The following is a 112,549-nucleotide window of genomic DNA, read 5'->3' as shown; positions in this document are numbered from 1 at the left end:
ACGTAAGAAGGGCACGACGCTTGGCGAGTCGGTCATGGCCAAGGTTGATTCGAGCCTGCCGTTTGATGCGGTTGCCATCGCAAAAAGCTTGTGCGGTGGAGAGCGGGCGGCACTCTTCCTCGGCAATGCGGTTGTCCAGCATCCCGCGTTCGGCGCCATCTGGGCGATCGGTGTTGAAATCGAAAGACTATGTGGTGCCAAGTTGGGATTCCTCGGTGAGGCAACGAATACCGTCGGCGGTTATCAGACTGGCTCGTTGAGCACCAAGCACAATGTTGGAACGATGCTTGCAGATCCGCTCAAGGCTGTAGTCTTGGTCGGGGTCGAGCCGGCGCTCGATTTTGCGAACGGCGCGCTCGCTACTGCTGCGCTTAGTGGTGCTGAGACGGTGATTGCCCTCACGGCGTTCCGATCCGCAGTTGAGGATGTGGCAGATCTCATGTTGCCGCTTGCGCCATTCTCGGAAACCTCCGGCACCTTTGTGAACTGCGAGGGCGCGGTCCAGAGCTTCAACGCCGCGGTCAAACCTCTTGGTGAGACTCGACCGGGCTGGAAGGTTCTGCGTGTTTTGGGTGGAGCGCTGGGTCTTGACGGTTTTGAGTACGAGAGCTCTGAGGCTGTTCGCGATGACGCTTTGCGTATGGCGCCACCTTTGACAAATGAATTGGTTGGAACTCCGGATGTAAACGTTTCATCAGCGTCTGGGTTGCAACGTGTGTCGGATGTTCCGATCTATTCCGCTGACGTGCTTGTTCGGCGCGCACCTTCATTGCAGCGCACACGTGATGCTGCAGCGCCTGTCGCCCGGATGTCTGCAGCGACGTTGGCTAAGCTTGGTGTCGCTGACGGTAGTTCGGTAAAAGTGTCGTCTAGGTCTGGCGCGATCGTTATTTCCGCGAAAAGGGATGATGCTGTCGCAGATGACTGTGTGCGTGTCGCAGCGGCTCGCCCCGAAACTGTTGCCTTGGGCGCTATGTTTGGCGAACTCACCGTGGAGCGTGCCTGATGGAAGCGCTGCTGCAACCCGTTGCCGCACTTTTTGGGCCGCTTTGGCCGGTCGTTTGGACTTTGGTCAAGATCGTGGCGATCGTTCTGCCATTGATCCTCAGTGTCGCCTATCTGACGTTTGCTGAGCGGAAGGTGATTGGCTACATGCAGGTTCGGATCGGGCCGAACCGGGTGGGGCCAAAAGGTTGGCTACAGCCAATTGCCGACGCGTTGAAGCTGATGTTTAAGGAAATCATCGTTCCGAGCAGCGCGAGTAAGGCGCTGTTTGTGATCGGTCCGATGATGGTTATGGCGCCGGCCCTTGCTGCGTGGGCTGTGGTGCCTTTTGCGCCGAATCTGGTTTTGGCCAACATCGACGCGGGAATGCTCTACCTGATGTCCATCACGTCGGTTGGGGTGTACGGGGTGATCATCGCCGGCTGGGCGTCCAATTCGAAATACGCGTTCCTCGGAGGGATACGCGCAACCGCTCAGATGGTTTCCTATGAACTCGCAATGGGATTCTCCTTGGTCGGGGTTCTCATGGTGGCTGGTTCGCTCAACCTGTCCGAGATCGTGATCGGTCAGAGCAAAGGTGTTTTTGCCAGTCATGGCTTGGGCTTCCTCAGCTGGAACTGGTTGCCGTTGCTTCCTCTCTTCGTGGTCTATCTGATTTCGGGTATCGCGGAGACGAATCGCGCACCATTCGACGTCGTCGAGGGTGAGTCGGAAATTGTCGCTGGCCATATGGTCGAGTATTCGGGCATGGCATTCGCGCTGTTCTTCCTGGCTGAATACGCGAACATGATTTTGGTGTCGGCTTTGACGTCGGTCTTCTTCCTGGGTGGGTGGTTGTCGCCGGTCGGGTTCATCCCGGATGGTTTCCCGTGGCTGGTGTTGAAGATCGGTTTTGTCCTTTTCCTGTTCCTCTGGTTTCGGGCCACATTTCCACGGTTCCGCTATGACCAGATCATGCGTCTGGGCTGGAAGGTTTTCATTCCGCTTACGCTCGCATGGATCCTTGTTGTCGGGATCTGGATGATGTCGCCTTGGTCGATCTGGAGGTAACTGGCGATGGGCGCCGTTAAGGAATTGTTTGTCAGCCTGCTCTTGAAAGAGTTGGTGAAGGGCCTGTCCGTCACCGGACGCCACTTCTTTCTTCGGAAAATCACGATCCAGTATCCGGAAGAGCGTACGCCTCAGAGCGCGCGCTTCCGTGGCCTACACGCCTTGCGGCGCTATCCGAACGGGGAGGAGCGGTGCATCGCCTGTAAGCTTTGCGAGGCGGTTTGCCCGGCTATGGCGATCACCATCGAGTCGGACCAACGGGACGACGGTACGCGTCGGACGACACGTTACGATATCGATTTGACCAAATGTATCTTCTGCGGATTTTGCGAAGAAGCGTGCCCGGTCGATGCGATTGTGGAGACTCGTGTGTTCGACTATCACGGCGAGAAGCGCGGCGATCTCTACTACACGAAGCAGATGCTGCTTGCTGTCGGCGATCGTTATGAGTCGCAGATTGCCAAGGATCGCGCAGAGGAGGCCAAGTACCGTTAACTCTTGTCGAGTTCTCGGGAAGCTGACTTATGGAATTTTCGACTTTTCTCTTCTACATGTTTGCAGCGGTAATGGTCGTGGCCGGGCTACGCGTCATTACCTCTCGCAATCCGGTACATGCAGCACTCTATCTAGTCCTAGCGTTTTTCAATGCCGCAGGGATCTGGATGGTTTTGCGCGCAGAGTTCCTTGCCATTGCATTGGTGCTCGTTTATGTCGGCGCCGTAATGGTGCTCTTCTTGTTCGTTGTGATGATGCTCGACATCAACCTCGAACGCATACGGCAGGGTTTCTGGAGTTATCTGCCGTTGGGTTTGGTGATTGCGGCTGTGTTGGTGGTTGAGATGGCGGTGGTCGTCGGCGGAAAGTGGTTTGGTGTCGATGCGATGCCGATGCCCGCTGAAGCTGCCGGTCCGTACAGCAACACCAAGTCTCTTGCATGGTTGATGTTCACTGATTTTGTGTATCCGTTCGAGCTCGCGTCATTCATTCTGCTCGTGGCAATGATTGCGGCGATTTCTTTGACGCTGCGCAGCCGGCCGGGTAACAAGGCAATTGATCCAGCCAAGCAGATCGCCGTGAAGCGCGAAGACCGCATCCGCATCGTGTCGATGCCGGCTGACACAAACGATTAATACGGCAAGATAGATTCGGCCCAGGGGAAACAATGCTCTCGCTGTCCCATGTCCTTACGCTAAGCGCGGTCCTGTTTGCGATCAGCGTTGTCGGGATTTTTCTTAATCGGAAGAATCTGATCATTTTGCTGATGTCGATCGAATTGATGCTGCTCGCTGTGAATATGAACTTCATCGCGTTCTCGTCGTTCCTTGGCGACCGTTCGGGCCAGCTATTCGTATTCTTCATCCTGACGGTTGCTGCTGCCGAGGCGGCGATCGGTCTGGCTATTCTGGTGGCGATGTTCCGTAACATGCGCACGATTCATGTCGACGACCTCGACAGTCTGAAGGGTTGAGGCCTACAACAATGACGGACATGCAAAAGCTCTACTTACTCGTGCCGTTAGCGCCGCTTGTGGGTGCAGTTTTGGCTGGACTCTTCGGTCGAGCCATTGGTCGGACGGCTTCGCACGTGGTGACGATTCTTGGCGTAGCGGTTGCCTTTGTTGCCTCTCTTTTGATTTTCCAGGACGTTCAGGCTGGCAATGTCTTTGACGGCGCCCTTTACACGTGGGCAACGGCAGGTGATCTTCGGTTCGAAGTGGGTTTCCTGATCGACAAGCTCACGGTCATGATGATGCTGGTCGTGACCTTCGTGTCGCTGATGGTGCACGTCTACACCATTGGCTACATGCACGATGATCCTGGTTATCAGCGCTTCTTTAGCTACATTTCGCTGTTCACGTTCTCGATGCTCATGCTTGTCATGAGCAATAACTTCGTTCAGCTATTCTTCGGTTGGGAGGCGGTCGGTCTCGTCTCGTATCTGTTGATCGGCTTTTGGTACACGAAGCCGACCGCCATTTATGCCAATTTGAAGGCGTTCTTGGTCAATCGCGTCGGCGACTTCGGCTTTTTGCTTGGTATCGGTTTAATCGCCGCCTATACGGGCTCGCTGAATTACGCAGAAGTGTTTGCAAAGATTCCGGCGTTGGCTCCGCAGACCGTCGAGCTTTTGCCCGGCAGCTCCTGGCTGTTGATGTCGGTGATTTGTATCTGTCTATTCATCGGTGCGATGGGTAAATCCGCACAGGTGCCGCTGCACGTTTGGCTGCCCGACTCGATGGAGGGCCCGACCCCAATTTCGGCGCTTATCCACGCGGCGACGATGGTGACCGCGGGCATTTTCATGGTTACGCGCATGTCGCCACTCTTCGAAGTGTCGGAGAGTGCCCGCGCCTTCGTACTGGTTATCGGTGCAACCACGGCCCTGTTCATGGGGTTCCTCGGCATCATCCAGAACGATATCAAGCGTGTCGTTGCATACTCGACCTTGTCGCAGTTGGGATACATGACGGTTGCTCTCGGCGTGTCGGCGTATTCCGCTGCAGTGTTTCACCTGATGACGCACGCGTTCTTCAAGGCATTGCTCTTCCTTGCTGCAGGCTCCGTAATCATTGGCATGCATCACGATCAAGACATCCGCAACATGGGCGGTCTTTGGAAGCGGATGCCGATCACTTGGGTTACTTCGCTTGTGGGTTCGTTGGCGCTGATTGGTTTCCCGTTCTTTGCGGGGTTCTTCTCGAAAGACGCCATTATTGAGGCGGTGGCACTCAGCCATATTCCTGGCGCGGGTTACGCATATTTCTGCGTGATTGCTGGCGTCTTCGTGACGGCGTTCTACTCATTCCGGATGTATTTCCTCGTTTTCCATGGCAAGGAGCGCTTCGGCGGCTCTCACGATTCGCATGGATCCGACGATGCGCATCATGACGATGATCACGGCCACCATGGTCCGCTTGAGCCTCACGAGTCGCCTTGGGTCGTTTGGGTGCCGCTCGTTCTGCTTGCAATTCCGTCGGTGGTGATCGGTTTTGTGGCCATTGAACCGATGCTCTTCAAGGGCTGGTTCGGTTCCGCGGTTGTGGTTAACGAGGCAAATGACGTGCTCGGTCACTTGGCTGAAGAGTTCCACGGTGCCTCGGCGATGGCTCAGCACGGTTTCATGTCTTTGCCCTTCGTGCTAGCGATGTCTGGCGTTGCGATGGCTGCTCTGTTCTATCTCTTCAAGCCGGAGATTCCAGCATGGTTCGCGAAGACCTTCGCGCCCGTCTATCGCCTGCTCGAGAACAAGTATTACTTTGATCGCTTTAACGAGATAGTTTTTGCCGGCGGTGCTCGTCTCCTCGGACGTGGGCTCTGGAAGGGCGGAGATCAGATGCTTATCGATGGCGTCATGGTCAATGGAACTGCGAGCGCCGTTGGTGCTGTCGCTCGGCTGACCAGGCTGTTGCAGACGGGACACATTTACCAGTACGCGTTTGTAATCATCATCGGCGTCGTCGTGCTTCTGACTTTCTGGGGTAGCCGCGGCTGAGACCAGCGCGTGGGCTTGACAGAGCGATTTGAAAACACGCCTCGAGGCGTGAACAACGGATAACAAGAGATGACGGGTGTACCTTATCTAAGCCTTGCGATCTGGGTGCCTATCGTTGGTGGCCTGTTGGCGCTAACGGCGGGATCAGACCGGAATGCGCCGGTCGCAAGACTTATTGCGCTGGTGACTGCGCTCGCAGGTTTCTTTGTAACCCTCCCGCTTTACGCCGGCTTTGACACAACGACTGCCTCGATGCAGTTTGTCGAACGCGCTCCGTGGGTGACGCGTTTCTCGATTGAGTACTATCTCGGCGTGGATGGCATTTCGATGCCGTTCGTACTGCTGAACAGCTTTATTACGATTATCGTAGTGATCGCCGGGTGGGAGGTGATCGATAGAAAGGTGGCTCAGTACAACGCCGGCTTTCTTATCATGTCCGGGTTGCTGAACGGGATCTTCTCGTCGTTGGACGGCATCCTGTTTTACGTGTTCTTTGAAGCGAGCCTGATCCCTCTCTATCTGATCATCGGTATCTGGGGTGGTCCGAACCGCGTATATGCGGCAATCAAGTTCTTCCTCTATACGCTTCTTGGCTCGTTGCTGATGCTGGTCGCCATTCTCTGGTTGTTCATGGAGGCGGGCGGTAGTTTCGATATTCTTGCGTGGCACAACCTGAAGATCGGCATGACGGCGCAGTCGTTGATCTTCTTTGCATTCCTCGCATCGTTTGCTGTGAAGGTGCCAATGTGGCCGGTGCATACTTGGTTGCCAGACGCTCACGTTGAGGCTCCTACTGGCGGTTCGGTCGTGCTTGCGGCCATCGCCTTGAAGCTTGGTGCATATGGCTTCCTGCGGTTTTCACTGCCTATCGTTCCGGACGCGGCGCACCAATACGCCCCGTTGATCCTGACCCTCTCGCTGATTGCTGTCGTATACATTGGGTTTGTTGCGCTGGTGCAGGCGGACATGAAGAAGCTGGTTGCCTACTCTTCGATTTCGCACATGGGGTTCGTGACACTTGGGTTTTTCATGTTCAACGCCGTCGCGATCGAGGGCGCGTTGGTTCAGATGATCTCGCACGGTTTCGTGTCCGGCGCGATGTTCCTCTGTATCGGCGTTCTCTACGACCGTGTTCATAGTCGCCAGATCGCAGATTACGGTGGCGTTGTGAATACGATGCCGAAATTCGCGGCGTTCTTCCTGCTCTTCGCAATGGCAAATGCAGGACTTCCTGCGACATCGGGCTTTGTTGGCGAATTCATGGTGGTGCTCGGCGCAGTGAAGTTCAATTTCTGGGTAGCGTTCATTGCGGCGACGACGCTGATACTCGGCGCTGCCTACACGCTCTGGATGTACAAGCGTGTGGTCTTCGGCGAGGTCGCAAACGAGCACGTCAAGGCCCTGACCGATATCAATCGGCGCGAGTTCTTCTTCCTGGCCGTGCTGGCGGCCTGTGTATTGGTCATGGGTGTCTATCCGCAGCCAGTTACCGAAGTTATGCACGCCAGCGTGAATGGTCTGCTTCAGCACATCGCTGTGAGCAAGCTCTAACGGATAACCAGAAAGCATCCAGGATCAGATGATGGATTTCGTGATGCCGGATTTCCGGCTTGCAGCGCCGGAACTCTTTGTCGCCGGAATGTCTTTGGTCATTCTGATGGTGACCTCCTTTGCGACGACGCGCGCCCGCTCGGCTGCGTTCTGGCTATGTGAGCTTGCGCTCTTGGGCGCCTTGCTTTTGACGCTCTTCTCGGGTGATGTACAGCGCTCGCTGACCTTTAGCGGTATGTACATGTCGGATCTCTTCGGGAGTTTCCTGAAGATTCTCGTGTGCTTGTCGGTCGCCATCGTGTTGCAGTACGGCCGTGCGTACATGGCCGACCGCAAGATCGACAGCCCCGAGTACTACCTGATGGTGCTGTTTGCAACCCTGGGCATGATGGTGCTGATCTCCGCGAGCCATTTCGTCAGCATGTACATGGGCCTGGAGCTCATGTCGCTGTCGCTTTACGGCTTGGTCGCGATCGACCGCGACAATCCGCGCTCAACGGAAGCGGGCATGAAGTACTTTGTGCTCGGCGCCTTGGCGAGTGGCCTGCTGCTGTATGGCATGTCAATGCTGTATGGCGCGACCGGTACGCTTGAGATCCATGAAATCGCTCAGCGTATCTACGAGCGTTCGGCGAATGATCTCGTGGTCGTGTTCGGTTTGGTGTTCGTACTGGTCGGTATTGCGTTCAAGCTCGGCGTGGTGCCGTTCCATATGTGGGTTCCCGACGTGTATCACGGCGCACCGACTGCTGTGACGCTTCTGGTGTCGTCGGCGCCGAAGCTTGCGGCGTTTGCAATGGCATTTCGCGTTCTGGTTCTGGGTCTGTTTGATCTCGCCGAGCACTGGCAGAGCATGTTGATGCTGCTCGCCATGGCATCGATCATTCTGGGCAACCTTGCAGCCGTTGCGCAAACGAACATCAAGCGGATGCTGGCGTTCTCGGGCATTTCGCACATGGGTTTCATGCTGCTGGGATTGTTGTCCGGTGTTGTGAAGGGCGAAGGCGGAACTTACGCGGTTAACGCCTACAGCTCTGCCATGTTCTACGCGGTCGCGTATGTGATGATGACGCTGGCCTCGTTCGGCATGGTGATCTTGCTGTCGCGAGCGGGATTCGAAGCGGAGAACGTCGACGATTTCAAAGGCCTGAATCAGCGCAGTCCTTGGTTCGCGGGCATGATGTTGATCGTGATGTTCTCGATGGCCGGTATCCCGTTCTTCGTCGGGTTCTTCGCGAAGTTGTCGGTCCTTCAAGCCGTTATCGCTGCAGGCAACATTTCCAACCAACCGCACTATTACTGGCTGGCGGTTATTGCCGTGATGATGTCGGTGGTTGGTGCGTTCTACTACCTTCGCGTGGTGAAGGTTATGTACTTCGACGACGCGACGGATCAGTCGCCGATCGTTGCGACGCTTGGGATGCGCACCCTGTTGTCGGCCAACGCGCTGTCGATCGCGATCGTTGGCCTGCTGCCGAACTGGCTGATGCAGATTTGCGCATTTACGCTGCTGCATTAATCGGGTTGTGTCGGAGATGACGGGCACCGTCGGCGCCTTGGTGCTCGTTGCCGCGAGCCTGCTGCTGGCGAACCTTCCCTTCGTCTCCGACCGCGTGTTCTGCCTCTTCCCAACCTGCTCGAAGCCCTTTGCGATCTGTCTCGCAGAGGTCGCAGCGGGCTATTTGGTGGTTGGCGGACTCGCGTTGGCCCTGGAGAGCCATTCTCACGGTACCGCCTATTCACAAGGGTGGGAGTTCTACGTCGTCACGGTGGCGCTGTTTGCCGTCTTCGCATTTCCCGGTTTTGTCTATCGCTATCTCTGGCGTAAACATTGAACCAGCCGTCTTAGCATGCCGACCCCCGATCCGTTTGTTGAATATACGATCTCCTCGGAGCAGGTCTTCGATGGAGGCTTGCTCAAGGTATGGCGAGACAAGGTCGGACGGCAAACCGAGTCGGGTGAATGGAATAGGGAATACATTCGTCATCCTGGCGCGACGGTGATCATCGCAGTGGCCGAGTCGGGAAAGCTGTTGATGGAGCGCCAGTTCCGCTATCCGCTTGGACGAATCTGCTGGGAGATGCCTGCAGGAAAGATTGACCCGAATGAGTCGATCGAGGTTTGCGCGCGGCGAGAACTTCGCGAAGAGACGGGTTTCGAAGCGCGGGATTGGACGCATCTTGGGACAGTTCATCCCTGCGTTGGCTACTCCGACGAACGGATCGAGATCTTTCTTGCCAAAGAGCTGACGCAGCAGGGCACAGCACTGGATCATGGCGAGTACGTCGAAGTGTTTGAAATCAGCCTGGAAGATGCGGAAGCGGCCGTGCTCGACGGACGTATCACCGATGGAAAGACCATCGCCTGTCTGTTCTGGGCGGCCAAGGTATTGCGCTAGAGACCAATAGGGGCCGGTCCGCCGAAGCCAGAGGTCGAGACTCGCTTCTGACTTCTGCTCGAATAAAAAAAGGCCACCTGAAATCAGGTGGCCTTTTGTCCGTTAACGCATAAGGTGCGTTCTGTAGGCTAATATAATCATAGGCTTGCAGCGTCGCGGCACGGGATAACTTGCAAGAGAAACTACGCATAAGCTGCAATTCCACTCCGTTGTTGATGCATAAGACGCAGGTTTCTTCAAGGGCTGAATCGCCCCAGATTATTAGGACGCCATTTGGTTTTAGTCAGACGTCGCGGCCTAACAGCGCGTTGACGACGCTCATCGGCTTCGACCTCCGTATGAGGGACGTACCCTTGCGGACGCTTCAGCCGATTCGCGATTGGGTTCGCGCCAAGCCCGTTCTGCCCCATAGACCTCGAGGTTGGCCTGCCAGGCGCACTGCCTCGACAGTCTTAACGCCATCGCGCACACCTGTGTCGACCTCGTACTGGTGGACCCACGCCTGCAGCATCTGTGGCGCGCAACCAATCTTTCTAGAGATGGACTCGATAGATGCCCACCTCGATGGGGTCTCCCCTCGGTGCTCTTACACAATCCATACTGCTGCGCGCTCGCACACAACCTCAGGGTAAAACTTCGGGGAATTCTTCATGGCTCCGACTTCTCAAGAGTTGGAGCCTCACCAAAAGACCGGGGCGATTCGGACATTGTCTTATAGCCGTGCAAAGCGGCGTCTGATACTGAATCAAAGAGTAGATTGTTGGGACGAAAACGTGTTGAGAAGGGAAACTACTTCAGCGTTGACGTAGAGCACGTTCCGATTGAATCCGCAGGCTCGGGCGATCGCAAGTTTGTTTGGTTTTCCGGCACGGAGAGGGAGTTGTTCTCGACGCGTCTGCAGCTCCTCCAGGTAGCGCTGCAGTGCAACTAATGGTGTGCTTGGCATGGACGCTTGGGCGACGAAGTTATCGAGGAGCTCGAGTGCTTCGTTGTTGTCGTAAAGCACGTTCCGGCTGAAACCACAAGTTCTGGCGATCGCCACTTTATTAGGCCTCCCCGCGCGGACTGGAAGCGGTTCCTTACGGTTCGTCAGCTCACTCAAATAGCTCTTGAGGATAGCGACTACTGAATGGCGAGTGTGAGACGCAACTAATTGCGCCTGTTTTCTATTCGGATAAAGGGTGGCTGTAACAAGCAACAGTTCTAGGCTTGAACGCTGTATGAACGGCACCTCGCTCCCAGTCGGCCTTGGCGTCAAAAGCATGGGAATTCCCGCTTTGGAGCAGAGCGACTTTAGCCGACGTGAGTTGGTCGCATTCTCTTTTGCAATCTTCGAAAGGGGGATGTATTTCTGTAGAAAACCCTCGAATGATGCTCGAGTAATGCGCGTTCCTTCTCTTGCGGAGCGTGCAGTTAGATAGCCGTTTGATACCAGAATTGGTATGGCTTGCAGATCGCACCCGAGGGTTTGAGCTGCCTGTTGCTGAGTCAGTGTTCCGCCCGCTGCATGCGTGCGACTTGACGCTACAAAAGCGGATACATCCCGAATTCTAAAAAGGATGTCATTCGTCGAGTTGCCTACCCTGCCGATAGAGGCAAGGCTGCCCGAAAGATAGGCCATGACAAGCGCGGCCTTCTGCTTTGAATCGTGCATACGGTATTTGCCCAAGGCGTGGCTCATGCTGACCGTAGCCGTTGTTCCCACTCTAGACGGGTGTATGCGTGGAGATGATTTAAGCAATCGTGAATAAAATAGATCTAATTCGGCCAGTTGATATCCACTCTTTGGACCGGTGCGATACTTTTGTGCAAAGTGACTCGTAGCTTGAAGCGCTGCTAAGACGCTCACTGGTAGACCGAGATAAGCAGCTGCATCCCGTTTTTGGAGTTTGTGATTGGGCGTTGCATGCGATAGGGGCTCCGCGCGCAGGCCAACATCGGCGCTCTCGAGTTCTTCACTCAAATGGAAGCGCCGCTGTGCTTCCGCATGGAGCTTTCTGCGTGAATGGATGCTCTTGCCACGCGAGTGCTGGCTATGTTGAGTGAGTTCCTGTTGCAGCCAGGCGAAGCTTTCACGGATCTCCTTTCTGAAGAAGGAGGCGGAAAGCTGTTTTGAACGAATCAGATGCGACATAGGGTCGTCGCGATGTAACTCCTCAGCCTTGGCCAGAAACCTGTGCAATCCCTTGGGCCAGTCAGAGAGAGCTTCTGCGAGAAGTTCGACCACGTCGATTGGGCGCTCGCATGTGCTTGTTCCGTGGAGGTGTAACAAGGTTGGCAATTTTGTTATCAACGCACGCAGAGGCATAGCCATCAGACTTTCTATTGGCAACTGGCGAATAACGGAAGCCTGGTCGAGGGGGCCGGAATGTAACTTTGCTGCGATAACTTTCATCAAATCAGTTACGGCGGCGGGGACCGGCACGGGCGCAGCATCTTCCAGCGAGGCGCCACATCTACAAGTTAATAGGCCAGGACGAAAGAACCTTAGAATTTCCCCGCATGTCGGACAATTTGTAATGACGGCTCGCTTATGTACCGGGCAGGCAACCGCCAGCTTAAGATCATAGAATGCGTCAATGTAGCCGTTTGCTCTGACACATTCAGGGCATAAGGCAGGAGTAGCAAGCCGGAGAATAGGTTGGTTAATGCTCGAACCTAGTCCGTGCCCGAGTATTTTGTATTCATCGGGATAGTGGCCTGGATGCCTATAGGAAATATGACTAAGAGATTCGGCGCTCACCCCCAGAATTTTGCAAACTTTGCTGACGGGAAAGCTTACCTTGGTCATTTCTGATTGGCATATTCCCGCTAACTTCAAAATACGCCAAGGCGTGTCGTATCCGTTGGATTCTGATACACGAAGCAAATAGCCCAGGAAGCTCTCCGTGTCGGCTGGCTTGGGAGTGCGGACCAACATTAGGTTGCGCTCAAGATCTGCCGAACAGTGAACCCTTCGTTTCTTTCGGGTGGCCTGGTTCTAGTACTTGGTTGTGGCTCCTTGGGCACTCCCATCCTTTGAACGCGGGCAACTATATCCTCCGTAGGTGCGTGGGAAAACGCCTTGGTGAAGGGGTTTGGAATTCCACGTGGCCCGGATTTAGCCCAAACAGCCTCATCATGTGCTTGAGCTAGATCCTGAAGGCTAATAGAGTTCTTTTTGGCATCCAATGCATTCCAGACCATCTGCCGAAGGAACTTAGACAGATATCCCATCAGGCCGCCAGTACCGCAATAGCAGCGGAATGCCATTTCTTCGCCATCCAGAATCGGTAGATCGAAGTGGCGGCTTAGCGAGTCATGGAAAGCGCCCAGAATTGCGATGAATTCCTCGCGATGATCATGACGAAGCCAGTCAAATCGAGGCAGATAGACTGGAGAAAGGAATCGACCATCGAGTTGTTCATTCTGCTCTAGCACCGCTTGGCAAGTGGGTAGGCCGGCGACGACAAGCGCGATGCGGCTGTCGTCGACTAGGATCTTCAGCCAGTCGGCCACATGGTGCATCACCTTATGAGACCCCTTGTCAACAAAGTGCTGGAACTCGTCGATCATTACCATTCGGGTCCCGCAATTACGCATCAAGGTCTGCAGCCGACTTGTCTTGGCGTTCTCCGTTCCCTGATCAAAGATTGGATCCTTCATGGCCCTCAGCATGAGTTCGGCCAAACTCTTTACAGTAGGTTTAGATGGAGTCTTTACGCGCAGGATTGGCATGTTTAGGCCGAAATCATCGCGCGAGCTCGAGTGCCTATCGTTGCACTCCTCCAGTGCGCGGCTCTTGCCGGTTCGTGACTCGCCGACTAGAGCGATACAAGTCGGTTCACTTGCGTTTTCCGAGTAGGCAAAGCATTGCTCAAGGCGGCGGGTGGCCTCTTCAAAAGCGTGGTGTGGAATCAAAGTGTTTTCGACGATGAATCTCGGATTAGTCATGATTCGTATTCACGCGGTCAGATTGTTCGGCGGCGATCTCGGAATGTGTGCGTTCACGGAATAGTGGTGTAATACGACGTGAACGTGGCGCCGGCTTGTCCTCGGCTATGTCGAAACTTGTCAAGGGTATTGCCGCATCCGGGGCCATCGGTGATGGATTTGCAAAATCCGAGCCATTTGCGTTAGCATCATTAGACAGTAGCGAGCCGGAAGCCTCCACTGAAGCGTCATTGTTTCTATATCGGGCAATCTTTGCGCGAGTGCGCTGCTTCCTGTGCATGAAATCTCTATCGATAAGCTCCCGAATTCGTTCTTTGGCTTCGAGCCAGCCTCTAGGGCTGTAGTTCTTCATCTCTCGGGCGGCAAACTGTTTGCAAACTCTGTGCTGCCACTCTGAGAGGCCATTGGCGTATTCAAATTGCAGAGCCGGAGCCTTGATGGGCTCTTGTGTTTTTGGGGAGAGGACAACGATGTGGCCTAAGTTGGAGGTGTCTATTCGTACCTCTACGTCTAGCTTGTCTCCCAACTTGCGCCGAAGTGCTGTCAACTCTGGGGAGTTGTAGTGCAGCCCATAGACTTCGATTCCCTTGTGGGAGAGGACGCGTTTTTCACTGCGGCCAAGGATGAAACCCAAATGGGTTGGGTCGTCTGGAATCAGAATGTCCTCCGGCCTAATGCTTCTGGCCCACATAACATCCGGCGGCACGCCTAGAGAACGGTGCACCTTCTGGTGATAGACATCTGTCACCCAAGTGTTGGCGATCTCTTTTAGCGTGTCATATCTAACAACCGCGAATTTATCGGGGCTGTAGTCTTCCTTGTCAAAAATGTTGCTGAATGTGCTGCCAGGTGTTCCGTGTGCGATTGAACGGTTGAGGGTGCCTAGAAAGCGTTCGACCTTACCCTTAAACCACGGAGTCTTTCGGGCAGAGTAGTGAATTTCAATGCCCAGGGAGTAACAGGCATTCTCCAGGCTGGTGCTATGAAACTCTGGACCATTGTCGACGACTAGTTCGCGCATTACTCCATGAGCCTGCCACTGGTTCCGAATCGCCGGGTACTTTTCTTTTAATTCTGTCTTGGGCATGAAGGCATGAATTAAGCAGCGCGACACCGTGAAATGGCTCGGGGGTTCAAAGCTAATATATAGCCCGAGCAGGCAACGAGTGTGGTCGTCGATGCAGGCTGTAATGTAAGGGCGTCCAAGCGGCAGGCCGCTTTCATCGTCAATGACCATGAGGTCCAGAGGCGTGTGATCAATTTCGGCGCGCTCTAGGGGAGTAGATGTAATGCGATGTCTCAATAACGACCTAAAACGCTTTACTGCCGCACTGCGGCCATGGCGAGCAGCATAGCGATCGAATGCCGGAATGGCCTCTGTTCGGGAAGTGATGAGTCGGCGGGTAGGAAGGGGAAGTTGAGCCGACTGCGGACGCAATCGGTTTTCCGTGGCTACCAGCGTGGTTGCGTAGTCCAGTGTCTCTTGGATCGTATGGCGCTCAAGTTGCAAGTAACGATTCTCGATAGCTTTATCGACTAGCTCGACGACTTCTACAGGATACCGACTGGTTCTGTTTCCCTTGTTTTTCGTGTTGTCTACCAGGGCAAGTATGTCGTCGCCAGAATTTAAGTAGCGATTCTTCCAGCGGAAAACGGTTGTCCAATGGGGAGGTGCTTTTGGTGCTTGCAATGCTTCCCAAGTCTTTATAATTGCGGGGGTGTAGGCCTCTTTCGTATTGGGAAGATCGACAACGGATTTGACGTAGAGTCGGCGCACCTTGGCCGCATCCAGAGCCTCGTTCGGGGTGTTAAATAGGTTTTTTCTGGTTGTCCGGTTGAGGGTCTGAGTCTCCCGACGAAAGTGAGTTGGCCGGCTACATACAACCCTCTCAGTTGGGAATCACTGTACTCAATGATTCGTTTCGTGCGGTCATCTTCGACCTGCCAGTCCGATTCGGAGACTTTCCTCAACAGGGTGGCCTGCCTGCCGTCGATTTTTATCGCCGCACCTTGTTGAAATGAAGATGTGCTCATTTATTTCCGCTTTTTCTGTTCGGAGTTCCAGAAGTTTGTTTCAGGTCCGAGCCTCTGCTCGGTATCGAATGTGACGCTTCCTTCCAAGAAGGACCTGCAAAGCAGGCGTGATCTGTTCGAGCCAAGCTCATCCAGAGCTGATGCCCAAGTGATTCTCTTGCCCCGTTGAAATAGTTGGCGAAGCTGCTCCTGCTCAAGCAGGCTGATCTGCTGCCTGCCATGCTTGAGAAGCGTAAGTGCGTTGGATAGGTGCGGCTCTCTTGTTAGATCCTCACCAATTACCATTCGGTATGCGAATCCTTTACGAGGAAGTTCGCGTTCCAGTAGCCTCGTCCTAGCAACGACCTCGGGGTTCATCGCTTCGCTTGCAGGCTTAATTTCCCAGAGTTCGCGAGTCGCACTGAACTCAACCAATACATCGGGATAGTGCCGATGCTCCTCACCGTTCAGGATAAAATGGATGACTAGCGGCTGTTCATGAAATCGTAGGACTTCCGGGTCGGCATCCAATATGCGATATGCATTCAACTCGTGTGGTGATTCCCAGTGGACCATCCTCCCCATCTTCCATGAGGGGTATTTACCCGTAGGCTGGGCCTTCGATCGACTAATCACCTTGCGGGCGCGGTGACTTCCATCTTTTGGGTATTCGATAGTCAGAATCTTGTTGCGGGATTGGCTGGTAGTTTTATTCATTGGGAATTGCCGATGATTGTCATTTGCCCGCATATTGGTATTTCACACAATCCCCGCCTCCGTTTGCGCATCAATTGCGCCTCTGATTAGGGCGTAATCGCGGCCATCGCTCGAAACACGAACTACAAGAGTCCATACTCAGCCCGAACGTGCTCTGCAACGGCGGCACCATGCGCAGCAAGCTTGTCAAACTCGGTATAACTAAGGCGGCGGAGTGTTGTTGGAAACGACGTAGCAAATTTCGTTAATTGGCTATCGCTCCTCGCCATAAGTGGGGTGTTGATGTTCAGGTAGGCGCCGGAAGATGGCGTCTGCTGCAGGTAATTCACTAGCGTGCGAACACGCAGCGATCGTGACTGATCTGACATGATGTCCGCAACGCGCATCAGCCGGACAGCATTCAGCGGGCCCATGTCAAAACCCGATGCAAGCGGAGCTCCGGCATCGGAGCAGATGATGTAGCACCCCTCCTGCTTTGGCTTTTGCCGGCCTGCGTCAAAGAGCGGCTCCAAACCCAGGTTGTCATACACGCCACCATCGTATAGATGCAGCCGACTGAATGCTGGGGCTATTTGCTCGGCAGATTCCGGGGGAGCGTCCCATGGGCGTTTGCGCCATTCGTATCTTTCAGCTTCCAAAGCTAGTGGCCCAAAGCCCCCGGGGAATGCAGCAGAAACTGCCAGAGCGCTCGCCAGCGGAAAGTTCGCTGCCGAAGCGTAGCCCAAGGTGTATTCACCGATGTCCAGGCGCTTAAAGCGGAACCGTTTCCCGCTCTCAGCAGTGGTGCCATTGATTGACCATTCCGGTCCCTCGTGCAGATCGGTGAGGGTGGATGTGACCTGCCATTCTTTCTGAAGCGCGAGCGCCAACAAATTCGACCGTGAAAGTAGAAACCGCCAGTTGCACGGGTTGAACAGTTGCCGTGCCGCGCCCCATTGAAGGCTGCGTGTGCACAGCGCCTCTCGCAGAGCAGGCAGCGAATGCGTCAGAAACTGCTCTGAAGTCGGCCAGCGCATTTGGTTCTGCTGGAGCATTAAGCCGACAAGCAGGCTTCCCCCTGAAACCGTGGAGATTCTCTCTACGGACTCCAGCAGACCTCGCTCGGCTAAGTGCTTAAGGACCCCCAGGTGAAACACCATGGCCCTGATTCCGCCGCCAGAGAGAGCCAATGCGATTGATTTTGCGGAAGACGTCATGCTTTTACCATCCCTTGCAGAATTCGAATATCTCCCTCTCCCACAATAAGCTGAAGCGCGGGGAGTCCATCGCCGTGCATGCCCAGGCTGATTTCCACCAGCTGAACTATGTCGTCTCGACTTGGTGTGGCTGAGTGCCCGGGAGGATGGCTGTGCCATTCGCCGACGTAACCAACGACGCCAGCGGTTCGTGTCGAAGCTTCTTGGACAGCCTGTAGCAAACCTGCGGTGCCACGCTCAAAGGAGCTGCGATTTGCGTAGCTGTCAGCTGGTGCGGGCAGAGCATCGACCAGCACAATCGCCCCGACATTGAAGTCGTGATAACCCAGCAACACCCCGCCAGTTTCATTCGGCAGTGCGGAATGCCGAAGAGCCTGCAAATGCTTCGAAAGCCCTTCGTCATAGAAGACGGACAGCTCACCAAAACTGAGGCAGCATTCGGCTACGGGCTCAACGTCGTACACAGCGACGCCTCCGTTATCGGGGTCGCGATCCCAGATACGAACACAGGCCTTCTCCGATTGGGCCTGCCGCATCACTTGCTCGGCCAGCGTGCTGGCGTGGGCGGCAATGCGCGAGTACGGCATGGCTACCGAGATATCCCTGCAACTTGCCCCGCTCCAGTAGGTTCCGAGATTGCCTTCCAGGTGTTTCGCGCCCCAGTGGTGGCGAATCAGTGCTCGGTAGTATTGAGCTTCTAGTGTGCGCAGGCGCATTGATCGCGCCAGATCCTCCAACATCAAGACAGCCCCGTTTCCGTTGGGTGTCACAAATACCGTAACGTGTCGCGGAAGGTTGTCGCGGAAGCTGGCCTGACGCGGGTACTCCAGAGCAGCAGAGGCATCCACCACCAGCTCAGTGGTAGTCAGAGCCTCCTGCACAGCATGGGCAGCAAGATCGCAAGCATCCCCTCTGACAGGCGCAACCTTTGCGGCCCCGTCGGTAGCGGCCTCGCTCAGCTCTGCCACAACATCGCATTTCAGTTCGCCAACATGATGCGCGAATGCGACGTGCCTGATCAGGTTGTGCGGTTTGACGTGATCCTTGTCGACGACTGACCAACGCCCCCAGCCGGCGCGAGACCACAAATTCAACATGGCGCTGCCTAGCGACCCAGCTCCAATCATTACACCGCACGGTCCTTCGTCATCAAGACTGGATTGTTTGCGCGCGGCCGAGGCGTCCGGGAAGTGCAGAACTTCCATAGGAAAAATGGGTTCTTTCTTCCATTCGGTAGCCGGTTCGCGCGCCAGAATGGATCCCTGAATTTCAGCGAAGTAACGCTTTTCATGCACATACAGGGCGCCGGCCTTCACACCCAACTCGCGCAAATTCCCCTCAATCAGGAAAGCGCGTCGAGCGATACGTTCTGCCAAGCCTCCGAGAGCCCGCACTACAGGGACATGCAAGATGATGATCACGAAGGGCACCGCGGTCTCGGCAGAAACCCCCTCAGGCCCAACGCCATTGCTCAACGCTGTAATAAGGTGCGGCAGCAAATTAACTTCCCGCTGGCTCAGAAGGTCGGCCAAATCACCCAGGGTCATGGGGTCACGCTCAACAAAACCTTGCACCACTGGTGGCAGCGTCAGGTCGATGTGCGATGCGAGGGTCGTCGGTGCGTTGCCGCCATCCCTGGCAGGCCTTAAGAATACGGTTCCCCCACCGTCCGGCCTTGCAGGCCCCCGAACGACGGCCATTTTTACGCCGGCATTCCGAAGCGCATCGACGTTCCCCGGCAAAACAAGCTCGAACTTGGAGGCGAAGAAAAGATGCTCCACAGGCTGGTCAGCCGGATGCAGTTCGCCCTTGGCGCTTTGCTCCAGCCACCACTGAATGCGGCGCAGAAATCGCTGTGGCGTCCACGTCCGTAGCACGGTTGGTGTCGGCTCGAAGTAGAGGCACAGGCTCGCAACCCCATCGCGCGTGCCGTTGTTCTGATGTATCAAAACAGGAAACGATTTGCGCAGCGCCAACACTTCGACCTGTGCTTTATTGTCTTCCGGCACACAAAGGGCAAGGCGCTCTCGGTATTGAATACCCGCCGGGTTCCTGGACGGAACTCCGTCGCACTCAACGTCCACGACCAAGGCTTCCAAGCGTCCAACGCCCGGCATGTCACGCGACAGCAATTGCACCAGCGCATAGTCGGCTGCGTCACGCACAGCAGCAACCAGGGCTTGAGCGCGACGCAGGGTGAGCAAATCGGGGCGAGCGACCTCCCCGAATTCAGCAAGCTCGTGGAACTCTTCAGCCATCATCCGGCTCGCGACGGGCGGCTGGTGATGATGGCGGGCGCTCCAACCGGTGCCGCCTTCGTCCATGACACGCCATTGGCGGTTACATCGAACACCAGGGGTTCCGGTTTGGTGGCGTTGGGTTCCTCCATCGTCACCAGGAACTTGCGGCCACCAACTTCCTTCAGGTATCGCTCATAGGCCTTGCGAGCCTGGATGTGGGGAGGCTGAATCTGGTCGTAAGACTCCTTCGCATCAACGACCGGCTTGCTGCAACTGACGATGTACGCATCACGCTTGCCAGCCCGCAGCACCTCCTTGACCCTCGGTTTGGGCTCGGTCTCCTTCTCGCCCTTTTCATCGCTGAGCGACAGATAGCTGCAGTGATGGGGAATGTTGATCAAGTCCCAGGCCAGGCGGTCGTCGTTCTTGTGGTACTTCGTGATGCGTACGATTTCCTCAAGGTCTTCCCAGTGCGCATCACCGATCTCAAGGTAGTCAAACGTCTCGGCACCAGCCTGAAGGCGCACGTTGAATACCAGAGCGGCAGAGTTCCGGATGATGTCGCCGTCCTCGCAGTGCTCGATGAATGGCGAGTGGCAAAAAAACTCGGCACCGTCAGCCGCCAGGCTGAATCCGGGCACGAGCGTTCCTGCATCGACGAACAGATGGTCACGAGCACTTGCAGCCTCTCCGCGCTCCTTGAGCTTCGGAACCAGCCAATCCATCAGGGCTTGCGGCTTTGAAAAGACCAGAATGTCCTTGCCTTCGAGCAGGCGGTGACGGGCTTCCTGCCGCAGGATGACGAACTCCTCGCTCTGCTTGTCGTTAGCCGCACTCTCCAGAACCATCGCTGCAGGCACCCAGAGTTGCTCGATCTTGATCCGCTCGTCACTTTGGTACTTGGCGGCATGTTGCAGCTCGAAGAACTCGGTGCTGCCCTGAATGTGGTCAGCGTCAGCATGCGTGAACGCCACTACATCGAAGTAGTCGCGCCCAGCCGCATCAAGCTCAAAAGCTTCTCTGAGGAACTCATCGCCCGCTACAAAAATGACCTTCGCTTCTTTACAGAGCTGCGCCAGACAGCACGGCGCGATGCCATGGAGACGGTGGACTACAGCATCTACGAGGAACAGATCCGCAAGCTGGTCGATAAACAGGTCATCGGTACCGAAGTGCGTGAGCCCGAGGGTGTCTATCTGGTTCACCAGTTGGGGCAGCCCGAGGAGCCAAAGGACTGGTCCGACGAAAAAACACGCAACGAGACGGACATGATCCGCACCCGCGTGCGCAAGACAATCGAGCAAGAACTTGCCGACGACCCCTATGCGCAGAAAGTGTTCGGAGAACTCCTGCGGCAGGCAATCGCCGAAGCAGAAGCAATGTTCGATCATCCGCTCAAACAGTACGCACTGTTCAAATCCTTCGAGGAGAAGCTGGATTCGCGCGCAACGCCAGGCGTGCCGGATGCGCTGGCGGATAAGCCGCATGCCAAAGCCTACTTCGGGGCGATACGCCTGGTGTTGGGCGACGACGCCTTTGCTGCACTGAGCGAAGAGTCCGTTGAAAGCTACGTTAGCGGCGAGTCCTTGCACTACTTGGGACGACGCTACCGCCTGAAGGTGATCGTCACTCCTGAAGCCTTGGCGGAGGTTCGTATGCGCGGAGCATTCATAACCGCAGTGGTGCCAACGCACGACCCAGCGATGATCAGATCAGCTCTCGATGCGTGGTACCGGCAACGTGCCCGTGAGGTGTTCGCGCAACGCTTGCCTGTAATTGCCGAGCCTTTGAGATGGGTTCGTGAACTGCCGTTTGTACGGCTGCAGTTCATGAAGCGCCAATGGGGAAGCTGTTCACCTTCAGGGCGTATCACATTGAACCCATGCTTGGTCAAGGCGCCGCGTGAGGCCATTGACTATGTGCTGCTACACGAGATGTGCCACTTAGAGCACCACAATCACAGCCCGGCCTTTTACTCGATGCTGGACAGGCATATGCCAGATTGGCGAAAGATCAAAGAGCGGCTGGATGAGCGCGCAGAAGCTTACCTGCGTCGCTGAGACCGGCGACATTGTTCTCAATAGCTGCTGTGCCATGAACAGCATTCATCTTGAACAGATTGCGCCACTCGAGCGTGAGCGCCTCAAGCAGCGGATGGCCTGGCAGGGCTTATATTCTTATCTGCGTTTCTTAGTCGTCGGAAGGACGGCGTTTAATCGTGTGGCACTCGATTTGCATTTGCACGACAGGAGGGGCAATGGAAGAAGACTTCGGTCAAATCTCCGCCACTGCGGATCAGGGCCGCGCGCTCACGAGGGCCTTGTTTGAAGCCGCAGTGCGGCTCGGGATCTCCTGCACTGAACTCGGCTCCGTAATCGGCATGAGCGCTGTAACGATTACGCGGATGGAACGGCACGGTAGCGGACTGCGAGTCGGAACCAAACCGTGGGATACCTCCGTTCAAGTGGTGCAGATGTACTGTTCCCTTGTGGCGCTTGTTGGTGACCAGGACGGTGCCGCTCGATCGTGGTTCGATGCTCCGGTCACAAGTTTCGGCGGCCAATCCCCGCGCCAGATGATCCAAAGAGACGGTGGTCTAGTTGAGGTCCTCGATTACTTGGATACTTATCTCACTCGCAGCTAACCGCTGTTACGGATAGGGATTGCGAACGCCCGTTATTGAATTTCGGTTGCTCCGACACCGAGCGCCAACAGTAGTAGTGCCGCAGCAGCGATCACCACATCGAAGAATCTGTGCGGCATCTTCTCGGCCTTAGCCGACATTCACGTAATCGTGTTCCGTGACCACGCGAACGTCGGCTTTGAAATCTCGTGGGCGCGAGGATCCGACCCACAAGAGTCGTCCGTTATTCTGAGCTCGTTGCCGCAAAGCCGCCGTTCGGACCCGCAGGTAGGCCCCGTTGGAAGCGCCGCACAAGAGGGCAAACATCGGCGGGCGGCCCCAACGGGCGCCGGTTGACGCCCCGCTCGCTATCAGCGCCACCGCTTTGAGCAGACCACTCTGTACCGCCTGATGCAGCAGCATGTGGCCAGCGTTGTCGCCCACTCAGAAGCACGGACACTGCGCGGGTCGGACCACAACGCCTGACGCAGCGCGCCATTCACGGCAGCCGGGATCCCACGGTCTCGACCGGTCGGCCGCCAGTTCGGCCAGGGGCTGCCCCGCGCTCAGCGGCCCCCTGCGATGCGTCTCTCAATTACGTTGGCGTCTGCTGTTCGGTTCTGCTTCCGATATATCTCCACGAGGAGCGTGCCCGATTCCTCGGCGGTATATTCGTCGCCATTGGTGGTTGCTGCGGTATAGGCGCGCTCGAGGATAGGCAGGGCGCATGAGAGGCATCCGGTGCGTCGCCACGCGGTTCCGAGCAGTGACAGCGTCGCTGCGGTTGCGGTCGCGGACGTCGCGGCGGGCTCGAGCAGTTCGATCGTATCAGCGTTCAACCCGGCGAGCAGGCGCGCCCGCGCGCCCAAGTGCAACCGGTCCAGTGGCCGCAACCCCTCCCGGGCATCCAAGTCCTTGAAGAGTTGCGATGTAGCCTGCGCCTCGACATCTGAGAGCACCCTGAAGCCCGAGTTGAGGGAACCCGAGGCGATGTCTTGATCGGCATCCGGGTCCAAGACGAGCACGCGATACGCACGTCCTCGAGCAAGCGGCGGTGCGTCCGCTGGGTACGCCAGCTTGCCGGTGTCATGGACTAGGCGTTCCCAGCGAATGTCGCCTCCGCGGACGACGACACGAACCTGCCGGGTCGCGTTCAACTTGGTCCAGCGGATGGACGGTCGAGTATCGAGCACCTGCGTGCCTGCCGGCATCAGCACCCGCGTTTCGGCCCTGGGGCTCGGCAGGTCCTTGCCATTCCAAGAGAAGACGAGGTTCCCCGCCGCCTTGCACGCGAACACCTGGACCGCATCGCGAATCGTGACTCGCTGCTCGTCCCCGCACACCACCTCGGCGAACGATCCGGGCAGCAGTCGCACGATATCGCCATCGTTGAGTTGTGCCCCGACCGGCAATGGCACCGGAGCCGCGGTCGCCGTTCGTTGAACCGAGGCCTGCCCTGCCACCGCTGAAACAACGCCGGCAGCAACAGCCGGCACAGAAAGATGAAGTCCCGCCAGGAGGCAAGCGCCGCACGCCACGAGTTTCATGGTTTGGCCTTCAGGAGTTGTTCGCGCGCGGTGGCGAGCCAGCGCGGATCGCTGACCTCGTCGTGGTCGGATGAGGAGAGGCATGGCGCCCAGGGCGTCACGTCTCCCGACGTGACTGAGCTCGACGCCAGCGCGAGCAAGCAGGAGGCACTCGGTGCGGACGCCCAGTGCTGCTTTTGGGCAAGCTGTAGGGCCGCCAGCGCGTCGAATTTCGCGAGGGCCGGCAACTTGAGCGAGAGGTAGGAGGCTCCGCGGTTCACCAGCAGGCGATACCGGGTTTCGTCTTCCTTGCCATACGCTTTGAGGGTGGGTTCCAGCAACGCCAAGGCGGACGTGGGGTCGTTCTTCTGCGCAAAGTACAGGCGCGCGAGGTTATTGTGCACGGAAGCCGGGGCCTCGGGGGAGGCAGCGGCAAGCCGGTATTCCGCGATCGCCTTGTCGGTGTCAGCCAGGCGTTCGAGCACCGATCCCAGCTGGTAGCGCAAGGACCACGAATCAGGGTCCAGTGACGACGCGCGGCGCCAGCTTTCCAAGGCGCTCGCGAGCCGTCCCTGCTTGAAATGGGCTTGTCCTTGGACCTGGTAGAACTCCGCGATGCGGGGCAGCGATGCACGCACGCCGATGGCGGTTGCCAGGACCACAATGGTCGTGGCAAGTGCGAGCTGGTGCCGGCGTCCAATTGCTTGCCTGGTCAGGGCGGCCAAGGACAGCAGCCACCGCCGGCCCCACTCGACGAATGCGGCCCCCCCCAAGAGCGCCACGAAGGCCTGGATCAAGATGGCGATGGCGCTAGTCCAGTCCGGTCCGCCCACCAGCCAGCGGTTAATCGTGTCCGAGGTTAACGTAAGCGCCAAGCCCCAGCATGCGGCGGTCACCAGCAGCCACAGCGGTTCGTTGGTCGTGCCCACCCAGACCGTCGGCGTCCACCACCATTGCTTAAGGTCGACGTCGCGCGCATCGCGCAATCGTTCGAACACCTTGGCAGAGTCGCCGGTCATGCGACCCAAGGCCGTCTTGGCGCGCTCGTCCAGTGCGGCGACCGGCTCGAGATCCACCTCGGGGTCCATCGGTTTCTCCTCCTGCAGGAGTTCGGCGAGCTGCGTGCGAGAGATGGCCAACGTCCACGCCGAGCCGGTGGTGACCGTGGACTCCACGGCGTCGACGGCGGCCGAATAGTCCTTCAACGCCTGGTCTCGGTCCGCCGCCGTCTTCTTGGCGGCGGGACGGCGCAGCGGGCGGTTGCGTTTCATAATGGTCCCGTGTAGGTGAAGGCAGCCCAGTAGAAGGGGTGCGGGTTGCGCTTCATGGCACGCTGCATGGCAGCGCGTAGCGCCAGTGGCGGGGCCATTCGGTTGGCGAGCGCCTCGTAGAAGTCGCCCATGAGCGAGGAAGTCGATGCATCGTCGACCAACCAGAGGCTGGCGATTACGGCGTCGGCTCCCGCTTGCAAGAAGGCGCTGGAAAGCGCCTGTACCGACTCGTCGGAGCGCACTCGGCCAATTCCACTTTCGCATGCGCTAAGGACGACGAGCGGTCGTGCGTTCAGCGGTGCGCGACGAATGTCGCTCACCGATAGCAACCCGTCTCCCAGGCCCGCGGGCATGAGGACGATGCGCGACAGGAGTGGATGGGCGGTGTCCGCGACCGCATGGGCCGCGATATGGATGACTGAGGCGCCAGGGGCAAGGGAGAAGTAGGTCTGCAAGCTGGCATCTAGGGCGACCCTCGAGTTCGGCAACTTGTCCGCGGCGTACCTGGCCTCGGCGTCGGCATGGGACAGCGCCGGCATCGTGGAGACCGCCGCGGCCGACAGGAACACACCCCGTGCGTCATGGACCGGGAGTCCTGCGGTGAGCAACTGCAGGGCGTGTCCTACGCCGAGGGCCTGGGTGACCAACCTTGTTTGGGCAACGTAGTCCTGCCCATCGTGCAAAGCGACGAAGGGGACCTGGTTGAGTTCGGCCGACGGCACGACGATCAGGTCCCGAGTGCCCACGCTGGGAATTGCAGGCTTGATGAGCACCGCGTAAAGCGCCTTCAGCTCCGGTGGCACAGCGCCGTCGTCCCAAGAGAACTCCCGGAAGGAGGTCACGAGGCCGGAGAGGACCGGCGGCTTGATTTCCAGAGGGATGGCCTTGATCGAACCATCGGTCACCGCGAAAAGGAGCCAGCTGTCCTCGGTCTTGTGGTACAGGAGCAGGGCCCGCGACGACCCCAGGGCACGCTGGACGGAAGATAGCAGGACCGGAAACCCGCTGTCCTTGCGCTGCTCAGCAGGCAAGGCCAGTTCGAGTTGCGCCACGGCCGCGTCGATCTCGCGCAGTGCGACGGCGACGGCCTGCTCCGCAGCGGGACCGGGCTCCTCCTCTTGGGACCTCATGGCCCTGAACACCCTGTCGCGCGCTCGCGCGAGCGCCTTCGAGTATCGGTCGCCTGCGGTGCGCAGTGCCGTGTCCGGACTGACACTGGCATCGCTGCGCACGCCGGCGGCGCGCACCTGCTCCGCGATGCTCAGCGCCCGCTTGTCGTCGCCGTCTGCAAGATAGTCCTGCAAGAGCGCGTTGTAAATCGGCCGCACGTGATCGTTCTCGTTGGCGCCGAGGAGCGACGACTGACGAACCGCCCGGTAACGCCACAGCAGGTCGACCGCGCGTTCGAGCACATCGCGCGCTTGCTGCTTCTTTCCTTGGTCCTGCAGGACGACCCCGAGCGAGCCCAACGCACGGGCATAGACCAGCGGTGCAGGCGTGGCTTGCAAGACCTGGACGGCTTGCTGCAGTAAGTCCACCGCTGCATCGGCGTCGCCTTCTCTCCACGCAAGGTCCGCCAAGGCGTTGAGCGTGAGTCCTTCGCCGACACGATCCTTGAGCACGAGCCGGCCCTCGAGCGCGCGCGTGAACGCTTCCCGCGCCTGCGCTGCACGCCCTTGCGACATGGCCAACAGCCCCATCGAATTGAGTGCCTGGGCGAGTTCGTTGACCATCCGCTGGTCAGCGAAGTAGCTGGCAGCCTCTTTCAACGGAGGCATGGCGGCGTCGAGCTGGCCTAACGCATAGAAAGAGCGGGCGCGCGCCATCTGGGTGCTGGCCCTGAGCCCTGCGTCCGGCGACCGTCGCTGCAAGTCGTCAAGTGCGGGTGCCAGCGCGAGGGCCTCTCGGTGGCGCTCCAGATCCTGGTAGGCCGTCATGAGAGAATACGTCGCCCAGTACTCCGTCACGTCGGAGCGGTTGGCGCGCGCCCAGTCGCGCAGTTCGAGCCAGCTGCGAATGGCTTCGGCGTAGCGCCCCGTGGTCGACTGCAGTCCGGCGAGGTTGTGCATCGCTTCGCCACGGGTGTTCGTCGCAGCGGCGCGCACGTTGGGCTCGGCCTGGTCGGACACCATCGCGGCGAGCCTCAGCGCGTCCTGGTATTGCGCGGCAGCGGCTTCCACGGTATCGGTGGCTTCCGCGAGCAGGCCACGCTTGATGGCGATCGTGGCGAGGACGGCGTTTCGAAGGTCTGCGTTGGGAATGGTGTTGGCGATCTGGCCGGACGTGTCCACCTCCAGGCGTGCGTCGGGATAGGCGCCCCTTCGATAGAAGGCGTTTCCCAGGTTGACGTGTGCCGTCGCTGCCTCGCTCGGGTGACGGCGCACATCGGTGTGCGAGATGGCATCCCGGAAGGCCGCCATCGCCGCGTCGAGGTTGCCCGGACCGCGAAACAGGATCGTCCCCGCAAAATTGGCGACGTTGCCCGCCACTTGGGGGTCACGCTGCACGTCGCGTCGCATGTATGCGGTGCACAGGCGCCCGAGTGCTGAATCGTTCTCACCACGGGAAGCGTCTTGCGTTGCCTGCAGCAGCAGGGCGGCCGACGCTACGTCTGCGTAGCTTGGCGCTTGTCCAACGCACCAGGTGGGTTCGGCGACGTGGGCCAGGGCTATGCTCAGGCTGCAGGCCGACACGCAGGCGGCGAGGATCGGCTGGATCCTCAGCGCCAGCCCCGCCGGCCGACGTCGGCACGCATTTGCTCGCATCTTTCCCTCCGCTGAGATGTGATGAGCGCCAGCCAGCGAGTTCTCCACGGTGGACAAAGCCCGCGACTTCTTGGTCGCCCGTTGAAAGGTTGGCCTTTAGCTGCGGATCGAAATGTGTCTTCATGGCGTCCGCCCAATTGACGAGGTGCCATGGTTTCCGATCCGGGCCTCACTGACATGCTTCGCATGGAGGACTGGATGCATGGAAGCAGCTCTTAACCAACGACCGTTGATGGCCGGCGGGAGCCCGTCGGCGTTGAGCACGACCAGCACGGTGCTCAGCGATTGCCGGACACGTTAGTCAACTGTGCCGGCATTTTCAGTGTGACCTATGCGGGCTCAACTCGGTCTCGGCATGCATCCATTTGAGCGATTGGATCTGTAAATGCGGAGAGTCAGATGGTCTGCACTTCGGCGAACTTATTCAACGCACTCGTCGCGAGTTTGAGCACAGCCTCTGCCGAGGCTTTCTCGACGGTAAGTTCGACGGCTTGCTTCGACAACGCCTGAATCTCATTAACAAGCGGCGGCGGCGGCGGGCGCATTGTCGCTTTGCCCGTGTGGAAAGCAATGTTCGCGCTGCAAAGGTCCGTGCGCGCCGTTTCTAGCGCTTCCCGCTTTTGCGATATTTGGAAGCGCATATCAGCATCCACCTCAAGCTCCTCCAGGATGGCGAGAGCCTCTATGGACTCGTCCAGGACACGCCGCGTTTCGCGGTAGGCCTTCTCATAGCGCTCGGTTTCGGCTCTCGATGCTTCGTCGGCGTTTTCGATGGTGTCTGTATCAAGGCTCATCGCGCATCACCTCCAAATAGTTTGCCGGCTACGGTTTCGGCGGGTGGGTGATCTTGTCCACGCCCGTCTTGATCTCGCGCGCGTAGCCAACAGAGAGTTCCACCCACTCTTTAGGGGACAATTCCTGCGCCAACACGCTGAATCCCTTCTTCGCAGCTGCCAGCTTCTCGGTCGGCACCTGCGGCAGACTCGCGTCGTCGAAGGTGAAGCGCTTATTGATGTCTTGCAACGCCGTGGCAGTGCCTTCGCGCAGGCGCCGGTGATCGTCGCCCAGCTGACGAATGCGCACCGCGGCCTCGTCGTTGGGTTTCAACCCCGCCTGCTCAGCGAGATACAGGTCAATCTCGCGCTTGCCGTCGTTGCGCGCTTCTTGTCGCACCTGGGACCGCATGAGTTCCATGCGCGCAGTCAGTTGCACATTCGACAGGGTGATGTAGTCGCGCAGGGAAGCCTCCGCTAACCCAACGCTCGCCGAGCCTTGACCCGCGAGATCAAGAACCGGCTTGGGCGTCGAGCACCCAATGACGGCGAGCAAACTGAGACCGAGCATCAGACCCGAAAGCGTTCGTCGTGCGTTCATTGAGCCACCCCTACGCCAATAGTCACTAAACCCAGCGCCTTGAAGAACTCCGCGAGGTCGGCCTTCTTGATGCCCGCCGCGTGATAGTCGGCGAGGACCGTGGCCATCATGTTGATGAGAGCGTCCCACTGCGCAGCCGCAAACTTCGACCGGATCAGTCCTTCGTCGTAGGCGATGGCATTGACGCGGGCGGCCAAAGCGGCGCCCTCAACCCGATACGCCTTCACCTCATCGGCGTAGACGGCCAGCGCCAGCAGGAACCGGACGCGCTGTTGCCCCTTTAGATCGGCCAGCAATGCGCCGACTGAACGCTTGTGCCAGGTGGGCTCGCAGTCGAGTTCGGCGAGCACGCGAACGAGTGCATCGACCTCGTCCATCACGGCGGCCACTTGTCTGCGAACTGCGTCCATGCGCCTGACCTTCGCCGCACGTACCGCCTCAAAACCGCGCACGACGATGGTTTGTTGTTCCACCGCTGCCACAAACGGGATTAATCGAGGCCGCGCTGCGTCCTTCATGAGCTTGTCCGCCTCGTCGGCCAATGCCGGCAGGTCGCGGATGATGGCTACAGCGACGCGATCATCTTCACTGAGCGCAACCTTGCCATCGGTAGGCGTGCCCGCGATCGCGTGCAATAAGCCTTCGAGTCGAGCCAGCCGCTCGACCGCGAGCGCGTGCTCGCCAGCGTCAGATACGGCCCTCACGCCTTCAGCCAGCGAACTGACAACCTCACCGAGCCGCTTGGCACGATCTTCCACCTTCTCCAGCGTGCCCGGTCCCTCAGCCGGCGTGCTAGCGGCCTTCTGATCGGCCTTGAGCTTCGCTCGAGCGGCGTTCAAGTCGCGGTCGTAGTCGCCAAGTTCCTTTTGCAACTCATCCAGGCGCGTTTGCAACGTCATGAGACGGGGTTCGGTGTCAGCGACGAAGAACTCGCTGCGCTCCTTCAAAGCGTCATCGATCTCCTTGCACTTATCCACGACCTCGGGGAACTTCAAACGCGCGAGCTCACGTCGGTCAGCAGGAAACGATTCCAGAAACTCAGTGGAGGGCTGGTTGTCACTTTGAGCCGGGTCGGCTAACTGCTTGTACACCGCCTGGCAACTATCAAAGCGATGTCCGGTGGTGCCGAGGAAGACGGTGAGCGACTGGTCCAGCGTGCGTTGCCTCGATTCAATCTTGGCCTTGATTGCGCTGTAGGCTTTTTGGTCGTCGGTGGTCCGCGTCTTGCCCATCAAGTCCTTCAGCCGCGCAGCAACCACGGTGTAGAGCCCGTCGGTCGTGCCTTTGCCCGAGTCGTACTTCGATGCCAGATTCTCGGCCTTCGACACAATCTGCAATTCCCGATCGAACAAGTAGGCCGCCCGGTCCCTTGCTCGCGTTTCCTCCAAACCCGCCATGTCGGAGAATGACTTCTCCAGTCCTCCGACCGTGTCGGCGACTTTGGCCTCCGCAACAGCCTTCTTGAGGTCCTGGCCCTGCTTGTCTCTGTTCTCGTCGTAGAACAGCGGTGTCGCGCATCCGGCTAACGACGTCACTGCCACGCACGCGCACACAACTGCTGATCGTAGCCTTGCCACTGCGCCGTACGTCGTGCTCACTTCGCCAATTCCGTCCATGGTATGCCCTTCTGCAGGATCCCGTGATTGCCACGTTAAGGACTATTGGCCCGCCAGCTTAAAGCCCACATAGGCCCCGCCACTGATTCCGAGCAGGGCCAATACGTTGGGCGACAGATCGGGCATCGCACCGTGTAGGTAGGACTGCACGACAAAGAAGCCACCGATCAGCACGGTAAAGAGCAGGCTCTGTATGCGATGGAGTCCTTTGTCGTCGCCGTAGTCCGATAACACGTCGGCGAACCAGTTACCACTGCTGCATAGTTCGTTGCGCAGCGCTTGACGGGCCGCGCCGATCGCCGCTGTGTCGGGGGGATTGGCACTCACCGCTGCCCGGAAGTCCTCAACCAGCTTCTCCAGGACCGGCGGCATGCCGGTCGACACTGAGCCGAGCACGGTCCCGGTGCCGATTCCCACTAGGATCAAAGTCGATTCGTTGAAACTGAGCCAGTCGCCGGTCGACAAGCCGACAAGACTCGACGCGAGAATCACCACTACGGTCCAGAACAGCATCTGGCTGCGACCGAGGCTATACGGCATCTCGCGCCTGGCAATCACGTCTTCAGGCAGGGTGTAGCTGTCCCGAACAAACACCCAACCGAAATGCCGGCTCGGCAAAGCGACTAAACAGACGGCTATCGCGGTGATGAGTAGGCTCCACACAAGTCGGTATGAAGACACCTCAAAGTGGGCGTTACGGTCCGATTGGGCCAGCGTTCCCTTGTCGTCCGCTACGCTCACACGGATGGAATGCTGGTCGTCTGCCAGTACCTGCGACATCACAGCATTCCAGGCCCGCATACTGTCGGCCTCGTTGGGCAGACGTTCGAGCCGGAAGCTCAGCGTCCCTTGTCCAGGGGAGCGGGCGACGCCAGGCATCTTCGTGTTGCCCAATATCAAACTCAGCTTGGCGGGGTCGCTCTTGGTCGCGAGCGCCCAAGTGGTGAGTTGCGGAACCTGCAGCGTGAGATCGCGGCCTAAACGACAAACGTTGTTCGGCTGGCAATTGGCCGAGGTGATGCGCAGTGGCAGGGCGCCGTTGCTCCACAGGGCAGAGATGTTCAGCGAAAACCCAATCGTGAAGGCCTTGCGATCAGCGTCGGTCAGATCGAGATTGACTGGCAGGCTTGCTCGAGGCGAATCGCGCAGCACCTGTTCGTGCCGTTTGAGCCAGCGTTCCACCAACGGGGAGAGCGGAATCATCGCCGAGACCGGGTGCGCTGGATCGGGGTTGTAGACCGGAATTGCCTCCTGTGCGGTGCAACTGACCCCGGTGAAGTGAATGCACACCGACTGCAGCGCCTTGGCTGCGCCGAGCGGCTTGATTTCCAGTTGGTCAGTGACGCCGCACTCGCTCTTACCGCCGCAGCTTGCGGCGTAGGGTGCAAGTTCTTGGCTCGCCGAGCCGGTTTGGGGGGACTCGCCAGCCGATGCCATGGCGACGAAGATGGCCGCGAACGCAGCCGCAGAGCCTCGCGCACACCCTATCGAAGTGACGCGTCGACGAACGATTGCGCAGACTGCTGACCATGGAAACAGGCACTCAATGGGCGGAGACACGCGACCTCCCTGAAGAGTTGTCGTGTGAGGGTGACGTTGCCCGGCAAAGCAAGAACGGCGCCACCTACGATTCCACCTGGCTTTCGCGAAATGATCAAAGCTGTGTGTCAAATCCACTGACACTGGTGGGAATAGGTCACCCTGGGGGCTGCCTGCCAATCCACTCGGGCAGACTTGCCGGGGGTGCCTACGAGTGCGCTCGGATAGGCAGTTCTGCGAGCAACGCGATTACGCCCTACTGTTTCGGTGGTTTTTTCTGGTGCTGGACGACAAGGGGGTTGGATCAGTCGAAATTCAGTCGCTTGCGTGAGCGGCCGGTCGAGGCCCAAATCGTTCTGCGCTTCTTCGACGAAGTGGTGCGTCTGGCACGCCAGGACAAGTTGCTCTCGTCCAATCGCTTCGCCGTGGATGGCACGCTGATCGACGCTTGGGCGTCATTCAAGCCTTGTAGGGCTGGTCGGTTCGACGCGCCGAACCAAGGGTTGGTGAGCCTTGAACTGCGGAGAGGCGGGTTACGCCCACGGCTCATCCGCCCTGTGCCTGGACGTCCGGTTTGCTATTCCCCAACCGTTTGCTGAGGGTCGAATCCTCGTGATCATGCGAAGTCAAAGCCGACGGTCGCACGCTCCCGGAGCGCGATCGCATGAATGTCGGCTCAGGCCGACGAAATGTCGGTTACTGGGCTGAAGCCTGAGAGCCCCTCTGACAAACCGACGCCCCACTCCCGGACCTTGGACCTAGCAGACATCCATGGAATCGTGCCCCATGGGGCACGCGAACGTCAGCTTTGAAATCCCATGGTCGCGCGTATCTGCCCCATTGCCGCAGCAAGGCGCAGCGAACATTTGCGTCGGATAACGGTCGGCCAAACGTCCCCGCTAAGCGCTAGCGGGGACGCACTCACGGGAGTGCTTACTGTCGTATTGGGCGTAGCTTTGGGAATCGATCTACTTGCCGTGGTCGATCTATGGAATGGGCTTCTGGCAAGTACCCGTCATACTGTTTATGTATTCCAAAGCCGCACGGTTTCTGGGGATATCGGGGAAGGTAAGGAAAAGGAAGCGCAAAAGCTCTTCCTTGCTAGCCACTACAGACTTGAACCGATCAGCAAAGTGGTCGGCGAATTCCAACAATGAATGCTGCTTCGCAAAACTCCTTACGATCTCAACCGCTAGCGCGTCAGGCAAGACATGACGCAAGAATGTCCAGTGAAGACAGACCGCGAGGCGCCGCTCACCCTCAGGGACATTGGGAAGCGCCAAACAGACATCCTGCATCACCGTTTCCCAATGCTTGCGTCGATCTGGATGAAAATGAAGTTCCTCAGGAACGATAACGACGTGCTCAATGGCATTATCAAGAGCGCCCAGCGCATCAGAAAAGTCTTCATCCCATTCTTCGTTATCGGCTAGAGCCAGCTTTGGGACTCCATCAACATGAAACCGCCGCACATGCAGCACTTCATGTCGAACCGCTCCATCTGGAAAGTATCCGTTGGTCGGTGCAAAGAGTTGAATGCTATGGGCATTGATGATGACTGCGAGTTTTCCCTGACCGGTGGTTCCTCCGTCATTCTGCTTCGGGTCGAGACATACCTTGATTTCAACACCCGCGCGCTCCTCCACTTCGAGGACGAGTTGTTGGACTGGCTCACTAAGACGGGCAAGATACTCGGCTTGCATAGTTGGACAATGTGCGATTTTTGACTGGCAGGTACTGCTGGAAGACTACCCGAAACCGGTCATGTGCAAATGTCCGTTTCTGGCCGGTTTAGCCAAGTCCGCTTGCCCTCCCATCGCGCTCACCAACAGTCACGTCGATGCCATGTCGGCCGTAGCCTCCCGAACGGGCGCAAGCCGGCAGGCAAGTACTCATACACTCTCATCCAGCCAGTTCGGTTTCCTAACTCACCATGGGTCTCAGCTTGTTCGATCGATTCTCCGCGCTCGGTTCAGATTTCCACCGGCTATTGATGAGCGACGCGCTAACGCTGCTCGCGCTGATGGTGGGACAGGTGGCCATGCCATGGTGGATCGCCAGCGAGGGCGGAGCCCGCGACTTGGCACTGTATGGGGCTGTGACCTCGGCCTTTGCGCTCGTCGCAATGCCGCTGCTCTCCCCGCTCGGTGACCGGTTGCCCAAGCGGCAGCTGATCTTTGGCGCACTCGTGGCGTTCACAATTGCGTCCATGGGCGTTGCCGCGCTGGCGTCCATCCATTATTACCGGCTGGGCGTTTTGATTGCGCTTGGCGCCGTGCCCGCGCTTGCGATGGCAGCGCTGCTGCCGGCGGTCAGCAGTTTCTCGACCGAACTCGTCCAGCCGCAGCTTCTGTCGCGTGCGATGACGCTGCAGCAGACAGCGCAAGCGACCGGCCGAATGGTCGGCCCCGCGATCGGTGGCGTCGTGCTGGGCGCGGTTGGAACGGCCATCACGCTTTGGCTCAATGCTGCGTTGTTGGCATGCGCGGCGGCGGCGGCGCGCCATCTCCCCTCGGGTGTGCGACCGCATGCGCATAAAAGAAGGTGGCGAGTCGACTTGGTCGCCGGCATGCGGGCGAATTGGCGCATTCCTATGGAGCGCGGTTGGATTCTCGTGAACTTCCTGTCATGGATCTTCCTGTTCCCGACCTTCACGATACTGGTGCCCCTGAAGGTGCAGTCGCTTGGCCTGTCCGGCACATGGCTCGGTCTGTGCGAGGCGGGCCTGTCGCTCGGCATGCTCCTGGGCTCACTTGGCGGATCACACTGGATGATCAACCGCTTCGGCCGCTTTGGTACGCGAGTGGGCGCGGCTGTCGTGCAAGGTGCTGCGCTTGCTCTCGCCGGGCTGACAACGAACGGACTCTGGCTGGTTGCAGGATTCGTGATCGCAGGTTTTATGAACGCTGCAATGGTGCTGGTGGGACTGACCCACCGGATGCTGGCACGGCCGCAGGCATATCGGGCACGGATGGTCGCTGGTGCGGTGACGACCACCCACATCGCCGGGATGATCGGGCCTGCGCTCGCCGGGGCCGCGCTCTTGCATGCCTCCGTTGCTACCGTGTTCACCGGATTTGGGCTGCTTGGCGGGATCGTTGCCTTGGGCTTGGTGGTGGTGCCGGGCTTCCGCGCATTTATGCGGCTGGAGCATGAGGCGGTCGACAACTTCTACGGACGCAACTTTCCGCAGGCGTTCTTGGACGCGGAGCCGGATCCGTCCTTGCAGTGCTCGACGACATGACTTGCGGTGGAGGGCGCGATCTTGAACGGGTGAACGGCCGCTTTGCCGAATGATCCCTGTTCGCGCCGAAGGCTGACTGCCCGCTGACACCGAGCTCTAGGCGTTGGCGCTTAGCCGCGCACGGACCAACAGAGTTCTTTGCATCGTCCGACTTGTCGTCGGCCATAGCGGCCTTTGCAATTTATGAAACGGAATGATGGGCGCTAGGTTGCAAAAGCGGCCCCTCACGACGTACGAAAGTGTTTTTGCAACGCTTCGATACTCTCCGGCATCAAGCCGACCCTTGAGTCGCAAACAATCACCCGCTCTCGCGTCGCAAACAACGTGGGCTCGTCATCCAATGCGACCCATGCGGCGTCCGTTCGTCCGTTGGCGTCAAGCCACATCCGACATTCGCGCTCACGCACGGCGGTCGGTGCCGGCTCCAGCGCTGCCCGCGGAAAGATCGGCGTTGCTCCAATCACACGTTCGGCAATCGTGGCAGAGAGTTTTGAACGCAGCACAGCCAAGGGGAATATCTGGCGCCAGCTCGTCGATAGGACGATCTCTACGTCGCATTGCGCGGCCAGAAAGGTATCCAGTAGATGCGTCCTAGTGAACTTCTCCGCCTTGTTGAGCGGGTGTAGCACTCCGTCGAAATCAAGGAACAGGATCATGAGAGCACAACCACTATCGCCAGGTCGAAGCTTCATTCTCGCGTATACCTCATTCGAGTGGGCGCCCCGATGGACTGGCGACCACTTGAGTGGACTGTCCTCGGTCGGGTAGACAAATCTGGTCCTCTCGCGTGCAAGATGGGCTACATGTCCCTTACGGTAACGAATGTCCGCTATGGCCGAGGATGCCACCCAGCGGTAGCCTGCTCTGACCGCTGCCCCCATTGCCCGATGCCGCCAAGACGAGGAGTTGCCTTCTAGCAGCGGGCAATTCTGACCGCTTGAATCCGCTGCTGGAAGGGCTGGCCACCACTCCGCCCTGATCGGCGTGCCACGCCGGCAGCGTCCCTGACTCCTTTGTCGGTGGTTCGATTGGTCGCGCACACTCAGTCCTGGACGGCAGACTCTCTGCAGCTATTGCGCTCAATCAAGCGCCGCAAAACGTCTTACTTGTTGCGAATGAACTCGCCTTAAAAGCGAAAGGCCCATCCGGATTGGATGGGCCTGAGGGTCATATTTCTACCTGCAAATTATGATGTGAAAGCATGCGGCTTATGCTGTTAGAACTGCAGCTTATGCTGTAACTCACACCTTTTTTGTTTGGGTGCCGGAGTTAGCCGCAGGTTCCAACCGCACCGCAGGCCGTGCAGAAATCGCAGCCGTCCTTGCGAATGACGGACATGTTGCCGCACTCGGAGCACAGGGAGCCGTGCATCAGTTCGGGATCGCGTTCGTTGCGCGGCGCCTCGAGGATGCCCATCTCGCGCGTCGGATAGCCGTTTTCGTCGAGCACGCCAAGCATTGCGTAGCGGTGAATCACGAGGCGTGCAACGTAGGCGACGGTCGACGGCCAGTTCTGCTGACGACGTGTACCGGGCACGAAGGCCATGAAATCGCCCAGCGGTTCCGGGTAGTTCAGCAGTTTGCGCAGCTTCATGCCAATCCAGGCCGGATCCATGACGCGCATGTCGAGCGACAGGATCTGCGTCAAGCCATCGAGGGCGCGCGGGTAGTTGCCGGAAAGCCACATCGAGTAAGGACGCGTCACGCCATCGGGCAGCATGATTTCCTTCAGGCCGAGCACAAACTCTTCGCCGGTCGCCGGGTTTGAGATGTCGACCGTCCAGGAAAGTGTGCCGTCGGTGCCCGTCTTCGGCTCTTGCAGGCTGAAGACGGCGTCCAGAACGGGCGTCGGTGCCTCGACTTCAAAGGCGCCGAGCTTCTCGCAACGGTAGCGGACGATTTGTGCGAAGGCTGCAACGACGCCCGGCACGATCTTCTTCTCGCCATGGGGCGGGAAGGGGAGTTCGAAGGAGCGCTCGCCGACAGAGCGGGCAAGGGTGTCGAGTTTGAGCTTCAGCCAGGCGCGATCGTTCGCACGCATGTCCATCGACAAGGTCTTGGCGACCGCACCCAGGCCTCGCGGCTGATCCGCGCCATTGACCCAGACTTCAAACGGGAACGCACCGCGCGGAACTGCATCACCATTGGGTTCCATGTGGCCCACGAAGATACCGAATTCGCCCTGCGGCGTCTCAAGCATGTAGGTCCAGGAGCTGTTGCCGTCCGGCATCGAGGGGCGACCCGGCCAGCGCAAGCTGGCAAGAACTGGCGCAGGCAGGGACTTGATCGACAGACGACGGTTCGGGTCAACGATCACCACGTCCTGCGGTTGCTTCTTCTCGGTGTTGCTTGGCTCGACCGACAGCACCGAACCCAGCACGCTGTTGGGACGATAGGTGGCAAGCCCCTTCAGGCCGGCCTTCCAGGCATCCATGTACAGATCTTCAAAGTCGGTGTACGGGTAGTCGGCCGGGACGTTGACCGTCTTCGAGATCGACGTATCGACGTAGGGTGCGACGGCCGCTACCATGTCTTTGTGGGCTTGTGCCGAGATTTCGAGCGCCGTCACGAAATAGTCAGGGAGCTTCTCGACGTTGCCGCCCAGATGGCGGTACGCGCGCCACGCGTAATCTTCAACCGCATATTCCTTGAACGTGCCGTCCGCCATCCGCTTTTTGCGGGTGTAGGTGTACGAGAACGGCGGCTCGATACCGTTGGAGGCGTTGTCTGCAAAGGCCAGCGAGATGGTGCCGGTCGGGGCGATCGACAGCAGGTGCGAGTTGCGGATGCCGTGCTTGCGGATCTTTTCCTTTACCTCGTTCGGCAGGCGCGACGCAAAGTTGCCGCCCGACAGATACATGTCGGCGTTGAACAGCGGGAACGCGCCGCGTTCCTTCGCGAGGTTGACCGAGGCCATGTAAGCGCGATCGCGCATGAACTCAGAGATCTTGGTGGCCATCGCGCGCGCCGCATCGGTGTCGTAGCGCAGCTTCAGCATGATCAGCGCGTCGCCGAGGCCGGTGAAACCCAGGCCAACGCGGCGCTTGTTCATGGCTTCCTGATGCTGGTTCTCGAGCGGCCAGTTGGTGACGTCGAGCACGTTGTCGAGCATGCGGATCGACGTTTCCACCACCTCGCCAAAGGCTTCGTAGTCGAACGACGCCTTCTTGCCGAAGGCATCGCGCACGAACTTGACCAGATTGATCGAACCCAGGCAGCAGCAGCCATAGGGCGGCAGCGGTTGTTCGGCGCACGGGTTCGTCGCTTCGATGGTCTCGCAGTAGTACAGGTTGTTGTCGCGGTTCATGCGATCAAGGAACAGGATGCCCGGTTCCGCGTGATCGTAGGTTGAACGCATGATCTGATCCCACAGCTCGCGTGCGCGGATCTTGCGGTACACCCAGGAACCGTCCTCGCGCTGGTAGCCGCCGGCATCCTTCAGCTCCTGGCAGGGCTCCGATTTGTGTGCGAGTTCCACTTCGCCGTCGGTTTCCACGGCCTTCATGAACACGTCGGTCACGCCAACCGAGATGTTGAAGTTGGAGAGATCGCCTTCGTCCTTGGCATGGATGAAGGCTTCAATGTCCGGGTGGTCGCAGCGCAGCACGCCCATCTGGGCACCGCGGCGGGCGCCCGCCGATTCAACGGTTTCGCAGGAGCGATCGAAGACGCGCATGTAGCTGACCGGGCCGCTGGCGCGACTTTGCGTGCCGCGAACGAGCGCACCGGCCGGGCGAATCGACGAGAAGTCGTAGCCCACACCACCGCCGCGGCGCATCGTCTCGGCGGCTTCGGCGAGGGCGGTGTAGATGCCGGGACGGCCGTCGACGACCTCGGTCACCGAGTCACCCACCGGCTGCACAAAGCAGTTGATCAGCGTGGCTGCCAGGCTGGTGCCGGCGGCGGAGTTGATACGGCCTGCCGGCACAAAGCCGGCCTCAAGGGCAGACTCGAACTTGGCTTCCCAGTGGGCGCGGCGATCTTCGGCCTCGTTCGCCGCCAAGGCACGCGCGACGCGCCGACGTACGTCCTCGACCGATTGCTCAGACCCTTTGGCGTACTTCTCAAGCAGCACTTCGCCCGAGATTTCCTGGGGTAGCAATGTATCGAGGGATACGGTGGCTTCGCGTTGACTCATGACGAACTCCGGAGGTGGAAATGGCGGGGGTGCCAAAAAACGGGAAGGCGTGATTAAACCACAATATATTGTAGGTCGGAACTGTGGTGGATCAAGCGATGGTATGCGGCGGGTTCGCGCCGACGGCGGGGCAGGCCGCAAACGGCGCCACGTTGCGTGGCGCCGGTCAGGCAGGGTCAGGCGGCCAAGACTGCCAGCATCATCTCCATCTGGGCCTCGACGCTGGGGAGCGTGGCCTCGACGTCCTCGCGGCTGACACCCGCGAGTGCTTCGCTGCGGTGATGAAGCGGGTATTCGTATTCGCTTGCGCCACCGGCTTGCGCCGCGACGGCGCTGACCAGGTTGAGCATGGCGGCCGACGGTGCGTTGTCGCCGGCAGATTCGGGCTGCAGTTGAGATCCGATCAGGACGCCGAAGGTCACCGGCAACTGCCATTTTGCGGTAAGCGCTGCGCCGACCTCGGCAAAGTCACAGCCGATGATGCGACGTTCGACATCCGGGAGGGTGTCGCCTTCGCTCGGCGGGGTGTCCAGCACCAGCGCCATCAAGTCGGGCACGGCGACGTACATGACCAGGTGGCCCGCGTCGGCCAGCAGGCCAGAGACGAAGAGCCGCTCCGGGCTGAGGCCGCGCACCGATCGTGCCACTTCGCGCGCCAGCATGCCGCGGCGCACGCTGTCGCGCCAGAAGCGCGCCATGTCCATACGTTGCGGGCGAATGCCGGCAAACATCGCGGTGACCGATGTGGCCAGCACGAGGTCATGCACCTGTTCGAGGCCGATCAAGCTGACCGCCCGGGTGATCGATTCGATCTTGCGGGCATAGCCATAGAACGCACTGTTCGCAAGCCGAAGCAGGGCGGCAGTAAGCGACGGATCGGTCGCGATCACGTCTGCGACTTCGGCTATCGAGACATCCGGGTCGTCCAGCGCAGCGCGAACCTTCAGATATACATCAGGCAGGGTTGCGAGCCGATCGACATACGCTACCAGTTCCTGCGCAAGATGCATGGCTGCTCCTCTCAGTCTTGTTTTGGTGTGGGCCGCCGGATCAGGCGATCGAGCGGAAAACGGTCGTTGCCTTGCAACTCGGGCTGCAGGGTCAAATGTTCAATGCCGAACTCATTTCCTACGCGTTGGCGTACGGCGACAAGGACGCTCGGCCACACGGCGGAATCGTCGAGCACCAAGTGGGCAGATAGCGCGACGCGACTTGGTCCGTAGTGCCATACATGCAGATCGTGCACCGAGCGTACGCCATTCACCGCCGCGATGCATTGCCCGATGGCAGTCAACGACAGGCCCGACGGCACGCCGTCGAGCAGCACATGAAGCGTTTCGCGCAGGATGCTGAGGGTCGACGCCAAAATCAATACGCAGATGAGTACCGACAGGATTGGATCGGCGGCCAACCAGCCGGTGAAATAGACGATCAACAAGCCTGCAATAGCGGCGACGGAGCCGAGCAGATCACCCATCACATGGAGCAACGCTGCGCGCACGTTCAGTGACCGTTCACCGCGCATCAGCAGCCATGCCGCGAGCAGGTTGACTGCAAGCCCGACCACCGCAACGGCCACTGCGGGTAGCGCCTGGATTGGTTGCGGGTGACGCAGGCGCTCAACAGCCTCCCAGCAGATGCCGGCGACAATCACCAGCATCAGCACCGCATTGCCAAGTGCTGCCAGGGCTTCGATACGCCCGAGGCCATAAGAGTGCCGCACACTCGGCGGGCGCAACGCGATACGCGCGGCCAATGCCGCGAGCCCGAGCGAGAGGCTGTCGGAGAGCATGTGTCCCGCGTCGCCGAGCAAAGCGAGCGAGCCCGTGAAGAGTCCGCCAGCGGTTTCGACTGCGGCGAACCCCAGCGTGAGGATCAGGGCGAAGGAGAGGGTGCGCGCGCTACTGTTGGCGCCATGATGGTGGTGCCCGCCGCCGTGACCGTGCGCGTGATGGTCGTGTTCATCATGGTCGTGGTCATGATCATGACCACCGCAGTGGCCGTGGTGTTCATGCGCCGCTGCGCCGTGGTTGGAATGGTCGTCGTGGAGCGGCGAAGAGGCGGTGGGCATAAGCGCGAGCGTTAGGGGCCCGCAGAAATGCGGGCCTGCGCTGCGAATTCTAGCGCGCCGCCGCAAACCGGCGACGCGCCGTGTGACGATTGCCGATGTGTCAGCTGTCGGTAGTGGCGCCGGTGTAGGGTTTCAGACCAATCAACTCGCATCCGCTGAGTCGTTCAATGCGTTGGGTCGCCTCGAAACGCGCAACGCCATTCCGGTGTGGCAAGGCGACGATCAAGCCCGGCTCGATCTGGTCGTGCGGGGCCAGCAGTGCAGGCGTGTCGCCGGCCACCGGGACGCGCGGCAGGAAGATGATCGGAATCGAGTCGCGTTCGCGCCCGCGCGAGTCGCGAGTCGGCGGTTTGAACCGCGCGGCGATGCCGGGCCCGCACAGCAGTTGCACGCCGATTTCCGTTTCATGGCTGTTGCGATGAAAGGTTCGGCGCACGACGGCCAGGTGAACTTCCCCGTCTTCGCGTGGCGAGAGGGCAATCAGCTCGCCGACTTCCGCGCCAATCGGATCCTCGGCTTCCTGATGCAGCTTGAGCCCAGCTTCGCTGCGGTCCATGATTGCCCACTCGGTTGAAGGGAACGACGGCATTGCTTCGGATGCGCTTGCCTGGCGCTTGCCCGCAATCCGCTTCATCAACTGCCGAACCTGGTCGAAGCCAAAGACCAGTGCCGCGCTCGGGTGGGCGCGGCGACGCACATGCCTGCGCTGCGGTGGCGTTCCCCAATGGTTTCTGAGGCGGCGCAGCAGTTCCATGTATTCGGGGTCGCGCGCGTTGAGTGGCAGACCAAGCCGGGTCGGTGAGGTGCCGGCAGCGAGCCCTTCGCAGTGCGCATCGAGCTTGGCCAGCAAAGGATGAGCGTCGAGCAGCAGGTCGGCTTCGCCACGAACGAGTTCGTCGCGTCGCACCGGTCGCCGGATGTCGCCGTGGGCTGGCCAGGCGGGGAACCAGCCTTCAGCATCGCCCGTCCAGTCCTCGCGCGTGCGAATGCGTGCGAGGTGGCCGTAACGCTCAATGTAGAAGCGCACATGTTCAAGGTTGCGGCGAGACAGATGGTGCGGATCTGCCATCACCAGCAGCAACGTGCGGGCGAAGAAGCGTGCAATCGTGTCGCCGGTGTCGTTATCCAGCGGGGCGTTCTCAAAACCGCGGGTGGCTGCGGCCATGTAGAGCTCGGCGAGGACGCGCCAGTGCCCGCCGTTGAGTTCGCCGTAACCGCGACAGGCCAGCAAAACGCGGCGGTGGGCCAGTTGGCAGGCACGCAGCGCAGCGCGGCGGCAGAATTTGGGCACCTGGAAGCGGCGATCGGGCCGAGCACGGGCTTCGTTGATTGCGATTTCGGCGAAGGTCATTGCCAATCGTTCCAGCGCCCGGTCGGCGATGGCGGCGGTTTCGCGAACATCGCTCGAGTTGCCGGCACGCCCGTCGGGCACCGTTTCGAGCCGAGTCAGAAGCGGCGCAACGTGATCGAGCACGCGCTCCAGTGTGTCGAAACGGTCTGACGGCGCGATGATGCTTGAGATTACCGATCGCAGGCGCGATACGATCGTCTCGCAGCAGACCAGCGGCCGATCCAGCGGCAGCGCCTCGATCCACGCGCCCACATCCAGCCCGACGCCGGGCGCAGTGGCTGGACGCACGATGCGAAGGCGGGGCAGGGTGATTGGGGTGGTCAGGCGCTGACGCAGACGTCCAAAACTTGGCGCGGTCACAGTAGTTGCTCCTTGCGAGGCGAATCGAGCGGATACGCGAAAGGCATAAAAGATGCGCATTGTATCTTGGAACATCCAGTGGGGGCGCGGTGCGGACGGGTGTGTCGACCTAAGCCGCACGATCGGCGTTCTGCGTGAACTCGATGCGGACGTGATCTGTCTGCAGGAGGTGGCGGTCGGGATGTCCGGCTTGCCGGGCAACGTGACCGAGGACGGCGTGCAGAGGCTTTGGCAGGGCCTGCCTGGGTACGCCGCATTCTTTGGCCCCGCCGTTGACGTCGGGGCGTCGGACGGCGGGCGCGCGCAGTTCGGCAACCTGATCCTGAGTCGATTGCCCGTGGGGCAGGTTTGGCGACATCTGCTGCCTTGGCCCGCCGACCCCACGGTACCATCGATGCAGCGTGGCTGTGTCGAAATCGTGGTCGACCATTCGAGCGGCCCGGTACGGGTGCTCACGACGCATCTTGAGTATTACTCCGCCGGCGCGCGCCTGGCTCAGGCGGAGCGGCTCGCAAGCCTGCAGCAGGAGGCCTGCGACGCTGAGGCGACGCCGCCCAAAGGCAAGGAGAGTAACGCCGCATTTGCGCCCAGGCCGCGCCCGTCACGCGCGGTACTTTGCGGCGACTTCAATTGCCGCCCGGGCGAACCGGCCTATCGAGCTGTTCAGAATGGCGTGTCGAGCAGCCCCTGGCGAGACGCGTGGTCTGCACTAAACGAGCAGACTCCACACGCTGATACGGTGGGCCTTCATGGCGCCGAATGGCCGGCAGTGCCGTTTTGCTGCGACTATTTCTTCGTCAGCAGCAACCTCCTGTCGGCCTTGGGTGGTATCAAGGTCTGCGCTGATACCGCCGCTTCCGATCATCAGCCGTTGGTGCTGGACCTGTTCTGATTGTCAGGTTCCACCAGCGCCCGGTATGCGTGCCAGGTGCCGTGCCCGATCATGGGCATCAGGAAGATCAGGCCAATGTGGAAGGTCAGGAATCCGATCAGGGTCAGCGCGACGATCAGGAAGGCCCACACCAGCATGGCCGCCGGGTTGGCTGCAACAACCGCCACGCTGGTGAACATCGACGTGATCGCATCCGCACGGCGGTCCAGCATCATCGGGATCGCGACGACGCTGATTGCGAATACCAGTGCAGCAAATATCAGCCCCACGCCGATATAGACCGCGACGAACTCGATGTTCTCAAGCTTGATCACCTGATTCAGGAAGCCGGAGAGGTTGGGCATCTCGTTGGTATAGAAGAGCGCAAACATCACCAGGGACGCACGGGCCCAGACGAGAAAGACCACGGTGAGCACCAGCGCAAACACGCCGATGTTCGACGCGTTGCGTCGCCAGATGGTGAGCGACGAGGCAAAGCGGCAGCCTTCGCCCTTCTCGCGACGCCGGCTCAGTTCATAGAGGCCCATCGCGAAGAATGGCCCTAACAGCAGAAAACCCGAGGTGAGTGCGGAGGTGTATTGGTACGCGTGCTCAAAAACCGCGCTGACCGATAAGCCCATTGCGGCAAAGCAGAAGCCGTAAAAAAGGCTCGCGATCGGGCAGGCTTGCATGTCCTGTGCGCCGCGACCAAGCCATACCAGCGCGGCGGCTACATGCACCCGGCGCAGTTTGGGGATCAGCGTCTGGGTCTCTTCGTAGCGGATCTCGTTGTTGTCGTCCGGGGTCTTCTGCTGCTCGGGCATGTCTCCTCCATGGATCTGTTCTCGTTATGGGGAAATGCAAGGTTGGGGTGCAGCGGGTACGAGCTTGGATGAAACAGAGGTTGCGACGGATGGAAGTGTGGATGTTCTCGCGCGGTCGGCCGGCAGTTGCGGACGGCCGTGGCGCCGCGGCCGCCGAAGGCGGCATTGATAAATGGCGCTTGTTGCGGGTGGCTGCGCAGTTCAAGCGGGAACGTCCGGATCCATCAGACGTTCGATCAGCAGAATGCGGTCCTTGACGAAGAGCTTGCGCTTCTTGAGTCGCCGGACGAGCAGGTCGTCAGTTGGTGGCAGAGCGGCAAGCCGGGCAATCGCCTCATCGAGGTCGCGATGCTCGGCAAGCAGCACGTTCAGCCGGGCGCGCAGGCTGGTGACGCTCTCGAAAGTGTCGTTCATGGCACCGCTGGCAACACACTGGTTTCCCCCCGGTCGCGTGCGCGCTTCTGTGCGAGCGGCATCCCCCTGCAACCGGCCTCCATCGACTGTTACGGCACTTCAGGAACAATCTCGGGTGCCGTTAGTCAACCTAAGTGCATCCTAGTGGGCGCCGGTGGAAATGACAACTGGCAGCAGTACGGCGTTGAAATGCGGGGGGCCTTCCCCCAAGTAGTGCCAAGGGTTCGGTTATCGGGCCCTTGAGGGATTCTGATCCCGCGCTTCGCGGAAGGAGGCGGTCATGCACGTTATGTTCAACAACCCGTTTCTGTATGTGGTGGCTTACCCCGCCCAAAACGGCATCGAGGTCATCAACAAGCGCAAGGGTCGTGGTGTGTTCATGACCGACGCGGCGGCCGAACGTTTCAAGCGTGAATTGGCCGAGGCAATAGAAGACGACGATGAGGATGGCGAGCTGATCGCTGAATTCATCGAGCACTTCGATGCCCTGATGACGCATCCCGCGATTCGCCACTGAGTGGCGCAGCGGGCTTGGTAGAATTCGCGGCTTGGCAAGTCGCGCATTTCTCCCATGAGCAAGGCATTCACTAAAGAAACCGATCAGGACGACGAGGAGCTGCCCGCTTCACTGTCGCTCCCTGCAGGCACGCGCAATTACATGACGCGGCGGGGCTTCCTTGCGCTCAAGGACGAGCTCGACACCCTGTTGAAGGTGACGCGGCCCGAGGTCGTGCAGATCGTGTCCTGGGCGGCCAGTAACGGCGATCGCTCTGAGAACGGCGACTACATCTATGGCAAGAAGCGGCTGCGCGAGATTGATCGTCGCATCCGGTTTTTGATCAAGCGGCTTGAGAGTGCCACCGTGGTCGATCCGGCTGAGCAGGAGGGGATGGATCAGGTGTTCTTCGGTGCCACGGTTACCGTGTGTGATGTCGATGATGGCGAGTCGCAGACCTTCCAGATCGTCGGCGTTGACGAGGCGGACGCCAGCAGCGGCCGCGTATCGTGGATTGCGCCGATTGCTCGCGCGCTGCTCAAGGCGCGGGAGGGCGACAGCGTGCGCTTTGCGAGCCCGGCCGGCTGGCGCGAAATTGAGGTTCTGGAAATCCGCTACGACTGAGGGTTGCGCCGCTTGCGCACAACCGCTGCGCGGCGTGGCAGCGTGAAGTACACCGTGGTGCCTTCGCCGGGCATGGATTCCGCGTGCATCTTGCCGCCATGGCGTTCGATGATGCGCCGGGCGGAGGCCAAACCGATGCCGGTGCCTGCATAGCCTTGGCCGCCATGCAGTTGCTGGAAAGGCTGGAACAGACGTCCGGCATACACCATGTCGAAACCGACCCCGTTGTCCGACACTGCGAAGCGCTGCCCGCCTTCCTCCTCGGTGCAGCTGACGTGAATCAGCGCTTCCTCTCGATCGCGGGTGAACTTCCATGCGTTATCGAGCAGATTACCCAGCACGTTCCGCAGCAGCGGTTCGTCAGCGTCGGCGAGCATGCCTGGTTGAATCTCGAAGCGCGCCGCGCGTGCCGGGCTGCCACTTTTCAGATCGGCGGCAATGTCCGCCGCCAAGGCGCTTAGATCGACGGAGCGGATGTCGAGGGGTTGGCGCGCCACGTTGGCGAGCTTGAGCAGCTCGTCTATGAGTTCGCCCATTCGCACGCTGGCACGAGCCACGCGCTGAAGGTAATCGCGGCCGGTGGCATCCAGTTGCGGCGCGTAGTCTTCGAGCAGCGCATGCGAGAAGCCGTTGATCGCGCGTAGCGGTGCCCGCAGGTCGTGCGACACCGAGTAGCTGAAGGCGAGCAGTTCGCGGTTGGAGCTTTCCAACTCCGCGGTGCGTTCCTTGACGCGTGCCTCCAGAGACTGAGCCAGCCGATGAAGGGTGCGGCGAGCGCGTTCGCGCCGGCGCACATCCTCAAAAACCACCCAAGCCAGCACCGCGAGCAAGCCGCACAAAAGAGTGCAGCCCCAGACGATACGTTCGGTGTTGGCATAGAAGCTACGCAACGCGGTCTGGCGCGGCCGGCTCACCTGGACGATCAGCGGGTAGTTATCGAGGCCACGCGCGGCAATGATGCGCGGCTGGCTGTCGATCCACGAGATGCGTTCGACGACGCGGGTGGCGTGCGTGGCGGGGCGAACCATCGCCGGATTGCGTGAGAAGTCGACGCCGATTTGCGCGTCGTTGGCCGGATAGCGGACCAGCAGTGTGCCGTCGCTGGTCAGCACGCTGATGGCGTCGTCGCGCGTCAGACGAATGTCCTGGTAGAAGAACTCGAAATACGAGGTGCTGAGCGCGGCGGTCAGGAAACCGGCCAGGCTGCCGTCGCCGCGATTGATACGGCGTGTCAGCGGAATCAACCAGCGTCCGGAGTCCGGTGCGCGAATCGGGGCGCCAATCTGCATTGCGGCGTTGGCGGTGGCCGCCAGCCGTTGCGTAACCGCTGCGGGCAAAGGCGAGTGCTTGGTCAGCGGATACTGATACGTCGCCGACAGCAGGGCGCCGTCGCGTGAATAGGCCGAGACGATCGCCGCCTGCGGAACGCGCAGCAGCCATTCGCTGGTGAGTTCATACAGCGCCCGCTCGCCGAAGCGCTCCGGGCCTCCGTTTTCGCCCACCTGTTTGCCCAGCGCATCGAGCACCGTATCCATCTGGCCGAAGCTTCGTGCGACGTGCTCTTCAAGGGCGCGTGCAAGACTGCTGAGCTCGGCCTCGGCGCGATGGGTTTCCTGGTCGCGATCACGGGTGATCAACACTGCGGCGCCGCTCACGATGACGGCGGCGAGCAGGATGTAAGTCCCCACGATGGACAGGGCGACCCGCCGCAAGCTGCGTGGGCGGCGGGGCAGAGCGAGCTGCGTGTCGGCCAGGTCGTCGTCGTGGGCCTGTGCAGTGCTATCGGACACGCTTGAAATCCGGATGGGTCGGACGCATATCGTGCATGTTAATCGAGACCTAGGAGAAATCCATGAGTGAGGCACAGACCGCAGCGGCACCCAAGGGCGAGACCCTTAACTTCCAGGCAGAAGTGAAACAGCTGCTGCACCTGATGATTCATTCGCTGTATTCCAACCGCGAGATCTTCCTGCGCGAGCTGATTTCCAATGCGTCGGACGCCTGCGACAAGCTGCGCTTCGAGGCCTTGGATCACCCGCACCTGCTTGAGGGTGCCGGCGAGCTGGCGATTGGTGTGGGCTTCGACAAGGCGGCGCGGACGCTGACGATTTCCGACAACGGTATCGGCATGAGCCGCGAAGAGGTGATCGCCCACCTCGGCACGATCGCCAAGTCCGGCACCAAGGAGTTCTTCTCGCGCCTGACCGGCGACCAGAAGAAGGATGCGCACCTGATCGGCCAGTTCGGTGTCGGCTTCTACTCGGCCTTCATCGTGGCAGACAAAGTGACGGTGCTGACCCGCCGCGCCGGCCTGCCGGCCAATGAGGCGGTGAAGTGGGAATGCTCGATGACCGGCGATACCGCCGGCGCCTACACGATCGAGCCGATCGAGCGTGAAGTGCGCGGCACCGAAATCATCCTGCACCTGCGCGAGGACCAGGACGATCTGCTGTCCGGTTGGCGTCTGCGTTCGATCATCCGCAAGTACTCCGATCATATTGCGCAGCCGATCCGCATGCGCAAGGAAGAGTGGGACAAGGACAAGGGCGAACAGGTCCAGCGCGATGAGGAAGAGACGGTCAACCAGGCCTCGGCGCTGTGGGCCCGTTCGAAGTCCGATATCACCGACGAGCAGTACAAGGAGTTCTTCAAGCATGTCGCGCACGACCATGAAGAACCGCTGGCCTGGTCGCATGCCAAGGTGGAAGGCCGCCACGAGTACACCCAGCTGCTCTACGTTCCGAGCCATGCGCCGTTCGACATGTGGGATCGCAACGTCAAGCACGGCCTCAAGCTCTACGTGCGTCGCGTCTTCATCATGGACGACGCGGAGAAGCTGCTGCCGTTCTACCTGCGCTTCGTGCGCGGCGTGGTCGATTCGAACGACCTGCCGTTGAACGTGTCGCGCGAGATCCTTCAGGAAAGCAAGGATATCGACACCATCCGCGCCGGTTGCGCGAAGAAGGTGCTCTCGTTGCTCGAAGATCTGGCCGAGAACGACAAGGACAAGTACGCCAAGTTCTGGGGCGAGTTCGGCAAGGTGCTGAAGGAAGGCGTGGGCGAGGACTTCGCCAACAAGGAGCGCATCGCCAAACTGCTGCGTTTTGCGACGACCCATGCCGACACGCCGGAGCAGACGGTTTCACTGACCGACTACGTCGCGCGCATGAAGGAAGGCCAGGACAAGATCTACTACGTCACGGCCGATACGTTCACCGCCGCGAAGAACAGCCCGCACCTTGAGATCTTCCGCAAGAAGGGCGTCGAGGTGCTGCTGCTGGCCGAGCGCGTGGATGAATGGCTGGTGAGCCACCTGCACGAGTTCGAAGGCAAGCAAGTGGTGTCGGTCGCGCGCGGCGATCTTGACCTCGGCACGCTGGAAGACGAGGAAGAGAAGAAGGCCGCTGAGGCCGAGGCCGGCGACTTCAAGGATGTGCTCGAAAAGCTCAAGACGGCGCTGGGCGATCGGGTCAAGGAAGTGCGGATCACGCACCGACTCACCGATAGCCCTGCCTGCGTGGTAGCGGACGAGAACGACATGGGCACCAACCTGGCTCGCCTACTCAAGGCGGCTGGTCAGGATGTGCCGAGTTCCAAGCCGATTCTCGAAGTGAACCCGAAGCATCAGGTGCTGCTGAAGCTCAAGGCCGGCACCGATCGTTTCGACGATTGGGCGAGCGTATTGCTGGATCAGGCGCTGCTGGCAGAAGGCGGCACGCTTGAGGATCCGGCTGGCTTTGTCAAGCGTATCAACCAGCTGATGCTGGGCTGAACGTCAGTAAGGCTCAAGTGAAAACGCCCCGGCACAGCAGTGTGCCGGGGCGTTTTGTTTGCAGCCTGCGACTTATAGCGAGTAGCCAAGTACCCGCGCGATGCCCGGTTCCTTGCTCGGCCGCATGATCGAATCGCGCAACAGGCGCGACATCGGCAGCTTCAGCGTGTCGGTGTTGAACCAGCGCTCGTAGATGCCGTTGATCTCGCCGCTTGCGTAGATTTGCTTGAGTGCCTTGTCGACTTCGGCCTGCAGGCGTTCGTCACCTTTGCGCATCATGATCGCGTACGGCTCCACCGACAGGTAGTCGCCCACCAACGTATAGCGCGAAGCGTCAGGGCGGGTACTGAGAAGGCCGCTCAGCAGCACATCGTCCTGCGGGAAGGCCGCAACCGTGCCGGATTCGAGAGCCTTTATCGCGTCAACGTTATTCGGGAACTGCATCAGCTTCATCGTGCTGATTTCCGAGTCGCGCAACTGTGTAAATAGCTTCTCCGACGTGGTGCCCTTCGACAGCGCCACCGGCTTGCCGGCCAGCGAGGTGTGGCTTGCTACGCCTGAATTCGTGCGGGTCAGCAGCTTCATGCCGGCCACAAAAATCGTGTAGCTGAACTCGACCTTTTCCTGGCGGGCTTTGGTGTTGGTGGTAGAGCCGCATTCCAGGTCGATCGATCCATCGAGCAGCTTCGGGATGCGCTCTGCGCCACTGACGGTGACGTACTGCACCTTCAGGTCGGGTAGTTTGAGGTCTTTCTTGATTTGGTCGACCGCCTTGAGGCAGAGGTCGATCGAGTATCCGACCGGTTGTTTCTGCTCGTTGAGGAACGAGAAGGGTCTTGCCGCTTCGCGGTTACCGATCGTGATCGTGCGTGTCTGGCGGATCTTTTCGAGGGTGTCGATATTGGTCGACTGGGCATACAACGCGGTGGAAACGGCGCATAGCGCCACGCCCAATGCCGCGCCCGGAATCAGCTTTTGCATGGGTAGAAGCCTTGGCGAAAGCGGACTTGTGGTCCACAAAAGGAAATCGCGCGATAGCCTATCCATCGCGCGAAAATGACCTCGGCATTGTACGTAAAGCTGCCGTTGCAGCCTTCCGTAGTTCTACGTAGAGCGCCCGGCTGAATGTTGGCCGGCTGGAACGCCGCCGCGCGCTAGGAGCGCGGCCGCTCGGAATCCGCCGGGGTGGCTGGTGGGGCGTGCCATTGCGACTTTGGCGACAGGACGGGCTGTGCAGGCTGTTCGAAGAAGTGCGGCGACATGATCTGCACGCCGTATTCATTGAAACAGTCCTGGATCGAGGCATGCAGCGCCGAGAGCACCGGCACGCGTTGTTGCGCCTCGTGAATCTGGCAGAACAGCTCGTACTCCACGTAGAAGTCGTTCAGTGCGCGCTGATAGACCGTTGGGTCCGGGGTTTTGCGGATCGCTGGTACGCGCCGTGCGGCTTCGATCAGTAGCGCATGGACTTGCCGCCACGGGGCGTCGTAGCCGATGGTTACTTTGGTCGACAGCATCGTGCCTTGCGAGTCAGCGCGGCGGGAGTAGTTGTAGATCGCACTGCCGAGCAGAACTGCGTTCGGGATCGTGATTTCCTCATTACGGATATTCACGATCTTGACCGACAGCGTGCTCAACTCGCGCACGACCCCCTCGATCTCTCCGATCTTCACGTAGTCGCCGATCCGCAGTGCGCGTGCATAGGTGAGCACCAGCCCCCCCATCAGCTGGCTCATGACACCAGCTGACCCCAGCGTGAACAGGAAGCCCAGCAGCACACTGACGCCTTTGAAGACATCAGTGCTGGAACCTGGGATATATGGATAGGCGAGGGCGAAGGCGAACGCCCAGACCCCGCCGACCACGATGCGCCGGGTGGCCGACGCGGTTTCCGGATGCACGCCGGGGAGGCTGAGGTTGCCCGACTGCGCCGCGTCAAAGATGCTGCGAACCATGCCTGCGACCGCCTGGGCAATCACGATGATGATCGCCACCGCGACCAGGCCGGGCAGGGCGCCCAGCAATGCATCGCCAAAATGCCCGGTGTAGCGGAACAGGTAGTCGATCAGATGGTCGCCGAGCGGTTCTGTGATCGGGAACTGCTTCAGTACGAAGGTCAGCCAGACATCGACCAGCACCAGAGCCAGCGCGATGAGGATCACCTGCGCTACGCGCAACACAATCCCGTAGGTGTAGCGGGCCCAACCGACGCCAGCGGTCGCCGCGAGTTTGCGTTCGATGCGTTGTTGCACGCTTTCGGTGACACGCCGCCCGGCGCGCAGCAGGGCCCAGAGCAGGCCGATGGCGATTGCGGTGGCGAGGAGCGTGAGCAGCACGCCACGCACGATGCCCTTCACGTCTGCTTGCTCGTGATACGCGTCGAGAACCCGCTGCGCCTCTTCGGCCGCCTTCGCGGCGGTAGCCTCCAGGGTGAGTCCGGCGTCGGCTTCGAGGTCCGCGGGGACCAGCGCGAACAGGATCTGGTCGCCGGCTCGGATTGCGATGCCGGACTTGCCGTCAAGGCTGTAGCTGACGGTGTTGGTCTTGAGCGGTTTTACTGCTTCGCTGGCGAGCTCGATCCGGCGCGCGGCGCGCTCGGCGCGAGCGCGCGGCGTGGCGCCACCGAACTCGGCCCGGAAGGTGGCGATATGCCGATTGGCCACGACAAGATTGGCTTCTTCCGGCTGCGGCGGTTTCTCGGCGGCCAATGCCAGGATCGGCATCAGCAGCAGGATCAGTAGCGCGACAAGGCTGTGCGGCAGGCGAACGAGTGAACGCATGAATCACGGCTCCACCGGATGGTGCGCCGATGATAGCGCCTTGTTGTGCGCAGGGTTTAACCGAATCGAAGCTTCATCGAAAGGATGAAGGCCGCCAGCAGCAGCGTGATCGCGTTGGCGATGACGACCGGCCAGGCGCTGATCAGAAAACCATAGAGCAGCCACGCTGTGATGCCGCAGATGAACACGCTGTACATGCCAAGCGAGACGCCGTGTGCGGAGCGGGTTTTCCAGGTCAACCAGGCCTGCGGCACAAACGCGACGGTGGTGAGCGTCGCGGCGAGATACCCGAGCAGGTCGACGAATATAGGGTTCATTGTGCGAATCAAGTTTTGCGTGAGAGCTGGCGCATGGCGCGCTCAAGGCCCTCGATGGTCAATGGGAACATGCGCTCGCCCATGATCTGCCGGATCAGCGTGATCGACTGGCGATAGGGCCAGGTTTGCTCGGGTTGTGGGTTGATCCAGCAGGCGCTCGGATAAGCGTCGAGCAGGCGCCGCAGCCATTCTGCGCCAGGCTCTTCGTTGAAATGTTCGACGGAGCCACCGGGCACCATGATCTCGTAAGGGCTCATCGTCGCGTCGCCAACGAAGATCAGTTTGTAGTCCGGCCCGTAGGTGTGCAGAACATCCTGCAATGGGCGCTTGGTCGCGAAACGGCGCTGGTTGTCTCGCCATACCGATTCGTAGACGCAGTTGTGGAAGTAGAAGTACTCAAGGTGCTTGAACTCGCCGCGTACCGCCGAGAAGAGTTCTTCGCAGACCTTGATGTGGTCGTCCATGGAGCCGCCGACGTCGAAGAACATCAGCACCTTGACCGCGTTGTGGCGCTCGGGCCGCATTTTCAGATCAAGCCAGCCGGCGTTGCGCGCCGTGGCGGCGATCGTGCCGTCGAGATCCAGTTCGTCTTGTGCGCCCTCGCGCGCAAAGCGGCGCAGGCGGCGTAGCGCCACCTTGATGTTGCGCGTGCCGAGTTCAACCGAATCGTCGAGGTTCCGGTACTGCCGCTGATCCCACACCTTGACTGCCGTGCGGTTGCCAGCGGATTCCGGGCCAACGCGAATCCCTTCAGGGTGATAGCCGTGCGCCCCGAAGGGCGAGCTGCCGCCGGTGCCTATCCACTTGTTGCCACCGGCGTGGTGCTCTTTCTGCTCCTGCAGGCGCTGCTTGAATTCCTCCATCAGCTTGTCCCAGCCAAGCTTCTCGAGGCGCGCCTTCTCCTCAGGGGTGAGCATGCGTTGCACCGCTCGCCGCAGCCAGTCTTCGGGGATGTCGGCTTCGAGGCCCGGGAGTTCCGTAATGCCTTTAAAGAAGCTGCCGAACGCGCGGTCGAACTTGTCGTAGTGACTCTCGTCCTTGACCAGCGTCGCGCGGGCGAGGATGTAGAAGTCATTGATGCTCGGCCCGATCACGCCCGCCTGCAGTGCTTCGAGCAGCGTCAGGAACTCCTTGGTGGAGACCGGGATCTGGCTCGCCTTCAAGTGAAGGAAGAAATCGGTCAGCATGGCTGATGCGTGCTGTGCCGTTCAGCGGTTGTGCTTGGCCATCGCGACGAGGCGCTCGAACAGCGCGATGTCCTGCTCGTTCTTCAGTAGTGCACCAGCGAGCGGTGGCACCACCGGCTTGTTGCCCGCAGCACGCAGGCTCTCGGCCGGGATCTCCTCGGAGGCCAGGAGGCGCAGCCAGTCGAGCAACTCGGACGTGGTCGGTTTCTTCTTAAGCCCCGGTACCTCGCGCAACTCGAAGAATACTTCGAGGGCGGCGCGCAGCAGCTTTTCGTGGATATCGGGGAAGTGCACACCGATGATCTTTTCCATCGTTTCCTTGTCCGGAAACTTGATGTAGTGGAAGAAGCAGCGGCGCAAGAACGCGTCCGGCAGTTCCTTTTCGTTATTGGAGGTGATGAACAGGATGGGCCGGTGGCGCGCGCGTATCGTCTGCTGGGTCTCGTAAACATGGAACTCCATGCGGTCGAGTTCGCGCAGCAGATCGTTCGGGAATTCGATGTCGGCCTTGTCGATCTCGTCGATCAGCACCACCGACGGCGCGTCATGCGTAAAGGCTTTCCACAGCACGCCCTGGACGATGTAGTTGCCAATGTCCTTGACGCGGTCGTCGCCGAGTTGCGAGTCGCGCAGGCGTGATACCGCGTCGTACTCGTACAAACCCTGCTGGGCCTTGGTGGTGGATTTGATGTGCCATTGATACAGCGGCAGGCCCAGCGCGCCGGCGACTTCTTCAGCGAGCATCGTCTTGCCGGTGCCCGGCTCACCTTTGATCAGCAGCGGGCGCTGAAGCTGAATCGCGGCGTTGACTGCCAGCATCAGGTCTGCAGTGGCGACGTACTGATCGGATCCCTGGAATCGAAGGCTCATGATTTGGCTAAGGCGTAAGACAGAGTCGGCATCATGCGGCGCAACGTCTGCCTGCGCAACAAACATGCGCATTGACCCTGCTCAAGGCAGGGTCTCCAAAAGGTGCTTTGACGCCCGAAAACACCGCGACATAGAATCAGTTCGCTTCAACGCCTCCCAATCCACACCATCAGAGGGGACTCATGAAAAGAATGAAGGGGCTGTTGGTCATTGCGTTGCTGTTCGCCAGCGGCGCAGCCCTCGCGGTACAGGGCAATCCCGAAGCCGGTCGCAAGAAGGTTGCGATGTGCCTTGGTTGCCACGGTATTCCGGACTACAAAACCACTTTTCCGAGCGTCTATCACGTCCCCAAGCTGGGTGGGCAGCATCCGGAATACATCCTACGTGCACTGCAGGAGTACAAGAACGGCGAGCGTAGCCATCCGACGATGACAGGGCAGGTCGCGCCCTTGTCGGAGCAGGACATGGCCGACATTGCAGCCCATTTCGGAGCACAGAAATGAGGAGGGCCGACATGAAGATTCTGCCGCTGGCGCTTCTTGCGCTTCTGACAATGCCGCTCGCCCAAGCGGGTGACGCAGTGAAGGGCAAGGAGAAGTCCACCGTCTGTGCGGCTTGCCACGGTGCCGACGGAAACTCCGCCTCGCCGGATTTTCCGAAGCTGGCTGGGCAGCATGAGGACTACATCGTGCGCGCGCTGACCGACTACAAGGCCGGCAAACGCAAGAACCCGATCATGATGGGCATGGCGGCGCCGCTCTCGAAAGAGGATGTCGCCGATCTGGCAGCCTATTTCTCGGCCCAGAAGGGGCTTGTGATCGTGAAGCGCTGACCGGGGCTCCGCTCCACGACAAGAAGCCCGGCGGGCTGCCGCCGCCGGGCTTTTCTTTCAGTGAGTCCGCCTTGAAGGCTAGGCCAGACGGGAGCGTCGCCAGACGGCCTCGACGTAAGCAACGGCGTCGGGCGCTGTGCCACTGCGCTGCGCTTGCCAGATCGTTTCGCCGAGGCATTCGAGCACGTCGTGCAACGCTGCATGGCGGTCGCCCCGCACCGCGAGGCAGGCGTCGTAGGCGGCACGCAGCCCTGGCGGTTGATCGATCGACAGTTGCTCGTGAATCGCCAGGTGAAGCGACAGGTGCAGAAACGGGTTGATCTGCCCGTCTTCGGGCGAGAAGTCCTTTTCCGCGCTCTCTGGGTCGTCAAGCAGCGCGTGGTATTCCGGGTGCTGTTCGATCAGTTCGGCGGCGACCTGTTCCAGTGGCGCGAGCCCGGTGCGCTGGCGATGCTTCTGCCAGGCGTCGATGAAGAAACGGCGCGCTTGGTCTCGTGATGGATTGAACACGGTGTTGGCTCTCTGAAAAGTGGGGGCGACGCGGTAAGGACTGATTCAGTCGGTCTTGTCCCGATACTCACATAGATCACGAACGATGCACTGGCCGCACAAGGGTTTGCGCGCGGTGCACACATAGCGGCCATGGAGAATCAGCCAGTGATGCGCATCCAGTAGAAAGTCCTTGGGTACCCGCCGGAGCAGGGCTTTCTCGACCTCCAGCACATCTTTGCCGGGGGCCAGGCCCATCCGGTTTGCGACACGGAAAATGTGCGTATCCACCGCCATGGTTGGCTGGCGGAACAGGGTGTTGAGCACCACGTTGGCGGTTTTCCGGCCGACGCCGGGTAGCGCCTCAAGCGCACCCCGGTCAGCCGGCACTTCGCCGGCATGTCGCTCGAGCAGGATGCGCGAGAGCATCGCGACGTTCTTCGCCTTGTTGCGGTAGAGGCCGATCGTCTTGATGTGCTCCGCGATGCCCGCTTCGCCAAGCGTTGCCATGGCGGCCGCATCGGGCGCAACCGGGAACAGGCGGCGCGTGGCGAGGTTGACGCCCTTGTCGGTGGATTGCGCCGAGAGGACGACGGCCACAAGTAACTGGAAGCCGTTGCCGTATTCGAGTTCGGTTGTCGGCGTCGGGTTGGCCGTTTGCCAGCGCTGAAACGCCTCGGCGACCGCGGCGCGCGGCATCAACTTGGGCATTGCTCAGGCGGAGGCGGGCTCTGCAGCTGGGCGGGCTTGGGCAGCGCGCTTGGCCGCGCGCGCGTCCAGCCAGCTCTTGCCTGCGATCAGACAGGCGAGCGAGATGAAGGCGCCCGGTGGCAGGATCGCAACGAGGAATCCGGGATAAGCCTCGGGCAGTACGCGCAGAGGTTGGGCCGACGGGATGATCATGTCGATGCCGTTGAACAGATGGCCCGTGCCGATCAGTTCACGCATGCCTCCCAGCAGTGCGAGCAACCAAACAAGGCCCGCGCCCATCGCAAAGCCATCAACCGCAGAGGACAACGGCCCGTTCTTGGCAGCAAACGCCTCTACGCGCGCAAGAACGATGCAGTTGGTGACGATCAGCGGTACGAAGATGCCGAGCACCAGATAGAGACTGTGCAGATAGGCGTTGAAAGCAAGGTCGAGCACCGTGACCAGCGCCGCGATGATCAGGATGAACACCGGGATGCGGATCTCGTAGGGGATCAGATTGCGTAGCGCCGCGACGACGGCGCCGGAGATGGCCATCACAACCGCGGTAGCCAGCCCGAGGCTGATGCCGTTGATCAGATTGGTGGATACGGCGAGGATCGGGCACAGGCCGAGCAGTTGAACGAGGCCGGTGTTGCTCTTCCAGATACCGGCGTGGGCGATTTCGCGCAGATGCTGCAGGTTCATTGGGTTTGCCTCACTGGAACAGTGCGTCGCGGTGCGCTGCCGCGTAGGCTGCGACGCGGCCGACCGCGCGGGTAACCGCACGTGCGCTGATTGTTGCGCCGGTGTTGTAATCGAAGGCGCCGCCGTCCTTCTTCACCGTCCATGCCGCGGGTGGCAAATCGCGTGCAGGACGCTCGAACTGGCTGATCCACGGATGCGCCTTGTTCTTGTCCTTGCGCGGATCGATGTAGTCGCCCAAGCCTGGTGTTTCGCGGTGCTGCGTGACGCGGGCGCCGAGCACCTGGCCGTCGGCGGCGACCGCCACGATCAGTTCGACGCGCCCAGCGTAGCCATCTGGCGCCACCGCTTCCATCACCAGGGCGGCCGGTTGGCCTGCGCGTCGTGCACGCCATACCTGGCCGCCTTGATCGAGGCCGAGCTCCGGCGTAGGCGGCAGGCTGATCACGTCGTCGAGCAGCGCATTGTCATACCCGCTGCGTGGCAGGATCTGGTCGATCAGTAACAGCTTTTCAGCTTTCGCGCTGCGCGCGATCGGGTCGCGCGTAAGCAGGTAGCCGCCTGCCATGAAGGCGGTGAAGACCAAGGTAAACACCAGCATCGCCAGAGCGGTGCGAAGGGATAGGCCGCCGGCCGTCGGTTCGTTCATGGCGTCGGATCAGTTCTTGGTTTTGTGGCCGAACACGGGTGGCTGGGTCTTCATGTCGATCAGCGGCACACACAGGTTCATCAGTAAGGTCGCGAACGCAACACCGTCGGGGAACGCTCCAAAGTGCCGGATGATCCATGTGATCAGAGCTGCACCCGCGGCGTAAATCAGCTTGCCACGCGGCGTGGTGGCGCCTGAAACCGGATCGGTCAGGATAAAGAAGGCGCCAAGCATCGCGGCACCCGAGAACAGCGAGAAGACAGGGCCGGGATAGCTCTGTGGCGCAGCAATCGACGCGATGGTCGCCAGCGCCGCGAGGCTGCCGAGGTACGCGACCGGGATGTGCCAGGTGATGATCCGACGTGCGAGCAGGTAGAGCCCGCCGATCAGGAAGGCGAAGGCGATCCACTCCCAACCGTGGCCAGCGAAAAGGCCAAATCCCTCGCCTTGCAGCAGTGCATTCACGCTGCTGCCTTCGGCGCGCAGGCCTGTGCGCAGTGCATCGAGCGGGGTGGCGGCGGTGATGGCGTCGACAGCCCGCGCGCCGCCAAAGATCAGGTCCAGCTGCGCGGATGCGTCCAAGCGGCCGGCGCCGGGCCACTGTGACATCAGCGCGGGGAAGGCAACGATCATCACCGCATACGCAACCATCGCCGGGTTGAACGGGTTCTGCCCCAGGCCGCCGTAGAGGTGTTTGGCAACCACAATGGCGAATGCCGTGCCGGCGACGACCAGCCACCAGGGGCCGATGGAAGGGAAGGCCAACGCGATCAACCACGCGGTGACGACGGCCGAAAGGTCTGCCAGGGAGCGACCGATCGGGCGCCCGCGCAGCTTGAGGAAACCCGCCTCAAACGCAATTGCCGCCACGGTGGCGAGCGCGATCTGAACCAGGATCCCCACGCCGAAAAACCAGGCATAGACCGCGACCGCTGGGATCAGCGCAAGCAGCACTTCGGCCATCACGCGGGTAACGCTGGTGGGCTTGCGCAGGTAGGGTGAATTGAGAGACATCGTGGTCGTCAGCCTTCAGCGGGCGCTTTGTTCGGTGGGCTGCGCTGCAGCGTCGCCGTCCGCAGGCGCAAGGGCGGCGCGGCGCGCATCCGCTTCGGTGACCTGCGCCTGTTGATCGGGGGTCAGCGCTTCGGTGTTTTGCGGAGCGATGGCCTCGCGCTGTGCTTTGGCGCGCGCCATCGCGGCGGCGATCAGCGCTTTCTTGGAGTCTTCGGCGCTGTCCGAACCGGTGACCGGCGTGGCAGCCGCTGCCGTGTCGGTCGCTGGAGTGCTCACAGCGGCGCGACCGGCCGCCGTTTTGGCTGCGAGCTTTTCGGCCTTCTCGCGTTTTTCGCGCTCGATTCGTTCGTTGCGGAACTCGAAGCGGTCGCGCGCCACATCGGCCGCATCCTTCTGCCGTTCGCGCGCCCAGATCTCACTCTTGGAGAACCGGTAATAATCGACCAGCGGGATGTGCGACGGGCAGACGTAGGCGCAGCAGCCGCACTCGATGCAGTCGAACAAGTGGTATTCCTGCGCCTTGCCGAAGTTCTTCGCGCGCGAATGCCAGTACAGCTCGAACGGCTGCAGATCAGCCGGGCAGGCGCGCGCGCACTCGCCGCATCGGATGCAGGCCATTTCGGGCGCCGGGGCCGGGAACAACTCGGGGCTGCCGACCAGGATGCAGTTGGTCGCCTTGACGACTGGCACATCGTAAGCCGGCATGCGGAAGCCCATCATCGGGCCGCCCATGATGAAACGGTCGGTACCGGGCTTGACGCCGGCCAGTGCGGCGACATGGTCCATCGGCGTGCCGAACAGCACTTCGTAGTTGCCGGGGCGTTCGACGTTGCCAGCGACGGTCACAATGCGCGAAACCAGCGGACGACCGCGATCGACGACATCCGCAATCGCATACGCGGTGCCGGTGTTGAAACACTGCACGCCGTAGTCGGTCGAGCGGCGGCCGTGGGGTACTTCGATACCGGTGAGCACGCGGATCAGTTGCTTGGCGCCGCCAGCCGGGTAGCGGGTCGGAATGGCAACGACTTCCATCGTGCCTGCGCCGCGCGCACTGACGGCCTGCTGCATGGCGGCAACGGCTTCCGGCTTGTTGTCCTCGATGCCGATCAATACGCGACGGGCCTGCAGCAGTTGCTGCATGATCTCGGCACCACGGACGATCTGGTCGGCGCGTTCGCGCATCAGCAGATCGTCGCAGGTGATGAAGGGCTCGCACTCGGCGCCATTGATAACCAGCGTGTCGGTACCGCCCTTGGCGGGTTTCAGCTTCAGATGGCTGGGGAATACCGCGCCACCCAGGCCGACGACACCCGCGTCGCGCAATTCGTCGCGGACCTCGTCGGCGCCCATTGCGCGCAGCGATATCGGTTCGCAATCAATCCAGCGATCCTCTCCATCCGGCTCGATGACCACGCTCAGCGTGGTGAGCCCGGAGGTGTGCGCCATGACGCGCGGTTCGACAGCCACGACGCGCCCGGATGTGGGGGCGTGCACCGCGCTGGAAACGTTACCGTCTGCAGCACCGATGCGCTGGCCTTTCAATACGACGTCGCCCGGTGCGACCAGCGGATGCGGTGTGCCGCCTACGTGCTGATGCAGAGGAACGATCAGTTGCGCCGGAAGCGGCACAGCCTTGATGGGCTCGCGCGTCGAGTCGGCCTTGTTTGTGGCCGGCTTGACGCCGCCGTTGAACTTAAAGAGTTTGCGCAGCATCAGGCGGCTGTCCTGATCGGAATCACGGGGTAGTGCCACTTCCAGGTATCGACGGTTTCACCAACCGGTTCCATCGTGATGCAATCGACTGGGCAGGGCGCCAGACAGAGTTCGCAACCGGTGCAGAGTGGGTCGATCACCGTGTGCATCTGCTTCGCGGCGCCGGCGATGGCGTCGACCGGGCAGGCCTGGATGCAGAGCGTGCAGCCGATGCAGGTGTTCTCATCGATCACAGCGACGGACTTGGGTTTCTCGACACCGTTCTCTGCGTTGAGCGGCTTGAACTCGCGGCCCAGCAGGTCAGCGAGTTTGCGGATACCTTCCTCGCCGCCGGGCGGGCATTGGTTGATATCGGCTTCGCCGCCGGCGATCGCGGTAGCGTAAGGCTTGCAACCGGGGAATCCGCACTGGCCGCATTGCGTTTGCGGCAGGATGGCGTCGATCTTGTCGACCAGCGGGTCACCCTCGACCCGGAATTTGACCGCGGCAAAACCCAGCGCCGCGCCAATGACGATGGCCAGGCCGGCCATCACGAGAAGTGCGCTCAGCATCGTGGTGTCGGTTTCACTTGAAGCGGTCGAGGCTGGCGAAGCCCATGAAGGCAAGGCTCATCAACCCGGCGGTGATCAGCGCGATCGGCGTGCCGCGGAAATGCAGCGGTACATCAGCGCCGTCGATCCGCTCGCGTATCGCCGCGAACAGAATCAGGGCGAGCGAGAAGCCTGCGGCGCTACCAAACCCGAACAGCAGGGCTTCCATAAAATTGTGCTTCAGTGCCACAGAAAGCAACGGAATGCCGAGCACCGCACAGTTGGTGGTGATCAGGGGCAAATAGATGCCCAAGACCTGATGCAGCACCGGGCTGGTTTTCTGGATCACCAGTTCGGTCAGTTGCACGATTGCCGCGATCACGACGATGAAGGCTAGCGTGCGCAGATAGCCCAGATCGAACGGCGTCAGCAGCAAGTGGTCGATCAGGTAGCTTGATCCACAGCCCAGCGTGAGCACGAATGTGGTCGCCATGCCCATGCCCAGCGCAGTGTCGAGCTTCTTCGAAACCCCCATGAACGGGCACAGGCCGAGGATCCGGACAAACACGACGTTGTTGACCAGAACCGCGCCAAGTAGCAGGAAGATGTAGTGCGCCATGGGCTAGAAGGGGGTGGGTGTAACCGCGGGATTATCGCTGCAACGCGATGCGATCCTCAAGCCGCGGACCGAAACTGACGCATGCTTGTCACGCGTCAACCGATCCGCAGCAACAACACCGATGTCAGCGGGTGAATTCGCCCGTTGCGCGGATGGCCTCGGCAACCATGCCTGGGCCCTTGTAGATAAGCCCGGTGTAGATCTGTACGAGCTCGGCACCGGCCTGGAGCTTTTCGAGCGCGTCGGCTCCAGAGAACACGCCACCCACGGCAATGATCGGCAGTTCGCCAGCGAGCTGCCGGGCCAGTTGTGCAACGACTTCAGTCGAGCGCTGCCGAAGCGGAGCGCCGGACAAGCCACCCGTTTCCTGCGCGTGCGGCAGGCCGGCCACCGCATCGCGCGCCAGCGTGGTGTTGGTGGCAATGACTGCGTCGATGCGATGGCGGCGCAGCGCGTCGGCCATTTCGCCCAACTGCTCGCTCTCAACATCGGGCGCAATTTTCAGCGCGAGCGGCACATAGCGGCCGTGCTCATCCGCCAGTCGCGCCTGGCGGGCTTTCAGCGCGGCGAGCAGGGCATCGAGTTCCGAAGCGCCCTGCAGCTGGCGCAGGTTCTTTGTGTTGGGCGACGAAATGTTGACGGTGACGTAACTGGCGTGCGGATACACCTTGTCGAGGCAGGCGAGGTAGTCGTCCGCGGCCTTTTCGATCGGGGTGTCGAAGTTCTTGCCGATATTGATGCCGATGATGCCCTTGAACTTGGCGGCGCGAACGTTCGCCACCAGGTTGTCGACGCCGGCATTGTTGAAACCCATGCGGTTGATGATGGCTTCAGCGCGCGGCAGGCGGAACAGACGCGGCTTGGGATTGCCGGGTTGCGGGCGCGGGGTGACGGTGCCGATTTCGACGTGGCCGAACCCGAAGTTGGCGAAGGCATCGATGGCCTCGCCGTTCTTGTCGAGACCGGCAGCCAAGCCGATCCGGTTCGGGAAGCTGAGACCCATCACTTCGACCGGTTTGCCGCGCGCATTGCACACTGACGGAACGAAACCGCCGAAGTGATGCAGGCTCCAGATCGTCAGATCGTGTGCGGTTTCGGGGTCGAGCAGGAAGAAGAAGGGGCGGGCAAGTGAGTACATGGCGTGAATTTTAGCGCGAGAGGCTAGCAATGTCCGGTAGCGAAATTGCGGTCGCTGTGGCGGCGAAGTCGCCGGACTCTGATCCTGATCTGACAATCCGCATGGGAAGCCGTTAGGCTTTGCAGCGTCATGGCGATGAATTCGGGCACCGCTCGTCAAGAAAAGGAGATGACATGTCTAGTCGAGTTGTACGGATGTTGCTGGCGATGTGCTGCGTGCTTGCCGGCTTGCTGGCAAGTGGTGGGGCACTTGCAGGGCTGCCCACGGGCGAGCGCTGGCTGACACATGTGAAGCAGGATCTGCTGCCGTTCTGGTCCGGCGCGGCGGCGATGGGCAAGCCGATCGGCAACTTCCCAACCTTCCGCTGCAACGACGGCAGCGCGTTCGATCCGGAGGCGCCGTGCGAAGAGCTGAAATCGCCCCCCGCATGGATACGCCCCGAACTCGGGCGCAGCTACGTTCGCATGCAGGCACGCCAGACCTATGCCTACGGCGTTGCCTACCATCTGACGGGCGATGTCCGCTGGCTTGAGCTGGCGCGCGCCGGCGCGCGGCGTACCGTCGCACTGCTGGATCCGCAGTCCGGCTCGCCGACATGGTTCGAGGCGGGTCGGGGCGGCCCGGAACCTGCCGCGCGTACCGCGCAGGATCAGTCCTACGCCGTGGTCGGCATTGCGATGCTCTACTACCTGACGCGTGATCCGGCATTGGAGCAGGCCTTGATCGCCCATCAGCGCTACGTCTTCAGCCGTTACTGGGATGCGGACTGGAGCATGTTGCGTTGGGTTCCCAAGGAAGGGCCGGCGGATGAAGCCGCCAAGCAAGAGCTGGTGGCGCAACTCGATCAACTCAACGCCTACATGCTGCTTGTAGTGCCCTACTTGCCGGCCGAGGCGCGAGCGGCATGGCACGAAGGCATCCGGCGTGTGGCGAGGGCGCTGATCGACAAGTTCCATGATCCGGCGCGTGGCATCTTCTATGGCACGCTGGAACGCGGTGCGGAAAGCCGGCGCGACGGCGCTCGGCACAACGATTTCGGCCACACGATCAAGGCCTACTGGATGCTGATGCTGGCCGGCCGCGAACTCGGTGATGCCGAGCTTGAGCGTTTTGGCCACGATGGCGGCGCGAAGGTCCTCGATCGGGCCTGGGATGCCGAGAGTGGTGCCTGGGGATCAGCTTGGCACGGGCAAGAGGTGGATACGTCCAAGAGTTGGTGGATCTATGCGGAACTGGACCAGATGGCGAGCTTCCTCGCGCTGGAGCGGCCAGAGCTGGCATCGCGCCTGGAATCGAGCTGGCGGTTCTGGCTGACCAAGATGACTGCCCCGAACGGCGGCGAGATCTACGGCTGGGTTGATCCGACCGGTGCGGCGCCAGCGAATAGCCTACGCATCCACCAGTGGAAGAATGGCTACCACTCGTTTGAGCATGCGCTGGTGAGCTATCTGACGGCGCAGGCACTGGCGGGTAAGCCGGCGACGCTGCATTTCGCGTTGCAGCGTGAAGACAAGAACCTGCGCCCCTACCTCATGCAGGGCAAGGTGGTGTCGGTCAAGTCGCGGGATGGTCGGCAAGCGGTCGAGTTTGCGATTCCGGTTCAGAAGGCGAACCGCTGAATCACTGATCGCTTTTTGGGAGCGCCTAGCGGGCGCCCCTTCAGTGTACGAAGGGCGCCCGCATTGGCTCTACGTGCGTGGTCACCTGGGCGCCAGGAATTGCGGCGCCGATCGCTGCTTCGACGTCGTCGGCAAGCTGGTGCGCGCGCTCGACGGTCCAGTCCGGAGGGACCAGCAGATCCAGGTGCAGGAAGCGATCCTTCCCGGCGCGACGCGTACGAAGGTTCTGCCAGCGCACGCCCAGCTTGACGAAGCCGTCGAGCACAGCGACAGCGCTGGCTTGTTCCTGCGAATCCATTGCCTCGTCCATCAGGCCGCCGATGGCGCCGCGCATCAGGTGGGCGCCTTCCTTGAGGATGTGCGCTGCCACCAACAAGGCGATGACCGGGTCAAGCCACAGCCAACCGGTAAGCGGTACGAGAACGACGCCGACCAGCACACCTACCGTCGTCCACACATCGGTCATCAGGTGTTTTGCGTCGGCCTCAAGCGCGATTGAGTGAAGCCGCCGGCCAGCGCGAAATAGGGTCTGCGCCGTGGCAAAGTTGATCAGGGTGCTGAGTACCGATAGCGCGAGACCGATATCCAGGCTGCCCAGCGGCTCGGGATGGAACAGGCGCGGCGTGGCCGTAACGGCAATCGCAATGGCCGCGACGAAGATCAGCGTGCCTTCGAAGCCGCTCGAAAAATACTCTGCCTTGCTGTGACCCCAGGGGTGTTTGTCGTCCGGTGGGCTGTTCGCAATCAGCAGCATCCACAGGGCGAAGCCCGCACCGGCCAGGTTCACCACCGATTCAAGTGCGTCCGAGAGCAGGCCGACCGAGCCGGTTACCCACCAGGCACCAGCCTTGAGGCTGATCGTGGCGAGCGCTGCGGCGATCGAAAGGTATGCGTAGTGATGTGCGCTGCGCCCGACAGCGGTGGTCGGGGTATCCGTCATTGGCCTTATTGCGCGACGCGCGAGGCGCGGTCGCGCTCCACCTTGAGTATGTAGCGGTGGATGATGTTCGCTGTTGCGGTCTGTAGTCCAACGAACTGGCAGCCTGCGCGCAGCACCTCGGTGCCGTTGCGTTGGGTAACCCGGAAGATGTTGCGGACCTTCAGCGTAATCAGGATCGGCGGGCTGTCGGGAATCTCCAGCCGGCAGTTGGGGATCTCCATGTCCGGATGCAACTGGGCGCCACTCGGCGGCGCGACAATCGCCAAGCCGCCGCCGGAGAGATCGAGCACGCGGGCTTCATAGACGCGATCACCCGTTGCCGTGGGCATCGGAATGAAGCAATTGATCGCGTGTGCGACCGGCGCGACGAGGCGGAAGTACTCGCGGCGTTGCAGCCGAAGTAGTTTGTCTGGGTACTGTGCTGAGAAGGCCGGTGCGTTGTTGTGCTGCACCCGCACCATGCCTTCGAGGCGGAATTGCACCTTCACGCGATCGAGCTGTGTGATGCAGATGACGCTATCTGCGCGTTCAAGCGCCTCGTTGAGACCCGCGTCGGCAGCCACGTCGAGCACGAAGCTCTGGTCGTTTCCTCCAGCTTCCAGGACGGAAGTCAGCCCGAAGTTCGGTGAATCATCGGGATAGGCTGATATCAGCGCCCGTTTTGCAGCAAGCTGCTTGATCACGAAGCGGACTTCGCGCGGATCCCGCACGAGGTACTGGCTGTATTGACTGTCGGATTCAAGCAGCTCGAAACGCACGTTCGATGAGTTCGGCACAGGAGGTTTCAGTGGTGATGTTTTGCGGACAGACCCTGCGGAAAATATACCACGCAGCGGTGACGCTTCAGGGCTTACCGGACGGCGTGCCGCCTTGTTCGACGCGGTAGAGCCACGCAAGTAATTCGGCGACCGCAATGTACAGGCGAGGAGGGATTTGCGCGTCGAGATCCACGTCCATCAATAGCGATACCAGTTCCGGGGATTCGTGCACGAAAACCCCGGCTTCCTTTGCGCGCTCGATAATCTCGTGCGCGACCAGGCCGCGCCCCTTCGCGACGACTTTTGGTGCCGTATCGCCGGTCTCGTAGGCCAGTGCGACGGCCTGTGCGCGCGGCTGGGCGGTGTCAGCGGACGGTTTCATGTGCCACGGCGGCCCCGGTGAGCGGCACGCCCACCGCGTCGAGCGCGCTCCCAAGCTCATTGAGGGCGGCGTTGAGGCGGCCGACGGATGCTTCCGAATCTGCGGCGAAGTGGATCGCGACACCGGCCGAGGTAAGGAACAGGCGTGCCTCGACACCGCCGAGGGAGGGTAGGGTGACGCGAAGCGAGCTTCGCCATTCGGCTGGTTCCTGATCGGCTCCCCGGCCATGCGCGTCGTCGGGCGGTTGTTCGATACGCCACTCCATGGTCTGCCCCGGCCAGATCTGGCCTTGCCATGTCAGCTGTTGCGTGGTGAGGGCGTCCAGTTGATTCAACACGATCGGCGCCAGTTCGCGCGGCACCATTTGGGACACCAGCCCTTTTTCACTGGTCGATGCAGCGGTGCGGCCGGCGGCATCGGCAACTTCTGCCCGCTCTGTCTGCACATTGGTTTGTGCCACCGTCACGGGTCGTGATGGTGCTTGCGTAGATGCCTCGTTTGGCACCCGATTTTGCTCAGTCTGGGCACTTGCAGATTGCTCCGGCCCGGCCGGTAATGCGGTCTGGCCGAGACGGCCCTGCGGTTCAGCAAGAAGCTGGGCTGTGCTGAGTTTGCCTTCCACCCATTGCGCCTGGTGCGCTTCGTAGAACATGCCGCTTTGCGCGACCGCGCGTTGCAGCAACGGTGCGAGTTGCGCGCCATTCTGCGGTGGCCGCTGCAGGATCGGGTTGCCCTCGTTCAGTGCGGTCGGCGATTCGGCGCTTTCTTTGCCGGTGAGGAGCTGGCTGATCAGGCGCGCGGCGGGCGAGAGGTTCGCCTTGGATTGCTCCTGCGCTGCCGGTTCAAGCAAGCGTGCAAATACAGCTTGCGGCGTACTGTGGGTGACGACCAGCTCCAGAACGTCGCCGTTCTTGACTGATTGCGGCAACGAGAGCGTTAGCGATCTCCCGGCAACGAGAGCCTTGAAAGTGCCGTCTGGCAGCGGCTGAGCGATCTGTGCGGTGAAGCGTTGGCCCGGCGAAAGCTCAGGCGAGACGCTGCGAGTGGGCGTAACGCTTCCGACCTGCGGAAGCGGAAGGTCAAGCAGTGCTCTGAGGCGGGTGGCCAGGTCGGTGGGGATCATGCATCAATGTGCCTGGCTGCCGCCGCTGAGGTTCAGTCCGCTATGGCGCTGTAGGCGGCACGCATGGCCCGCCCGCGCGACGCGCCACCGAGAAGCGTACGCACGCCGTCGAGCCAAGGCTCAGTGTGGCGCCGCACTTCGCGGTCATCGGCGAGGATCTTCTTGATCAGCTCCGCCTTGCGCCGACGTTCGGCGTCAGACAACGGCGCCGCCGGACGCTCAAGCGGGTCTAGCGTCAACAGATCGTTCCGCAGGCGGGTGATCTTGCCTTCCAGTTCGGTAACTCGATCCCAGTCGTTCTCGCGGGCAGCAACTGCCATGTCGGCCGACAGGGTGCTCATCGTTTCGTACAGGGTTAGCGTCGTCATGCCAGCCTCCCTCAGGCCGCGTTGGCCTGGTCGCGAATCGCTTCCCAGGCGCCTTTGATTTCAAGCAGGAGCCCGGCAACTTCCTTGAGCGCGGGTTCGCTGCTGTGCAGGTTGGCGTAGAGCAGTCGCGAAACCATGTAGTCGTAGAGTGCCGCAAGGCGCTGTGCGAGTTCGCCGCCGGCATTCATGTCGAGACTTGCCTTCAGGCCGCTGTTGATGATCTCGATGGCCTTCGATATGGCCTGGCCCTTTCCGGCAACGTCGTTATGTGCGATCGAAACGGCCGCGCTGTTAACGTTGAGAATTGCGCCGTCGAAGAGCATGACGATCAGCAGGTGCGGATTCGAGGCCGCCACGTTCGACTCAAGTCCGACGCGGCTGTATGCATTGGCGGGTGATTGCATGGTGGGATACATCCTCGGTTCGTTCCGTTATGTGGCCGACGCGCTTATTTCAGGCGGGCGAGTTGTTGTTGTAGGTAGGCGCTCGTGACGTTCATCTGGCCAATAGTTGTGTCGAGCGTCGTGAACTGTTTGCGGTAGCGGTCCTCAATGGCCGTCACGCGGTCCTGCAAGGCGCTGATCCGGTCGTCGAGCGCGCTGATGCTCTTGTTGATCCCGTCTGTGCGCGAGGTGACCAAGCCGCCGGTGTCAAGCAGGGCCTTTGCTGTTTTCGAGATGCGCGTCGCAACACCATCGGTACCGGAGACTCCGGTAAAGAGCTGTGAAATGTCTTTTGCAGGATCTGAAATCGCGGCGTTCAATTTGGTGCTGTCGACCGCGAGTGAGCCGTCGGCTTGCAACGAGATCCCGATGTCGCCAAGCCGGGAATATCCCCCCGGCGCCCCGGAAACGGTGTTGACGGTAGCTGTCCGCATCTGTTGCTGAATCGAGCGCACCGAATAGTCGCCGCTCAGTGCCCCCGCAGTCTTCGTGTCTGCGTTGTATGCGGTCAGATCGTGCAAGACCTTGTTGAGGTCGTTGTAGGCCTTGACGAAGGTGTTGATCTTTGAGGCGACCGAAGTCGGATCCTTGGCGATCGTGACGGTCACCGGTGTTCCGGTCGTCTGCTTGGCAAGGTTCAGCGTCACGCCATCAATCGCATCGGTGACAGAGTTGCCAGAGCGGGACATGGCGACGCCGTCGACGCTGAACTGCGCGTCCTGCGCTGCGACCGATTGCGTAACGTTGGCGTCCTTCGTGCCTGGGCCGCCAGTTCCTGCGTAGTCGGTGTAGTTCAGGCCAGATACGCCTGACATCCGGATCTGGTTGCCTGTACCGCCGTTCTGCGAGGTTACGACCAGCCGGTACGGGGTTCCTGTCGAGGTGCCATCATTGATGATGGTGGCTGTTACGCCGAGGCCTGCGGCATTGATTGCGTCTCGCGCCCCCGCGAGCGACTTTCCGGTCAGGTCGATGTCGACGGATTTGCTTTCTGCAAACCCGTCGGCGGCCGTTGCATCGGCCTTGCCGAGTTCAAGCTTGAGGGTGCCGGTGAAGCTTGTTCCTGAGGCAAAAGCAGCCATGACCTTCTGGGCCTGGCTCAGCTGGGTGACTTCAACCTTATACGAACCGGCGACGGCTCCAGTGGTGGCGCTGGCAGTTACGACCGAACTGTCGGTACTTGTTGCCGTGTAGGCGGCAAAGCTTGCCGACGACTTCAGTGCGTCCGAGGCTGTTTGCAGCGACGACACGGCACTCTTGATCTGTCCCATTGCCGACAGCTGGGACCGCAGCCCGCTCTGCTGGTTTTGCAGAATGGTGATCGGACGCTTCTCGACGTTCATCAAACCCGTAAGGAGGGTATTGAGGTCGAGACCTGATCCGATTCCGAGACTACTGAATGAAGCCATGCTACTCACCCTGTCCTGAGTGCCATGCCAGGGGCTTGGCGCTCAGGCCTTCTGTTTCAGGAACACGCCACTTGCCTTCTTCTCGCCGTCCATTCGGTCGAGGGCCTTCGCAATCGCAAGCACCTCTTCACTTGGAATCTGGCGGATCACTTCTTTCGTGGCCGTATCTACGATGCGGACGATCGTGCGGCCAGTGTCTTCATCGATCGAGAATTGCAAGTTACGTGCCATCGGGTCCACGGCCTTTTTCACTTCCTGCATGGCCCGCTCGACCGCCTCGCGATCTGGCTGCTTCTGTGCGGTCTGCGTTTGCGGCGACGCCACTGGCTCAGATGGGTTGTCCGCTTGCGTGATCTTGACGGACTCCGAAGGCAAGACACCGCCGGCAGGATTTGCCTGGGCGGTGGGTCTTGCTTCTGCGCTATTCCGTATTGGCGAACCCGACGACGGCGGGAGCGCCCCTGGAGGCGAAGACCCTATAGATGGAATTGTCGTCATGTTGCCTTCTCCTACCCTGTCCGCCTTTGGGCGACCCGGTTAGGGCCGCCCAAGCCGGAGAGATTCGATTTCAGGGTTAGCGGAGCAGGCTCAGTGCCTGCTGCGGGATCGCATTTGCCTGGGCCAGGATTGCGGTGCCGGCCTGTTGCAGGATCTGCAGGCGGGTCAGGTTCGCAGTTTCAGCCGCAAAGTCGGCATCTGTGATGCGGCCGCGTGCAGCGGATTGGTTTTCGACTGCGATCGACAGGTTGCTGATGACAGCCTGGGTGCGGTTGATGGCGGCACCGAAATCTGCGCGGTTGGTTGTAACCGTGTTGATCGCCTTGTCGATGGCTGCGATCGCGCTGAGCGCCTGGGCTGCGCCGAGCGAGGCCTTAACGGCACCACCCACGTTGATGTTGCTGGAGCCAACCGACAGACCGCTACTGGCCATCAGGTTCTTGGTTGTCACCGAGATCTGGTTGTCAGAACTGGTGGCTGCGCCGACCTGGAAGCTGAAGCTCTGCGCCGACGAGTTCGTCAGTGCAAGGTTGTTGAACTTCGTGTTCTGCGCGATCCGGGTGATTTCTTTCTGCAGCGCGACGAATTCAACCGAGATGTTTGCGCGGTCGCTCGAGGTGTAGGTGCCGTTGGCAGCCTGCACGGCCAGTTCGCGCATCCGTTGAAGGTTATCGCTGATCTTGGATGCGGTGCCGTCTGCCACCTGCACCATCGAGATCGCGTCGTTTGCGTTACGCATTGCGACGTTCTGGCCGCGGATCGTGGAGCTGATGCGTTCCGAAATCGCGAGACCGGCGGCGTCATCCGCCGAACTGTTGATGCGCAGGCCGGAAGAGAGGCGCTGCAGCGGGTTGGCCAGCTGGGTCTGGGTCGTGTTGAGGTTGCGTTGCGCGTTCAACGAATAAACGTTGGTGTTGATGGTCAGTGCCATGATGAAACTCCTTGTCGTTCCGTTTCCGTATGTATTTGGCAACCGGCTTTGCCGGTTGATTCAAGCGTCGTTGCGCTTGTATTTGTTAGCGACGTTTGCTTGGAAAACTTTAGGAATTTCTTCGGCTTACCAAGCTTTGTGCGCCGCATTAAGTGCTACTACGGCGTATATGCGCTTGGGTTTAGGGGCAGATAAACCTGAGGGTGTGATTTCGGCCGGAAGCGCAGGAATACAGGGGCTTTCCCGTTGTTATCCGGCGCCACAAGCTGCCGGTTCTGGCACACAATCGTAGGTGGTGGCGCCCTATTCGTCCGGGAATAGCGTGGCCAATCAGGAGCGATGGCAACAACATGACTGAAGCTGAAAACACCGCACAGACCGAATGGACGCCGCTACAGGAGGCCTACATCCGCAAGCTGTATGCGACCTATCAGGCGAATCTCTACTTCCTGCGGGAAAATTTCCCGGCTGTTTTCGACACTCTGATGGCCACGCAGTTGCCCGCGCCATTCGAGGTGAGCCCGGACGCAGGCATCACGATCTTTAGCGGCAAACATGCCGGTGGTGTGCGCGACTTCACCGACCTGGGCCGGGTACTGCTGCGCGAGTTCGAACTAGCCACTGACGGAACTCGCATCTGGGTGGAGGCCGGTTACCTCGAGAACCCGGCAGAGATCACCGACTACGCGACGAATCCGGACTTCTTCCGCCCGGTTGAACAGGTGTATCGCGGGGAGATCGTTCGCCGCTTCCAGGCGCGCTGCCCGTTGCCGGAACAAAGACACCGGCGGCCCGTGTTCGGCGACCACGTGCAACCGGTGGTGATCGTGTTCGGCAGCGGCTTCGGCTGGCACCTCGAACGTCTTGTCGACGAGTACGAGATCTTTCACTTGTTCATCGTCGACACTGATGTCGAACGCCTGAACATGTCGCTGTACTTTGTTGACTACATCGCTCTGCACCAACGTTTCGAGCGCAACGGTCGAAGTTTCTCGATTGCGTTGCATGATGACAACGAACTGCTGGCGGCGAGTGTGCTCGCGACAATCCAGAAGCACGCCGCGCCGTACATGGTCCAAGGGGCGGCGCTGTTCTTCCACGATTACGACTCCGAACGCGTTCACGACCTGTGGGAGCGCATTAGCGCCGACATGGGCAAGCTGTTCCGGGGCTGGGGCTTCTTTGACGATGAGATGCTCGGCCTGCGACACGCCGTGGAGAACGCGCTGGCACGCCGCCCGGTTTTTGTGGGTGGCGCGTCGGTGCCAGACGACGCGGTTGCCGTTGTGGTAGGCGCTGGCCCCTCGCTCGACACACTGCTGCCGGTGTTGCGGGCGTACCGCGATCGTGTTGTCGTGTTCTCTTGCGGTACCGCGATCTCGGCACTTGCCAATGCCGGCGTTGATCCGGACTTTCATGTGGAGATCGAGCGGACCGCCGCCACCTACCGAATTCTTGACACACCGCGTACCCGTGCGGTGCTCGCGCGCACCCCGCTGCTGACCTCCGCGATCATGTGTCCCGCAGTGTTTGATCTGTCGCCGAACCCGGCCATGTTTCTCAAGGACATCGACTTCGGCTCGAACATGCTGGACTTCGACCGTCGTTTGCCGCGGGTACGTACCAATCCAACCTGTACAAATGGGGGGTTGGATCTGGCGCTGCAAATGGGGTTCCGCAAGGTCTACCTGTTCGGGGTCGATCTCGGCTTCCATCCGGACGGCGTACACCACTCACGCAACTCGATCTACTACAACGGCGAAGCGAAAGAGGGCTACCTTGCAGGGGTGGTCGCCGGCACGCACTGGATGCACAGCAATGGCAAGCCGGTACCCGGCAATTTCTGCGAGACCGTCTTGTCGACCGATCAACTGACGTACTCGCGGGACATCCTCCAGGTGTCTATCGCGGCGCACCCTGACGCGGTTGTTTACAACCCGAACGACGGTGCGCGGATCGCCTGGACTGAACGAATCCGGCCGGAAGAGATTCACATCGACGCAACGCCAGAATCTCGGCAGCTTTCAATTGCCGCGGTATCGCGCGCGTTCATGCGGGGTGTTCTCGACGACATGCCGGGCAATATCGCCAACCTGTTGGCGCAACTCGATGCGGTGATTGAAGACTTGTCAGAACTCTTCGCGCGGCCGATCACGCGTAAAGCAGATCTGTTCGTCCGGCTGGCCGACATGCATACCTACTTCTTCCTGCCTCGCCATCAAGAAAGTCAGGTATTTCCGCTCGTGCGGGGTTCGATGCAACACATGGGACGCTTTGCCAATGACTGTTTTTCGCTGATCAAAGACGAGGCGGCAGCGATTGAATACGGTCGGGAAGTCTTCGACCTCCTGCTCGACTTCCTCAAGGCGGGGCGCGAGAACATCCTGGCATTGCACACCCTCGCAAGTACGGGGAAACTCCCGGACAAACAGGAGGTGTGATTGATGTTCCAAGACAAGAGCATTCTGGTCACCGGTGGCACAGGGTCCTTTGGGCGGCGCTTCATTGCCACTGTGCTGGAGCGCTACAAGCCACGGCGCCTGATCGTCTTCTCGCGCGATGAACTCAAGCAGTACGAGATGGCGCAGCACTTCACCGATCCGTGCATGCGCTACTTCCTGGGTGACGTGCGAGACGGTCAACGCTTGATCCAGGCGATGCGCGATGTCGACTACGTCGTGCACGCGGCGGCGCTCAAACAGGTGCCGGCTGCTGAGTACAACCCGATGGAGTGCATCAAGACCAATATCCATGGCGCGCAGAACGTGATTGAGGCTGCGCTGGCGAACGAAGTGGAGAAGGTCATTGCGTTGTCGACCGACAAGGCTGCGAACCCGATCAATCTGTACGGCGCGACCAAGCTTGCCTCCGACAAACTGTTCGTTGCCGGCAACAACCTAGCAGGGCGCCAGCGCACACGTTTTTCGGTCGTGCGCTACGGCAACGTCGTCGGTTCGCGCGGTTCGGTTGTTCCGCTTTTCAGGAAGCTGGTTGCGGACGGGGTGGCCGAGTTACCGATCACCGATCTGCGCATGACCCGTTTCTGGATCACGCTCCAGGAGGGCGTTGATCTGGTGCTTGAGAGCTTTGCCCGTATGCACGGTGGCGAGGTCTTCGTGCCGAAGATTCCCTCCGCCCGGATCGGCGATCTGGCGGATGCCATCGCACCAGGGCTCGCCCGCAAGATTATCGGTATCCGGCCCGGCGAGAAGCTCCACGAGGTGATGGTTCCGGTGGATGACGCTTTCCACACGCTGGAGTTTCCGAATCACTACGTGATCAAGCCGAGCATCCAGTTCGTGACCGAGCCCGAATACGAGATCGATGCAACGGGCGATCGCGGTGTGCCGGTGGAAGATAGTTTTGAATACAGCTCCGGCACCAATCCGGAGTTCCTGACCGTCGACGCGATTCGCAGCCTCCTCGACCGCGCAACATGATTCCGTACGGCCGCCAGAGCATTTCGCACGAAGACCTGGCCGCAGTTGAGGCAGTCCTGCGATCTGACTGGCTAACGCAGGGGCCCGCGGTACCGCGCTTTGAGGCGGCGGTTGCCGATTACGTCGGCGCTCGCCAAGCGGTCGCCGTTAACAGTGCAACGTCCGCGCTGCACATCGCGTGCGCAGCGCTTGGCGTTGGTCCCGGTTCACGAGTCTGGACGGTGCCGAATACCTTTGTGGCATCGGCCAACTGCGCGCGGTATTGCGGCGCCGAAGTCGGATTTGTCGATATCGATTCGCGCAGTTATTGCATCGACGCAGCTGATCTTGAGCGGCGCTTGCAAGCCGCGCGCGCATCAGCGTCGCTACCGGATGTGCTTGTCAGTGTCGATTTCGCCGGGCAGCCCTGTGACTACGAAGCGATCGCGAAGTTGAAGGCGGAGTTTGGCTTCCGGGTCATCGAAGATGCTTCACACGCGATCGGGGCAACGCTGGGCGACTTGCGCGTTGGCGCGCTACCGGTAGCCGACATCACGGTGTTCAGTTTTCACCCGGTGAAGATTGTGACCTCGGCCGAAGGAGGCATGTTGCTGACAGCCGATGCGCGCATTGCCGATTCGGCCCGGCGGCTTCGCAGCCACGGGATTGAGCGCGAGCTGACTCGTTTGGAGAACAAGGACGAGGGCGGCTGGTACTACGAGCAACAGGAACTTGGCTGGAATTACCGGATCACCGACCTGCAGGCCGCGCTGGGCGCCAGCCAGGTCGCACGAATTGACGCATTTCTTGCACGGCGCCGCGCGTTGGCGCTGCGCTACGACAATGCGCTCGCGGCCTTGCCGCTTCAGCGGCCGTGGCAAAGGCCCAATGCGCTGTCGGCGTATCACCTCTATCCGATACTGCTGCGCGGTGCGGAGCAGCGCCGGCAGGTGTATGAGCGCCTTCGCGAAGCCGGAATCGGCGTGCAGGTGCATTACCTCCCGGTTCATCTGCAGCCTTACTACCGTGCTCAGGGCTTTGCGCCGGGCGACTTCCCGGTTGCCGAGTGGTACGCCGACCGCACCTTGTCGCTCCCGATCTATGCGGATCTCACCGATTCTGAGCAGGATCGTGTTATCGCCACGCTTACTGAGGTGCTCCGGTGAGGCTCTGCGTAATCCCCGCGCGCGGCGGCAGCAAGCGCATACCCCGCAAGAACATCCGATCCTTCGCCGGTCGTCCGATGATCGCGTGGTCAATCACGGCGGCGCTTGAGAGCAAGCTGTTCGACCGGGTCGTGGTGTCGACCGACGATGCGGGTATCGCCGCCGTGGCGCAGGAGTGGGGCGCCGAAGTGCCGTTTACTCGCCCGCCCGCCTTGTCGGACGACCATGTCGGCACGGCGCCTGTCGTGGTTCACGCGATTGACTGGCTGGCCGCGTCGGGCGAAGCGCCCACGACCGTCTGCTGCCTGTATGCCACTGCGCCCTTTGTTCGCGCGCAGGATCTTGTTGAGGCCGGATCGACGCTGCAGGACAGTGGTGCGTGTTTTGTCTTTACTGCGACGACCTTTGACTTCCCGATCCTTCGTGCGATCACGTTGAACGCGGATGGTGAGTTGGGGCCGATGTTTCCCGAGCACATCGGGAAACGTTCGCAAGATCTTCCGGAAGCCTTTCACGACGCTGGCCAGTTCTACATCGGCTACGCACAGCACTGGCGCGACAACGTGCCGATGTTCGGTCCCCGTTCCCGCATGTTCCTGTTGCCGCGCCATCGGGTGCAGGACATCGACACTGAAGAGGATTGGCGCCGGGCTGAGTGGCTGTTACGCGCGATGCGCGAAGCGGGCGAATGAGGGTCGTTTTCCGCGCCGATGCATCAGCTGTGATCGGCCATGGCCATGTCATGCGCTGTCTCGCGCTCGCAGAAGCGTTGAAAAAGCTGGGCGCGGAGTGCGTCTTTGTCAGCCGGCCGGGGGGAGAAGCAGCCGCCACGGCCATCGGCGCTGCGGGAGTTCCGCTACATTTGATCGACGCCGCAGAGAACGATCAACGTGCCGACGTGGCGGCAACGTCTGCGGCACTGGGGCGCCGTCCGGATTGGCTGATCGTCGATCACTACCGGCTCGATGCCGCTTGGGAAACGGCGATCGCGGATGAGGTTGGTGCGGTGATGGTGATTGATGACCTCGCCGATCGACCCCATCACTGCCAACTGCTACTCGACCAGAATTGGCACGACAGCCCGGTTGTGCGCTATGCCGGGCTTGTCCCGGCGCAATGCGAGACGCTTTTCGGCCCGGAATGGGCGCTGCTGCGGCCGGACTTCGCTGCAGCACGTTCGCAGCTGCGCCCGCGCCGGCCGGAAGTCGTGCGGATTCTGGTTTGTTTTGGCGGCGCCGATGCACCGAACGCAACGGGACAAGTGCTGCAAGTGATGGGCGAGCTTGGGCGGCGTGTCGAACTCGACGTTGTCGTCGGCGCGGGCAACCCGCACCAGGCTGGACTTCTCGATCTGTGCGCCGGGCTACCGCAGGCACATCTCACTGTGGGCGCGCGCGACATCGCGCAACGCATGCTGGCGGCCGATCTGTTCATCGGCGCCGGCGGCAGCATGACTTGGGAGCGCGCTTGCCTTGGGCTGCCGGGCATCACGATTGCGATTGCTGACAACCAGCTCGCGCTCAGTCGCCGGCTCGCCGAAGCAGGCGAGGGGGTTGATCTGGGCATGCTGTCGGGCGACGCGTTGGCCAGGTTACCGGCCGTGCTCGAGTCGATGTTGGCCGATCCCGTGCAGGTGCAAGGCATGGGCGCTGCCTTGGCGCGTCGTTGCGATGGTTTGGGGGCGAGCCGTGTGGCGCAGCGCCTCTATGGCTTGCGCGCGAGCTGAACCACCTCGAATACCGCCTCGCCGCGCCGGCGCTGGTAACGGCCGGTCTCGCGAAAACGGTGTCGTAAGTGCATCTGAAGTACGGCGGTGTTGAAGGTAAAGACTTCGCAACGGACTTCGCTTGCGCCGAGCTGTGTCTGGGCCCAGGCGAGGGAGGCGAGCTCCATGCCGTTCCAGGCGCGAAGCCGTTCCAGGCCATCCGAAAAGCCATCGGGATCGAGATAGAAACCCCAAAGCCAGGCCGTGTCGTCATCGGCGCAGCGCGAGAAGGTCACTACGCCGCAGGGGGTGCCACCATGCTCGATCACCAACAGATGGTAGTCGTCTCGAACCTTCAGGCTAGTCCACCAGCGGGCGTGCTCGGCTGCGCTGATCTCGTGATCCGTGAACATCACGCGGCGTACTTCCGGATGGTTGCGCCAACGCAGGATTGCCGCTGCGTCGGCGTCGATCGCCCTGCGCAGCACTGTGCCTTGGGCGCTCATGCGATCACCACATGCCGCGAGAACGCCATCAGCAGATCGTGCCCGTCCCAGTAGTCGCCAAAACGTAGTGCCTCGCCAATCGGCACGACGCGGTCCACCGCGCGGTCTGGCAAGGTCTGCGCCCACGCTGCGAGCGTCGCGCGGTCGAAACCGAAGTACGCGACGGTCTGATCCGGTGCAGCGAAGAGCTCACGGGTCTCGGCGAGGGTGTCGCGCGAGACTTCGTAGAACAGCCCGTAGCCGCAGTGCGCGCCCCGCATCTCCGGCGTGAAGGCCTGGACTGCGAGCCGCAGCGGCCAGTCGTCCAGGCGTCCAGTCAGTTTGATCTCTGCGACTGCCGCCGCACGGTGTGCAGCGACGAGGCGATTTGCGAGCTCACTGGCGTCCGGCGTCTCTGCGCGGCGCACCAGTTCCTCGCGCACGGCATGCCAGAAGCGGGGCTGAGCCTGCGCGATCGTCGCGGAGCCGCCGACCCAGATCACCGCGCGTGGTGACGAGCAGGCTTGTTGGGCAAACCAGAATGCGTCGTTGTGGAAGGCGCTGGCGAGCCGCGCAAGCGTGTCGTCGTCTGCCGCCATGACCGCTTCGGCATTGATGAGTGCCCACGACTGACGATCGGGGAAGACAAGCTCCGTCGCCAGCGGTGGCAGGGCAATGCCTCGGAAGTGGGCGACCGTCTCGTTACCGCCCCACACAACGCGCAGATCGCAGTGTGCCGAGAGTGCCGCGCTCACAGTGTCGTCGCGTTGATAAGCCACTACCGCGTTGCAGGCGGCTACCTGCGGATGGGCGGCGAGTGTGTCGCCGAGCAGCTTGAGCAAGGTCGCACGGTGCGCGTTATCGCGACGAGAAATCCTGACGATGTTTCGGTTGCCGCAGAGCAGGGAAAGGAACCAGCTGTAGACAAACACGGCGTCGACGTTTGCCGGTGCAACATGAAAAACGACGCCGCGCGCGCGCAGCACGCCGTTGGCGGCAAGCGCTTCATGTCTGCGCCGCAGTGTCTCGATGGCCGCGGGGCGGAACCAATAGCCCAAGGCGACCAGTTCGGGGGCGCTGCGCAGCGCATGGTCCTGCAGCAAGCGTGCGGAGAACTCGGCCAGAAAAGCGAGCGTGCTTGCGTCGAAGGCTCGCAGCCTGTTTGCCGCGAGGCCGTCGAGCTGGGCGTGCGCATCGCCATCGCTGCGGGAGGGGAGAATCAGATCCATAGGCATCTCACGCCGGCCGTGTGTCGCTGCAGCCGCGAAGCTCCGCGCGTGGCAGACGGCCGTCCACCCGGAGCGTACGGCCCATCCTGCCGCACGGGCAGTCATCTTCACCGAGAACTGCACCGATATCTTCGGTCAGCAGGCTGTGGCCAGGGTAGCTCCGCGGCAGTTCGCTCAGGAGTTGGATCACCCCGGTCTCGCCCATCGGCATGGGGGAGAGCGTTATCGGGTCGCGCACAATGACTTCGGCGTAGTCCGGCGTATGCAAGCGGCCCGCCTCGCACTCGATGAAGATCGAGCCTACCTGTTCGGCCATACCGTAGTAGTTGTGGACCTGTTGAATGCCGAGCGCATCGGCAACGGCATGTTTGAACTGTGTGTTGTCCACGCGCTGATCCGCAAGCCGCTTCCAGCCGCCACCATGCAGTAGGACGCTTCCTGATGGGAAGGCGAGCCGCTCGCCCCGTGCGCGCAGTGCCTGGACCAGATCACGCCATACAAAAAAGGTAAAGCCGAACACCAGCACGGGTTCGTCGCTGAAGCGCGCGAGAAACGCCTTCACCGCATCGAGATCGAGCGCCAGATCGGGCGCCAGCGCATAAGTGTGATGCCGCCCGAAATTGCCGAAACCCAGCACTGCCGCACCGCGCGCAGACAGCGCTTCGCCGGAACGCAGCAGATCAATCCGGTCCACCACGAGCATTGGGCGGCGTGCGCGGCCCAGCACATCGCTGACGATGCGCGCGAGTGCTTTGGTCTGCGCGGCGGCCGTTTCGCGGTCTAGCAGCACGCGCGATGGCAGGCTCCCGCTCGTGCCCGAGGATCGCAACTCGCGGATGATTTCTTCGTCAGGAACGCTGGCGAGTCGAAGGTGTTTGAAGAGGCCGACGGGAAGCCACGGCATGGCCTCGAGCGTGCTGGCCCCGCGCCAGTTGCCATGCAGCCCCTCGAGCATCCGAGCGTAGGGCACGCAGTGGGTGTAGTGATGAAGGGTGAGCGCCTGAAGGCGGCCGAGCAGGCGCCCGCGCTTGTCCGATTGTCGGGTCGCAAATGGCCCCACCGGCTGTTCGTTGTCAGCCATGGGGGGCGGCCTTCAATCGCTCGCGCAGCGCCGGATAATCGAGTTTGCCAGAGCTGGTACGCGGAAGCACGTCGAGGCTGCAGACACGCAGCCCACTCGGGTGCACGCCGAGCGTGTTGCGCAAAACCTCCAGCACCTCGGCCTCGTGTGCGGGTTGAGTCAGCACCACGCGCAGGGCGTCGTCTTCGTCCAGCGCGGCCGCTGCGCACCCCAACCGCGTTGCAATGAGGGCTTCCACTTCGTCCAGGTTCACGCGATTGCCAAATACTTTGGCGATACGCTTGATCCGCCCTGTCAGCCAATACACCCCGTCCTCGTCCTGCCGGGCGAGGTCGCCGGTGCGCAACACACCATGCAGCGTATCGCCCAGCGCGAGATCGTCGCGAGATTCGGCGTAGCCGAGCATCACGTTCGGGCCGCGATAGAGAAGCTCTCCGTCGTCGGCAATCGAAAGCTCTCCACCGGGAATCGCCTGGCCGATGGCGCCGATCTTCGATGCGAGCAAGTCGGGTGGGAGATAAGCAATCCGAGCGGTTGCCTCGGTTTGTCCGTACATCACGAAGAAACGCCAGCCGTGGGCATCTGCTGCTTGCCTGAAGTGCTCGGTGAGCTCCGGCGACAAGCGGCCGCCGGCTTGTGTCAGTGTTCGCAGCGTTGGCAAGTCCATGCGTTCGATGCGCAGGCGCGCAAGCATCTGCCAGGTAAACGGCACCCCTGCCAGCGAAGTCGCGCCTCCGTCACGGAAGCGGTTCCAGAACGAGCGGGTGGTTACGGCGTCATCAGTTAGCAACAGGGCTGCGCCAACGTGCAAATGGCTGTTTATGACCGAAAGGCCGTACGAGTAGTGCATGGGCAGCGTCGTGATCGGCCGCTCGGCGCTTCCAAGGGCAAGGTATTCAGCGATCGACGCGGCGTTCGCGGCGAGGTTTGCGTAACTCAGGCGCACCATCCGCGGGCTGCCGGTGGTGCCCGAGGTTGAGAGTAGCAGCGCCAGATCGATATGGATCGGGCGAGCGTCACTGTCGCAAAGCACTACGCGCTTGCCCTGCCAACTGCTGCCGACACGTTCGCGCAGACGCTCTTCCGGGCCGAGCAGCCAGTCGGGGCGATAGCGCTCCAGCAATGCGTCGAGCGCTCCGTCGGCGATCGTTTCGGGCAGCAGTGCCAGGCAGTCGCCCGCGCGCAGCGCGGCGAGATAGGCGACCACGCTTTGAACATCATTCCTGCACAGCAGGAAGCCGAGGCGCTTCTGCTTTCGCTCGCCCAGCACAGCGTTGAACTGATCGCACGCGTTGCGCAGTTCAGCGTAAGTAATCGCGTGTGGCGGGGCGCCGGCTATCAGGGCCGGCGCGTCAGGATCGCCGGCCAGAGACCAGAAGCTCATGCCTGCATGCCGCCGTCGACGCCGAGGATCTGGCCGGTGACGTAGACGGAAAGGTCCGAAGCAAGGAATAGGGCGGCGTCGGCCACTTCGTCAGCGCTTCCGGGGCGTCCCATACCGATGCTGGCGATGACGCGTGTGCGGATCGCCTCGTTGTAATGGGCGGTCATTGCGGTATCAATGAAACCTGGCGCGATTGCGTTCACACGGATGTGTTTCGGTGCGAGTTCCCGCGCGGCGGATTTGGTTGCCCCGATGACGGCAGCCTTGCTTGCTGCGTACAAGGTCTGATTCGCGCCGCCTGCTACGCCGATGATGCTCGTGAGGTTGATGATACTGCCGCTGCCATGGCGCGCCATCAATCGCGCCGCGTACTGCATGTGGTGGATTGTTGCGGCCACGTTAACCTGCAGGGTGTGTTCGATTGCCTCTGCGCTGATCATGCCCAGCGGTGCGTCCTGCATGATGCCGCCTGCGTTGACGAGAATATCCATGCGCTTGTACGTGTTCGCAAAGCCTTTCAGCGCCGCGTTGATCGCATCAGGATCATCGAGGTCATAGGCCAGTGTCGTCAGCGGGGAGAGCCCTTCGGCCCGCAGCGTCTCGATTTGCGCGGCAAGACGCTCGGCATTGCGCGATGCCAGCGCGACGCGTGCGCCCTGCATCATCAGCTTGCGCGCGATGGCGCCGCCGATGCCACCGGTGGCGCCGGTTACGAGTGCGATACGGTCACTCAGATTCAAGCTGGTGTCGGAATGCATGGGGCGACAGGTATTCGATGGCGTCGGAGAGGTGCTCGATCCGAGCACTGGCGTGTGGATCATCTGGCGCACGGTGCAGCGGATCGTACAGCAACCGGCATCCTACGCCTGCGCGTGATCCAGCCTCGGTATCACTTGGTTTGTCTCCGACCAGGACCGAGGCGGCGAGATCGATTTTTAGCTCGTCGCGTGCGCGGAACAACATGCCAGGGGCCGGTTTGCGGTCCGGGGATTCACGACGGTAGGCACCGAGGCCATGCTCCGGATGACAGGGACAGTGATACACGGCAGACAGCGGAGCGCCGGCTTCCGCGAACTGAGTGCGCATCCACTGCATCAACGTATTGAACTGTGCCTCGCTGAAGTAGCCGCGACCGATCCCAGCCTGATTGGTGACGATGACAACGCGGTAGGCACTGGCGTGCGCGGCCCGTGCAAGTTCGAAGATGCCGGGGATAAAGCGGATGTCTTCGGCCCGATGGACATAGCCCGGGTCTTCGTTGATCACGCCGTCGCGATCAAGGAACAGGGCGCCACCGTGACTCATGCGACGTGCGCGAAGAATTTGGCGCCGGCGGCATAGGTTTCCGGCGTCCCGATGTCGATGAAGGGTCGTGACTCACATCGCACGGCAATGCGTCCGTCCGTATAGGCAGGGAACACTTCCCGTTCGAGCGATACCGGCCGGCCGGCGGGTATTGCGGCGATGACTTCATGCTCTAGGAGGTAGATTCCGGCATTGATCCAGCCACAGCCTCCGGTGTCTTGCTTCTCACGGAAAGCGCTGACGTATCGCCCATCCCGATCGAACTCAAGCGCGCCGTAGCGCGAAACGTCTGTGACCTGTACGGCGCTGAGCGTAATGGCGGCGCGAGCGGCACGATGCGTAGCGAGCAGGGCTGCAAGATCAGCATCGACGAATGAGTCCCCGTTCATCACGAGTACCGACGTGCTCTCAAGCAACGGCAGTGCATGCCTTAGTGCGCCGCCGGTGCCAAGCGGTGTCGGTTCGACGGACGAGAGTATCTGGGGGTCACGCTCGCAGCGCCACTGGTCCAAGACCGGCGCAGCGGAGTCGGCGAGATGGCCTAGCGCGAAAACGATCCGCCGAACCCCAGCCCGCCGCAACTGTCGAAAGATCCGTGCGGCAAAGGGCTCGCTCCCTACAGTCGCAAACGCCTTCTGGCGGTCAGCAACGACGCTGCGCAGCCGCGTACCGAGACCACCGGCAAGCACAACCGCATCGATCCCTGAGAGCTCAAGCGAGTTCATCATCGAAGGGTGCGTAGTAGACAATTTGGCTGCCTTGCGTGTCGAAGCGGAAGGGCACGCAGAGCAAGTGCCCGAGTGCTTCGCGGATCGCCGCGTGGCGCTCGGGTTCGGCGATGAACAGCATGAAGCCGCCACCGCCCGCACCCAAGAGTTTGCCGCCCGCCGCCCCGGCCTTGATGCCGGTTTCGTAGATCTGGTCGATGGTATTCGTGCTGATCAGGTGCGACAGCTGTTTCTTTACTTGCCACTGTTCATCCAGCAAGCGACCGAGCTCAGTAATCGGTTGATCCACGTTGACGAGAATCCGCACCGATTCGTCGACGATCTCCCCCATGCGCGACAGCTCGCTCGCCTTCTTCGGCGTGGCCTTGACCTGCTCCGCAGCGATCTCGCTGGCCTGGCGCTGAAGGCCAGTGAAGAACAGCAGCATGTGCTTCTGCAGATCGGCGAGGCGCGATGCCGACAGGATCACCGGTTCGACCATCACTTCCTGCTGGCCGCCGAAGTGGATCAGATTGAGGCCGCCAAAGGCCGCAGCCGTTTGATCCTGCGAACCGACCTGTTCATTCAGGATGTTCTGCTCGATGTGGATCGCCTTGACCGCCAGTTCGCGCTTGGTCGGCATGCTGTGCGTGAGCGCATGCAGGCTGTGCAGCATGCCGACGGTGAAGCTGGAACTCGATCCGAGCCCGGACATCGCGGGCAGATCGCCGTGGTGCACGATGTCGATGCCGCGTTCGACGCCCATGTAGCGCAGGCATTCGCGGATCGCCGGGTGCTTGATGTCGTCGAGGCAATTCACCTCTTCACGCTTGTAGTAGCGGATGCGGTACTTGTAGTCGAAGAAGGGCGGCAGGTAGCGCAGCGTGATGAAGCTGTACTTGTTGATCGAGGTGCTGAGCACCTTGCCGCCGTGCTCGCGGTACCACACCGGGTAGTCGGTGCCGCCACCGAAGAAGGAAATGCGGAGCGGGGTCCGGCAGATGATCATGGCAGTCCCCTCAGGCGAGCGCGGCGTGATGTTGCAGGATGCGATCGAGCACCTGCGCGCGGCCGATGCCGGCAGCGTCGTGGATCTGGTCGCGCGAACCGATTTCGAAGATGTAGCGATCTCCGACGCCCATCGCTTCGAGTCTGCCGCCGGCCATGCGTCGCAGCGTGTTCTCGATGCTGCGATCGAGCACCGCCTCTTGAAGCAGCAGCGTGCGTGGTACGTGCGCAAGCTCGGCTTCCAGCGCTGCGATGTCGACGCAGTTGTAGGCGACGAGATCGATCAGCAGCGGATCGATGCCTTCCGCGCGGAGTTCGGGCAGCAGGCTCCATGCGACATGGCTCATGTAGCCGGTGCTGACGATGGCCAGATCGCGACCGGCGTTCAGCACCCGGAAGCCACGCTCGATCAGCCCATCGTTGCCAGCGTCGCACACCGGCTCGTGCGGCTTGGCGTCGAAGCGCAAGTATTTGATGCCTGGCTTGGCGAGACAGTGCTTTGCAAACAGTGGCGCCTGGGTGTGGTCGCTGAGCGAATACACCGACAGGTTCGGCAGCGCCGACATCACCGCGAGGTCTTCGATGCAGTGATGTGTCGGGCCGGAAACGTCGTAGCTGAAGCCTGCGCCAACACCAACCAGCGTCACGTTCATCGGCCGCAGTTGCGACAGGATCGCGAGGCTCACCCTGATCTGCTCGAAGCAGCGCATCGTGATGAACGGGGCGATCGCATAGCCGATCACTCGGAAGCCCTCGAGCGCGAAACCGGTCGCGAGGTTGATCAGGTTCTGCTCGGCGATGCCGACGTTGACGAAGCGGTCCGGGAACTCGGCGCGGATTGCGTCGATCGCCGGGGCGCCGAAGTCGGCCGACAGCAGCACGATATCGGGCGAAGCCCGCATTTCTTCGAGCACCGTCGCAAGGAAGGTGTCGCGCATCGTGGTCTTCATGGCGCACCTCCATCGCCGAGGATCGCGTCGATCTCCGCGCGGCCGACCCCCATCACATGGGCCAGTGCTGCGCCTTCGAGCGATGCGACGCCCTTGCCCTTGAGCGTATTGGCGATCAGCACTTTCGGCTTGGGCGAATCGGAGGCGAGCAGCGCCTCGAAACCGGCGAGCAGCTGTGCGACGTCGTGGCCGTCTTCGACGGTATGCGTTTGCCAGCCGAAGGCGGCGAACTTGGCATCGAGCGGGTTCAGGTTCACGACGTTGTCGGTGTAGCCGAGCATCTGGCGGCCGTTGCAATCGACCATCGCGATCAGGTTCTTCAGCTGGTGGTGCGCGGCGAACATCACTGCTTCCCACACCGCGCCTTCGTTGAGTTCGCCGTCGCCAAGCAGCACAAAGGTCCGCTGTGGCTTGCCCTTGGTGCGCAGTGCCAGCGCGGTGCCGCTACCCACGCCGAGGCCGTGGCCGAGCGATCCGTTGATCGTCTCGTAGCCGGGGATGATCGGGTCCGGAATGCCGCCGAGGAAGCTGCCCGGTTTGCACACAGTTTCCAGCGCCGCGCGTGGGAAGTAGCCGCAATCGGCGAGGATCGGGTACATGCAGATTGATCCGTGGCCCTTGCTGATAATGATTCGGTCGCGCTCGGCGTGGAGCGGCTCGTCGGGCGTGATTCGGGCGATGCCGCTGTAGTAAAGCACTGTCAGCAACTCGACCGCCGACAGCGAGGATGCGACGCGGGTTTCCGGTGCGCGGCGGTGGATCGCCAGGGTTTGCTCACGCACCCAGCGTGCCTTGTCGGCGAGCAGAAGCGCCCGCGTGGCGGGATCGTGGAATTCGGCTCGAGCGTTCATCTGCATCTCCTCAGGCCGTGGCCGGCGCTTCTTCGAGCAGCTTGCGACGCAGCTTGATCGAGAGCACTTCGTCTAGGTGGTCGAGCACCTGCTGGCCGAACTTTTCTAGCACCATGCTGCGGTAGCGCGACGAGCTGAAATAGGTATTGAAGGCCTCGTCACGGAAGGCGAGGATCTCCGCCGCACTCAGCGCCTTGTTGGCGAGCGGCATGGTGTCCCACGCGTGCTGCGAGTAGGCGCCCCAGTGAGGCGGCAGGGCGATGCCTTCGCGCTTGGCCATGGTGTAGAGCTGCGAGCCGGGGTAGGCCATCGCCGAGTAGAAGTTGGCGAACTCGCAGTTGAGTTCGAGCGCCAGGTCCAGCGTGGCCTGCATCGATTCGTGCGTGTCGTCCGGCAGGCCGAAGATGTAGTTGCCCATCACACGGATGCCGTGGGCCTGGATCTTGCGGACGATGTCGATGATTTCGTCGGAGCCGAAAGACTTCTCGGCGCCGTCGCGCACATGCTCGCTGCCGCTCTCGATGCCCAGGCACAGCCAGTTGAAGCCGGCGGCGCGCAGCTTGCCCAGCATGTCGTCCTTCACTGTGTCGACACGCGCATACGCCCAGATGTTGAGGTCGTAGCCGCGTTCGATCAGCAGGTCGCAGATGCCTTCGACGTGACGGCGGTTGAGCACGAACATCTCGTCGACGAACTTGATGTTCTTCACCCCGTAGGTCTTCACCAGATGGTCGATTTCTGCGACCACGGTCTCGGGGCTCCACATGCGGTAGGCGTTCTTGCCGAAGGGTGCGTTGATGCAGCAGAAGTTGCACTTGAACGGGCAACCGAGGCTGGTGTGGATCGAGGCGTAGGGCGTGCGCTGGTCGATGTGGTCGAAACAGTGCCAGTTGTGTGCCCGGTAGCGCGACATGTCGAGCAGATCCCAGGCGATGCCGGGCATCTCGGTGTCAAGGTCGGCGACCAGCGCTTCGGCCGATTGCGGCGCCATCACCAGCTTGCCGCGCTTCCACCAAAGCGAGGGGATGTCCGAGAAGTCGGTCGTGCCCGCATCGAGCGCGTCGATGGTCTTCAGGATTGTGACCGGGCCTTCCAGACTGCAGACAAAGTCGACCTGCTCTTCACGCATCGTCAGGTCAGGCAGGGCGGCCGGGTGCGTGCCGGTCATCATCACCGGCACCGCCGACTGTGCCTTGATCAGCCGCGCGATCTTGCCGGCCGACGGCATGTTCTGCGTCGAGGCGGAGGGCTGCAGGCCGTACACCACCAGCACCACCAGCTTCGGCGCGTACTGCGCCAGCATGTTCGTGACAGCCTGCTCGGCCGATTCGCGGGTGGCTGGCACATCGTAGATCGCGACGCGCTTGCCTTTCTTGCGCAGGTAGGTCGCAAAGAGGCCGGCGAATACCGGCGGCTCGATCGCGGCGATGGTCTCGCCCAAGCCCTGATAGGTGCCGCGATGATCGCCCGGGTTGATCAGCAGGACGTCGATGGTGTCAGCCATGCTGGCCTCCTTTGTTCAGCGAGTAGCGCAGCCACGCGATGTTGGTGGCTGGGTCTTCGATCTCGCCGCGGGCGAGCATTTCGCGTACCTCGGCTTCGGGCAGCCAGTCGAATCCGGTGTGGCCCATTTCCGGGCCGGCCGCGCCGAAGGCTCCCGGCAGGTGCGCAACGAATAGCGCCACGCGCGCCTGCAGCAGCGCGGCCTCGGGTGTGAAGTAGCCGAGCGGTTCCAGGTGTGCGGCGTCGATGACGATGCCGGTTTCTTCCACCAGTTCGCGCTGCGCGGCGGCGAGTGCCGATTCGCCCTCGTCGATGAATCCGCGCGGGATTTCGTAACCGCTGCGACCGAGCGGGTGACGCCACACCTTCAGCAGGCCTACCTTGCCAACCGCCAGCGGCAGCACGCACACGCCGCCGAGCTGGTCCGCGCCGAGCGCCTTGGGTACCACCGCCAGAAAACTGCCGACCTCCTCCCCGTTGGAGCTGCGGATGTGATCGAAGCAGACGCGGTACACCGTGTTCTGCGCGATCTCCTTGCGAGCGAGGAGGGTGATCGGCGTGTCAGACATTGCCGTACTGCGTGTTCTTCAGCATCTGGTAGCCCTTGATCAGCTCGCGGATGCCGTCGTCGAGTGTGTAGGCGGTGCGGTAACCGGTGGCCTCGACCTTTTCGTTCGAGACGATGTAGTTGCGCTGATCCGGGTCTTTGCCGAGCGGCGCTTCGAGGAAGGTGAAGTCCGGCACCTGCAGTGCGATGCGCTGGCAGAGTTCCAGTTTGGAAATGTTCGCGCTGGAAAGCCCCATGTTGTAGATCTGGCCGCGCATCGTTTCGAAGTTGTCGAAGCCGTGGATGAAGGCACGCACTACATCGCGAACGTGAATGTAGTTGCGCTTGAAGTGGGCTTCGAACAGCACGATGAAGCGGTCGTTGACTGCGCGGTAAGTGAAGTCGTTCACCAGCAGGTCGATGCGCATGCGCGGCGACATGCCGAACACGGTAGCGAGGCGGAAGCTGATCGCATTCGGGTGTTGCAGCAGCATCTGCTCCACCTTCACCTTCTCGATCGCATAGAGCGAGATCGGCTTCAGTGGTGAGTTCTCGTCGCAGTAGTTGTTCTCGTCGCCGGTGCCGTAGGCCGAGTTCGTCGTCGGCATCACGATGCGCTGCTCCTGGCTCACGTGCCGCAGCATCATCTCGATCGCATCGTGGTTGGTGCTCGAAGCGCCGACCGGGTCGCGCGCGCAGAGCGGCGCGCCGACATAGGCGGCGAGCGGGATGATCGCATCGGCCTTGGCGATCAGCGGCTTCATCACGTTCTCGATGCGCACATCACCACGCACCAGGTCGAACTTCGGGTGCGCGCAGACATGGCCGAGGCTGGCCTGCTTGTACATGAAATTGTCGACCACAGTGACTTCGTGGCCAGCCGCCAGCAGTTCGGGGACGAGGACGGAGCCGATGTAGCCGGCGCCGCCGGTGACCAGGATCTTCATGGTGAATCTAAGCCTTTATGCGTTGGGGAAGGTCTGAATAAGCGGCTGCGACGGCGCATCGCTGCGTTACGGCGTGCTCACTCCCGCGCCTATCCATCAGATATGTCTTGGTCGCTGCGCGCGCCGCGCCTTGCGCTGCATCCGTCTCGCTCACTTATTTAGACCTTCCTTAGCGGGTTGCGGTGTCGAGCACACGCTGCAGTGTGTCGATACGATCGCGCAAATCGAAGGGATGGTTACCGACGAAAAAGCCCCGATCATGGGCGGTATTCGCGTTGACGATCTCGCCAACGCAGTCGTAGTCGTAGTACTTGATCGCGTCGTGGCGCAGGAAGTTGCCGCCGGTGATGATGCGGAAGCCGATGTCCGCGTCCTTCATCGAGCGCATCACATGGCGCCGGTCCAGATCCAACTCCGGGTTCAGGATTAGCGTGAAGGAGAACCAGCTCGATTCGCCGTTCTCGCGCTGGATAATGAAGCGCTCGTCGTTTGCGAAGAGCGACTGGAAGTGGCGCGCGTTGGCGCGGCGCTCGGCGGTAAAGCCGTCGAGCTTGTGCAGCTGCTCCAGCCCCACTGCCCCCGAGAGTTCTAGCGGCCGCACGTTGTAGCCCGGCACGACGAAGCGATAGGCCTCGAAAAAGTCGTCGTCACGGCGCTCGAATAGCTTACTGCCCGCAGGCTGGTCGCGTGTCCAGCCGTGGTTGCGAATCGCACGGCACAGCGCGAACAGCTCGTCGTCGTCGGTCAGGATCATCCCGCCTTCCATCGTCGAGATGTGGTGCGAGAAGAAGAAACTGAATGTGTTGATGTCGCCAAAGGTGCCGGTGAAGCGGCCGTCGACCTTGGCGTCCATCGACTCGCAGTTGTCCTCGAACAGGTAAAGCCCGTGCTTGTCGCAGAAAGCCCGCAAGGTGGGCAGTTCAGCCGGGTTGCCGAGGATGCTTACCGCCATTACCGCGCGCGTCTTCGGTGTCAGCGCGGCTTCGAGCTTGCTGACGTCGATGTTCAGCGTCTGCAGGTCGACGTCGACAAAACGTAGCTTTAGGCCGTATTGCTGCAGCGGGTGAAAGGTGGTCGACCACGAAATCGCGGGCACGATGATCTCGTCGCCACGCTGCAAGGGCTTGTCCTGCTTGAATGAGAGCGCGGCGACGCCGACCAGGTTGGCCGATGAGCCCGAGTTGACCATCACCGCATGGCGCTTGCCAAAGCGCGCGGCGAAAGCCTCCTCGAAGCGGCGCACGTTCTCGCCCATCGTGAACATGCCGCTGTCGATGACGCGGTGGAGCGCCGCGATTTCCTCGGCGCCCCAGGTGTTTGCTGCCAGTTCGTAATACATGTCGCGTTCCGTTTGTTCGGGGATCAGTCGTTTGCCGGGTAGCGGGCCCGATAGTCCGCCAGCGCAAGTCGCAGTCCCTCATCGAGCGAGACTTTCGCTTGCCAACCCAGCGCAGCCATCCGGGAATTGTCGAGCAGCTTGCGCGGCACGCCGTCCGGTTTCGCAGGGTCGGTACGAATCTCGCCCGTATAACCCACGATATCGGCAACTTTCTGCGCCAGCTTGAGGATGGAGACTTCCGTGCCGCCGCCGATGTTGATCACCGGGTAGCGGCTGGCGGCGAGCAGGGCGTCGAATTGCGCGTCCGGCAGATCGGCAAGAAGGTGAATCGCAGCGGCGCAGTCATCCACGTAGAGGAGTTCGCGCAAGGGCGAACCAGACCCCCAGATGGTCTCCACCGGCGTGCGGTCTTTCGCCGCTTGGACGAAGCGCCGGATCATCGCGGCGGCGACATGCGAGTTCGCCGGGTCGTAGTTGTCGCCCGGGCCGTACAGGCTGGTCGGCATGACCGCGAGGTAGCGCGTGCCGTACTGCTGGTTGCAGGCACGGCAGAGTTCTATTGCCGCCAGCTTGGCCATGGCGAAGGCCGAATTCGTGGGCTCCACTTCGCCCTGGAACAGACTGGCTTCGGCAATCGGTTGCGGGGCAGATCGCGGGTAAGAGCAATTCGACCCCACGAAGATCAGACGTTCCACGCCGGCACGCCGCGCCGACTCGATTACGTTGGTATAGATCGCGAGGTTGTCGGCAAGGAACTCGACCGGGTAGGTGGAATTCGCGTGGATGCCACCAACACGGGCGGCCGCAAGGATCACGCGGGTTGGGCGCTCTGCTTGCATGAAGTGCTCCACATCGGCCGCGTCGCGCAAATCGAGCGCATCGCGTGTGGGCAGGATCAAAGTGCTGTTGGTGGTTGCTGCGCGCACCAGTGCGCTGCCCAGCAAGCCACGATGGCCCGCAATGAAGGTTCTACTGGAAGTTGCGTTCAACGTGGTGGTCATGCGTTCAGCCCTCGCGCTTTGAGCAGGGCCAGCAGGCCTGTTTCAAGGGGAATCTGCGGCGACCAGCCGGGCAAGGGATTGTCTGGACGCCAAGGCTGCATCGTCTCCCTCGGGCGATAAGGGCGTGCGCCCCAGCGCGCGTGCAGCGTGTGCCCGGAAAGCGTGGATAGCCTTTCGGCCAGCGTCTGCAAGGTGATCGCTGCGGCCGAGGAAACACCCAACGCAGCGTGCGTGCCCGGCTGCCTTCCTTCCATTAGCGTGGCCGCCTGGATGAATGCATCGCAGACGTCGTGGACGTGCACCAGATCGACGTACTGCTCGCCCGGGCTGAGGTCGATGGGCCTGTCGTGCAGCAGTGCATCCGCTAACTGATTGATAAGCTTGGGGCGGGGATCGTCCGGCCCGTAAACGTCGGCGAGTTCGAGCGTTACGGCCTTGATTCCGTAAAGCTCGGTATAGCCGCTGAGCACGTCGGCGAACGCCTGCTTCAAGGCTGCATAGAGGCAGTACGGGTTGTAGGGCCGATTCTCATGGTGCTGCCAGTAAGTGCCGGCGCTGATGATCCGCGTGACACCGGCTTGCCGCATGGCCTCCAGAACCTGGGTTCCGAACAGCACGCCCGCCGTCACCATCGGCGTGATGTCTCCGACATCGTGGCTGTGGCGTACCTCCGCGGCGAGGTGAAAGACGACGTCTGGCTGTATCGCCGCAAGGATCTCGCAGACGCGCTCGGTGGTGCCATCAAGGCTGTGCCAATGGGGCGCGAGCTGTACGTCGTTCGGCTGTGCGCGCGTCAGCGCGTGTACCGTCCAGCCTGCCGCAGCAAGGCGAGCGACCAAATGGCGCCCCAGGTAACCGGTCGCGCCGGTGACCAATGCTATGCGGGGTTTGGGCGTCGCGGACAGCATCGTCACAGGCCGACACCGAACCAGGCCGCAATCGTGTCTGCGATGTAGTCAACGTGGGCATCGCTCAGCCCCGGCCAGACGCCCACCCAGAATGTGTTGTGCATGATGCGGTCGGTGTTCGGCAGCGCGCCCACGGTGCGGAAGTTGCGTCCGATCATATAGGGCTGGCGCGTAAGGTTGCCGCCGAAGAGCAGACGTGTGCCGATCTTGTGCTCGTCCAGATACGCGATGAGGTCGTTGCGCGTCGTTGCTGCGGTGTCCTTCAGCGTGATCGGAAACCCGAACCAGGCCGGTGACGAATTGGGCGTGGCTTCCGGGAGCAGCAGCGCGTCGCTGCACGCCTGCAAGCGTTCATGCAGGCGGGCGAAGTTGTGCCTGCGTGCGGCGATGAAGTCGTCCAGCCGCGCGAGCTGCGCTACACCGCAAGCTGCCTGCATGTCGGTCATCTTCAGGTTGTAGCCCAGGTGACTATAGGTGTACTTGTGGTCGTAGCCTTCGGGCAGTTCGCCCAGCTTCCAGCAGAAGCGACGACCACAGGTATTGTCGCGGCCGGGCGCGCAGTAGCAGTCGCGACCCCAGTCGCGGAAGGATTCGAGCGCGCGCTTGAGCACCGGGTTGCTGGTGAATACTGCGCCACCCTCGCCAGTGGTGATGTGATGCGCGGGGTAGAAGCTGAGCGTGCCGATATCGCCGAAGCTGCCTACCTGCCGGTTGTCGTAGCGGGAGCCGAGCGCGTCGCAGCAGTCTTCGACAAGCCAGAGCTGGTGCTTGTCGCAGAACGCTCGCACCTCCGCCAGATTGAAGGGGTTGCCCAGCGTGTGGGCAATCATCACCGCACGGGTCTTTTCCGACAGCGCGTCGTCGAGCTGGGTGACATCGATGTTGTAGGTGGGCAACTCGACATCCACGAAGACCGGCACGGCGCCATTCTGGATGATCGGGTTAACCGTGGTCGGGAAGCCGGCAGCGACCGTGATCACTTCGTCGCCCGGACGGATGGCCCGTTCGCCGAGCAGGGGCGAGGTGAGCGCGGAAAACGCGAGCAGATTCGAGGACGAGCCCGAATTGGTCGTCAGCACATACGCGACACCCAGGCGTTTTGCGAGCGCCTGTTCGAATTGCTCGTTGAAACGGCCAGTGGTGAGCCAGCCGTCCAGCACCGCGTCAGTCATGCTGATCAGCTCTTGGGCGCCGATAACCTTGCCTGAAGGCGGTACCGGTGTCACGCCCGGCACAAAATCCGCCTGCCTGAGCGCCTTCAGCGCGTAGCGGCCAACGGCGTCGAGCAGTGCAGCGCGTTCAGCGTCGAGTGAATGATCTGTCATGCGGATTGGTAGGCAGCAATCTGTTCAAGCGTGGTGTGTTGCATGTCTGCATTTGCGAGCCACTGACGGTGCCACTCCACGGTGGCGTCGAGGGCCGTATCCAGCCGCCAGCGCGGATGCCAGCCCAGCTGGTTCCGGGCGCGCGCACTGTCGAGCTTCAGAAGGCCGGCTTCATGCAGCGAGGCGTCGGCACCATGCTCGATAGCAACTGGTTCGGGCTGGCGCTCAGCCAGACGTCGGCACAGTTCGCCCACGGTGATGCAGTCCTGCTCGTCGGGCCCGAAATTCCATGCGCCCTCGACCTTGTCGCCGGCCTGCAGCCGTTCGGCCAAGAGGATATAACCTTGAAGGGGTTCGAGCACGTGTTGCCAAGGGCGCACTGCGCCAGGGCGCCGCAGTTGCAGGGTTTCTTGCTTCGAAAACGCGTGCAGCGCATCCGGCACGATGCGGTCGCTGGCCCAGTCGCCGCCACCGATCACATTGCCGGCTCGCGCGCTGGCGATGGCGGGCCCGCCGAATGAATCGCGCCACGCGGCGGTAACGATCTCTGCGGCCGCCTTGCTTGCGCTGTAGGGGTCGTGCCCGCCGAGGTGGTCGCTCTCGCGGTAGCTCCAGTCCCATTCCCGGTTCTGGTAGCACTTGTCGCTGGTGACGACCACGATCGCGCGTACCGATTCGGTCTGGCGCGCCACATCCAGTACGTTTGCAAGCCCCATTACGTTGGTCGACAGCGTGCCCAGCGGGTCCGCGTAGCTGGCCCGTACCAGGGGTTGCGCCGCGAGATGAAAGACCACTTCCGGGGCGCAGGCAGCGAAAGTCGAGCGGACCGACTCCAGATCGCGGATATCTGCAATGGCCTCGCCGCTGAAGACCGACGATACCCTCCCTACGTTGTACAGCGACGGGGAGGTCGGTGCCGGCAGGCTGTAGCCGGTGAGCCGTGCCCCCAATTGAGCGAGCCAAAGCGAAAGCCAGCCACCCTTGAATCCAGTGTGGCCGGTGATCAGCACACGGCGGTTCTGCCAGACACTCATTTCCACACCGCCCAAGGCGCTTCGCCGCCTGACCAGAGTTCTTCGAGCCGCTGCTTGTCGCGCAGGGTATCCATCGCACCCCAGAAACCGGTGTGACGATAGGCGGTCAGGCGGCCTTGTGCGGCAAGCGCCGACATCGGCTCCTGCTCCCACGAGGTCTGGTCGCCGGCGATGTAGTCGAAGACGGCCGGCGACAGCACGAAGAAGCCGCCGTTGATCCAGCCGCCGTCACCGATCGGTTTTTCAAGAAAACCGTTGACCGCCGTGCCATCCAGATCCAATGAACCATAGCGGCCGGGCGGCTGTACCGCTGTCACCGTGGCATAGGCGCCGCCGGCTTTGGCCTGCTGGTGAAACATTACCAGTGCCGCGAGATCGACGTTGGCCACGCCATCGCCGTAGGTGAAGCAGAAATCCTCGTCACCCAGGTACTCCCGGACGCGAGCAAGGCGGCCGCCAGTCAGGCTGTTCTCGCCGGTATCGACCAGCGTCACCCGCCACGGCTCGGCATGGCGATGGTGCACCTGCATCGAGTTTGCTGCGAGGTCCAGGGTGACGTCGGAGGAATACAGAAAATAGTTGGCGAAGTACTCCTTGATCACGTGCCCCTTGTAGCCAAGGCAGATCACGAAATCCGTGATGCCGTAATGGCCGTAGAGCTTCATGATGTGCCAAAGGATCGGCTTGCCGCCGATCTGGATCATCGGTTTCGGCACCAGATGCGACTCTTCGCTGATGCGCGTGCCGAAACCACCGGCAAGGATCACGGCCTTCATGCTGCGGCACTCCTTTGTTCCGCCCCGGCCAGCCAGTCTGAATGGCCCGCCACGCGGTATTGCTGCCACCAGATGGCCTGCGCATCCTGATCTGGCCGCTGCGATGCGAGGACCCGCGTTGCCGCGGCGAGTTCCCGGTAGCTGGGGTGAGGGATCCTGTCGCACAGTCGTGCGAGCCGGACCAGCACGTCTTCCGGAACGGTTTCGCCGGCAAACAGCAGGCATCCGATCGATTTCAGCAGCAGCAACTGAAAGGGGTAGTGGGCACCTTCGTACATGCGGAACAGGGTCGGGGACAGATCCGGGTGGCGCGCAAGGAAGGCATCCAGGCACGCGGCCTGCGCGAGCACGGCACGATCCCAGGCGCCGCCGCGCTGCATCTCCCAGCGCGCCTCGTAGGCACTCGACTCCTCAGCGGTGCGGGGAGCGACGTAGGTCAGCACCTCATGCACGAGCCGAACCTCCGCATCCGCATAGCTGCTGGCGAGCATGAACGCGTGCAGGTAGTTGCTGCCAACGAAGGCGCCGATTGCGGCGGGGTTGGCGTGCTCGCGCCGGAAGACAAAGTGCGCCAGCCCGCCGAGACAACCGAAGAAGCCGAAGCGCTGCACCATTTCAAGCAAGGGCGACGACGCTCGATCAAGGAGCCCTCGTTGCTCGGATACCGAGGGGGCGCCCCGGAGTTGAATGTTGGTCCACACCAGCGCCGGTTTCGTCTGCAGTGTCGCGAAGAGCGCTGGGATGGCCTTGAAGTCGAGCTCGTCGTCGTCGCCTTGCAGCCAGAGATACTCCCCCCGTCCGGAACGGATGAGGCTGGCGATGTTGGCATCGAAGCCCAGGTTCGCTGGATGGCGCTGGTAGCGGAACCAGGGTTCGCTGCAATACGGCGCAATGACCGCGCCCGTGTTGTCCGATGACCCGTTATCGGAGACGAGGACGCCAATGTCCCAATCTCCACGGTGCGCTGCGATGCTGGCGAGTAGTGTCGCCAGACGGTCCGCGCGGTTCCAGGTCGGAATGCAGATTTCGAGCAGCATCAGGTGCCTTCCTGGGTCAGACGGGCTGCGTCACGCGTGTGCGGCGTCGTTGCCGAAGCCAGTGGCCCACCAGAAGCCCGACTTCATCTCGAAGCGCGGGATCTCTTCCGACACGGCCAGCATCACGCCGGGGTGGAAGCCTCGCCCATCCGGCGCCACGATGAAATCGCGGTCGGGCACTGTGCGCGCCAGTTCAAGCAACTCGGGGGACGGCATCAGTTCGAGATCATCGCCGCACAGTACCGAGCTGCTGTCGCGCAAGAGCGGCTTGCATGCAATCAGATCGCGCTTGACGTCCGCATAGTAGTGCGACGCGTCGACGTAGATGAAGTCGAACTGCGCTGCGCGCATCTGCGCGAGCACATCCGCTGAGCGGCCGCGGATCATCGTGATGCGCAGGTCAGGGCGGCGCGTCTCGGCATCGCGGACCGTGCGTGCGGCAGAGGCGAACGCGGCAGCGGCCAGATCGTCCATCGCGCGATAGATGCAGTGGCCGGTGCTCAGATCGGTTTCGGACAGGTAGCTCGTCCAACAGTCGAGAAGCGTCAGCGAGGAGCCGGTCGGCAGGGTGTCGAGCCAGACCGGCGTGGAGCCGAGCCCGAACCAGGTGCCCACCTCGAGCGCAGCAATTGGGCGATCAAAGTGCTGAGGAATGATCGCCTTCATCGAAGCCATGCGACTCGGCCACGCCTGATTCGTGTAATTGACCGGCAGCGCGGAGAGAATCCGATTGGCGACCGCGCCTTTCCCGATCAACGCGCTCAGGCGCGAGAGCCCTTGCACCAGCACCGCCGGGGGATCGCGCAGCTCCGAAAAGGGTAGGTCACGGTGAGTTTCGGCCCACCGGATCAGATCCTTCACCTCGTCTGTATCGCCGCGCGTGGTGATCAGCTCATCGACGGATGCTTCGATGCACCGCAGGGCTTCCTCGCTCAGATGGTCAATCTCGGACTGCCAAGCCGCACGCAGAAGCCGCTTGACGCACTGCTGATAGAACGCATCACCGACGCTCATTTCGGTTCTCCCGGTTCGGGTGAAATTAAGTTGGCGTCACTGCGGCTTGGCAGTGCGCTGGAAAAGAACGATCTGGTAGATGTCCAGCAGGAACGCGCGCTCCAGCCTGAGCGTGGTGCAGCCTTCGTTCTCGAAGAGCGTTTGCAGCTCGGCTTCGGTGAGCCAGTCTTCCGTCGGTTGCTGCGGTTTGCCGTACTGGGCGGTCCATTGGTCGTAGATGTCCTTGCGCGGTGTCGTGAGGATCAGGTGGCCGCCGGGCTTGACCAGGCCGACCAGCCCGCGGGCAAAAACATCCTTGTAGGCGTAGGGTACATGCTCGATGACCTCTGAGCAGACGAGCAGGTCATAGCGGCCGGCGTGCCCGAGGAAGTGCAGCACTTCTGCGCTGCCGGTGAGGAAGTCGAGATCCGGGAACAGCTTGCGTGCGTGTGCGATCACGTCGCCGACGGGTTCGGTGCCGAGCACCTTGCCATAGTCGCGCAGCAGGTTGGCGAGCCAGCCACGGCCGCAACCGATCTCGACGATCTCGCGAGAATGCCCTGCCGCAGGCGCCGAGTATTCAACCAGTTGCTGGATTTTCTCCCACCGGGCGCGTTCGTCGCCATTGGGAGTCGGGCGCGACCAGCTGGGCACTTCGGCAAAGAAGTGCCGGTAGTAGCGCGACTCTTCGACGTCGGGCTTGTAGCCGATGTCGCTGAAGAAGTCCGGCGCCGTGCCGGTTTCGATCCAGGTCTGGTACTGACGCATGCGGATACGGCTTGTATGGCGGACCAGCAGCGTATTGCGAGCGGCCGTGGCGAGTTCATTGCGCCATACGGGTTCGTCGCGGAGACGTTCGAGCTGTGATCTCAGGCTTTCGGGCGAATCGAACAACACGATCTCTTTGGCAGCAGCAAAGAGTCGTGCGCAGTCGGCGCGATCCTCGGGTAACCAGCTGACTGCCGGCGTCGCTGCCGCCATTGATTCGGTGACGCGGCCGGCGTAGGCGCGCAGCATCGAAGGCAGATTGACGTTGGCGAAGCCCATGCGGATGCCGTCCAGATGCAGCACAAACAGCGCCTCGCGCAGGGCCCGCAAACCGGTGGTGAACGCATCCAGATCGGCGCGCGATGGCGTATCCGAAAGCAGCATCGTACGGGCTTCGGCATGCAACTGGTCGAAGCGGGCGGGCAGATCGGTGTCGCGTTCGGGCAGGTGTGGGCGGGTCAGCAGCGGTGCGAGCGCGGGGTCTTCGAGGTAGGGCTTGCGCGGGCCGTACTTGTTGCCGATGAATGCGGCCTGCGGCACATCCGGCGCTTCGTCGAAGCGGACAAAACGTTCGGGCACCATCACCACGTTCCAGGTGGCGGGGATACCCAATTCCTCGGTGATCGTCGGCGCATCCAGCTCGTCCGCCACAAGCGCGTGCGTGCAGTGGCGCAGCTGGTCGAAGACTTCGAGCTTTCGCTGCGCGAACTGAGGGAACTCCGTCGCTTCGGCTTCGCTGACCGAAAGGCTTTCCATCACCACGCCGACGCGCACCGGCGCGACTTGCTTCAACCAATGCCAGAAGGCCTCGTCATAGCGCGTATGCACGCACCAGACCCAGGCCTCGTCAAAGGTTTCGCCATCGAGCAGGGTGGGGGCATGGCGGAGGTAGCTGTCCGCGGCGCCAGGATCACGACCCCAGAGCGCCGGGAGCAGGGTGCAGCGGTGCCCGTTCTCAATCAGACCATCGTGAAAGGCATAGGCGCCGGTGTAGGACCAGGCGCGCGCTTGCGTCCAGTTGTCGAACTCCAGCATGACCAGCAGTACGTTCTTCGACATCGATCAGGCCTCGTGTTCTGGTATTTGTTCGATTCCTCGCAGCAAGGCTGCGATCTCGGGCTCGCGCTCTTCCTGTTCGTGCAGGGGGCGAAAGCCGACATGGTGCTTCGCCTGGCGCAGCAATACGCGCGCGAGAGGTTTGTCTGACCTCATTGCCGCACGCGCCCATGCAATCAGCGCGCCCACATGGCCGGGGTCGAGATCCAGCAAGCGCTGCGCGGTGTCGATGATTGCACCGACATCGTCCGCAGCCTGTGCTGAGAGCAGAACGGCGTACAGCTCGCGCGCGCCACCACCACTGGCGCTCAGGCGCTGCAGACCGAGCCGGGAGAGCAGGGTTTCAAGTGTCCGGTGGTCGAGGCGGTGTTCGTGCCGTGCAAGGTGTTCGCGCAGCGCCGCATGCGCTGCAGTGTCGTCGTGCCCGCTGATCTCCTCGATCAGCGGTGCCAGATAGTGCGGAATCAAGCTGCGGCAACGCGCGAGCAAGGCCATGCGCTGCTGTGGGTCGTAAGAGCGTCGCGCACGTTCGAGCAGCAGCGGGGCGAAATCTTCGACACCGTTGATCAGGGCTTGTTCGTCGATGTGGGCTCCCGCGAGGGCGGCGTCGCGCAGGGCTTGTGCCCCGGCGTGCTGGGCGGTCATGAACTCGATGAAGCCACTTTGCAGCGCTTGTTCGCTGAGCAGGCGCATCAGAAGATCAAGCTCGGGCGTCGGTCGCCCACCGCCCTGGACCAGCAGGCGGTCGGCGCAGTCGGCCAGCGCGTCGAGTTGCGCGCGCGGCAGGGTGGTGTTGAAGGCTTTGCAGGTCCAGGCGAGGGAGAAACTGGTGTCGGGTTGGCACTCAATCAGCACGCCGCGCGAATACCCGGCACCGAGGTGATCGCGCAGGTAGTCGGCAGCCGAAAGCGGTTTGATGTGGATGCCGAGCACGCGCGGCCAGCTCAGCAAGGTTCCGCCGCGCGCGAAGAAGCGGTAGCCGAACTCCACGTCTTCACAGCCGTAGCGGGTAAAGCCCTCGTCGAACGTCAGATCACTGAGAGCGGTTGTCTTGAAGCTGGTGAAGCCGCCCATGAAATTCGCGTGGGGCCGTCCCTCCGGCACCGTATGAAAGACGTTCCAGTTGCCGCGGGTCTCGAACCATTCGGTTAGCGCAGACTGGTGGGGGCCGCCACGCCAGGTGACGCAGCCCATCATCATGGCCAGCGGATCGGGGTGCTGATTGTGGAAGTCGATGACTGCCTGCGCAAAGCCCGCTGCGGGCACGATGTCGTCGTCGATGAACATTCCGAGCGAGGTCGCCATTGCGGCCGCACCGGTGTTACGGCCGGCGGACAGGCCACGATTGCGCTCGTGGACGCGTAAACTGGCCCCGCGCGCAAGGATGGCTTGGGCTTGCGCTTGAGACGGCGCTTGATGGCCGTCCCAAACGACAATGCTTGCCAGCATTTCTGCCTGCAGCACACCCAGTATCCGATCGAGCAGTCCGATATCGCGCCCGAGGGTCGGTATCGCAATGCTCAGGTCTTCACGGCGATACATGGGTTGCCCCCTGCGCGGGCCATAGGCTCGCGAGTACGCGTTCGGTCCAGCCACGAGCGTTCATCCGGGCCCGCCATAGCTCTTGGCCGCGCGCCACGGTCGCACGGCGTGCCCCATCGTCTGCCAGGTAATGGTCGATCAGGGCGAACAACTCGTCCTCGCCGCGAAAGTATTCGACCCCCTCGCCGGGGGCAAGGATCAGGCGCGTCTCCGGATTGTCTTCTTCGAGCAATAGCACGCCGCAACCCAGCGCTTCGCGCACCTTGCCTTTGCACTGAGTGCGGAACGGGTAGGTCTGGGTGTTCACGCAGATCTTCGTTCGACGCAGTGCCGCGGCGTAGTCGGCCACGGGTAGCGGCGCGCGGTCTTGCTCATATACGCCGCCGAGGTGATGAAAGCGCTCACCGTAGCGGGCCGCAAGCCGGTCGATCCAGTCACGGCGGCGCCCGACCGAACTGCCGAAGAGCGCGATGTCGTACCTCGGCGTCGCGTCCGGCTCGGGATGGAAGAGGGCGGGGTCGAACACCGTGGGGTGGAAGATCACCCGTTCGGTGTGGCGGTGGTGCTGGTAGGGCGGTTCGTGCGCCTTCATCCTCGCCAGCCGGGTGCCGTTGGAGTTCTCGATCACCAGATCAGCCCATCCAAGGCTCGCGCGCTCGTAATCGAGATAGCTGCCGTGCGCTGCGGCTTCGTCGTAGTCCCACCACAGGGTGACGATCTTCATGCTGGGGCAAAGCGTGCGCGCGGTGTCGAACACTTCCGGGGCGAGGTTCTCGTGCGGGTGAACCGGCGTGTGTACCAGCAGGTCCGGTTGGAAGCTACGCACCGACTCAAGAATCTCTTGCTCCCAAAGGCCGCGAAGCTCGCCGTCCGGGTTGCGGCCGTAGAGGGTGTGCAGCGTGATCCGGTCGCCGTGCAGTGCGCGCAGATCCGATTCGATGCCTTCTTCGTAGGCGCGACTCGAAATCACGACGTGCCTTGCGTGTTTGGGGATGTCGCGCGGGCTGATCACCGGTAGGCCCATGCGCTCGCCGCCTTGCAGGCTTTCGTCGCGGTCCGCAAGCGCCACGATCGGCAGGCGTCCAAGCTCCGCCATGAACTGCCTCGTGTGGGCCCCCGCGCCGTAGATCACGCATGGGGCTCCGGCGCTCGCGTGTGAGATTTCTTCGATGCGTCGCGTGATCAGAGCACGGTAATCGTCGGTGTCGCGCCCCAGTGTCACCAACCGGTGCTCGCCAATCAATCCCGACGCCAGCATTGGCTTCATGACCTCCAGCACACCCGCCGAGTCCGCCAGCGACTTGGTGTCAAAGCGATGGATCACGAAGAGGGTGCGTGGCTTGGGCGTCATTCAGTCAGAGCGCGACGTTGTACTTGCGCACGATCTCTTGCGCCTTGGCGAAGCTGGACATGTCGATTACGTCGTCGGTGTCGAGCATGATGTCGAAGGCCGATTCGATCGCGGCCACGAGTGCCATGTGGGCCACCGAATCCCACTGCGGGATGCTGTTGAAGCGCAGGTCGTCCACCACCTGATCGGGCGGAATCGCCAGCGCGTCGCTGAAGGTCTGTCGGAGTTGGTCCAGATTGCTCATGCGCGTGTCCTGTGTGCGCCGCCAGCGTGTGCCGGGCGCAGCATTACGAAGTGGATGATGCCGCGACAGTGCGCAAGTGGTGGGCGGATAAGACGCGGGAAACCCCGTCATTTATTGCTAACCTTGCGCTGGTCGGGCGTGCAAGATGATCCTTGGAACGCCGCGTCATCGCAACGCCGGGAGCATTTTCATGATTCAGATCGGGCATATCCGGGTCGGGTTGGACTCGACTCCCTTCTTCATCGCCGAGATGAGCGGCAACCACGGCGGTTCGCTCGATCGTGCGCTGGCGATTGTCGATGCGATGGCGGACGCGGGCGCGCATGCGCTCAAGCTGCAGACCTATACCGCGGACACGATGACGCTGGACATCGCCGAACGCGAATTCCTGATTACCGATGCGGAGAACCTGTGGAAGGGCCGCACGCTTTACGATCTGTACCACGAGGCGCACACGCCCTGGGCTTGGCACAAACCGCTGTTCGAACGCGCACGTTCGCGCGGCATGTTGGCATTCTCGACGCCCTTCGATGCGACGGCGGTCGATTTTCTCGAAACGCTCGATGTGCCCTGCTACAAGGTGGCGTCGTTCGAGAACGTCGACCTGCCGCTGATTCGCAAGGTCGCCGCTACCGGCAAGCCGATCATCATGTCCACCGGCATGGCGACGCTGCGAGAGATCGGGGAGGCGGTTGAGGCTGCGCGCGATGCGGGTTGTCGCGATCTGGTGCTGCTCAAATGCACCAGCAGTTACCCGGCGCCGCCGGAAGAGAGCCACCTGCGCACGCTGCCGCACATGCGGGAGGCATTTGGCTGCGAGGTCGGGCTGTCGGACCACACGCTCGGGATTGGTGCGGCCATTGCCGCGGTGGCCATGGGCGCGACCGTGATCGAGAAGCATGTGACCCTGTCGCGCGCGGAAGGTGGCGTGGATAGTGCGTTTTCGCTTGAACCCGCCGAGGTGCGTCAGCTGATGGCCGAATGCGAGCGGGCGAGGGCTTCGCTCGGCGCGGTGCACTACGGCCCGGGCGAACGGGAGGCCGATTCGGTGAAGTTCCGCCGAAGCCTCTATGTTGTAAAGGACGTCGCGGCCGGCGAACGCCTGACTGCAGAGTCGGTCAGGGCGATTCGACCGGGTTTGGGCTTGCTGCCGGGCCACCTGCCTCAGGTCTTGGGGCGTCGTGCCGCAAGGAATATTCCTCGCGGCACGCCCGTCAGCTGGGATCTGCTTGACTGAGGGCACGCACGCTTAGCGCGCCGCTTCCACCCGGTTCTTGCCGGCCCGCTTAGCGCGGTACATCGCTTCGTCCGCGCGATCGATTGAGCGTTTTGCGGGCTCGTTCGGGTCCAGGCGGCTGACGCCGGCACTGAACGTAATCAGTCGTTTGCTGTTGTCATGCAGGAAGAAGCGCTTCGTCAGCTCTCGCTGCAATCGTTGCACCACGCCAACTGCGGCATCGAGTTCCGTGTCCGGCAGTACCAGGATGAATTCCTCGCCTCCATAGCGCGCCACAGAGTCCTGCGGGCGGATCGTGTCGCCGATGACACGCGCGAGATGAACCAGCGCCTCGTCGCCCGCCGTGTGGCCGAGCGAATCGTTGAGTTGCTTGAAGTTGTCGACGTCGATCAGCGCGATGCAAAGTGCTTTGCCGCTGCGTTCTGCCCGGCCAATCTCGCGTTCCAACGTGTCGTCGAGCCCCTTGCGGTTTAGCGCACCAGTGAGCGGGTCGTGTCGCACGAGGTCGCTTGCGTTGTCGAGTTCCTGGCGCAGGCGCTCGACTTCCGCATTGGCGCTGTCTACCTGCTGCTTCAGCGCACTCAACTCTCCGCGCGAATTCTCGGCGCGGATCTGCATGTTGCGGGTCTCGCTGATGATCTCCTCGACAACCGATGCCAGTTCTCCAATCGTCTGAGCCTGAGCGACCTGCGCCGCACAATGCTCCATGCGGTCCCGGTAGCCGCCAGTGGATACATAGATGTCGGACAGATGGTCCACAAAGCCCGAGAGCATCGCCTTGAGCCGTTCCTGCGCGTCCGTCAGGCTTTTCTTCAGCACACCTTGTTTGAGAATCACATCACGCAGGCGCTTGCCCATCTCGTCAATCGCGTCGCGATCGAGCGGGCCGTTGGTGACCTGCAGCACCCCTTCGACCTGGCCGTGTACCCAGGCATCGTCGGCGACCAGATCCCCGATGTTCTCGATAATGAGTTGCAGCAGCCGAAGCAGCGCCTGGCGGATGCCAGCCTGATCCCTCACGACCCATTCAACCTTGTAGGCAAAGGCGCGCAGCCGCTTCGTAAAGCCGTCGGCGTCGAAGTCCTTGCTCGGCTGGCGTAGCTCTGTCGCAAGTTGGCCGGCCATCGAGCTGAGCTCGGGGGTTTCGATCAGCAGGCCACCGATTGCCTCTTCCAGCACTTGTGCGATCAAGCGGCGCACATCGAGGCTGTCGGCAAGACTCGCCGACTGCGCGATCGACGTGGCGCTGGCCGCGGCCGGTGCCTGGGCTGCGCCGGCGGCAGCGGTTGCATCGTCGACAGAGGTGGCCAACTCGGCCGGTGTGTCGACGAGTGTGATCGTGTCGGCGGTGCTGTCTGTCGCCCAACCGCGAACCAGACCCTGCAAGCGGTTGAACAACTGTTGTGCGTCCGCTTGGCTTGAGCCCAGCACGTGTTCAAGCGCTTCGGCCTTGCGTTTGGGGGTCAGGTTGGCGTGCCGGCGTTCGAGTTGGGTCAGCAGATCGCGGATCAAGCTTGCCCAGGGCGGCGTTTCCTCGGTGATTTCCTGGAACAGCTGCAGCATGCGGCTGTGAAAGCTTTCCCAGTTGCCTTCGCTCACCGCGCCTTCGAACCGACGGGCAAGCCTGAGTTGCTCAGGCCGCTCGCGTGGCAGTTCCGCGGCAAAGCTCTTGAACTCCCGCGCAGGAAACTCCTCGTCTGGTGTGGTGCCCGCGATCTGGTGATAGATCGAGCGGAAATTGTCGGGAGTCGGTGGGACGCGGCTCACAGCGAGGCGCTTGAGCACCTCGCGAGCGATGTCAGAAGGGCTTTGGGTGGGCTGGTTCATTGGTCACCCGGCGTATCGAAGGGCATGCAGTGCCTACGGCATCTGTGCGCGCATCTTGAGTAATGCCGCGTCGCCTATTCGACCAAGCCGTGTTTGAGCCCGTAGTGCGTCAGCTCAGCGTTGTTCTTGAGTTTCATTTTCTCGAGCAGCCGGGCGCGGTACACGCTAACCGTCTTTACGCTGAGGTTGAGCTCCTCGCCAATCTGCGTCAGCGTCTTGCCGGACGCAATCATGCACAGGGTCTGGTACTCGCGATCCGAGAGGCGCTCGTGCGGTGCGCGGTCATCCTCGGTGATCGCGGTGGCCAGCTGTTCCGCTACCTCGGCGCTGACGTATTTCTTGCCCGATGCGACCTGCCTAATCGCGAGTACGAGCTGCTCCGGTGCGCTCTGTTTCGACAGGTAGCCCGACGCTCCCGCCTTGAGCGCCCGCACCGCGTATTGCTCTTCCGGGTGCATCGACAACATCAGCACCGGTAGCTTCGGGAACTCCTTCTTGACCAGTTTCAGTGTGTCGATCCCGTTGCGGTCCGGCATGTTCACGTCCATCAGAACCACATCCCATGCCCCGTCCCGCAGCAACTGGAGCGCGCGAACGCCGTTTTCGGCCTCTCCGGCGACAACCATGTCTGCGGTGTCCGAAAGAATCGCACGCAGCCCCTGGCGCACGATGGCGTGGTCGTCCGCAATCAGTACTCGAATCGTTGGTGCGTTCATGCTCAACCTCAGGCGCTTTCCTGGAACGAATGGTTACCTGACTGCGCAACCGGCGCGCGCAATATCATCTGTGTGCCATGCGGCGACACCGCGCGGATGTCCACGCTGCCGCCAAGGCTGGCCACACGCTCGCGCATGCCGCGAAGGCCAAACGAACGGGGCTTCGAAAAATCGGCGCTGCGAATGCCGACGCCATCGTCCGTGACCTGCAGCAGCACTTCGTCGCCTTCCTGCATCAGCCTCACGGTAACCTCTTTCGCTTGGGCATGCTTGGCGACGTTGGTGAGGGTCTCCTGGAAGACGCGGAATATCGCGATGCTCGCGTCTTCTGCACATTCAATGTCGTGATCCGCGCACAAAACATTGCAGCGCAGTCCCGTGCGTTGCGAAAAATCCTCAGCGTGGCTCTCGATGGCGGCCGCGAGGCCAAACTCTTTCAGGATGCCGGGTCGCAGCTCGCGGGCAACGCGGCCCGCCGTGGTGATTGCTTCGTCAACCAAACCCGCGATGCGTTTGGCGCGCGCGCCGTGGGCCGGGTCGCTTTCCAGCCGGCTCGCGAGCAGTGACAGCTCAATCTTGATCCCTACGAGCAGGCCACCCAGCACGTCGTGAATATCGCGCGCAATTCGCTCCCGCTCTTCTTCCTTGACGCTCTGCAGGTGGTTGGAAAGCTCCGCCAACTGCGCTCGTGACGCAGACAAATCTGCCTGGGATTGTTTGCTGTGCGTGATGTTCCACATCACGCCGTCCCACCGTGTCGTCTGGGCGTCAAGCCGAGTCGGCGTTGCGCGCAGGTTGATCCACTTGATGTCGCGCCCCGGTACCCGGATGCGTCCTTCCCAGTTCAGTGTTGCGAGGCGCTGCGAACATTCACTCAACGCCTCATCCAGGCCCGGGCGGTCTTCAGCCAGCACCATGCCCAACAACTGGGAGCCATCGCCGATCAGCGCGTCCAGCGGCACTTCGAAGAGGAACAGGGCGCCTTCGCTCAGATACTCGATCGAAATCTGGCCATCGTCGCCGCGCGTCATCTGAAATGCAGCACCAGGAATATTTGCCGCCAGCGCGCCAAGGCGCGCCTCGTGATCGCGGGCGGCTTCGATCGCAGCGAGGCGCTCGCTGCGCATCCGCGCTTCGCGCAACTCGCGCTCAACGGCCGGAATCAACCGGTCCAGGCGATCCTTGCTCAAATAGTCCTGTGCCCCGGCGCGCATGGCTGACGACGCGGTCTCGTCATCGATCGTCCCCGAAATGATGAAAAACGGAACGTCGATCTTGCGAGCCTGCACTCGTTCGAGCGCAGCGATACCTGAGAACCCTGGCAGCTTGTAATCCGAAAGGATCAGATCCCATGTGCCGTGGCTCAGCGCCGCATCAAGCGCCTGGGGCGTTTCAACCCTTTCCGAGAACACTTCGAAGCCTGCGCGGCGTAAGCGCGCCAGCAGAAGGATCGCGTCGTCTTCGTTGTCTTCCACCAGCAGAACACGGAGTACTTGACGCGTCATCGCTTTGCTTTCTTGAGGCTGCCATGAAGGTAATGGTGTGCAGCCGAAAAAAGATAGCACGACACTCGTAGCATTAGCAGCGCGAATCGGTATAATCCGCCACCTCCGGCGCCGGCATAGCTCAGTTGGTAGAGCAGCGGTTTTGTAAACCGAAGGTCGTGGGTTCAAGTCCTACTGTCGGCACCAAAAAATTATCGAATTCGTGGGTTGACATTAAAAACGCGTTAATCCATAATTCTTCTTCTCCGACGCGGGGTGGAGCAGTCTGGCAGCTCGTCGGGCTCATAACCCGAAGGTCACAGGTTCAAATCCTGTCCCCGCAACCACACCTAGAGACAGGCCGACAGCAATAGCTGATCGGCCTGTTTCGCTTTCTAGCCACGTATGTCCGTCGCGCTCCACCATTTCAATGGGGCCGACCAGCCGGCGGAGGATTTCGCGGGCGCGGGCGACGTCTGTGCTCAGCGTGTCTTGCAGCTCCGCCAGGAGCTTGCGGTAACGCTGGATGCCATCGATGAGCGAACTGGCGCCATTTCTTCACCTTTGCTGCCGGCTAGTTGTGTAGCGGTGCGGGTGGTTCCAGCCGCGACGGAGGTGCTGGCGACAGCCCAATCGTCACGATCGCGGCGCCCGGGCGTCCAATTTCTTCGCCAATTTAGGCAATTCGAACTCGGGTGGCGCGTTCCAAAGTAGCAGCGTCGCGGCGACATGGGTCGAGTTACTTATGCGCAGCCCGACGGAATTCCTCGATCGCGCCGGGCTCAAAGAGTGCTCGCGCACCAGTCCGGGCGTGGTGGAGTCGACGCTCACATCTAGTGGGTGTCGCCAAGTACTCGACCGCTCCGTGTTCTTTTGGGGCTGGCGGTCAAAGACGGGCGCCGTGCGAGGATGGTCGGCTGTGGTACTTGGCGACGGCGTTCGATCGATCACGTGCGGCTTTGACCGCGTGGGCATAGACCCTCAAACACACCGGCGACAGTGCTACGCTGGTTGTGATCGCGCCGCCGCTGACATCCGGCGGCAAATTCTGCGTGCTCGACGGTGTGCAGTTCAACCGCATGGACTATGAGGAGCAGGCAGTTCGGCTCAAGAAGGTCTGCGACAGCTACCGCGTGACCTGCATCGGCATCGGGCAGGGCGTGTATCGGCTCGTACGCCAGTTCTTCCCGGGCGCCCAGCCATCCAGCAAAGCGTTGAAGTAACGGTGCGGCTGGCGCTCAAGGCGATGGACGTGGTCTGTAACGGACGGCTGGAGCTAAATGCCGGCGCGACCGACCTGGCGGCGGCCTTCATGGCGATCAAGAAGACCACTACGGCGATCGGCCGGCAGGTGACCTCTGAGGCCGGCGGTCCGAACAGACGAGCCACGCGGACCTCGCGTGGGCATGCATGAACGCGCTGGCCAATAAGCCGCGGGTGGGCCGACTCGACCAGCAGCGGTTTTGTGGAGTTCTGCTGATCATGAAGAGAAAACGCCACCTCCAATCCGCGCGAGTGACGAGCGCGCAAACCACGGCACCAACGCGGCGGGGCTAGGCCTTCAGCTTCGGTGACCCGGTATCGGTGCTCGATCGCCGTGAGCTGCTCCACTATGTTGATTGCCTGAACATGGGGCGCTGGTACGAACCGCCGATCTCTTGGGATGGGCTGACGCGCTCGTTCCGTGCCACGGCCCACCGCAGCTCGCCGATCTACGTGAAGCGCAACATCCTGGTGAGCACCTTCATCCCGCACCCGCTGCTGTCGCGTTCGGCCTTTGCTCGCTGGGTCCTCGAGTTTCTGATCTTCGGCAACGCTTACCTAGAGCGACGCATGAACCGGTTGAACAAGCCGCTCTCGCTCGAACCCGCGCTGGCCAAGTTCGTGCGGCGAGGCGTCGAGTTGGATACGTACTGGTTCGTGCCCGGCTACGGACTGGAGCACCAGTTTGAGAAGGGGAGCGTGTTCCACCTGATCGAGCCCGATATCAACTAGGAGGTGTATGGGCTACCCGAGTATTTGTCGGCCCTGAACTCAGCCTGGCTGAACGAATCCGCGACGCTCTACCGGCGCAAGTACTACCTCAACGGCAGCCACGCCGGTGCGATCTTCTACATGACCGACACGGCGCAGCAGCAGTCGGACATCGATGCGTTTCGCGAAGCGCTGAAGAGCAGCAAAGGCCCCGGCAACTTCCGCAACCTCTTTGTGTACGCCCCGAACGGAAAGAAGGACGGGATCCAGGTGATCCCGGTCAGCGAGATCGCCGCCAAGGATGAATTCTGGAACATCAAGAGCGTGACGCGTGACGACCAACTGGCCGCACATCGGGTGCCGCCGCAGCTAATGGGCATCATCCCGCACAACACCGGTGGATTTGGCGATGCGGGCAAGGCGGCGGAGGTGTTCGCGCAGAACGAGGTGGTACCGCTGCAGGAGCGGATGAAAGAGGTGAATGAGTGGCTGGGGGAGGAGGTGGTTCGGTTTGAGGCGTATGCCCTCAGGGGAAGTGACGCGGCAGCGGTGTCACCCGCCGCCTAGGGTCACGCGGCGCCCCGGATTGTTGGCTGCTGACCAGCTGTAAAACCGCAGTACCGTCGCATTGAGGCGCTGCGGCGAGGACGCCGAGGCGCTCACGATTCCACGGGAGGTGGGTCTGGCACCGCGCCGCCAGCGAGTTGTTCGGTTTCGTCGGGGGCGAGCAGCAGACGCTTATGCCCCGCCGACGCAGTGCTTACCAGTCCTTCAAGTCAGCCGACGGGGGCGGTCCGTCCTTGCCGAGGAATCGGACTTGAATGCCGTCTTGTTCGGCCGAGGTGGCGTAGAAACCCGCTCCATGACCGAGTCTCAGCGGGACGGCGGCATTCATTCCCAAGCTAAGCACATGCCCCCCGACGGCAGCATCACGTTCCCATGCCGCATATGACGCTTCCGGGAGACATTGGATCGGGTCGGGCGGCCCAAGGTCGCGAAGAATCGGGCTACATCCAAAGAGCGCGTAAGCAATTGCGTTCTTGGGCAATTGGGCCAGCGTCTCCCTAGCACTCTCGCGGTTGAACCAAACCCAGCGTCGCTGGGGCGCGGGCCTTAGCCGATCACACCCTTGGAGGCTTGCGTGGACGCCGATCAATGTGCCTGGCAGCAGG

The 112,549-nt window shown here is 61.4% G+C and carries 107 protein-coding genes, 2 tRNA genes and 2 pseudogenes (2 of these 111 running past the window's edge); 34 read left to right on the top strand and 77 right to left on the bottom strand.

Features of this window, described 5'->3' with window-relative positions; all coding sequences use genetic code 11:
- The 10 genes from nuoG to JY500_RS12655 all read left to right on the top strand — a co-directional run.
- On the top strand, positions 1-1,006 hold the 3' end of the coding sequence (nuoG, locus tag JY500_RS12700; protein WP_206252892.1) for an NADH-quinone oxidoreductase subunit NuoG. 1,316 nt of this gene lie to the left of the window's left edge; only the last 1,006 of its 2,322 coding nucleotides appear in the window; its start codon lies beyond the left edge, outside the window; it ends in the stop codon at positions 1,004-1,006.
- Positions 1,006-2,055 (top strand): NADH-quinone oxidoreductase subunit NuoH, encoded by a 1,050-nt coding sequence (gene nuoH, locus JY500_RS12695; protein ID WP_172199041.1) that lies wholly within the window; start codon positions 1,006-1,008, stop codon positions 2,053-2,055. Before nuoG ends, nuoH begins: the two co-directional genes overlap by 1 nt.
- 6 nt (positions 2,056-2,061) lie before the next feature.
- Complete coding sequence (gene nuoI, locus JY500_RS12690; protein ID WP_172199044.1) at positions 2,062-2,550, top strand: NADH-quinone oxidoreductase subunit NuoI; 489 nt, start codon at positions 2,062-2,064, stop codon at positions 2,548-2,550.
- A 29-nt stretch (positions 2,551-2,579) separates the two neighbouring features.
- Entirely contained in the window at positions 2,580-3,185 is a 606-nt protein-coding gene (locus JY500_RS12685) for an NADH-quinone oxidoreductase subunit J (RefSeq protein WP_206252890.1), read from the top strand.
- 32 nt (positions 3,186-3,217) lie between these two features.
- On the top strand, positions 3,218-3,523 hold the full coding sequence (gene nuoK / locus JY500_RS12680; RefSeq protein WP_172199050.1) for an NADH-quinone oxidoreductase subunit NuoK: 306 nt from the start codon (positions 3,218-3,220) through the stop codon (positions 3,521-3,523).
- Positions 3,524-3,534: 11 nt separating this feature from the next.
- Entirely contained in the window at positions 3,535-5,547 is a 2,013-nt protein-coding gene (nuoL, locus tag JY500_RS12675) for an NADH-quinone oxidoreductase subunit L (RefSeq protein WP_206252888.1), read from the top strand.
- Positions 5,548-5,616: 69 nt separating this feature from the next.
- The gene (locus tag JY500_RS12670; protein ID WP_172199056.1) at positions 5,617-7,098 is read left to right on the top strand and encodes an NADH-quinone oxidoreductase subunit M; all 1,482 of its coding nucleotides are present in this window, start codon (positions 5,617-5,619) and stop codon (positions 7,096-7,098) included.
- 31 nt (positions 7,099-7,129) lie between these two features.
- On the top strand, positions 7,130-8,617 hold the full coding sequence (gene nuoN, locus JY500_RS12665; protein ID WP_206252882.1) for an NADH-quinone oxidoreductase subunit NuoN: 1,488 nt from the start codon (positions 7,130-7,132) through the stop codon (positions 8,615-8,617).
- Positions 8,618-8,633: 16 nt separating this feature from the next.
- Positions 8,634-8,933 (top strand): DUF2818 family protein, encoded by a 300-nt coding sequence (locus JY500_RS12660; RefSeq protein WP_206252876.1) that lies wholly within the window; start codon positions 8,634-8,636, stop codon positions 8,931-8,933.
- Between the two features lie 15 nt (positions 8,934-8,948).
- Complete coding sequence (locus JY500_RS12655; protein ID WP_206252874.1) at positions 8,949-9,497, top strand: NUDIX domain-containing protein; 549 nt, start codon at positions 8,949-8,951, stop codon at positions 9,495-9,497.
- A gap of 372 nt (positions 9,498-9,869) precedes the next feature.
- Here the strand turns inward: JY500_RS12655 and JY500_RS22430 are convergent.
- The 9 genes and pseudogenes from JY500_RS22430 to mblB form a co-directional block, all read right to left on the bottom strand.
- Positions 9,870-10,149, bottom strand: a pseudogene (locus JY500_RS22430) (IS3 family transposase); the annotation flags it as partial.
- A 93-nt stretch (positions 10,150-10,242) separates the two neighbouring features.
- A complete protein-coding gene (locus tag JY500_RS12650) occupies positions 10,243-11,892 on the bottom strand; it encodes a hypothetical protein (RefSeq protein ID WP_246479616.1) in 1,650 nt (549 codons plus the stop codon).
- Positions 11,893-12,036: 144 nt separating this feature from the next.
- Positions 12,037-12,417 (bottom strand): annotated as a pseudogene (locus JY500_RS22425) (TniQ family protein); the annotation flags it as partial.
- On the bottom strand, positions 12,417-13,430 hold the full coding sequence (locus JY500_RS12645) for a TniB family NTP-binding protein (protein ID WP_206252864.1): 1,014 nt from the start codon (positions 13,428-13,430) through the stop codon (positions 12,417-12,419). The gene JY500_RS12645 and the pseudogene JY500_RS22425, both read right to left, overlap by 1 nt.
- Positions 13,423-15,207 (bottom strand): Mu transposase C-terminal domain-containing protein, encoded by a 1,785-nt coding sequence (locus JY500_RS12640; RefSeq protein WP_206252857.1) that lies wholly within the window; start codon positions 15,205-15,207, stop codon positions 13,423-13,425. Before JY500_RS12640 ends, JY500_RS12645 begins: the two co-directional genes overlap by 8 nt.
- 257 nt (positions 15,208-15,464) lie before the next feature.
- Positions 15,465-16,160: a TnsA endonuclease N-terminal domain-containing protein gene (locus JY500_RS12635; protein WP_206252850.1), complete on the bottom strand. Its 696-nt coding sequence runs from the start codon at positions 16,158-16,160 to the stop codon at positions 15,465-15,467.
- A gap of 122 nt (positions 16,161-16,282) precedes the next feature.
- Positions 16,283-17,356 carry a patatin-like phospholipase family protein gene (locus JY500_RS12630; RefSeq protein ID WP_206252847.1) on the bottom strand — a complete coding sequence of 358 codons (1,074 nt, stop codon included), beginning with the start codon at positions 17,354-17,356 and terminating at the stop codon, positions 16,283-16,285.
- On the bottom strand, positions 17,353-19,680 hold the full coding sequence (cap2-3, locus tag JY500_RS12625; RefSeq protein ID WP_246479614.1) for an anti-phage 6A-MBL system cap2_3 protein: 2,328 nt from the start codon (positions 19,678-19,680) through the stop codon (positions 17,353-17,355). Before cap2-3 ends, JY500_RS12630 begins: the two co-directional genes overlap by 4 nt.
- Entirely contained in the window at positions 19,614-20,570 is a 957-nt protein-coding gene (mblB, locus tag JY500_RS12620; RefSeq protein WP_484549505.1) for an anti-phage 6A-MBL system MBL-fold protein, read from the bottom strand. Before mblB ends, cap2-3 begins: the two co-directional genes overlap by 67 nt.
- On the opposite strand from mblB, the gene JY500_RS12615 reads away from it, so the two are divergent.
- Positions 20,463-21,656 carry a M48 family metallopeptidase gene (locus tag JY500_RS12615; protein ID WP_206252839.1) on the top strand — a complete coding sequence of 398 codons (1,194 nt, stop codon included), beginning with the start codon at positions 20,463-20,465 and terminating at the stop codon, positions 21,654-21,656. The two genes, mblB and JY500_RS12615, sit on opposite strands and share 108 nt — an antisense overlap.
- Before the next feature lie 197 nt (positions 21,657-21,853).
- Positions 21,854-22,240: an antitoxin Xre/MbcA/ParS toxin-binding domain-containing protein gene (locus JY500_RS12610; protein ID WP_206252831.1), complete on the top strand. Its 387-nt coding sequence runs from the start codon at positions 21,854-21,856 to the stop codon at positions 22,238-22,240.
- A gap of 545 nt (positions 22,241-22,785) precedes the next feature.
- On the opposite strand, the gene JY500_RS12605 is transcribed toward JY500_RS12610, so the two are convergent.
- The 8 genes from JY500_RS12605 to JY500_RS12565 all read right to left on the bottom strand — a co-directional run bounded on the left by JY500_RS12605 (position 22,786) and on the right by JY500_RS12565 (position 34,013).
- Complete coding sequence (locus JY500_RS12605; protein WP_206252829.1) at positions 22,786-23,766, bottom strand: hypothetical protein; 981 nt, start codon at positions 23,764-23,766, stop codon at positions 22,786-22,788.
- Positions 23,763-25,016, bottom strand: a complete 1,254-nt coding sequence (locus JY500_RS12600) for a tetratricopeptide repeat protein (RefSeq protein WP_206252827.1) — start codon at positions 25,014-25,016, stop codon at positions 23,763-23,765. Before JY500_RS12600 ends, JY500_RS12605 begins: the two co-directional genes overlap by 4 nt.
- Positions 25,013-27,781 (bottom strand): CHAT domain-containing protein, encoded by a 2,769-nt coding sequence (locus JY500_RS12595; protein ID WP_206252825.1) that lies wholly within the window; start codon positions 27,779-27,781, stop codon positions 25,013-25,015. Before JY500_RS12595 ends, JY500_RS12600 begins: the two co-directional genes overlap by 4 nt.
- 395 nt (positions 27,782-28,176) lie before the next feature.
- Complete coding sequence (locus JY500_RS12590) at positions 28,177-28,575, bottom strand: hypothetical protein (protein WP_206252824.1); 399 nt, start codon at positions 28,573-28,575, stop codon at positions 28,177-28,179.
- 28 nt (positions 28,576-28,603) lie between these two features.
- A complete protein-coding gene (locus JY500_RS12585; RefSeq protein WP_206252822.1) occupies positions 28,604-29,155 on the bottom strand; it encodes a hypothetical protein in 552 nt (183 codons plus the stop codon).
- Positions 29,152-30,771, bottom strand: a complete 1,620-nt coding sequence (locus JY500_RS12580) for a hypothetical protein (RefSeq protein ID WP_206252820.1) — start codon at positions 30,769-30,771, stop codon at positions 29,152-29,154. The genes JY500_RS12585 and JY500_RS12580 overlap by 4 nt, the downstream gene beginning before the upstream one ends.
- Positions 30,772-30,813: 42 nt before the next feature.
- Complete coding sequence (locus JY500_RS12575; protein ID WP_206252818.1) at positions 30,814-32,208, bottom strand: hypothetical protein; 1,395 nt, start codon at positions 32,206-32,208, stop codon at positions 30,814-30,816.
- A 1,088-nt stretch (positions 32,209-33,296) separates the two neighbouring features.
- Positions 33,297-34,013, bottom strand: a complete 717-nt coding sequence (locus JY500_RS12565) for a hypothetical protein (protein WP_206252816.1) — start codon at positions 34,011-34,013, stop codon at positions 33,297-33,299.
- Positions 34,014-34,255: 242 nt separating this feature from the next.
- Between JY500_RS12565 and JY500_RS12560 the strand changes: the two genes are divergently transcribed.
- The gene (locus JY500_RS12560; RefSeq protein ID WP_206252814.1) at positions 34,256-35,554 is read left to right on the top strand and encodes an MFS transporter; all 1,299 of its coding nucleotides are present in this window, start codon (positions 34,256-34,258) and stop codon (positions 35,552-35,554) included.
- A gap of 224 nt (positions 35,555-35,778) precedes the next feature.
- Here JY500_RS12560 and JY500_RS12555 read toward each other — a convergent pair whose 3' ends face one another.
- The 4 genes from JY500_RS12555 to JY500_RS12540 all read right to left on the bottom strand — a co-directional run bounded on the left by JY500_RS12555 (position 35,779) and on the right by JY500_RS12540 (position 41,558).
- The gene (locus JY500_RS12555; RefSeq protein WP_206252812.1) at positions 35,779-36,210 is read right to left on the bottom strand and encodes an HAD domain-containing protein; all 432 of its coding nucleotides are present in this window, start codon (positions 36,208-36,210) and stop codon (positions 35,779-35,781) included.
- Between the two features lie 613 nt (positions 36,211-36,823).
- Positions 36,824-39,691: an adenosylcobalamin-dependent ribonucleoside-diphosphate reductase gene (locus JY500_RS12550; protein ID WP_206252810.1), complete on the bottom strand. Its 2,868-nt coding sequence runs from the start codon at positions 39,689-39,691 to the stop codon at positions 36,824-36,826.
- Positions 39,692-39,867: 176 nt separating this feature from the next.
- Positions 39,868-40,701 (bottom strand): HDOD domain-containing protein, encoded by an 834-nt coding sequence (locus JY500_RS12545; RefSeq protein ID WP_206252809.1) that lies wholly within the window; start codon positions 40,699-40,701, stop codon positions 39,868-39,870.
- A gap of 11 nt (positions 40,702-40,712) precedes the next feature.
- A complete protein-coding gene (locus JY500_RS12540; RefSeq protein ID WP_246479901.1) occupies positions 40,713-41,558 on the bottom strand; it encodes a cation diffusion facilitator family transporter in 846 nt (281 codons plus the stop codon).
- Here JY500_RS12540 and JY500_RS22160 point away from each other — a divergent pair.
- Entirely contained in the window at positions 41,484-41,777 is a 294-nt protein-coding gene (locus tag JY500_RS22160; protein ID WP_246479919.1) for a hypothetical protein, read from the top strand. The genes JY500_RS12540 and JY500_RS22160 overlap by 75 nt on opposite strands.
- A gap of 85 nt (positions 41,778-41,862) precedes the next feature.
- On the opposite strand, the gene JY500_RS12535 is transcribed toward JY500_RS22160, so the two are convergent.
- Entirely contained in the window at positions 41,863-43,473 is a 1,611-nt protein-coding gene (locus tag JY500_RS12535; protein ID WP_206252808.1) for a hypothetical protein, read from the bottom strand.
- 52 nt (positions 43,474-43,525) lie between these two features.
- Here JY500_RS12535 and JY500_RS12530 point away from each other — a divergent pair, with 52 nt between their 5' ends.
- Positions 43,526-44,365, top strand: coding sequence for an endonuclease/exonuclease/phosphatase family protein (locus tag JY500_RS12530; RefSeq protein ID WP_206252807.1), 840 nt, complete (start codon positions 43,526-43,528; stop codon positions 44,363-44,365).
- Here the strand turns inward: JY500_RS12530 and JY500_RS12525 are convergent.
- Together JY500_RS12525 and JY500_RS12520 are read right to left on the bottom strand one after the other, a co-directional pair.
- Positions 44,338-45,168 (bottom strand): DUF2189 domain-containing protein, encoded by an 831-nt coding sequence (locus JY500_RS12525; protein ID WP_172199080.1) that lies wholly within the window; start codon positions 45,166-45,168, stop codon positions 44,338-44,340. The genes JY500_RS12530 and JY500_RS12525 overlap by 28 nt on opposite strands.
- Before the next feature lie 201 nt (positions 45,169-45,369).
- The gene (locus JY500_RS12520) at positions 45,370-45,582 is read right to left on the bottom strand and encodes a YdcH family protein (protein ID WP_172199083.1); all 213 of its coding nucleotides are present in this window, start codon (positions 45,580-45,582) and stop codon (positions 45,370-45,372) included.
- A gap of 280 nt (positions 45,583-45,862) precedes the next feature.
- Here JY500_RS12520 and JY500_RS12515 point away from each other — a divergent pair, with 280 nt between their 5' ends.
- Both JY500_RS12515 and greB read left to right on the top strand, forming a co-directional pair.
- Positions 45,863-46,099: a BTH_I0359 family protein gene (locus JY500_RS12515; protein ID WP_172199086.1), complete on the top strand. Its 237-nt coding sequence runs from the start codon at positions 45,863-45,865 to the stop codon at positions 46,097-46,099.
- Between the two features lie 54 nt (positions 46,100-46,153).
- Entirely contained in the window at positions 46,154-46,702 is a 549-nt protein-coding gene (greB, locus tag JY500_RS12510) for a transcription elongation factor GreB (RefSeq protein WP_206252805.1), read from the top strand.
- Here the strand turns inward: greB and JY500_RS12505 are convergent.
- Entirely contained in the window at positions 46,693-48,492 is a 1,800-nt protein-coding gene (locus JY500_RS12505; RefSeq protein WP_206252797.1) for a sensor histidine kinase, read from the bottom strand. The two genes, greB and JY500_RS12505, sit on opposite strands and share 10 nt — an antisense overlap.
- Positions 48,493-48,554: 62 nt before the next feature.
- Here JY500_RS12505 and htpG point away from each other — a divergent pair, with 62 nt between their 5' ends.
- Positions 48,555-50,474, top strand: coding sequence for a molecular chaperone HtpG (htpG, locus tag JY500_RS12500; RefSeq protein ID WP_206252795.1), 1,920 nt, complete (start codon positions 48,555-48,557; stop codon positions 50,472-50,474).
- Between the two features lie 72 nt (positions 50,475-50,546).
- On the opposite strand, the gene JY500_RS12495 is transcribed toward htpG, so the two are convergent.
- From JY500_RS12495 to JY500_RS12475, 5 genes are all read right to left on the bottom strand, one after another.
- Positions 50,547-51,455, bottom strand: coding sequence for an amino acid ABC transporter substrate-binding protein (locus JY500_RS12495; protein ID WP_206252793.1), 909 nt, complete (start codon positions 51,453-51,455; stop codon positions 50,547-50,549).
- A gap of 173 nt (positions 51,456-51,628) precedes the next feature.
- The gene (locus tag JY500_RS12490) at positions 51,629-53,254 is read right to left on the bottom strand and encodes a mechanosensitive ion channel family protein (RefSeq protein ID WP_206252791.1); all 1,626 of its coding nucleotides are present in this window, start codon (positions 53,252-53,254) and stop codon (positions 51,629-51,631) included.
- A 56-nt stretch (positions 53,255-53,310) separates the two neighbouring features.
- Positions 53,311-53,571 (bottom strand): SemiSWEET transporter, encoded by a 261-nt coding sequence (locus tag JY500_RS12485; protein ID WP_206252784.1) that lies wholly within the window; start codon positions 53,569-53,571, stop codon positions 53,311-53,313.
- Between the two features lie 8 nt (positions 53,572-53,579).
- Positions 53,580-54,758, bottom strand: coding sequence for a vWA domain-containing protein (locus tag JY500_RS12480; RefSeq protein ID WP_206252778.1), 1,179 nt, complete (start codon positions 54,756-54,758; stop codon positions 53,580-53,582).
- A 21-nt stretch (positions 54,759-54,779) separates the two neighbouring features.
- A complete protein-coding gene (locus tag JY500_RS12475) occupies positions 54,780-55,631 on the bottom strand; it encodes an AAA family ATPase (protein ID WP_246479900.1) in 852 nt (283 codons plus the stop codon).
- Between the two features lie 179 nt (positions 55,632-55,810).
- On the opposite strand from JY500_RS12475, the gene JY500_RS12470 reads away from it, so the two are divergent.
- Both JY500_RS12470 and JY500_RS12465 read left to right on the top strand, forming a co-directional pair.
- Positions 55,811-56,131, top strand: coding sequence for a c-type cytochrome (locus tag JY500_RS12470; protein ID WP_172199114.1), 321 nt, complete (start codon positions 55,811-55,813; stop codon positions 56,129-56,131).
- A gap of 11 nt (positions 56,132-56,142) precedes the next feature.
- Positions 56,143-56,460: a c-type cytochrome gene (locus tag JY500_RS12465; protein WP_206252771.1), complete on the top strand. Its 318-nt coding sequence runs from the start codon at positions 56,143-56,145 to the stop codon at positions 56,458-56,460.
- Between the two features lie 78 nt (positions 56,461-56,538).
- Here JY500_RS12465 and JY500_RS12460 read toward each other — a convergent pair whose 3' ends face one another.
- From JY500_RS12460 to JY500_RS12420, 9 genes are all read right to left on the bottom strand, one after another.
- The gene (locus JY500_RS12460; RefSeq protein WP_206252769.1) at positions 56,539-56,970 is read right to left on the bottom strand and encodes a DUF1841 family protein; all 432 of its coding nucleotides are present in this window, start codon (positions 56,968-56,970) and stop codon (positions 56,539-56,541) included.
- A 45-nt stretch (positions 56,971-57,015) separates the two neighbouring features.
- A complete protein-coding gene (nth, locus tag JY500_RS12455; protein WP_206256475.1) occupies positions 57,016-57,648 on the bottom strand; it encodes an endonuclease III in 633 nt (210 codons plus the stop codon).
- 15 nt (positions 57,649-57,663) lie between these two features.
- On the bottom strand, positions 57,664-58,344 hold the full coding sequence (gene rsxE, locus JY500_RS12450) for an electron transport complex subunit RsxE (RefSeq protein ID WP_172202949.1): 681 nt from the start codon (positions 58,342-58,344) through the stop codon (positions 57,664-57,666).
- Positions 58,345-58,354: 10 nt separating this feature from the next.
- Complete coding sequence (locus JY500_RS12445) at positions 58,355-58,990, bottom strand: RnfABCDGE type electron transport complex subunit G (protein WP_172202948.1); 636 nt, start codon at positions 58,988-58,990, stop codon at positions 58,355-58,357.
- 9 nt (positions 58,991-58,999) lie between these two features.
- A complete protein-coding gene (locus tag JY500_RS12440; protein ID WP_206252768.1) occupies positions 59,000-60,004 on the bottom strand; it encodes an RnfABCDGE type electron transport complex subunit D in 1,005 nt (334 codons plus the stop codon).
- Positions 60,005-60,019: 15 nt separating this feature from the next.
- Positions 60,020-61,720 (bottom strand): electron transport complex subunit RsxC, encoded by a 1,701-nt coding sequence (rsxC, locus tag JY500_RS12435; RefSeq protein WP_206252762.1) that lies wholly within the window; start codon positions 61,718-61,720, stop codon positions 60,020-60,022.
- A complete protein-coding gene (gene rsxB, locus JY500_RS12430; RefSeq protein WP_172202945.1) occupies positions 61,720-62,271 on the bottom strand; it encodes an electron transport complex subunit RsxB in 552 nt (183 codons plus the stop codon). The genes rsxC and rsxB overlap by 1 nt, the downstream gene beginning before the upstream one ends.
- A 13-nt stretch (positions 62,272-62,284) precedes the next feature.
- Positions 62,285-62,869, bottom strand: coding sequence for an electron transport complex subunit RsxA (gene rsxA / locus JY500_RS12425; RefSeq protein ID WP_172202944.1), 585 nt, complete (start codon positions 62,867-62,869; stop codon positions 62,285-62,287).
- 124 nt (positions 62,870-62,993) lie between these two features.
- The gene (locus JY500_RS12420) at positions 62,994-64,007 is read right to left on the bottom strand and encodes a quinone-dependent dihydroorotate dehydrogenase (protein ID WP_206252761.1); all 1,014 of its coding nucleotides are present in this window, start codon (positions 64,005-64,007) and stop codon (positions 62,994-62,996) included.
- A gap of 173 nt (positions 64,008-64,180) precedes the next feature.
- On the opposite strand from JY500_RS12420, the gene JY500_RS12415 reads away from it, so the two are divergent.
- Positions 64,181-65,626 carry an AGE family epimerase/isomerase gene (locus tag JY500_RS12415; protein ID WP_206252759.1) on the top strand — a complete coding sequence of 482 codons (1,446 nt, stop codon included), beginning with the start codon at positions 64,181-64,183 and terminating at the stop codon, positions 65,624-65,626.
- 40 nt (positions 65,627-65,666) lie between these two features.
- On the opposite strand, the gene JY500_RS12410 is transcribed toward JY500_RS12415, so the two are convergent.
- From JY500_RS12410 to JY500_RS12370, 9 genes are all read right to left on the bottom strand, one after another.
- Positions 65,667-66,566 (bottom strand): cation diffusion facilitator family transporter, encoded by a 900-nt coding sequence (locus JY500_RS12410; RefSeq protein ID WP_206252758.1) that lies wholly within the window; start codon positions 66,564-66,566, stop codon positions 65,667-65,669.
- Positions 66,567-66,571: 5 nt separating this feature from the next.
- On the bottom strand, positions 66,572-67,342 hold the full coding sequence (locus tag JY500_RS12405) for a flagellar brake protein (RefSeq protein WP_206252756.1): 771 nt from the start codon (positions 67,340-67,342) through the stop codon (positions 66,572-66,574).
- A gap of 67 nt (positions 67,343-67,409) precedes the next feature.
- On the bottom strand, positions 67,410-67,706 hold the full coding sequence (locus JY500_RS12400) for an EscU/YscU/HrcU family type III secretion system export apparatus switch protein (RefSeq protein ID WP_172202939.1): 297 nt from the start codon (positions 67,704-67,706) through the stop codon (positions 67,410-67,412).
- Complete coding sequence (fliK, locus tag JY500_RS12395; protein ID WP_246479613.1) at positions 67,690-68,634, bottom strand: flagellar hook-length control protein FliK; 945 nt, start codon at positions 68,632-68,634, stop codon at positions 67,690-67,692. Before fliK ends, JY500_RS12400 begins: the two co-directional genes overlap by 17 nt.
- Before the next feature lie 227 nt (positions 68,635-68,861).
- Positions 68,862-69,197, bottom strand: coding sequence for a flagellar protein FliT (locus JY500_RS12390; protein WP_172202937.1), 336 nt, complete (start codon positions 69,195-69,197; stop codon positions 68,862-68,864).
- A gap of 11 nt (positions 69,198-69,208) precedes the next feature.
- The gene (gene fliS / locus JY500_RS12385; RefSeq protein ID WP_246479612.1) at positions 69,209-69,601 is read right to left on the bottom strand and encodes a flagellar export chaperone FliS; all 393 of its coding nucleotides are present in this window, start codon (positions 69,599-69,601) and stop codon (positions 69,209-69,211) included.
- A 44-nt stretch (positions 69,602-69,645) separates the two neighbouring features.
- Complete coding sequence (fliD, locus tag JY500_RS12380) at positions 69,646-71,049, bottom strand: flagellar filament capping protein FliD (protein WP_206252753.1); 1,404 nt, start codon at positions 71,047-71,049, stop codon at positions 69,646-69,648.
- Positions 71,050-71,091: 42 nt separating this feature from the next.
- Complete coding sequence (locus JY500_RS12375; RefSeq protein WP_206252747.1) at positions 71,092-71,547, bottom strand: flagellar protein FlaG; 456 nt, start codon at positions 71,545-71,547, stop codon at positions 71,092-71,094.
- Between the two features lie 76 nt (positions 71,548-71,623).
- The gene (locus JY500_RS12370; RefSeq protein ID WP_172202933.1) at positions 71,624-72,478 is read right to left on the bottom strand and encodes a flagellin N-terminal helical domain-containing protein; all 855 of its coding nucleotides are present in this window, start codon (positions 72,476-72,478) and stop codon (positions 71,624-71,626) included.
- Here JY500_RS12370 and JY500_RS12365 point away from each other — a divergent pair.
- Genes JY500_RS12365 through pseG form a run of 6 tightly spaced genes read left to right on the top strand, consistent with a single transcriptional unit; the run spans position 72,477 to position 78,789 of the window.
- Positions 72,477-72,770 carry a hypothetical protein gene (locus JY500_RS12365; RefSeq protein ID WP_206252746.1) on the top strand — a complete coding sequence of 98 codons (294 nt, stop codon included), beginning with the start codon at positions 72,477-72,479 and terminating at the stop codon, positions 72,768-72,770. The genes JY500_RS12370 and JY500_RS12365 overlap by 2 nt on opposite strands.
- 58 nt (positions 72,771-72,828) lie before the next feature.
- Entirely contained in the window at positions 72,829-74,919 is a 2,091-nt protein-coding gene (locus JY500_RS12360) for a motility associated factor glycosyltransferase family protein (RefSeq protein ID WP_206252744.1), read from the top strand.
- A 3-nt stretch (positions 74,920-74,922) separates the two neighbouring features.
- Entirely contained in the window at positions 74,923-75,918 is a 996-nt protein-coding gene (pseB, locus tag JY500_RS12355; RefSeq protein WP_206252743.1) for a UDP-N-acetylglucosamine 4,6-dehydratase (inverting), read from the top strand.
- Complete coding sequence (gene pseC, locus JY500_RS12350; RefSeq protein ID WP_206252736.1) at positions 75,915-77,063, top strand: UDP-4-amino-4,6-dideoxy-N-acetyl-beta-L-altrosamine transaminase; 1,149 nt, start codon at positions 75,915-75,917, stop codon at positions 77,061-77,063. Before pseB ends, pseC begins: the two co-directional genes overlap by 4 nt.
- Positions 77,060-77,755: a pseudaminic acid cytidylyltransferase gene (gene pseF, locus JY500_RS12345; RefSeq protein WP_206252732.1), complete on the top strand. Its 696-nt coding sequence runs from the start codon at positions 77,060-77,062 to the stop codon at positions 77,753-77,755. Before pseC ends, pseF begins: the two co-directional genes overlap by 4 nt.
- Positions 77,752-78,789, top strand: coding sequence for a UDP-2,4-diacetamido-2,4,6-trideoxy-beta-L-altropyranose hydrolase (gene pseG, locus JY500_RS12340; protein WP_206252731.1), 1,038 nt, complete (start codon positions 77,752-77,754; stop codon positions 78,787-78,789). Before pseF ends, pseG begins: the two co-directional genes overlap by 4 nt.
- On the opposite strand, the gene JY500_RS12335 is transcribed toward pseG, so the two are convergent.
- The 25 genes from JY500_RS12335 to JY500_RS12215 form a co-directional block, all read right to left on the bottom strand.
- Positions 78,768-79,274 carry a GNAT family N-acetyltransferase gene (locus JY500_RS12335; protein ID WP_172202926.1) on the bottom strand — a complete coding sequence of 169 codons (507 nt, stop codon included), beginning with the start codon at positions 79,272-79,274 and terminating at the stop codon, positions 78,768-78,770. The genes pseG and JY500_RS12335 overlap by 22 nt on opposite strands.
- Positions 79,271-80,482 (bottom strand): acyl-CoA reductase, encoded by a 1,212-nt coding sequence (locus JY500_RS12330; RefSeq protein WP_206252728.1) that lies wholly within the window; start codon positions 80,480-80,482, stop codon positions 79,271-79,273. The genes JY500_RS12335 and JY500_RS12330 overlap by 4 nt, the downstream gene beginning before the upstream one ends.
- A gap of 7 nt (positions 80,483-80,489) precedes the next feature.
- Positions 80,490-81,563: a LuxE/PaaK family acyltransferase gene (locus JY500_RS12325; RefSeq protein ID WP_206252727.1), complete on the bottom strand. Its 1,074-nt coding sequence runs from the start codon at positions 81,561-81,563 to the stop codon at positions 80,490-80,492.
- Positions 81,556-82,947: an AMP-binding protein gene (locus JY500_RS12320; protein ID WP_206252725.1), complete on the bottom strand. Its 1,392-nt coding sequence runs from the start codon at positions 82,945-82,947 to the stop codon at positions 81,556-81,558. Before JY500_RS12320 ends, JY500_RS12325 begins: the two co-directional genes overlap by 8 nt.
- On the bottom strand, positions 82,944-83,687 hold the full coding sequence (locus tag JY500_RS12315; RefSeq protein ID WP_206252724.1) for an SDR family NAD(P)-dependent oxidoreductase: 744 nt from the start codon (positions 83,685-83,687) through the stop codon (positions 82,944-82,946). The genes JY500_RS12320 and JY500_RS12315 overlap by 4 nt, the downstream gene beginning before the upstream one ends.
- The gene (locus JY500_RS12310; RefSeq protein ID WP_206252722.1) at positions 83,674-84,252 is read right to left on the bottom strand and encodes a D-glycero-alpha-D-manno-heptose-1,7-bisphosphate 7-phosphatase; all 579 of its coding nucleotides are present in this window, start codon (positions 84,250-84,252) and stop codon (positions 83,674-83,676) included. Before JY500_RS12310 ends, JY500_RS12315 begins: the two co-directional genes overlap by 14 nt.
- A complete protein-coding gene (locus tag JY500_RS12305; protein ID WP_206252720.1) occupies positions 84,249-84,980 on the bottom strand; it encodes a nucleotidyltransferase family protein in 732 nt (243 codons plus the stop codon). The genes JY500_RS12310 and JY500_RS12305 overlap by 4 nt, the downstream gene beginning before the upstream one ends.
- Positions 84,964-85,968, bottom strand: coding sequence for a GHMP family kinase ATP-binding protein (locus JY500_RS12300; RefSeq protein WP_246479610.1), 1,005 nt, complete (start codon positions 85,966-85,968; stop codon positions 84,964-84,966). The genes JY500_RS12305 and JY500_RS12300 overlap by 17 nt, the downstream gene beginning before the upstream one ends.
- Positions 85,969-85,978: 10 nt before the next feature.
- Positions 85,979-86,917 (bottom strand): transketolase family protein, encoded by a 939-nt coding sequence (locus JY500_RS12295; protein WP_206252719.1) that lies wholly within the window; start codon positions 86,915-86,917, stop codon positions 85,979-85,981.
- Positions 86,914-87,768, bottom strand: a complete 855-nt coding sequence (locus JY500_RS12290) for a transketolase (protein WP_206252717.1) — start codon at positions 87,766-87,768, stop codon at positions 86,914-86,916. The genes JY500_RS12295 and JY500_RS12290 overlap by 4 nt, the downstream gene beginning before the upstream one ends.
- Positions 87,769-87,778: 10 nt before the next feature.
- Positions 87,779-89,272, bottom strand: coding sequence for a B12-binding domain-containing radical SAM protein (locus tag JY500_RS12285; RefSeq protein ID WP_206252716.1), 1,494 nt, complete (start codon positions 89,270-89,272; stop codon positions 87,779-87,781).
- The gene (locus tag JY500_RS12280; protein WP_206252709.1) at positions 89,265-89,840 is read right to left on the bottom strand and encodes an NUDIX hydrolase; all 576 of its coding nucleotides are present in this window, start codon (positions 89,838-89,840) and stop codon (positions 89,265-89,267) included. Before JY500_RS12280 ends, JY500_RS12285 begins: the two co-directional genes overlap by 8 nt.
- Positions 89,833-90,765, bottom strand: coding sequence for an NAD-dependent epimerase/dehydratase family protein (locus tag JY500_RS12275; protein WP_206252701.1), 933 nt, complete (start codon positions 90,763-90,765; stop codon positions 89,833-89,835). Before JY500_RS12275 ends, JY500_RS12280 begins: the two co-directional genes overlap by 8 nt.
- Positions 90,766-90,934: 169 nt before the next feature.
- The gene (locus JY500_RS12270) at positions 90,935-92,104 is read right to left on the bottom strand and encodes a DegT/DnrJ/EryC1/StrS family aminotransferase (RefSeq protein WP_206252699.1); all 1,170 of its coding nucleotides are present in this window, start codon (positions 92,102-92,104) and stop codon (positions 90,935-90,937) included.
- Between the two features lie 23 nt (positions 92,105-92,127).
- Complete coding sequence (locus tag JY500_RS12265) at positions 92,128-93,105, bottom strand: GDP-L-fucose synthase family protein (RefSeq protein ID WP_206252697.1); 978 nt, start codon at positions 93,103-93,105, stop codon at positions 92,128-92,130.
- On the bottom strand, positions 93,102-94,013 hold the full coding sequence (locus tag JY500_RS12260) for an NAD-dependent epimerase/dehydratase family protein (RefSeq protein WP_246479899.1): 912 nt from the start codon (positions 94,011-94,013) through the stop codon (positions 93,102-93,104). Before JY500_RS12260 ends, JY500_RS12265 begins: the two co-directional genes overlap by 4 nt.
- Before the next feature lie 2 nt (positions 94,014-94,015).
- Positions 94,016-95,338, bottom strand: a complete 1,323-nt coding sequence (rfbH, locus tag JY500_RS12255) for a lipopolysaccharide biosynthesis protein RfbH (RefSeq protein WP_206252693.1) — start codon at positions 95,336-95,338, stop codon at positions 94,016-94,018.
- Complete coding sequence (rfbG, locus tag JY500_RS12250; RefSeq protein ID WP_206252691.1) at positions 95,335-96,372, bottom strand: CDP-glucose 4,6-dehydratase; 1,038 nt, start codon at positions 96,370-96,372, stop codon at positions 95,335-95,337. Before rfbG ends, rfbH begins: the two co-directional genes overlap by 4 nt.
- Positions 96,369-97,148 carry a glucose-1-phosphate cytidylyltransferase gene (gene rfbF / locus JY500_RS12245; RefSeq protein ID WP_206252682.1) on the bottom strand — a complete coding sequence of 260 codons (780 nt, stop codon included), beginning with the start codon at positions 97,146-97,148 and terminating at the stop codon, positions 96,369-96,371. Before rfbF ends, rfbG begins: the two co-directional genes overlap by 4 nt.
- Complete coding sequence (locus tag JY500_RS12240) at positions 97,145-98,185, bottom strand: glycosyltransferase family 2 protein (RefSeq protein WP_206252681.1); 1,041 nt, start codon at positions 98,183-98,185, stop codon at positions 97,145-97,147. The genes rfbF and JY500_RS12240 overlap by 4 nt, the downstream gene beginning before the upstream one ends.
- A gap of 30 nt (positions 98,186-98,215) precedes the next feature.
- On the bottom strand, positions 98,216-99,199 hold the full coding sequence (locus JY500_RS12235; RefSeq protein WP_206252679.1) for a class I SAM-dependent methyltransferase: 984 nt from the start codon (positions 99,197-99,199) through the stop codon (positions 98,216-98,218).
- 36 nt (positions 99,200-99,235) lie between these two features.
- Positions 99,236-101,005, bottom strand: a complete 1,770-nt coding sequence (locus JY500_RS12230) for a methyltransferase domain-containing protein (protein WP_206252677.1) — start codon at positions 101,003-101,005, stop codon at positions 99,236-99,238.
- 3 nt (positions 101,006-101,008) lie between these two features.
- Positions 101,009-102,544, bottom strand: a complete 1,536-nt coding sequence (locus JY500_RS12225; RefSeq protein WP_206252675.1) for a glycosyltransferase family 2 protein — start codon at positions 102,542-102,544, stop codon at positions 101,009-101,011.
- Positions 102,531-103,895: a glycosyltransferase gene (locus JY500_RS12220; protein ID WP_206252673.1), complete on the bottom strand. Its 1,365-nt coding sequence runs from the start codon at positions 103,893-103,895 to the stop codon at positions 102,531-102,533. Before JY500_RS12220 ends, JY500_RS12225 begins: the two co-directional genes overlap by 14 nt.
- Positions 103,896-103,899: 4 nt before the next feature.
- On the bottom strand, positions 103,900-104,139 hold the full coding sequence (locus JY500_RS12215) for an acyl carrier protein (protein ID WP_172202908.1): 240 nt from the start codon (positions 104,137-104,139) through the stop codon (positions 103,900-103,902).
- 190 nt (positions 104,140-104,329) lie between these two features.
- Between JY500_RS12215 and pseI the strand changes: the two genes are divergently transcribed.
- Positions 104,330-105,376 carry a pseudaminic acid synthase gene (pseI, locus tag JY500_RS12210; RefSeq protein ID WP_206252665.1) on the top strand — a complete coding sequence of 349 codons (1,047 nt, stop codon included), beginning with the start codon at positions 104,330-104,332 and terminating at the stop codon, positions 105,374-105,376.
- A 12-nt stretch (positions 105,377-105,388) separates the two neighbouring features.
- Here the strand turns inward: pseI and JY500_RS12205 are convergent, their stop codons facing one another.
- The 3 genes from JY500_RS12205 to JY500_RS12195 form a co-directional block, all read right to left on the bottom strand.
- Complete coding sequence (locus JY500_RS12205; protein ID WP_206252663.1) at positions 105,389-107,203, bottom strand: GGDEF domain-containing protein; 1,815 nt, start codon at positions 107,201-107,203, stop codon at positions 105,389-105,391.
- Positions 107,204-107,277: 74 nt separating this feature from the next.
- Positions 107,278-107,919 carry a response regulator gene (locus JY500_RS12200; RefSeq protein ID WP_172202905.1) on the bottom strand — a complete coding sequence of 214 codons (642 nt, stop codon included), beginning with the start codon at positions 107,917-107,919 and terminating at the stop codon, positions 107,278-107,280.
- Positions 107,920-107,927: 8 nt separating this feature from the next.
- Positions 107,928-109,424: a hybrid sensor histidine kinase/response regulator gene (locus JY500_RS12195; protein WP_172202904.1), complete on the bottom strand. Its 1,497-nt coding sequence runs from the start codon at positions 109,422-109,424 to the stop codon at positions 107,928-107,930.
- Positions 109,425-109,534: 110 nt separating this feature from the next.
- On the opposite strand from JY500_RS12195, the gene JY500_RS12190 reads away from it, so the two are divergent.
- From JY500_RS12190 to JY500_RS22150, 6 genes are all read left to right on the top strand, one after another.
- Positions 109,535-109,610, top strand: a tRNA-Thr gene (locus JY500_RS12190).
- Between the two features lie 63 nt (positions 109,611-109,673).
- A tRNA-Met gene (locus JY500_RS12185) sits at positions 109,674-109,750 on the top strand.
- Positions 109,751-110,416: 666 nt separating this feature from the next.
- Entirely contained in the window at positions 110,417-110,626 is a 210-nt protein-coding gene (locus JY500_RS12180) for a hypothetical protein (protein WP_206252662.1), read from the top strand.
- 2 nt (positions 110,627-110,628) lie between these two features.
- The gene (locus JY500_RS12175) at positions 110,629-110,817 is read left to right on the top strand and encodes a hypothetical protein (protein ID WP_206252660.1); all 189 of its coding nucleotides are present in this window, start codon (positions 110,629-110,631) and stop codon (positions 110,815-110,817) included.
- Positions 110,818-110,987: 170 nt separating this feature from the next.
- Entirely contained in the window at positions 110,988-111,398 is a 411-nt protein-coding gene (locus tag JY500_RS22155) for a phage portal family protein (RefSeq protein WP_246479608.1), read from the top strand.
- A 3-nt stretch (positions 111,399-111,401) separates the two neighbouring features.
- Complete coding sequence (locus JY500_RS22150) at positions 111,402-111,944, top strand: phage portal protein (protein ID WP_281391147.1); 543 nt, start codon at positions 111,402-111,404, stop codon at positions 111,942-111,944.
- A 193-nt stretch (positions 111,945-112,137) separates the two neighbouring features.
- Here the strand turns inward: JY500_RS22150 and JY500_RS12165 are convergent, their stop codons facing one another.
- Positions 112,138-112,549, bottom strand: the 3' portion of a protein-coding gene (locus JY500_RS12165) for a hypothetical protein (RefSeq protein ID WP_206252658.1). Its footprint extends 113 nt past the window's final position; 412 of the gene's 525 nt are visible here — the last part of the coding sequence; the start codon falls outside the window, past its right edge — the gene reads right to left on this strand; the stop codon is at positions 112,138-112,140.

The sequence above is a fragment of the Niveibacterium microcysteis genome (genome assembly GCF_017161445.1).
Lineage (GTDB): Bacteria > Pseudomonadota > Gammaproteobacteria > Burkholderiales > Rhodocyclaceae > Niveibacterium > Niveibacterium microcysteis.
This window is presented reverse-complemented; position numbering and strand designations above follow the sequence as displayed.

What these genes read in the sequence shown, in the direction of transcription:
- rfbF (WP_206252682.1), bottom strand. Translation starts at nt 97,148, where the DNA reads ATGAAGGCCGTGATCCTTGCCGGTGGTTTCGGCACGCGCATCAGCGAA.
- JY500_RS12555 (WP_206252812.1), bottom strand. Translation starts at nt 36,210, where the DNA reads ATGATCCTGTTCCTTGATTTCGACGGAGTGCTACACCCGCTCAACAAG.
- JY500_RS12635 (WP_206252850.1), bottom strand. Translation starts at nt 16,160, where the DNA reads ATGAATAAAACTACCAGCCAATCCCGCAACAAGATTCTGACTATCGAA.
- pseG (WP_206252731.1), top strand. Translation starts at nt 77,752, where the DNA reads ATGAGGGTCGTTTTCCGCGCCGATGCATCAGCTGTGATCGGCCATGGC.
- JY500_RS12525 (WP_172199080.1), bottom strand. Translation starts at nt 45,168, where the DNA reads ATGCCCGAGCAGCAGAAGACCCCGGACGACAACAACGAGATCCGCTAC.
- JY500_RS12220 (WP_206252673.1), bottom strand. Translation starts at nt 103,895, where the DNA reads ATGACGCCCAAGCCACGCACCCTCTTCGTGATCCATCGCTTTGACACC.
- JY500_RS12490 (WP_206252791.1), bottom strand. Translation starts at nt 53,254, where the DNA reads ATGCGTTCACTCGTTCGCCTGCCGCACAGCCTTGTCGCGCTACTGATC.
- JY500_RS12485 (WP_206252784.1), bottom strand. Translation starts at nt 53,571, where the DNA reads ATGAACCCTATATTCGTCGACCTGCTCGGGTATCTCGCCGCGACGCTC.
- pseC (WP_206252736.1), top strand. Translation starts at nt 75,915, where the DNA reads ATGATTCCGTACGGCCGCCAGAGCATTTCGCACGAAGACCTGGCCGCA.
- JY500_RS12230 (WP_206252677.1), bottom strand. Translation starts at nt 101,005, where the DNA reads ATGTCGAAGAACGTACTGCTGGTCATGCTGGAGTTCGACAACTGGACG.
- pseB (WP_206252743.1), top strand. Translation starts at nt 74,923, where the DNA reads ATGTTCCAAGACAAGAGCATTCTGGTCACCGGTGGCACAGGGTCCTTT.
- rsxE (WP_172202949.1), bottom strand. Translation starts at nt 58,344, where the DNA reads ATGAACCTGCAGCATCTGCGCGAAATCGCCCACGCCGGTATCTGGAAG.
- rfbG (WP_206252691.1), bottom strand. Translation starts at nt 96,372, where the DNA reads ATGAGTGTCTGGCAGAACCGCCGTGTGCTGATCACCGGCCACACTGGA.
- nuoH (WP_172199041.1), top strand. Translation starts at nt 1,006, where the DNA reads ATGGAAGCGCTGCTGCAACCCGTTGCCGCACTTTTTGGGCCGCTTTGG.
- JY500_RS12585 (WP_206252822.1), bottom strand. Translation starts at nt 29,155, where the DNA reads ATGAACGCACGACGAACGCTTTCGGGTCTGATGCTCGGTCTCAGTTTG.
- JY500_RS12480 (WP_206252778.1), bottom strand. Translation starts at nt 54,758, where the DNA reads ATGCTGACCGATTTCTTCCTTCACTTGAAGGCGAGCCAGATCCCGGTC.
- JY500_RS12415 (WP_206252759.1), top strand. Translation starts at nt 64,181, where the DNA reads ATGTCTAGTCGAGTTGTACGGATGTTGCTGGCGATGTGCTGCGTGCTT.
- JY500_RS12285 (WP_206252716.1), bottom strand. Translation starts at nt 89,272, where the DNA reads ATGGCTGACACCATCGACGTCCTGCTGATCAACCCGGGCGATCATCGC.
- JY500_RS12445 (WP_172202948.1), bottom strand. Translation starts at nt 58,990, where the DNA reads ATGAACGAACCGACGGCCGGCGGCCTATCCCTTCGCACCGCTCTGGCG.
- JY500_RS12240 (WP_206252681.1), bottom strand. Translation starts at nt 98,185, where the DNA reads ATGCTGCTCGAAATCTGCATTCCGACCTGGAACCGCGCGGACCGTCTG.
- rsxC (WP_206252762.1), bottom strand. Translation starts at nt 61,720, where the DNA reads ATGCTGCGCAAACTCTTTAAGTTCAACGGCGGCGTCAAGCCGGCCACA.
- JY500_RS12215 (WP_172202908.1), bottom strand. Translation starts at nt 104,139, where the DNA reads ATGAGCAATCTGGACCAACTCCGACAGACCTTCAGCGACGCGCTGGCG.
- JY500_RS12375 (WP_206252747.1), bottom strand. Translation starts at nt 71,547, where the DNA reads ATGACGACAATTCCATCTATAGGGTCTTCGCCTCCAGGGGCGCTCCCG.
- JY500_RS12520 (WP_172199083.1), bottom strand. Translation starts at nt 45,582, where the DNA reads ATGAACGACACTTTCGAGAGCGTCACCAGCCTGCGCGCCCGGCTGAAC.
- greB (WP_206252805.1), top strand. Translation starts at nt 46,154, where the DNA reads ATGAGCAAGGCATTCACTAAAGAAACCGATCAGGACGACGAGGAGCTG.
- JY500_RS12550 (WP_206252810.1), bottom strand. Translation starts at nt 39,691, where the DNA reads ATGAGTCAACGCGAAGCCACCGTATCCCTCGATACATTGCTACCCCAG.
- JY500_RS12335 (WP_172202926.1), bottom strand. Translation starts at nt 79,274, where the DNA reads ATGAGCGCCCAAGGCACAGTGCTGCGCAGGGCGATCGACGCCGACGCA.
- JY500_RS12605 (WP_206252829.1), bottom strand. Translation starts at nt 23,766, where the DNA reads ATGAAACTCGTGGCGTGCGGCGCTTGCCTCCTGGCGGGACTTCATCTT.
- pseI (WP_206252665.1), top strand. Translation starts at nt 104,330, where the DNA reads ATGATTCAGATCGGGCATATCCGGGTCGGGTTGGACTCGACTCCCTTC.
- JY500_RS12360 (WP_206252744.1), top strand. Translation starts at nt 72,829, where the DNA reads ATGACTGAAGCTGAAAACACCGCACAGACCGAATGGACGCCGCTACAG.
- htpG (WP_206252795.1), top strand. Translation starts at nt 48,555, where the DNA reads ATGAGTGAGGCACAGACCGCAGCGGCACCCAAGGGCGAGACCCTTAAC.
- nuoN (WP_206252882.1), top strand. Translation starts at nt 7,130, where the DNA reads ATGGATTTCGTGATGCCGGATTTCCGGCTTGCAGCGCCGGAACTCTTT.
- JY500_RS12325 (WP_206252727.1), bottom strand. Translation starts at nt 81,563, where the DNA reads ATGGCTGACAACGAACAGCCGGTGGGGCCATTTGCGACCCGACAATCG.
- JY500_RS12320 (WP_206252725.1), bottom strand. Translation starts at nt 82,947, where the DNA reads ATGAGCTTCTGGTCTCTGGCCGGCGATCCTGACGCGCCGGCCCTGATA.
- JY500_RS12600 (WP_206252827.1), bottom strand. Translation starts at nt 25,016, where the DNA reads ATGAAACGCAACCGCCCGCTGCGCCGTCCCGCCGCCAAGAAGACGGCG.
- JY500_RS12495 (WP_206252793.1), bottom strand. Translation starts at nt 51,455, where the DNA reads ATGCAAAAGCTGATTCCGGGCGCGGCATTGGGCGTGGCGCTATGCGCC.
- fliS (WP_246479612.1), bottom strand. Translation starts at nt 69,601, where the DNA reads ATGCAATCACCCGCCAATGCATACAGCCGCGTCGGACTTGAGTCGAAC.
- JY500_RS12330 (WP_206252728.1), bottom strand. Translation starts at nt 80,482, where the DNA reads ATGGATCTGATTCTCCCCTCCCGCAGCGATGGCGATGCGCACGCCCAG.
- JY500_RS12370 (WP_172202933.1), bottom strand. Translation starts at nt 72,478, where the DNA reads ATGGCACTGACCATCAACACCAACGTTTATTCGTTGAACGCGCAACGC.
- JY500_RS12470 (WP_172199114.1), top strand. Translation starts at nt 55,811, where the DNA reads ATGAAAAGAATGAAGGGGCTGTTGGTCATTGCGTTGCTGTTCGCCAGC.
- JY500_RS12205 (WP_206252663.1), bottom strand. Translation starts at nt 107,203, where the DNA reads ATGAACCAGCCCACCCAAAGCCCTTCTGACATCGCTCGCGAGGTGCTC.
- JY500_RS12420 (WP_206252761.1), bottom strand. Translation starts at nt 64,007, where the DNA reads ATGTACTCACTTGCCCGCCCCTTCTTCTTCCTGCTCGACCCCGAAACC.
- JY500_RS12630 (WP_206252847.1), bottom strand. Translation starts at nt 17,356, where the DNA reads ATGACGTCTTCCGCAAAATCAATCGCATTGGCTCTCTCTGGCGGCGGA.
- rsxA (WP_172202944.1), bottom strand. Translation starts at nt 62,869, where the DNA reads ATGGCGCACTACATCTTCCTGCTACTTGGCGCGGTTCTGGTCAACAAC.
- JY500_RS12530 (WP_206252807.1), top strand. Translation starts at nt 43,526, where the DNA reads ATGCGCATTGTATCTTGGAACATCCAGTGGGGGCGCGGTGCGGACGGG.
- JY500_RS12595 (WP_206252825.1), bottom strand. Translation starts at nt 27,781, where the DNA reads ATGCGAGCAAATGCGTGCCGACGTCGGCCGGCGGGGCTGGCGCTGAGG.
- JY500_RS12440 (WP_206252768.1), bottom strand. Translation starts at nt 60,004, where the DNA reads ATGTCTCTCAATTCACCCTACCTGCGCAAGCCCACCAGCGTTACCCGC.
- JY500_RS12610 (WP_206252831.1), top strand. Translation starts at nt 21,854, where the DNA reads ATGGAAGAAGACTTCGGTCAAATCTCCGCCACTGCGGATCAGGGCCGC.
- JY500_RS12645 (WP_206252864.1), bottom strand. Translation starts at nt 13,430, where the DNA reads ATGACTAATCCGAGATTCATCGTCGAAAACACTTTGATTCCACACCAC.
- JY500_RS12590 (WP_206252824.1), bottom strand. Translation starts at nt 28,575, where the DNA reads ATGAGCCTTGATACAGACACCATCGAAAACGCCGACGAAGCATCGAGA.
- JY500_RS12280 (WP_206252709.1), bottom strand. Translation starts at nt 89,840, where the DNA reads ATGTCTGACACGCCGATCACCCTCCTCGCTCGCAAGGAGATCGCGCAG.
- JY500_RS12685 (WP_206252890.1), top strand. Translation starts at nt 2,580, where the DNA reads ATGGAATTTTCGACTTTTCTCTTCTACATGTTTGCAGCGGTAATGGTC.
- nth (WP_206256475.1), bottom strand. Translation starts at nt 57,648, where the DNA reads ATGCCGCGCGCCGCGGTCGCCGAGGCGTTTCAGCGCTGGCAAACGGCC.
- JY500_RS12225 (WP_206252675.1), bottom strand. Translation starts at nt 102,544, where the DNA reads ATGTATCGCCGTGAAGACCTGAGCATTGCGATACCGACCCTCGGGCGC.
- JY500_RS12655 (WP_206252874.1), top strand. Translation starts at nt 8,949, where the DNA reads ATGCCGACCCCCGATCCGTTTGTTGAATATACGATCTCCTCGGAGCAG.
- JY500_RS12275 (WP_206252701.1), bottom strand. Translation starts at nt 90,765, where the DNA reads ATGAAGATCCTGGTCACCGGCGGCGCCGGCTACATCGGCTCCGTCCTC.
- JY500_RS12515 (WP_172199086.1), top strand. Translation starts at nt 45,863, where the DNA reads ATGCACGTTATGTTCAACAACCCGTTTCTGTATGTGGTGGCTTACCCC.
- JY500_RS12565 (WP_206252816.1), bottom strand. Translation starts at nt 34,013, where the DNA reads ATGCAAGCCGAGTATCTTGCCCGTCTTAGTGAGCCAGTCCAACAACTC.
- JY500_RS12365 (WP_206252746.1), top strand. Translation starts at nt 72,477, where the DNA reads ATGATGAAACTCCTTGTCGTTCCGTTTCCGTATGTATTTGGCAACCGG.
- JY500_RS12195 (WP_172202904.1), bottom strand. Translation starts at nt 109,424, where the DNA reads ATGACGCGTCAAGTACTCCGTGTTCTGCTGGTGGAAGACAACGAAGAC.
- rsxB (WP_172202945.1), bottom strand. Translation starts at nt 62,271, where the DNA reads ATGCTGAGCGCACTTCTCGTGATGGCCGGCCTGGCCATCGTCATTGGC.
- JY500_RS12575 (WP_206252818.1), bottom strand. Translation starts at nt 32,208, where the DNA reads ATGGCATCGGCTGGCGAGTCCCCCCAAACCGGCTCGGCGAGCCAAGAA.
- JY500_RS12235 (WP_206252679.1), bottom strand. Translation starts at nt 99,199, where the DNA reads ATGAGCGTCGGTGATGCGTTCTATCAGCAGTGCGTCAAGCGGCTTCTG.
- JY500_RS12465 (WP_206252771.1), top strand. Translation starts at nt 56,143, where the DNA reads ATGAAGATTCTGCCGCTGGCGCTTCTTGCGCTTCTGACAATGCCGCTC.
- JY500_RS12295 (WP_206252719.1), bottom strand. Translation starts at nt 86,917, where the DNA reads ATGAAGACCACGATGCGCGACACCTTCCTTGCGACGGTGCTCGAAGAA.
- JY500_RS12290 (WP_206252717.1), bottom strand. Translation starts at nt 87,768, where the DNA reads ATGAACGCTCGAGCCGAATTCCACGATCCCGCCACGCGGGCGCTTCTG.
- nuoI (WP_172199044.1), top strand. Translation starts at nt 2,062, where the DNA reads ATGGGCGCCGTTAAGGAATTGTTTGTCAGCCTGCTCTTGAAAGAGTTG.
- fliD (WP_206252753.1), bottom strand. Translation starts at nt 71,049, where the DNA reads ATGGCTTCATTCAGTAGTCTCGGAATCGGATCAGGTCTCGACCTCAAT.
- JY500_RS12310 (WP_206252722.1), bottom strand. Translation starts at nt 84,252, where the DNA reads ATGAGTCACGGTGGCGCCCTGTTCCTTGATCGCGACGGCGTGATCAAC.
- JY500_RS12545 (WP_206252809.1), bottom strand. Translation starts at nt 40,701, where the DNA reads ATGCATCTTGCGCAGGAACTGGTAGCGTATGTCGATCGGCTCGCAACC.
- JY500_RS12200 (WP_172202905.1), bottom strand. Translation starts at nt 107,919, where the DNA reads ATGAACGCACCAACGATTCGAGTACTGATTGCGGACGACCACGCCATC.
- JY500_RS12400 (WP_172202939.1), bottom strand. Translation starts at nt 67,706, where the DNA reads ATGAAACCGTCCGCTGACACCGCCCAGCCGCGCGCACAGGCCGTCGCA.
- nuoK (WP_172199050.1), top strand. Translation starts at nt 3,218, where the DNA reads ATGCTCTCGCTGTCCCATGTCCTTACGCTAAGCGCGGTCCTGTTTGCG.
- JY500_RS12660 (WP_206252876.1), top strand. Translation starts at nt 8,634, where the DNA reads ATGACGGGCACCGTCGGCGCCTTGGTGCTCGTTGCCGCGAGCCTGCTG.
- JY500_RS12410 (WP_206252758.1), bottom strand. Translation starts at nt 66,566, where the DNA reads ATGACGGATACCCCGACCACCGCTGTCGGGCGCAGCGCACATCACTAC.
- JY500_RS12390 (WP_172202937.1), bottom strand. Translation starts at nt 69,197, where the DNA reads ATGACGACGCTAACCCTGTACGAAACGATGAGCACCCTGTCGGCCGAC.
- JY500_RS12265 (WP_206252697.1), bottom strand. Translation starts at nt 93,105, where the DNA reads ATGACCACCACGTTGAACGCAACTTCCAGTAGAACCTTCATTGCGGGC.
- cap2-3 (WP_246479614.1), bottom strand. Translation starts at nt 19,680, where the DNA reads ATGGACGAAGGCGGCACCGGTTGGAGCGCCCGCCATCATCACCAGCCG.
- nuoL (WP_206252888.1), top strand. Translation starts at nt 3,535, where the DNA reads ATGACGGACATGCAAAAGCTCTACTTACTCGTGCCGTTAGCGCCGCTT.
- rfbH (WP_206252693.1), bottom strand. Translation starts at nt 95,338, where the DNA reads ATGACAGATCATTCACTCGACGCTGAACGCGCTGCACTGCTCGACGCC.
- JY500_RS12580 (WP_206252820.1), bottom strand. Translation starts at nt 30,771, where the DNA reads ATGGACGGAATTGGCGAAGTGAGCACGACGTACGGCGCAGTGGCAAGG.
- JY500_RS12650 (WP_246479616.1), bottom strand. Translation starts at nt 11,892, where the DNA reads ATGAAAGTTATCGCAGCAAAGTTACATTCCGGCCCCCTCGACCAGGCT.
- JY500_RS12270 (WP_206252699.1), bottom strand. Translation starts at nt 92,104, where the DNA reads ATGTATTACGAACTGGCAGCAAACACCTGGGGCGCCGAGGAAATCGCG.
- JY500_RS12670 (WP_172199056.1), top strand. Translation starts at nt 5,617, where the DNA reads ATGACGGGTGTACCTTATCTAAGCCTTGCGATCTGGGTGCCTATCGTT.
- JY500_RS12300 (WP_246479610.1), bottom strand. Translation starts at nt 85,968, where the DNA reads ATGATCATCTGCCGGACCCCGCTCCGCATTTCCTTCTTCGGTGGCGGC.
- JY500_RS12305 (WP_206252720.1), bottom strand. Translation starts at nt 84,980, where the DNA reads ATGATGAACTCGCTTGAGCTCTCAGGGATCGATGCGGTTGTGCTTGCC.
- JY500_RS12260 (WP_246479899.1), bottom strand. Translation starts at nt 94,013, where the DNA reads ATGCTGTCCGCGACGCCCAAACCCCGCATAGCATTGGTCACCGGCGCG.